The sequence below is a fragment of the Dermabacter hominis NBRC 106157 genome (assembly GCF_001570785.1).
GTDB classification, from domain to species: Bacteria; Actinomycetota; Actinomycetes; order Actinomycetales; family Dermabacteraceae; genus Dermabacter; species Dermabacter hominis.
In genome coordinates this window covers 114974-230316 of the sequence record NZ_BCSI01000002.1, presented here as the reverse complement: position 1 = coordinate 230316, position 115343 = coordinate 114974, and the positions used below count along the sequence as shown (strand labels likewise).

Here is a 115343-nt window from a genome sequence, read left to right as displayed (position 1 = left end):
TCGGAGGCGTGGGGGCGTGCATTTTCGCGAAAGTTCTCGCTCGTCATGTCAGTCCTGCTTTCGGTTCGGCCAGCTCTTCACCCACGCGAGGAGGTCGGGATCGCTCAGCGAGGAGAGCGTTAAATCGGCCACGTCGATCGGTTGCCCCGTCGAGGGAATCCCGATGAGGGTCATACCCGCCGCTTTCGCCGCGCGCGCCCCAAGGGGGGAATCCTCGAAGGCGAGGCACCGCGAGGGCTCGCACCCGAGAGCTTTCGCGCCAGCCTCGTACATGTCCGGGGCAGGCTTGGGGTTTCCGACGGTACTCGAGCTTTGAAGGCTCTCAAAATACCCGAGGAGCCCAGCGGCCGTGAGTTTCTTCTCGAGAATCTCGTGCCACGAGTTCGAGGCGACCGCGATCGGCACCTTGGTCGCGGCAAGTTCAAGGAATTCGCGTGCGCCCGGCATGGTCGGCACATTGGCTCCGAGTCGCGACTGGAAGTCGTCGGTAACGATCTGCTCGACGCGAGCCGGATCCTGGTCCGTCATGTCGCCGAGAATTTCGGCGGTCTGTTCGAGGGTCGTGCCCATGAGCGCGCCGAGGTCCTCTTCGGTTGGCGTCACGCCCGCGTCGTACAAGACCTTGAGCTGCGTCTCGGTCCATAGCGCCTCGGTGTCGAGGAGGAGGCCGTCGCAGTCGGTCACGATCGCGTCGGGAATCTCGTGGCGCACGAGACCGAGCGCGTTGTACACGGGCGAATAGCCGCCTCGGCGGTCGGGCCACGTCGCTACCCATTCGCGCAGCCCCGGATCGCCGATCGCAGCGATCTCAAGTTCGCCTTTGGGTCGCTGCCCGGGAATCGTAGGGGCGACGATGAGCCGGCATCCGGCAGCTGCGGCGGCCTGCGCGCCCGTTTCCGAATCCTCAATCGCGAGGGCTCGCTCGGGGGCGACGCCGAGCAGTTCGCACGCGCGCACGTAGATGTCGGGGGCGGGTTTGGGGCTTGCAACGTCGTCGAGGGAGACGACGTGATCGACGTACGGCAGGAGACCGACGTCGGCAAGTTCGCTCAGGAGCGGGGCGCGGTTGCTGTTAGATGCCACGGCAACGGGGATCCTCGAGCTCGCGGCCTTGAGCAGTTCCGCTGCGCCCGGAAGCACGGGGATGTCCTCGGCAAGCTTTGCAAAGTAGCTCCGCTTGAGGCTTTCGCCAACGTCTTCGGGTTTCTCCCCCGTAAGCTCCGCGATCGCGACGACGACGTCGATCACGTCGCGGCCCACCAGCCAACGGCGGCGCGCGTCTTCCATCGCGAGGGACCGGGCCTCGAGGTATTCGACCTGGGTTTCTTCCCACAGGCTTTGCGTGTTGAGGAGAACACCATCGCAGTCAAAAACAATCGCTTCGGGGGTGAAGGTGCCGAAGGTTTCACGGAAGGGTGCGAGACCGGGCGAGAGAGGCTCTTGATAGTCGCTCATAGTGCCCCCACCATACGCAGCGGCCCTGAAAGGAGACCGTTCCCATCACAGCTTTTTTGCACACGAGCGCCCTAACATGTGGAACGTTAATCTTGCGTCGTCCTTGGAAGGCAAACCCCCGCCATGACTGCACTCACACGCGGATCCGTTCTCGTGATCGGAGCCGGCCCCTCGGGTCTCGCGGCCGCTGCCGCCCTCTCCTCCCTCGGGGTGGATTTCGACCTTGTGGATGCGCAAAACCACGTGGGTGGCGTGTGGAACATCGCTAACGAGGACGCCCCGACCTGGCCGAACATGAAGCTTGCCACCTCGAAGTCGCATACGCAGTTCGAGGATCTTCGCATGCCCGTCAGCTTCCCCTCGTTCCCCTCGACCGACGAATACGCGACCTACCTTCGCGCCTACGCCTCCCATCACGGCCTCACGGAACGGTTTGAACCCAACAAAGCGGTGCGCAGCATCCGCTCGTTCGGCGAGGGCGAGTGGGAAGTAGATTTCTCCTCCGGCGAAGTACGCCCGTACACGGCCATCATCGCGGCACACGGGATCTCGCAGCGCCCCTTCCTGCCGCCGCTGTGGCACGAGGCTCGCGAGTCTGGCGTTCGCACGATCCACTCGAAGAACTTCCTGGGCGGCGACGACACCGCCGAAAAGGACGTGCTCGTAATCGGTGGCGGCCAGGAAGCGGCCGATATCGCCGTCGAGCTCGCGAAGGCGAACCGTCGCGTGGCCCTTCACCCCACCGAAGCGCACTGGGTCGTTCCGCGCACATGGGGTCCGTTCGCGGGCGATTCCCTTGCTCGTCTCGAGCCGACCTTCCTCGGTCGAGCCTTTAATGACACGGTCGCCGAGAAGCTCATTGAGCGCGCGATCGGCCGCCCGGAGAACGTGGGGCTACCCAAGCCCGAGGTCTCGGTCATGGAGGACGAACCGATCGTGTCGGATTCGTTCCTCACGCTCGTCAACGACCGCCGTATCGAAATCCTTCAGGACTCGGCTCACCTGCCGTTTGACCGCTTCGAGCTGATCGTGTTCGCGACCGGTTACGAACCTGGCGTCGATTACCTCGATCCCGAATACACGAGCGACCTTTTCCTTGGCGCCTTCCCGCGTTCGCGCCGCGACCTCGCCGTCCTTGGCCAGGTGCGCGTGCTCGGCGGCGTCACGCCGATCCTCACGCAACAGGCGGACATCGCGGCATATGCCACGAAGGAATTCCTCGAGGAAATCGAGACCGGCGCGGCCTCGCCCGCTCTCGCACGCTTTGAAAAGCTCAAGTCTCGCGCCGACGCCGACGTGCGCCGCACCGCTCCCCGCTCGAGCGAGAAGGGGCTTCGCGGCGCATTTTCAGGGGTCGCCTCGCGCGTGCGCACCGCCACGCGTTCGACCCGCATCGCGGAGCTTTCGCCGTGGGCCGAGCAGAACGCGCTCGACTCGCTGCCCGAGGATCAGCCGATTCGTCTCCCGCTCACCGACCGCGAACGTCTGCTGGCGCGCCTGTCGACCGCGCGCGCGATTTTCGAGAAGTAAGGGCTGAAGCGGCGAATACCGCTGCGCCGTAGAGCACGATGATGGCTCCGGCGACGCTCGCGCCGCAATGCTGGTCACGGAGCGTATCGGCGAGCCACGTGCGGCCGGTTGCGCCAAACCAGCTTGGCGCAATCGCGTACGGCGTGAGTGCCACGGCGGAGAGAACAAGGACAGTCCCCGCGAGTCCGGTCCCGAATGCCCACTTCTGCCCTGCGCGTACAAGTACGACGAGCAGGGCGCCGCACGCGATCATCGCGAGATCAAGCCCGAGGTTCGCCGGGTGGGATTCGAGAAGCCGCCGCATGAGCGCCGGGATGAGATAGGCGCACGCGAGGGTGAGCGCTGGCACCAGCGAAAGGGCAAACGCGAGGGCCCGACGCTTGCTGAGCACACCCCGAATCTTCGCGAGCGCGGCATCGCCCACCCCTATTCCAAGGGCGCTTCCGGGCAGTATCGCAAGCGCAAGCGCTAGCGCGAGGTGCGCACTGAAAAGCACGCGGGAATAGACCGCAAGCGCGCTCGAGGCGAGAAGCGGGTAAAGCACGAGCGCAAGGATGAACCAGCGGCGATCAGCCACGCTTACGCCCCGAGCGATGCCGCGCATGAGAAGCCACGTGAGCGCGAGGATCGAGGCACCAATCGCGAAAATATCGGGCCTTATCTGCCCAAGCGCGGCAAGGCTGCGCGGATCGGGCGGGAGCGCATAGGTCGTGAGGATCCCCGCGGGGGTGGCGGGCGGCGGAATGTTTTGTGCGGGTGGTGGCGCGCTCGACATCGCCGCGGCCAACCCAATCGCCGCACCCATGAGGAGAATTTCAAAGAGCGCCAGTTCGCGAAAGCCGGAGCGGCCCAGCGTGGTGCGCCGGGCGAGGAGGCGGCGCTGAGCATAACCGCACGCACCGAGCGCGAGGAGCAACAGCGCCTTGGCGAGGCCCAGCTGGCCGTATGGATGAGTGAAGAGTTCACTGATGGCGCTCAGGCGCGCGAGGATCGCGAGGAGCCCAGAGACCGCGAGGGCGATCCACGCGACGAGGGCGAGCGAGGAGAAACGCCCGATCGTGCGGCGCATCGCTGGTTCGCCTCCCGGCTCAAGAGCGGGGAGAAACTGGAGCACGAGTAGCGGCCCCACCCAGGCCGAGAACGCCAAAAGGTGGAAGAACATGGAGCTCGTCGCGCTCTCGTGGCTCACGCTTCCCGCCGCGTGCCCCGTCATCCCCTTGGCGACGATCGCCCCGAGGGCCGTGAGCGTCGTCGCGCGCGCCGTGCGCGCGCTTGTCCCCGAGACCCCAACCGCGCTTGCGAGGGCCGCGGCGACGATCGCGGTCATGCTCCAGACCCCGAGGTCGCTCGCGGCAAACACGCCGATGTCGGAGCCGAAATGTGCGGAGAAAAGCGGCTGTCCAGACGAGAGCGAGTACGCGAGAATGAACTGCACAACGAGCAGGAGCGTCCACACGATAGCGCTCGTGAACGCGATCGTCATGGCGCGCGCTCGTGCGTGAGCCGACCACGCCCCGCTGTCCGGCGAAGCATCGAGCAGCCACCCCGCAAGAATCGACCCACCGAGCGTGAGCGCACCCGCGGCCGCGGCAAGAGCTGCACTTACGGGAAGCAGGGCCTCGGTCGCGCGGCCAGCGTTGACGAGGAGGATTTCTGCGTCTCCCGCCGCGTAGCGGGCACCGGCCAGCGCCACGGCTGCGCCGCCCGCGAGGGCGACGAGCGCGATCAGGAGCGCGGCAAGCACCGCGCGCGAGTGCGCACGACTCACGCGGTCACCACGATGCCGAGCCAGAACGCCGCGAGTGCCGACCCGAGGCTGAGCGCGTAGTAGCCAAGAGCGGTCACCGTCGCACGCGACCGCACGAGCTTCACGACTTCGAGCATGAAGGTCGACATGGTCGAGAGCGCCCCACAAAAGCCCGTGCCGAAGAGCGCCGCGAAGCTCGCGGACACGAAGTCGCTGCTGCCGCCGAGCTGGCGCAACACAATCGCGAGGAGAAAGGAGGCGACAACGTTCGCGACGAACGTCGGCCACGGAATAGGCGAGGGTTCCCGATCGGGACCCGAGGGGCGCGTGAGCGCCGGGATGAACGTGAGGCCGTACCGTGCGACGGCGCCGACGGCGGCACCGAACGCGACAATCAACGCTGTCATCATGATTCCTCAGCCCTCTCGATCTGCTCGCGTGCACTCATCGCGCCCACGCGAGCGCCGGCGAGCAGCCCACCCACGACCGCAAGCACACACACGAGGACGCTCGCGGTCACGTACTTGAAGGCCTCGAGGGGAAAACCCGCGCCAATGATCGCGGCAATCTCCCCCGTGAACGTACTCATCGTCGTGAACCCACCGCAAAAGCCCGTGCCGAGCACGAGCTGGAGCTGCGCGTATTTCGGAGGGTTCTCATCCCAGTACCCGGTGAGCGCCCCGAGGATCAGGCACCCGAGAATGTTGGCGGCGAGTGTTCCCCACGGGAGATCAACGAGCGTGAGCGTCGTCGTCGTGGGGAGGATGACGGAGAGGGCGTAGCGCATAACCGCGCCGATGGCGCCGCCGAGTGCCACCCACCACAATCCCCTGCGAAAAGGAAGAGCTTTGGGCGGCACGCGCACGGTGCGAAGCGCGGTCGTCTCAGTGCTCGTGACGGCCGAAAACTCGGCCGTGCGCAGGAGCGGGTCTTCGCGGCGGAGGCTTTCGCGCCTTTCTTGGTCGTCCATCACCGCTCTAGCGTACGTCAGCCCCACACAAGCCCGAGGCTCGGGTTTTCGAGAACCGCAGAAACGTCGCGAAGAAGCTCGGAGCCAAGCGCACCATCGATCAGACGATGGTCAAAGCTCAAGGCAAGCGAACACACCTTGCGCGGGACGATTTCGCCATCGACAACCCACGGCTTGTCTTTGATCGCACCGAAACCGAGGATGACGGATTCGCCGGGATTGAGAATCGGGGTGCCAGAATCGATGCCAAACACGCCGAAGTTCGTGATCGTAATCGTGCCGTTGCGGGTTGCCGAGAGCGGCGTCTGGCCCGCGCGTGCCGTCTGGGCAAGGTCGTTGATGCTCACCGCTAGCTCGCGCAGCGTGAGCAGGTGCGCATCCTTGATGTTCGGCACGATGAGGCCGCGCGGGGTTGCCGCGGCGATACCGAGGTTGACGAAGTGCTTATAGACAATCTCTTGGTTGTCCTCGTCCCACGACGCGTTCACCTCGGGATTGCGGCGGATCGCCACGAGCAGCGCCTTTGCCAGCACGACGAGCGGGGAGATCTTGACGTCTTTCCACTCGCGGCTCTTCTTGAGCGTGTCGAGAAGCTCGAGGGTCTCGGTCATATCGACCTCGTTGAACACCGTGACGTGGGGGGCCGTGAACGCCGAGCTCACCATCGCCTCCGCGGTGCGCTTACGCACGCTGCGGATCGGGACGCGCGTCGTCTCCTCGTCGCTCGTGACGCCGGGGAACGGCTGGCTCTTCGGGGTCTTCATGTGGCCGGCGAGGTTGTCGGGCGCCTGCTTCTCCTCGCTCGGGAAGTAGCTGCCCGCCTGCTCGGGGGCGCCGTCGAGCGAGCGCTGGGACGCCGCGATCACGTCCTGGCGAGTCACAACTCCGCCTCGCCCAGTCGCGAGCACGTCGTGGAGGGCAACGCCAAGATCCTTCGCGAGCTTACGCACGGGCGGCTTCGCGAGGATGCGATCGATCGGGACCTGCGGTTCCGCACCGCTCTGCGCGATCGCGCGCTTCTTGCGACGCGGTGTGGGCGTCTCGCGCGCGCCGTAGCCCACCAGGGTTTTCGGCTCGATCTCCTCGGGCTTTTCGGAAGCGTCGGCCTCTTCGGGAGCGTCGGGTTCCGACGCCTGCCCAGCCTCCGGATCGGTCTCAATATCAAACATGGGCTCACCCACGTTGAGCTCGTCGCCCTCCTTCACGTGCACCTTGGCGACGATGCCTGCGACGTGCGAGGGAAGCTCGACGGCGCTCTTGGCCGTTTCGACCGTCACGACCGGGTCGTTGATCTCGACCCGGTCTCCCTCCTTGACCTTGATCTCGATGATCTCAGCCTCGGTGAGGCCCTCGCCGGGGTCGGTGAGGCAAATCTGGGTGATGCTGCTCATGAGGGAACCTTTCGGGGTGAATCAGTGCTCGGTGAATCAGTAATCGAGGCAACGGTCAACGGCGTCGAGCACGCGCTCGAGGTCGGGGAGGTAAGCGTGCTCCATGCGTGCCGGCGGGTACGGCGTGTGGTAACCGCCCACGCGCATCACTGGCGCCTCCAGGCTATAGAAGCAGCGTTCGGTCGTGCGCGCCGCGATTTCGCCGCCGAGGCCGCCAAACACGGGCGCCTCGTGAACGATGACGAGCCGGCCTGTCTTCGCCACGGAGCCCTGAATGCAGTCGAAATCGATCGGGTTGAGGCTTCGCAGGTCGATCACTTCGAGTGACAGATCGTCCTCTTCTGCCGCCTGGGCAGCCTCGAGAGCCACGGGAACCGTCGGACCCCACGACACGAGCGTAAGATCCGCACCCTCGCGCACGACATTCGCCTCGTAGTGCTTGAGGGCGGGGCGGTTGTCGGTGTCGACCTCGCCCTTGACCCAGTAGCGGCGCTTGGGCTCGAACATGATGACGGGATCGTCGGATTCGATCGCCTGGCGCGTCAGCCAGTAGGCGTCATTCGCGTTCGACGGAGTAAGGATTCGCAGGCCAGCGGTGTGAGCGAAGAGTGCCTCGGGGCTCTCCGAATGGTGTTCAACCGCGCCGATGCCGCCTCCGTAGGGAATGCGGACAACGACGGGCATGCGCACGCGCCCCTCGGTGCGGTAGTGAGTCTTCGCGAGCTGAGTCGTGATCTGGTTGTAGGCGGGGAACACGAAGCCGTCGAACTGAATCTCGCAGATTGGCCGGTAGCCGCGATAGGCAAGACCCACGGCCGAGCCCACAATGCCGGCCTCGCCGAGCGGAGTGTCGACGACGCGCAGTGCACCGAACTCGTCGAGCAGCCCCTGCGTCACGCGGAACACGCCGCCGAGGCGAGCAACGTCCTCGCCCATGAGCATGACCTTGTCGTCCGCACGCATCGCGTCGCGGATCCCCAGGTTGATCGCGCGGGCGATCGGAAGCTTTTCGACGCTCACTTGCCCTCGCCCTCCTCTTCGAACTGTTCGATATAGCGAATGTACTCGGCGCGCTCTTCTGCCACGAGAGGATGCTCATCAACGTACACGTGATCGAAAATCTGGATCGGATCCGGATCCTCGAGCGCGTGGATGTGGTGATGAAGGCTCATCGACAGATCGTGGCCCTCTTCTTCGCAGCGCGATACGAACGCGTCGTCGAGCTGGTCCTCGCGCCGCAAGTACGCCTCGAACCGCGCGATCGGATCGAGCGCAGCCCACTGCTTCTCCTCGTCTTCGCCGCGGTAGATGCGCGGCTCATCGCTCGTCGTGTGCGCGTTCATACGGTAGGTGAGAGCTTCGATGAAGTGTGGCCCCTGCCCTCCACGCGCGGCATCGAGCGCAAGGCGGCTTACGGCGTAGCTCGCGAGCACGTCGTTGCCGTCCACGCGAACCGAGGGAATGCCCCAGCCGCGGCTGCGCTGCGCGAGCGGTACGCGCGTTTGTACGCTCGTTGCGGTTGAGATCGCCCACTGGTTGTTTTGCGTGAGAAACACGATCGGCGCCTCGAAGCTCGCGGCCCACGTGAAAGCCTCGGACACCTCGCCCTCGGAGCTCGCGCCATCGCCGAAGAGCGCGAGAACCGCGGTGTCGACCTCCGGGTCGCCCGTGCCGCATGCGCCGTCACGTGTAATACCCATGGCGTACCCGACGGCCTGGGGTGCTTGCGCGCCGAGCACAATCATGTACGGGTGGGTCATGAGCTCGCGCGGATCCCAGCCGCAATGGTTGATTCCGCGCCACACCTCGAGAAGCTTCCACGGCTCGATCCCGCGCGCCCACGCGACGCCGTGTTCGCGATAGGTCGGGACGAGGTAGTCGTGCGCACGGGCCGCGTGCCCGGCACCGATTTGCGCGGCCTCCTGGCCCACGGCGCTTGCCCACAGGCCGAGCTGCCCCTGGCGCTGGAGGGAGGTTGCCTCGTGATCGGCGGCGCGAACGATCACCATGTCACGGTAAAAACCGCGCAGGTCGTCGAAGTCGAGGTGCGCGAGCGCGGCATCGAGCTCGTCGTGTGGCGTGCGCGTGCCATCAGGCGAAAGAAGCTGGAGCGTCGGCTCGCTTGAGGCTGGATTCGGGATCGCGGTCTGGAAAACACTCACCCTCCAAGCCTAACCTACGGTGGCGTAGGTTTCAGCTTTTCTGGTCCCCCCACTCCTTCACGACATCGATCAGGCGCGAGTTTGCGGCTTCCTCCGCAATTGTGATCCGGCAACCGTCGGACCCATAGCCACGCACCACGAGGCCGCGCTCAAGCGCAAACTCCACGAACTCGCCCGTGCGCTGTCCAAGCGGGAGGTACACGAAGTTGCCGTGCGAGGGCACGTGCGCGCATCCATGATCGAGGCCCGCGAGCGCACTCTCGACCCGGGCGCGTTCCGCACGGATCCACGAGACTCGCCGCTCGAGTTCGCTGCGCGCGGGCTCCTCGAGTGCCGCACACGCCGCTACCTGCGCAAGGCTCGAGGCGCCGAACGGAATCGCGACCTTATTCAGCGCATCCGCGAGCCGCGGGTGGACGATCGCGTAGCCGAGCCTGAGTCCCGCGATGCCGTGAACCTTCGAAAATGTGCGCACGCGCACGAGGTTTGCGAAGCGCTCGAAAAGGCTCGCCGAGTCCGCGCGCACGTCAGGATCCGCGAACTCGATGTAGGCCTCATCGAGCGCGACCGTGACGGTATCGGGTACAGACTCGAGAAACGCCTCGAGCTCGGCAGCTCCGAGCACCGTTCCCGTCGGATTATTCGGCGAGCACAACAGGATCAGGCGCGTGCGCGAGGTGACGTACGAGGCCATCGCCTCAAGATCGTGCTCGTAGCGCGCGTTAAGAGGGACCGGGACGGCTTTCGCGCCATGAGATTGGACGAGGATCGGGTACGCCTCGAAGCTACGCCACGGGAAGACCACCTCATCCCCCTGGTCGGCGAGCGCTCGCACGAGGTCGCCGAGGACGGCCGAGGCACCCGTTGAGACGTGGATCTGGGCCGGCGCGACACCGTGGAGGGCAGCGAGGGCCTCGCGAAGCCGGGTCGCGGACATGTCGGGGTAGCGGTTGAGACCGGCGAGCTCCCTCTCGAGCGCCTCGCGGATCTGCGCGAGAGGCGCGAAAGGCGATTCGTTTGAGCTCACCTTAAAGGCATCCGCCGGCGCCGGTTTGCCCGGAACGTACGAGGGGATTGACTCGAGGGTTGCGCGCACATGATTGTTTTCGGCCATGCACGAATCGTACGTGCCGGGGGCACTCACGCGCGGTCCGTGCCAAAATGGCAGCATGCGCCTTAGTGACATTGACCCCGCCCTCCCGCTCACCCCACTCGATGGACGCTACCGCGCCCAGGTCGCCCCGCTCGTGGACCACCTCAGCGAAGCAGCCCTCAACCGGACCCGCATCGTCGTTGAGACCGAATGGATGATCCACCTCCTCGACCAGGGTGCGGTTCCCGGCCTTCGCGCGCTCACGGACGACGAGCGCGCGCTCCTTCGACGAATTCCCGAGGACTTCGGCGCCGAGGGCATCGCCGAGCACGCCGAGATCGAACGCGAAACCGTGCACGACGTCAAAGCCGTCGAGTACTACATCAAACGCCGCCTCGCGGGCACGAGCCTCGAGCCCCTCGCCGAAATCGTGCACATTTACTGCACGAGCGAGGACATCAACAACCTCTCCTACGCCCTCATGGTCAAAGGCGCCCTGCACGACGTGTGGCTGCCCGCGCTCACGGACCTGACGGCCGACATCGCACAACTTGCACGCGAATGCGCCGACATCCCCATGCTGAGCCGCACCCACGGCCAGGCGGCGACCCCCACGACCCTCGGCAAGGAACTCGCCGTGTTTGCCTACCGCCTCGAGCGCCAGATCGCGCGCCTGAGGGGCGATGAGATCCTCGGGAAGATCAACGGTGCAACGGGCACGTGGGCCGCCCACGCCATCTCCGTACCCGACACCGACTGGCCCGCGATCGCGAAGAGCTTCGTGGAGCACCTCGGCCTCACGTGGAACCCGCTCACGACCCAAATCGAGAGCCACGACTGGCAAGCAGAGATCTACTCGGATGTCGCGCGGGCAGGCCGCATCCTGCACAACCTCGCGACCGACATGTGGACCTACATCTCGCTCGGCTACTTCCGCCAGCGCCTGAGCGCCCAGGGCGGCACGGGAAGCTCCACCATGCCGCACAAGGTGAACCCGATCCGTTTCGAGAACGCCGAAGCCAATCTCGAGATCTCGGGAGCGCTCTTCGACGTCCTCGCCCAGACCCTCGTGACCTCGCGCCTTCAGCGCGACCTCACCGATTCGACAACGCAGCGCAACATCGCGCCCGCCTTCGGGCACTCGCTCCTGGCGATCTCCAACCTCAAGCGCGGGCTCGCCGGCCTCAATACCGACGCCGAGCAGATGGCACGCGATCTCGACGCCAACTGGGAGGTCCTCGGGGAAGCCGTCCAATCCGTCATGCGCACCCTCGGCATTCAGGGTGTCGAGGGTATGGATTCACCGTATGAACGCCTCAAGGAACTCACGCGCGGCAAGCGCGTCGACGGCGACGCGATGCGAGAGTTCATCACGTCGCTCGGCCTGCCCGAAAAGGAGCGCGAGCGACTGCTCGCCCTTACCCCCGCGACCTACGTTGGGCTCGCCTCCTCGCTTGTCGACTACCTCGAGGGCTGATCTGCCCATGAACGACTGCTGCTCGGCCCCGCACGGGACCACGCCCGGCTATCACGCCGACAAGGATGCCTACGTGCGCCGCCTAAGGCGCATCGAGGGGCAGGTGCGGGGGCTCCAGCGCATGCTCGAGGGCGACACGTACTGCATCGACGTCCTCACGCAAGTCAGCGCCGTCAAGCGCGCCCTTGAGTCGGTTTCGCTCGAGCTCGTCGAGGACCACGTGCGCCACTGCGTGCGTGATGCGGCCGCCGACGGCTCCCCCGACGTCATCGACGCCAAACTCACAGAGGTGCTTACGGCCGTCAAGCGCCTGATGTAAAGGGTCCGACGGTTGCCGGTCACCGTCGGACCCAAAATTCCGGCCCACCGGATTCCGCGACCACTAAAGTCCTCGCGCTCTGGCTCACCCGGGCGCACAATGGTGCCACCCCAGCCCCACAACGATGTGTTTGAGGACGGTCAGCTATGAGTGAACAGTACGTGTACCCTTTCAGCGCCGGTTCGCGCGAGCAGGTCGACCTGCTCGGTGGTAAAGGCGCGAATCTCGCCGAAATGACCCAGCTTGGGCTCCCCGTGCCACCAGGCTTTACGATCACGACCGACGCCTGCCGGTACTACATGCGCTACGGCCATGAACCGAGCGTGCTTGCCGACCAGGTCAAACGCGAACTCGGAGCCGTCGAAGCGACCCTTGGGCGCATCTTCGGCGATCCAAAGAACCCCCTGCTCGTGAGCGTGCGCTCGGGCGCGAAGGTCTCGATGCCCGGCATGATGGAGACGGTTCTGAACGTCGGCCTCAACGACGAGACGCTCGAGGGTCTCGCGGCGCTCTCGCATTCGCGGCGGTTCGCGCTCGATTCCTACCGCAGGCTCCTCCAAATGTTTGGCCGCACCGTGCTCGATATCGATGCCGAACTGTTCGAGGCGGTTCTCGACGACGCTAAGTCGGCCGCGGGAGCCGCGAGCGATGTCGAGCTCTCGGAAGGCGACCTCGAGCGGGTCGTCGAGAGTTTCAAAGAGATCATCGAACGAGAATCCGGCGCGCCCTTCCCGCAGGACCCGTTCACGCAGCTCACCATGAGTATCCACGCGGTGTTCGACTCGTGGAATTCGCCGCGCGCGATCGTATACCGCAACACCGAGCGCATCCCCCACGACCTCGGCACCGCCGTCAACGTGTGTTCGATGGTTTTCGGGAACCTCGATGACCAGAGTGCGACCGGTGTCGCCTTCACGCGCGACCCCGCGACGGGCGCACGCGGCGTGTATGGCGACTTCCTCCTCAACGCTCAGGGCGAAGACGTCGTTGCGGGCATTCGGAACACGCTGAGCCTTCCCGATATGGAGAGCCTGCTTCCCGAGAACTATCGCGAGCTCGTGGGCATCATGGAAAAGCTCGAGCGGCACTATCGCGACCTGTGCGATATCGAGTTCACGATCGAATCGGGCAGGCTCTGGATGCTTCAAACCCGCGTGGGTAAGCGCACCGCCGCTGCCGCGTTCCGCATCGCCACCGCCCTCCTCGACGAGGGAGCGATCACCGAAAACGAGGCGCTCATGCGCGTGACCGGCGACCAGCTCTCGCGCCTCATGTTCCCCGCCTTCGACCCTCATGCCGAGCGCGTACTCCTCGCACGCGGCATGAATGCCTCCCCGGGGGCCGCTACCGGTCACGTCGCCTTTACCACCGCGGACGTGCTCGCGCGCGCTAAAGAGGGCACGCGGTCGATCCTCGTGCGCCGCGAAACCAACCCCGATGATCTCGCGGGCATGATCACCGCCGAAGGCGTGCTCACGGCGCGCGGCGGCAAGACCTCCCACGCGGCCGTCGTCGCCCGCGGCCTCGGCCGCACGTGCGTGTGCGGTGTCGAGGCGTTCACGGTCGATGAGGCCGCCCGCGAAGTACGCGTCGATGGTGAAGTAGTGCTGCGCGACGGGGATCTCGTGTCGATTGATGGCACAAGCGGTGAAGTATTCCTCGGAGAGGTCCCCGTGCAGCCGAGTGCCGTCGCCGCCTATTTCGAGTCGGGTGCAAGCCTCGACGACGGTGATGCCACGAGCCTCGAAGGGCTCGACGACGCAGAGGCAGATCTCGTCACAAGCGTTGACCGGCTCATGCGCATCGCCGATCGCGAACGCGCTCTACTCGTCCGTGCCAACGCCGACACCCCCGAGGACGCCGCGCGAGCGCGCCGCATGGGGGCCCAGGGCATCGGGCTTACGCGCACCGAGCACATGTTCCTCGGCGACCGCCGCACGCTTGTCGAGAACCTCATCCTCGCCGCAAGCCCCGAGGAACGCGAGGAAGCCCTCGCCGCGCTCCTACCGCTCCAGCGCGGAGACTTCCTCGAGATGATCCGCGAGATGGACGGCCTGCCCATGACCGTGCGCCTCCTCGATCCGCCGCTGCACGAGTTCCTCCCCGACCTCACCGAACTCTCGGTGCGGATCGCGAAGGCCGAAGAACGCGGCGAGCACAACGAACATGAGATCAAGGTTCTCGAAGCCGTGAAGCGGCTGCACGAACAGAACCCGATGCTCGGCCTTCGCGGTGTGCGGCTCGGGCTTTCCATCCCCGGCCTCTTCGGCATGCAGACTCGCGCGATCCTCGAGGCCGAGGCACAGGCCCGCGCCGAAGGACTGAATCCGCAGGTCGAGATCATGATTCCCCTCGTAAGCTCCGTGCGTGAGCTGCGAGAAATCAAGAAGGAAATTTTCGCCGTTCGCGACGCGGTCACGCAGGAAACCGGCCTCAAGCTCACGACCGTGATCGGTTCGATGATCGAGTTGCCGCGCGCTGCCCTTCGTGCCGACGAGATCGCCGAAGAAGCCGAATTCTTCAGTTTCGGCACGAACGATCTCACGCAAACCACGTGGGGCTTCTCGCGCGACGACGTCGAGGCCGGCTTCTTCTTCACCTACAAGGAGCACGGCATCCTCCTCACGAGCCCGTTCGAGTCGATCGACCAATTCGGCGTCGGTGAACTCGTACGCATCGGCACCGAACGCGGCCGCGCCGTCAACCCGGACCTTCACGTCGGCGTGTGCGGCGAGCACGGTGGAGACCCGAGCTCGATTCACTTCTTCAACTGGCTCGGGCTCGACTACGTCTCGTGCTCACCGTTCCGCGTGCCCGTCGCCCGCCTCGAGGCGGGGCGCGCGACACTCAGCGTGGATGACTTCGAGATGAGCCACTAAACGGCTCGACGACTCGACGCGAAGAAAAGGTGGCCGTGATGCGCAATGCTCGCGGCCACCATTCGCTGTCTCGCGTGGATTTAGAGTGCGTTCAGGTCGTCGATCGTCATCGTGTATGTCTGATTGTCGAAGGAAAAACTGTCTTCGAGCTCAATAACAAGAGGCTTGGACATATCGGCAATCCCGATTCCTCCCTCGACGCCTGTGATCGAAGCGCCGGGCTTCGCTTCCTTCACGGAGTTCGACGGATCGATATGGTCGCTTGTATACGACCAGTCAGTCTCCACCCCGTCTTGAAAGCCCCTGAATAGCACCGACAAGGAAGGATAAGTGGCCTCGCCGCTGTTGTTCTTCCAGTCGTAAGTCACTTTGAGGACCTTGTTGCCTTCCCAGTCGTTGACGATTTTCAGTTTCGTCACGGTGACAGAGTAGGCGCCTACCTGGACTTCTTTACCAATTTCGAGGGCATAGGGATCAGCTGGTTCCTCCTCAACAGCAGGCTCGGTCGGCTTCTCTGCTTCAACTGGCGCAGCCTCGGCCGTCGACGCTGGAGCAGGGGCAATCGTTTTGGGCGTAGACGTTGGTGCTGGCTCTGATGTTTCGGTTGCCTGCGCTGCGGCAGCTGTGGCAGCCGGCGTCGTCTCGGCGGCAGTTGCCGCTTCAGAGGCTGACGACTGTGAAGAAGGCTGGTCAGAATGGGCGGTGGAAACCACCGCACCGCAGCCAGTGAGGCTCACGAGTGAGCAGACGGCAAGAATAGAGAGAACGGTCTTTTTCAACGGGAACCTCACGCAGCGGGAATGGGGAATAACCGCAATTATTCTATCCGCACTATCGAGAGACTTTAGACCCGTAATTCCTAGCGCGGGCGAATCGAGAGCACGTCAATGTTTGCCTCGGGCGGGGCCGTGAGCGCGTAGCGCACGGCCCCGCCGATCGTTTCAGGCTTCATGTAGTCGCTCTCGTTGTACTCACCGCCCTCGTAGGCGCGCAATTCGCGTTGCATGTCTGTCGCGACGCGCCCCGGGTGGAGCGATACGACGCGCACGCCCCGCTCGCGTTCTTCCTCGCGCAGCGCGTCGGAGAGGGCGCGAAGGGCAAACTTGGTCGCGGAGTACACGGCGTTGCCGGGCTTCGACGTGAAACCCGAGCCAGAGTTCACGAACACGATCGTGCCGCGCGCCTCGCGAAGCTCCGGGAGGATCTGGGCGGTGAGAACGGCCTGCGCTGTCACGTTCATGTGGAGAGCGAACTCCCAGTCGCCCGGCTTGGTGTTCTCGACCGTGTCGCCGGCAAGAACGCCCGCGCTCAGCACGGCGCCGTCAAGCCCGCCGCTGCCTGTTCCGAGGGCGCCGCTCTCGCGGGCCTCGCGCATGCCGTCGATAATCTTCTGCGAGTCGGAAAGGTCCGCAAGGACATACTCAGCCGACGGTAGCTCAGCGACGAGCGCTTCAAGCGCCTTTTCGTCGCGGCCCACGAGCACGAGGTGGGCGAAGTCTTTGAGCGCAAAGGCGGTCGCACGGCCGATGCCGCGGGTCGCGCCCGTGATCAGGATGCGAGGCTTCGAATTCGTCATAACCCCACTGTGTCACGTTCGCCTCGAGGAAGCCTGCCCGGAACACTCGGGGCTAAAGCACGCGCCCGGGTTTCCCTTCATCGGTGACAACGGGGAGACCCTGCATGAGCCACGCGCCCATACCGCCACCAACGTTGATCGCTTCGATTCCCTGCATGGCGAGCCACTGAGCGACCTGCGAGGAGCGCCCACCCGAGCGGCACACGAGGTAAATGTCCCGCTCGCGGCCCTCGTCATCCTCCACAAAGAGCTCATCGAGATGTGCGGCGAGGCTGCTCGCGGGGAGATGGCGAGCGCTTGGCGCGTGCCCCGCGTCCCACTCATCCTGCTCACGTATGTCGAAAAGGAGGGCGCCCTCGGGGACACTCAGCGGGTCAACGGTTTCGAAATCCATGCGTTCAGCCTAGAGGGATTCGCTCCGTGTTGGCCACAAGCACCGGCACTCCGGGAAGTTCCGAGGCGCCGGTGCTCATGTTCGCCCACAGCAGGGTTCAGCCAGCTGCGCGCACGCGGGCGCGAGCAGCCCGCGCCACGAGCGGGGAGCTCACGAGGGCCGACGCCGACACGAGCCCGAGTGCGGCCACGACGCTCACGACGAAGACCACCGCAACACGAGGATCCGAAGCTGTCGAACCCGCGAGCGTGACAAGAACGAGGGCCGCCATGAACACGGAGACCGTGAGGGAGATCCCGACGGGAATCGCGATCTCCGCAATTCGTGCACGGTGCAGCTGGCGGATGCTCGCGCCCGCCACGTGCTGCGAACGGTACCTCGACGCCTGATCGATCACGCGCGCGGTGTGGGTGACACCGGTACTCACGGCCGCGAGCACCGTCGCGATCCCCACCGTCAGCACAGCGCCCGTCGAGAGCGCCTGGTTCATGAGGCGCGAGGATTCATCCACGCTCGGCAGCGACGTCACAATCGAAGCAAAGCCGGAAACGACAAGCGCGATCGTCACGCCCGAGACCGCCCTCCAGCCCGCGCGCGGATCGGCGCACAGGCGCCGCGCCCCCACGAGGAGACTCGGTGTCGGCGCGAGGGACGCAACTATGCGCGCGATGACCCACACGATAAACGGACCAGCGAGATTCACGGAGAAGACCATTATTCCCACGGTCAGCACCACCGCCACAATCACAGCGCCGATGGACACGCCCTGGATACGGGGAAGGAATTGCGCCACCGCGAAGAACACAATGATGCTCAGCACCCACACGAGAAGGCGCATGACCGACATGCGCACCTTGTGCGCACCTCGGGCAATTCCGAGGGGACTCAAGGCAACCCCCGTGAGGGTGATCGACGCGGAGACCGAGGCAAACAGTGCAAGAGCACAAGGGGTAAGAACGAGAGCCCACCACGGCAAGATGAGCTCCGCAGCCGTAAATTTCCGGATCCCGAAATCGAGATGCGAAAGCGGCCACGCGAGCGCAATGTGACAGGCTACGCCGATCACCGCGCCCACGACTGATTGCCAGGCGACGTCGGACACCGCGACCCCCGCCACCTGCGCGCGCGTGCCCCCAACGAGCCGAACCGCCGCCAAGTCTTTTTCGCGGCGTGCGAGGGACAATCGAGCCGCCGCTCCACCGAGAGCGATCGCGTTCGGGACGAGAAGCACGCACGCGAAGACCGCACAGATCACCAGCAGTGGCATGACCTGCGCTTCGGGCGAGGCCGACGCCTCCGTCATCTCAAAACCGCTCGGACCCAGTCGCCCGTAGAAAGCGCCCGTGCCCGCAAGCACCGTACAGACGATCGCCGTCGCCGCCGCAAACGCGATCACCGGGAGGGCATTCGCGAGAGATCGCCTCCCCCGCACAAGCATGAGCAGGGCGCTCATCGAGCAACCTCCCGTTCGATCTGACCGTCGCGCATCACGATCGTGCGCGCACACGCAGCCGCAACACTCTGGTCGTGCGTCACCATCACGAGCGCGCTCCCGGCATCTGCGGTCGCCCGAAGGAGCAGGTGGAGAACCTCTTGGCCCGTCTGCTGATCGAGCGCCCCGGTGGGTTCATCGGCGTACACAACCGACGGCTCCCCCGCAAGGGCACGGGCGATAGCGACGCGTTGCGCCTGGCCGCCCGAGAGCTGACCGGGCCGGCGTTCCTCGAGCCCCGAAAGCCCAAGCGCGGCGAGCCAATGCTTCGCCATTGTCTTTGCCTTCCGCCGCGAGACGCCCGCAAGCATCCGCGGGAGCATCACGTTCTCGAGGGCACTCAGTTCAGGGAGCAGCTGGCCATCCTGGAACACGAAACCGAAATCGGTGCGGCGCAGCTTCGTTCGCGCAGCATCGCGCATGTCTCGTAGATCGCGCTCGCCGTAAAGAACCCGGCCGCCCGTCGGCGCGAGGATGCCTGCGAGGCAGTGCAGCAGCGTCGACTTGCCGCAGCCCGACGGCCCCATAATGGCGAGACTTTGACCAGAGTAGATATCAAGATCCACGCCTCTCAGGGCGTGAGTATGCGCGTCATAGGCAAGCGCGAGGTTGCGCGCAGAAAGGACGATCGGGCGAGCGCCGGGGACGGTTCCGACGGCTGGCTGGACAGTAGAGGAAGACTGAATATTGCGTGGTGTTGTCATGCCTCTACGCTCTCGCGGAGGCGGGCGCTCACACATCGACCCCCGGGACCATTCATCCCTGTCGCTGGGAGGATGTTTCGCGCTGATGTGCCGCGTCGATTCCACCCCCAGACGGATCAGCCCTCATACTTGCGGCGCTCTGCGCCGTGGCATGCGAAAGGCGCGGCCCGGGGTTGCCCCGTCACCGCGCCTTTCGTTGCGAATGGTGCCCCCTGCGGGGCGTGCCGATCAGCCGAACTTACCGGAGATGTAACGCTCGGTCTCTTCCATCGCTGGGTTGTTGAAGATCTTGGTCGTTTCATCGAACTCGATGAGCTTGCCCGGGGTACCCGTGCCGGCGATGTTGAAGAAGCCGGTCTTGTCGGACACACGCGAGGCCTGCTGCATGTTGTGAGTCACGATGACGATCGTGTACTCAGATTTGAGCTGATGAATGAGGTCCTCGACCGCGAGAGTCGAGATCGGGTCGAGCGCCGAGCACGGCTCGTCCATGAGAACGATGTCCGGTTTCACGGCGATCGTGCGGGCAATGCACAGGCGCTGCTGCTGGCCACCGGAGAGGCCGCCGCCGGGCTTGTTGAGGCGGTTCTTGACCTCTTCCCAAAGGTTCGCGCCGCGAAGTGACTCTTCGACGAGCTGATCGGCCTCGCTCTTCGAGAGGCGCTTGTTGTTGAGCTTGGCGCCCGCGAGAACGTTCTCGGCGATCGACATCGTCGGGAACGGGTTCGCCTTCTGGAAGACCATGCCGACGCGGCGACGAACGTTCACGGGGTCGATGCCGGGGCCGTAAATGTTTTCGCCGCCGATGTTGACCTCGCCCTCGGCGTATGCGCCGGGGATGACCTCGTGCATGCGGTTGAGGGTGCGCAGGAAGGTGGACTTACCGCAGCCGGAGGGGCCGATGAGGGCGGTGACGCTACGGGAATCAATCTTGACGTTGACGTCCTCGACGGCAAGGAAGTCGCCGTAGTAGACGTTGAGGTTCTTCACGTCAATGCTCTGTGACATCTGGGATCCTTTCAAAGATCAGCCTGTGAGGGCTTAGCGGCCGGTCTTCGGCGAGAAGTAATGGGAAACGAGGCGGGCGAAGATATTCAGCACCATCACGATAATGATGAGCGTAAGCGCAGCGGCCCACGCCCTCTGATAGTTGATATCGGGATTACACGCGAATTCTTCACGCGTGAAGTAGTTGAGAACCTTCTCGCCGGACTTGCCACACACAGCATGGCCGAAGCCGTACTGCTGGTTGATGTAGGTGGGCAGCGCCATCATGCGGTCCTTGAACGGGTTGGGGTTCAGCATCTGGACCACGCCGATCGTGAACATGAGCGGCGCGGTTTCGCCGATGACACGAGCGATAGCGAGGGTGACGCCAGTGGCGAGACCGGCAATCGCGGTACGGAGCACAACGCGAACGATCGTGAGCCACTTCGGCACGCCGAGGGCGTAGGCGGCTTCGCGCAGTTCGAGGGGGACGAGGCGAATCATTTCTTCGCTCGATCGAACGACGGTCGGGATCATGAGAACCGACAGGGCAACGGAGCCCATGGCACCCATACGCAGACCGGCCTCGCCCGTGAGCGTCGTGAAAAGCGCGAGCGTGAACAGACCCGCGACGATCGACGGGACACCCGTCATAACGTCGACGAGGAAGGTGATGCCTTTACCGAGGGTCTTCCGCCACCCGGTCTGGGCGTACTCCACGAGGAAGATGGCGGTCAGAAGACCGATGGGGATCGAGATGATCGAAGCCCCGAGAGTAATGATGAGCGTTCCGACGATGGCGTGGAGAATGCCACCGCCGTCAGCGCCGCCGTTGAAGCCTTGCATGTCTCCCGTGAGGAAGCCCGGCGTGAGCAGGCGCGGCCCGCCTTTCGAGAGCACCTCGAAGAGGAGGGATACAAGCGGAATCATCGCAGTGGCAAAGGCGCCAATGAGGATGAGCGTCATGAGGCGGTCCTTCGCCCATCGCTCACCTTCGCGCACTCGCGAGTAGATGTAGCCAATCACGAGGTGGGCGAGAAAGCCCAGGACGATGACGGCCGGAAGGGTGAAGGAATTTGTGACGAGCAGGAGGATCGAGACGAGTACGAGGGCGGCGACGCCCGTGAGTACCATGTGCCACCAGGGCAAGCGGCGCTCGCCAGCGTTCAGGAAGCTCGAGTTCCCCCTGCCCTTCGGGCCGGGGTTGGAGGCATTGAGGGTTGCGGTTGCTTCACTCATTTCTGATCCCCCTACTTCTTACGTGCGCTAGCGGCCACGATCCAGCGGGCGAGCGCGTTGATGATGAACGTGATGAGGAACAGGACGAGACCCGCGAAAATGAGCTTCGCCATGTCAATGCCGGTGGATTCGGCGTTCTGCGAGGCGATGAACGAGGCAATCGTCATGTGCCTACCGACCTCAAGGAGGTGGAGCGAATAGGTGTAGCCGGGGCTGAGCACCATGAGCACAGCCATGGTTTCACCGAGCGCGCGGCCGAGGCCGAGCATGCACGCCGAAACAACACCGTTGCGACCGAAGGGAAGGACGACCATGCGAACCATTTCCCACTTGGTGGCGCCGAGTCCAACCGCGGCCTCTTCCTGGAGACCTGGGGTCTGGAGGAAGACCTCGCGGCTCACGGCGGTGATGATCGGGAGGATCATGACGGCGAGGACGATCGAGGCGGTCATGACGTTACGCATGGGGGCGTGCGGGTTGCCCTGGAAGAACGGGATCCAGCTCGTGAGCGGGCTGGTATTGAGGAACGTGTAAAGCGGCTGCATGAGCGGCACGAGCCACACGCCACCCCACAAACCGAAGACAACCGACGGCACCGCGGCAAGGAGATCGATCACGTATCCGATCGGCATCGCGAGCTTGCGTGGCGCGTAGTGGGAGATGAAGAGCGCAATCCCGATAGCGATCGGAGCGGCAATAATCAGCGCCAGAAGTGAGGCGAGCACCGTGCCGAAGACAAGTGGACCGACGAACTCAAGGAGGTTCTGCTTGCCCGAGTTGGTGGGGATCGCATTCCAGTTCTCAATCGCCGGTAGCGACTGAATAAGAAGGAAGATGAAGATTGCCGCGAGCACGGCAAAAATGATGAGGCCGGACCCGACACTCAACGACGAGAAAATTGCGTCGCCTGGACGCGCACCCGAGCTCTTGAAGCTCGCTTTCTTCTCGTTGCCCGGAGGTTCGGGGGCGCCCTTGGCGGGTGTGCTGTTTTCGGCAGCCGCTGTGCTCACGCGCACGCTCCTGACGGTAGGGGATGGAAAGAATGGACTGAACGACAGGTGCGCCGCCGACCCTGGTGGGCTCGGCGGCGCACCGTTACGCCTTAGGCGTCAGCTGCGGATCACTTAGCCTTGATGGCGTCGATCGACTTCTGGGCGTCCTCGCGGAGCTTAGCCGAGAGGGGAGCCGAGCCGGCAGCCTGAGCAGCGTCGTTCTGGCCCTGCTCCGAGATCACGTAGGAAGCGTAAGCCTTGACGAGATCGGCATCTTCCTTCTTCTCGTAGGTGTCGCACATGACCATGTAGGACACGAGGACGATCGGGTACGAGCCGGCTTCCTTGGTGTCGCGAGCAAGTTCGAGAGCGATGTCGTTCTCGCTACGGCCCTCAACCTTGGGCGAAACCTCAACGGCCTTGGCAGCAGCATCAGCGCTGTAGCCGACGTACTCGTCGCCGACCTTGATCTTGGCGGTGCCGAGGTCGCCAGCTTTCGAGGCGTCGGCGTAACCGATGGTGCCGTTGCCGCCCTGAACGGTGTTGATGAGGCCCGAGGTCTTCTCACCCGACTGGCCGCCATCCTCGAACCAGGTCTCGATAGCGCCGTGCTTCCACGAGTTGGGAGCGGCAGCAGCGAGGTACTCGGTGAAGTTCTCGGTGGTGCCCGACTTGTCCGAGCGGTGCACCGGAACGATGTCGAGGTCAGGAAGCTCAACGTTGGGGTTGTCAGCCTTGATGGCCTCGTCGTTCCACTTCTTGATGTCGCCAGCGAAGATCTTCGCGAGGGTGTCGGGCGAGAGCTGGAGATCCTTCACGCCGTCGAGCTTGTAGACAACCGCGATCGGGGAGATGTAGACGGGGATGTCGAAAGCCTCGCCGCCGAAGCAACGATCCTTCGACTTGGCAACCTCTTCATCCTTGAGGTAGGCATCCGAGCCGGCGAAGTTGGTGGCGGAAGCGAGGAACTGCTCGCGACCCTTACCCGAGCCAACAGCGTCGTAGGTCACCGTGGCGCCCGAGTTCTGAGCCATGAAGCCACCGATGAACGCGCCCTGTGCGTCTTCCATCGAGGAAGCGCCGGCACCGGCGAGGGTGCCCGAGACGTCACCGGATGCGCTCGACGAGCCCTTGGTGTCTTCGCTCTTGCCTTTGTCGGAGGAGTCGCCACCGCACGCTGCGAGAGCGAAGGCGCCTGCGAGGCCGAGGGCGGTTGCGGAAACGAACTTCTTCTTGAGGTTCACGAGTGTCCTTTCGAGGCTACTGAAGCCAGGGATACGGGTCGTAAGTGGACACAACGAAGGTAGAAGCCCCAAGTGACGCCGCGAGTATTCCCAGGTGAACAACCGGTGAACTCATGCGAGAATTTCCGGCCGGGAGTCTCGTATAACAGACTTTTTCCTGCTCAGAGGCATCCTGTGCCACCAATTGCGCCCGCTCAACGTGGGGCACATCACCGCTGTGATGGGTTCTAACCGATGTTGGGAAGGTGCCTTTCCACATCAACGATGCGACCGCGTTCACTCGTGTGCAATACAAGCATCTCCCCCGGCGCGAGGTACGGGTTCTCGCGAGGGAGCTTCCCCCGAGCCTCCTTCGTACACGCGTGCTTCGCAGCCGCAATAATGGTCGGCAGCACGGGCCTGTGAGTACAGACGACGGTGCGTGCCGCTTCGGCAATCGCTCGCTCCATGACCGCGGCAGCACGCGCCGGCCGCTTCTCATGCGCGTGTTCGGTGAGCTCGGGTTTCTCAACGATGTCAATCCCGCCCTCGTGCGCAAACGGCTCGATCGTTTCGAGGCAACGACGCCAAGGCGAGGTCACGACGGTTTTCGGGGCGTACGCGGCAAGTAGTGGGGGCAGCGCCGCCGCCTGCTTGCGGCCCTTGCGCCTGAGCGGTCTCGTTCTCTCATCCCCCTTGCGCCACTTCGCACGCGACTGCGCGGCGGCGTGACGCTGGACGATCACCGGCGTCGTATCGAGCTCACCCTCCTTCGCGAAATCAAGAAGGCGGGTGAGGAGGTCTCGATCGGATTTGCGCGTCAGAATTCCCAGAGCTTTTGATGCCTCGATCCACTCGACCTTGTCGATCTCCTTGGGATTCTTAGGGCCCGGCCCCGCCTGGGCACGAACCCGCGCTACCCAGTACCGCACCGTTTTCGGTCGGCCATTCGTGCGGTAGTCGACCGTCGGAAGGGGGCGGTCAAGTCGGATCCGGTACCCGGTCTCCTCCTCCACTTCGCGAATCGCCGCCGCGACGAAGGATTCGCCCGCCTCAAGCTTCCCCTTCGGAATCGACCAGTCTGCGTACTTCGGCCGATGCACGAGAAGAACCTGCAGCTTACCGCGTTTTTCACGCCAAACGAGCGCTCCTGCCGCGAGGATCGGGGATTGTTCGCGTGCCACGGGATTAACTCTCCTCGAAACGACAGCTCAGGGCCTCCCCAAGTGTAGTACGCCCCTCCTATGTGCGTTTGGCGCACGCGGGACCGTAGACTTCCATGAGGCGTAATCCATAGAAATGATTGGTTGAAGCATGACACCGAGTGAGCGAGCACCCCTCACGGGCGCGTGTGCACTCGCACTCGCCGCCGCCATGGCCCTTCCCGTCTACAGCGGCGAGACCCTCGCCGGCATCCTCGCTCTTTTCGTTGTGCTCATGTGCGTGAGTTGGCCGCGCCTGCTCGAACTTCCGAGTCGAACCGGCAGCGCGATCATCATGGCCCTCGCGGGCCTGGGCTCGCTCACCCTCGCACTCATCTTCGGCACGACGGGCCTCGCATCGAAGCTCGTCATCGTCATTGCCGTTTCACTCTTTCTGAGTTTCGCCCACGAAATGCTTCGCCGCGAGCGCTCACGCCTCACGTTGTCCATTTCGGGAACGGCAAGCGGCGCCCTCATCACGACCCTCACCGTCATCTGGCTGAAATGCTGGTCCCTCGCCTCGACGAACGGGCCCGCAACCGTCGGATTCCTCCTCGCGATGACGATGGGACTCGCGCTCGGTACCCTGTTCCTCGCGCTTCCGCTTCCCGCCGCGGCGCGTGTCAGCGGCGCGATCGCGCTCGGTGCACTCACCTCCGGGTTCCTCGGGTGGGCTCTCCACTACCCCCCGTCGATCATCGCGATGTCGACACTCGCGGGGGCGGTCCTGTGCACCGCTGCACTCTTCGTGTTCTTCCTGCTCTCGCGCGTGATCGGGGCGTCCGATCCGCGACAGTCCCTCGCCGTTGCCATCGCGCCGATCGCCCTTACGGGCATCCTCGCGCTACTGTTCCTCGAGGTCGCCCTCAGTTACGTCCCCGCCGACCTCGGACTCACCGTCATCCCCACCGCGTAGGGATGTGCGTACCGGGGAATACGCCCACCGCGCGAAACGTTAATGACGTGTTCTTTCACCACTAGTCAGTAGGGAGTTCTTGTGCCCATCGTCATCGATGAGAATCTCGACCCGTCGCTCTACCCGCTCGCGTGGCTCGTGGGCGCTTGGGAGGGCACGGGCGCCGTACAGCTCAGGGGAGAAAACGGCGAAGAGGTGGGCCGCGCGATCGAGCAGCGTCTCACCGTGGCCCCGGATTCCTCCGGCGGGCTCGCATGGTCGATGCGCACGTGGGTTCTCGACTCGCCTGCTCCCGAACCGCCAACAACGGCGTTCTATGAAAAGGACGAGGAAAAGGCCGACGCCTCCCAGTCAACGAGCGCGACCGAGCTTGTGCGCGAGCTTCTCCTTGAGGAAAAGGGCACGTGGCGCACGACGGGAGTACTTCCCGGCCAGGACGAAGAGGCCGCGCACAACGCGAAGCCCGGAAGCCCCGAGAGCTATCTGTCTCACGGCGTGAGCCTGACCATGCAGCGTCGGGGCGCATTTGGCCTCACGCCCGCAGAACACTGGGCGGGAGAGGTGCGCGGCCCGCGTATCCAGCTCGCGACCCAAGACCTCGGTGCGGCAAACGGCGCCGATTCTCACGGCGCGCGCATGTTTGGGCTCGTGGGCGGGCGCCTCATGTGGCTTCAGGAGGTCGGCTCCTCCCCCGCGTCGCTGCGCCCGTATCTTTCGGTCGAGCTCGACCGTGCCGCCGACGAAGGCGAGGCGGAGGCGTGAGCCCCGCCCCCCTCGTCAGCTTTCGCGCCATCCACGAGGAGACCGGGCCCGATGCCGCGGTCCCCGCGCACTACGGCGCTCCCCTGCGTGAGCAGAGGCGGCTTGTAGCGGGCAGCGCCATCGTCGATCTTGGACACTTCGAGGTTCTCGAAGTGCGAGGCGAGGATCGCGCACCGTGGCTCACGACCGTGACCTCCCAGGTGTTTACCGATCGCGCCGAGGGCGACTCATTCGAAGCGTGCGTGCTCAGCCCACAGGGGCGAGTGGAGGCGTTCATGCAGGTCGCAACTGGGAGCGATTCATTCTTCCTCATCACCGATCCGGGCACGCGCGAGCGTCTTCGCGCGTACCTCGAGCTCATGACGTTCGCAAGCCGCATCGACCTCGTTGACCGCGACGATCTCCACGTACTCGGATCGTGCGCGCCGGTTGAGGACGTCTGCGGCGAGGTGCCCGCCCCCGCTGCCGTGTGGATCCAGCACTGGCCAAAGGTCGCTGTCGGCGGTGTGGCCTACGGTCCCGATCCGGAGTTTCCCGAGCCTTGGCGCCTGTCGCTCGTGAGCGACGCCGAGCTTCGCAAGCCGGACGCGCCACTGAGAAAACCCGAGCTCTTCGCGGGGCTGTGGGCAGCGGAGGCGCTGCGCATCGTGAATCATCGCCCTCGCCTCGTGCGGGAGGTCGATGAAAAAACGATCCCGCATGAGCTCGACCTTCTGCGCACCGCCGTTCACACGGCGAAGGGCTGCTATCGTGGCCAAGAGACGGTCGCGAAGGTTCTCAATCTTGGTCAGCCGCCCCGGAGGCTCGTGCGCCTCCACCTTGACGGCTCCCAGGACATGCCCGCCCCCGTTGGAGCGGACGTCTTCTTCGGATCCAAGAAGGTGGGAGAGCTCACCTCGAGCGCGCTCCATGCCGACGAAGGACCAGTTGCACTGGCAGTCCTCAAGCGCGCGGTCCCCCACGATGCCGCCCTCATCGTCGCCTTCGAGGTCGGTGAGGCAACCGTGCGGCTCGACGCCTCGCAAGTCACGATCGTTGCCGTACGCGACCACGGCCAACGCCCGAAAACGGCGCAGCTTCGCCGATAGTCAAAAGGAGTCCCACGTGGACGAGGAGTGGAAGTCCCGCAAAGCGGAGATCTTCGAGGTCCAGGAACGCAACTTGCGCCGAGCGGAGCGCGAGGAGCACGAGAAGGCCACGGCGATCATCCGCGACGGGATTGCACGCCTGCGCGAAGCCGGGATCGAACCGCACCCCCTGCGGGCACTCCCCTACAAGGGCTCGCGCCCCGTGAAAACCACTCACATCGGTTGGTACCTGAAGTCGGATCGTACGGTCGGCATCGATACCGACGGCAACTACTACATCCTTTCGGCCCCGGGCGACCTCCTCACGCGGCTTAAGGGGGCGACGCTCGAGCCCAAGAGCGCTCCTCTCATCGTGGGACGCGGCGGCCGCGACGGGGAGTGGTTCGAAATCGATAAGCTTCTTGAGCTACGCCTTCGCGAACCCGTCGCCCCCGCGAGGAGGGTCAGGGAGTGAAGGAGCCCCGGTATCGAAAATGGGCGCGCTCGGGTGCTTCTCGCGCCCGCAACGGAGCCTGGCAGATTCTGCTTGCGGCATTCACCGCCGCGGCCGCCTATTGGCTCTCGCAGCATCTGTGGGGCCACGTCGCGCCGTTCTACGCCGGCATCACCGCCTTCCTCATCATCGGGCTGACGCTCGAAACAAAGATCCGCAAGAGCATCGACATGAGCACGGGCGTGTTCACGGGGATCATCCTCGGCGAAATCGCCCGCCTCGTCATTGGCTCGGGCACATGGCAACTCTTCGTCACTCTGCTCGTGTCGCTGATGTTCTCGCGCTTTATCAAGGCCAGCGTCATCTTCTCGATCCAGGTGGGCATCCAGTCGATGATCGTTCTGCTGTTGCCGCAAACCCCGACCATGACACCGCAGGGGCGAGCACTCGATGCGATTACGGGCATCTCGCTCGGGCTTATCGTCCACATCGCCTTCTCACGCGACCCTCGCCGAGAGCAACGAAAGGCTGCCGATAGTTTCTTTACCGAACTCAAAGACACCCTCACGCAGCTCGCGGAGGCGGCACGCATAGGCGATATGCGGCTCGCGACGAAAGCGCTCACGCACCTCAGGAACACATCGCAGCTTCACACCGACGCCTGGGCCCTCGCGAACGACACGGCTAATGAGCTCACGAGCTACTCGCCGACCCTCCACCGCCATCACGAGCACGTCAACCGCGTGAAGCACCTGCTTGTGGGAAGCGACCGCGCCATGCGCAACGCCCGCGTGATCGCGCGACGAGAGGCCGAATTCTTGCGGGTCACGCAGCCCCACACGTTTCCAAATCTGGGCGAGGCCTTCACCGCGGCAGTCGACGCCATCGACGAGATCCAGGCCGGTGTCGACACGGAGGCGGACTTCACGAAGGCTCGGCGCAAGCTTCGCCTCTTTTGCGCGCACCTCACTCCCGAAACTCTGCTCGCTACGGCGGAGGGAACCGTCGGGCGCCTCGGCCATTTTGAGGGGATTTCCCTCGTTATTCAGCTGCGTGCCCTCGCGGTCGATCTCCTCGAGGCGACCGGCCTTCCGAGCTCTGACGCGCGCCGCTTCCTGCCGTCCCTCATCGTCGTCGCCGACGCGGATATCGTGGGCCCTCGCCCCATTACGCGCGAAATGAAGGCGGTTGAGCCTCCCGCCTCGACCGAAGCGCTCGAGCTTCTCATCACCGACCGCACCGATCCCGACCGTAGAATGAATCCGTGATTACCTACACCATCGCGTACTACCTGTCGCTCGCCCTCGCCGTCGTTTTTGTGGCGATCGAGGCGTGGGCACTCGTGAATGCCCTGCGTTTCCCGGCGAGGGCTTACGACGCAGCTTTTAAGCGGACGAAGACTTTTTGGGCGCTTATGACCGCTGGCGCGCTCGTCATCGGTGTTGTCACAGGACTCGGGCGCGGAGTGGGGCCTTTCACGATCATGCTTCAGATCATCGGCTTCGTCATGGCAGGCGTATTCCTTGCCGATGTCCTTCCCGCGTTGCGCCAGGTCATGGGTAACGCGCAGGGGCGAGGCTCGCGCTAGGCCTCTTCGTCTTCGGCGTCCTCGCCCGTCATCGTGGCGCGCACCCGCTCGCCCATCGCACGCACGAGAGCGCGGCCGTCCTCAACATCGGCGGCAGCGAGCGTTCCCGCGTAGTACTGTTCCCAGGCCTCGTGCATAGCTGCGACCGCCCGCTCGCCCTTTTCGGTGATGAACAGGTGATTGGAGCGGCGATCGACCATGTCTGGCACGCGGCCCACGAGGCCGTTGCTCTCGAGGTCGCGGATCGCGGCGCTCGCGTTTGATGGCCGCAGAATGATGTCTTCGGCCACCTTTCCCGGCGTAATACCCGGGGTGCGGCCGATATGTCGGAGGATCATCGCTTCGACCGTTGAGAGCCCTCGCATGCCGGGAATATCAACGTTGAGAGCCTGGATTCGGCGCGAAATAAGGAGCATTTCGTCGATGATCTCGACGAGCGGTGTCAATGTGCGGCCTTGTGCGGACACGGTGAACCTTCCTGCTCGGCAGCGGGCACTCTTCCCGCGCGGGGCACAGGCAAGTATGCACCATCAAACCTGGCAGAAACTCACTCGTGCGACACTCGTGGTTCTACGCCTGTTCATCTTCCGGATCTTCGGATGTTGGTTCGTCATCCGTGAGGACATAGGTCTCGTCAAGGGCGGGGAACTGACCGGTTTCACCTCGGTCGCGGACGATAGGGATCGGGCCCGTGCGCACGTCCTCGAAGCTTTCGCCCTGAAGGATCGTCGGGTCGGCCACGACGCCCTTCTCGGCGAGCAACGGCGCGGAGAGAACCTCGATCTCTTCGGTGCGCGGCCCCGAGCGGTAGGTGCGTTCATCAAGCTTCCGGCTAATGACGATGTAGGAGGGAATGAGCAGCGCAATCGACCCGATCCATGCGAGCGGCGCGCCCCACGCAACACCGATGAAGCCGAAAAGAGCGCCGAGCACAACGGCGGTGAAGACGCGCATAACGAGCTCGGCGATGCCCGAGTAGAACGGAGGCTTCATGTGACCAAGCCCCTGAAGCGCGCCACGCACCACGAACAGCACTCCGAGGATCCAATAGGCCACCGAGTAGATCTTGAGGGCGTCGTGGGCAAGGTTGAGCACCACGGGCTGCTCATTCCCGATGAAGAGCTCGACGAACACGGCGCCGAGGAGGAACAGGGCGAGGCCGATCACGATCGACACGATGATGCTCACGACGAGCGACTGCCGCACACCGTGCTTGACGCGATCAATCTGGCGCGCACCGTAGTTCTGCGCGACGAAGGTCGAAGTTGCGAGCCCGAGGGACGCGAGGAAGGTGACGGCGATACCATCGACCCTTCCTGCCGCGGTGAAGGCAGCGACCGCGTTGGGCCCGAGGTCGTTGAGGCGCACCTGGACGGCGATCGTGCCGATCGCAATCACCGAGGTCTGGAAGCCGAGCGGAAGGCCCAGGTTCAAATGCTCTCGCAGCTCGGGCATCGTCACTTTCCAGTCGTCGAGGCCCATGTGTAGCACGGGGATGCGCCACCGCACCCAGGTGACGCAGAGAAGCACCGATGTGAGCTGCGAGACCGCCGTAGCGAACGCTGCGCCGGCGATACCCCAGTCGAGCACCGCCACAAAGACGATCACGAGGGCGACGTTGAGAAGGCACGCAATCGCGAGAAACACGAGAGGTGTGCGCGAGTCCCCCACCGCGCGGATAATCGCCGCGAGGAAGTTGAAGAACACGAGCGTGAACATGAACAGAAAGCTCCAGAACCCAAACGTCGCGGCGTCGTCGATGAGCTCCGGCGGGGTTTGCATGAGCTGGAGCAACGGTCGAATAAAAATAGTGCCGACGAGGGTCATGAGGAGACTCGTGGCGCCCGAGAGAATCGCTCCGGCCGCGACCGAACGCCTGAGCCCCTTGATGTCGTTCGCGCCGAACGCTTGCGCGACGGGGATCGCGAAACCACTCGTCATGCCCCACGCAAACCCCGTGATGAGGAACAGAAGACTCATGCTCGCACCCACCGAGGCAAGAGCGAGGACCCCGAGGTGGCGGCCCACGACCATCGCATCGACGAACTGGTAGAGCTGCTGCACGACGTTGCCGATCAAAAGCGGCACCGAGAAGAGCACGATCGCTTTCCACGGCGTTCCCCTCAAGAGGCCCTGCGACTGTGACACGCGTGCTCCGCCTTCCTCGCCCTCCGGATCGTTGAAAACGGATCTAGTCTAGTCGCGCGGGCTCCCGATGCGAGGGCGAAGGACGCTTCCCCCACATTGTGAGACCGCATCTGCGGCTGATCCGCGGAGGTTCATGACGTGCGGACTTTCGACCCCTCCTACCGGGCGTATGGGTGGCTAGGGTAAAGGGCGCGCGCCCAGGGTGCGCTTTTGAGTCCGACGGTGGCACGGCAACCGTCGGGCCACATCCGAAAGGCAATCATGGCACTTCCTTCGACCACAGACCCTTCTCGCCGCCGCTACGCGACCGCCCTCCTCGTGGGCCTCATCGGCGGCTTGTTCTCCGCAATCGTGAAGTTTGGCTGGGAGGTGCCATTCCCACCGCGCACACCCGAGCGCAACGCCACCAACCCGCCGCAGCAGCTCCTACAGCAACTGGGACTCAGCGAGGACGTCACCCACACGCTCGTTCATTTCAATGGCAACGGCCTGCCAATCATGAGCTTCATCGTCCACTTCAGCTTTGCGATTGTCTTCGCGGTTCTCTACTGCGTTGTTGCCGAGCGTTTCCCCAAGATCACCCTGTGGCAGGGTGCAGCATTCGGCATCGTCATCCACGTCGTTTTCCACGTCCTGCTCATGCCTGCACTCGGCACGGTGCCCGCGCCGTGGGATCAGCCGTGGCAGGAGCACGTGAGCGAGTTCTTCGGCCACATCATCTGGATGTGGAGTATTGAAATCGTGCGTCGCGACCTTCGCAATCGTTTCACTCACGAGCCGGATCCGTGGGTTGCGCTCGAGGCTACGGACGGCGCTCGCTAATGCCGTAGTGCTCTGGCCCGGACGGCCCTCGCACTCTTCCTTTTCGGGGAGTACGTTGGTGGTATGCGCACCATCATCAACGTCATTCTCAACATCATTTGGGTTATTACCGCCGGCCTTTGGCTGTGGCTCGGATACATCCTCGCGGGCATCATCGCGTGCATCTTCATCGTCACGATTCCGTTTGGCGTGGCGAGCTTCCGCATCGCGAACTACGTGATCTTCCCGTTCGGTCGCGAAGCCGTGCAGGTGCGGCCCCTTGGCGCGGTGGGAACCCTCGGCAACGTCGTGTGGTTCCTCATCGCGGGCCTGTGGCTTGCGGCAGGCCATGTCGCGACCGCGCTTGCACAGGCCGTGACGATCATCGGCCTTCCGCTCGCGTGGGCAAACCTCAAGCTCATCCCCATCACCTGCTTCCCCTTCGGCAAGGAGATCGTCACGACCGGCGACTCACGCGTGATCTGAGCGCCCGCCTCTACACACTCAGCGACACAAAAGCGCCCCTCCCGCTATCCGGGAAGGGGCGCTTTCGCTACCTCAGACGAGGATCACATCTTGTGGCCAGCCGAGCGGAGGTTCTCGCACGCCTCGACGACGCGCTTTGCCATGCCAGCCTCGGCCTTCTTGCCCCACGAACGCGGGTCGTACATCTTCTTGTTGCCGACCTCACCATCGATCTTGAGGACGCCCTCGTAGTTCTCGAGCATGTGGCCCGCAACGGGGCGCGAGAAGGCGTACTGGGTGTCGGTGTCAACGTTCATCTTGATGACGCCGTTGTCGACAGCTTCCTGGATCTCTTCGAGGGTCGAGCCCGAGCCACCGTGCATCACGAGGTCGAACGGCATGTCCTTGCCGTACTTCTCGCCAACGGCCTTCTGGATGTCGAGGAGGATCGACGGGGTGAGGCGAACGTTGCCCGGCTTGTACACGCCGTGCACGTTACCGAAGGTGAGGGCGGTGATGTAGCGGCCGTTTTCGCCGAGGCCGAGGGCTTCGGCGGTCTTGAGGCCGTCTTCCGGGGTCGAGAAGAGCTTCGACTCGTCGACGTCCGCCGAGTAGCCGTCTTCCTCGCCGCCGACGACGCCAACCTCGATCTCGAGGATCTTCTTCGCTTCCACGGTCTTCTCGAGGAGGCGCTTGGCGATCTCAAGGTTCTCGTCGACCGGAACGGCCGAGCCGTCCCACATGTGGGAGGTGAACAGCGGGTTCAGGCCCTTGTTGACGCGCTCGTTGAGGTCCCATTCAATGAGGGGCTCAACCCAGGTGGGAAGGTTTTCCTTCGCGCAGTGGTCGGTGTGAACACCAACCGTGATGTTGTAGTCCTCGGCAACCTCGTGGATGAACTTCGCAAGAGCGATCGAGCCGCGAACGCGGTTCTTCACGGTCGAACCGGAGAGGTACTCGGCGCCGCCGACGGACACCTGGATGATGCCGTCAGACTCGGCTTCGACGAAGCCCTGGAGTGCGGCAATCGCAGTCTGCGAGCTCGACACGTTGATCGCGGGGTAGGCGAACTTGCCTTCCTTCGCGCGGTCGATCATTTCGTTGAACTGTTCCGGGGTTGCAACAGGCATGTGTGCTCCTTCGAGTGGGGATCGCGGGCACCCGTGTACCTCGCAGATCCACGTTGCGTTTGCCCTTTCATTCTTCCACACGTCGTTCGGGACGCTCGGGGACGGGCCACTCCCAGCACGAAACGTGAGATCTGAGCCACACGAGTGGTCACTGGGGCGTGGGCTGTCCGACGGCTGCCCACGTTCCGGCGTGCGGAATTCGCACGATGAGGCTGTAGGAACCGTCGGCATGCGCCCCCGCATTCACGGTGCCGCCGAGCGCGTTGGCCCTCTCGCGAACGCCGCGCAGCCCCATTCCGGAGCCGGGCGCAGGCTCGAAGTCCTCGGGCGGTGCGGTATTGACGACGTCGATGCCGGTGACATGTTCACTCGTCATGAGCGTGATGTGAATGTCGCTTCCGGGTGCGTGCCTGAGCGCGTTGGCGAGTCCCTCCTGGGCGGCGCGGTAGAGGGCGAGTCCGACGGTTGCGGGGACTGCGGGGATGCCCGCCTCTGGCACGGTGAGGCTCACGTGGGCGCCGGCATCGCGCGAGCGTTGCACGAGTTCGGGGAGATCCTTGAGCTCGGGCTGCGGGGCCCTCGCGACATCTTCTTCGCTACCGGTGCCGCGCAGCATCGTGAGGAGGGCACGCATTTCTTGAAGGGCGTTGCGCGAGGTCGCGGCTATTGAGGCGAATTCGGCGCGTGTCGCTTCGTCGAGTTGTGATTCTGCGAGGCGGTAGGGAGCGGTTTGTGCTTGGACGCTGATGACCGACATCGAGTGGGCGACCACGTCGTGCATTTCGCGCGCGATGCGGGCTCTCTCACTGAGCTCGGCGCTCTCGGCGAAGGCACGCTCTTGGCGCTCTTCGGCTTCGCGGCGTGCCGCCCGTTCACGCGAGACGTCGCGAGCCGAATCGGCGAGCCAGCGAAGCCCGTATCCGAAGGCCGCCGCGACGATCCACATGACGAGCATGACGCCCAAAATGAGGAAGCTCCACTGGATGAAGTCCACGGAGGTGGAGGCGCGCCCGTGCGTCACCACGCACCTCGCAATCGTTCCCATCAGCGCGATCACGCTGAAGGCGCCGAACACTCCGGTGCTGTGTTTGACGTTCCGGTGAAGGCTCAGGGTGAAGAGGGCGAGCCCGGCGAGTAGAACCGGAACCTCCGTGCCGGGCATGAACACCTGGCCATTGAACTTCACGATGGTGAGCGTGATGATCCCGCCGTAGGACACCACAAACGAGACGCATGCGAGCACGGAGCCGAGCTTCGGCCGCCGCACGAGGAAGATGAAGGCGAGCGCCCAGGTGAGCGCGAGCAAAGAAAAGGCCAGCCCTGTGACCGGGATCGTGAACAGGCCGAAGGGAAGGTACCGCGGCGCGATGTGCTCCCACAGGGCACCGTCACCCGAAATGGCGATGCGCATCGGCGCGATGACCGCGATCACCGCAGTCGCCCATCCCTTGAAGCTGATCGTCGCGAAGGAGTCCCCCTCGAGAATCTCACGCACGAGGCCGTTCTCAAGACGCGCGGCAATGTGCACGGTGAAGGGAAACAGGGCGAGGAGCACGAGGCCAAGGCCTACATAGAGTGCTGAGTCAACTAAGGCGAGTGTGCGCGCGTATGGCTCGAGGCCCACGGTTGGGTTGAACCTATGCACAACAAAACTGGCCATTCCCGACTCGTACGTGAAATCGATGAGCGTGACGAACGGGAAGAACAGACCGCAAAGAAGCGTGAAAATAACCTGGGCACCAAGGACCAACGCGGCAGTCACGCGCACGGTGTTAAGAACGAGGGCCTCGCTGATGAAGTCGAGCCACAGTCGCAGGTTTCCGAGGAGACGGAAGTACTCGGCGAACGAGTGGAACTCGGGGACTTTCGTGCGGGGGCGAAGTGCCTTCTCACCGCTCCACACATTGGAGCGGACTCTCGTGAGGTCAGCAGCGAAGCCGCCCGCGAGCAGGATGCCCGGCAAGAACAGAAGACCGATGAGGAGGAAGGCAAGCGAAAAGACGGTGAGAAAGCCGAGTGTAAAGAGCGTGCCGCCCACGAGAAGGCCAAGCACGAGGCTTGGGAAGACGTAGAGGAAGTCGCGTCCCAGTTGCTTAGCGTGCGCTTTGAGCGGCGCTTTCGACCACGGCGCGACCGCGTGCGCGCCGGGCGCGTTCTCTCCTACTTCTGCCATGGGTTAACCGTAGACGCCCAGGCAGAACTCGACATCACCCCCCGGTCTTGTTCACGGCAATACTTATGGATGAGCCGTTATTCGCGTGAGGGCGCGCCCTCTGACCTAGGCTTAAGACATGAGCCAAAACTCCCCCATCCGCGTCATCATCGCTGACGACCAGCCCATGGTGCGCGCCGGCTTCGAGGCACTCCTCGCAGCGCAAGCAGACATCGACGTCGTCGCCACTGCCTCCGACGGCCGCGAAGCCATCGACGCCGCGCTTAAGAATCGGCCCGACATCATCCTCATGGACATCCGTATGCCGAACCTCGACGGGCTCGCCGCGATGGAGGAAATCTTCCGCGCCGGTCTCGATCCCGCGCCGCGCGTCATCATCCTCACCACTTTCGACGCCGACGACTACGTGTTCACGGCTCTCAAGGGAGGCGCGAGCGGCTTCCTGCTCAAGGACGCCGAAGTCGAGGAACTCGTCGATGCCGTGCGGAAGGTCTATCGCGGTGGGGCCCTCCTCTCCCCCTCCATCACGCGGAAAGTCATTGAGGATTTTGGCGCGCTTACGCGCAGCCAGCGTCGGACCGATCCCGCCCTCACCAAGGCCATTGCTGCTCTCACGGACCGTGAGCGCGAGGTCGCGAAGCTCGTCGCGAAAGGGCTCTCTAATGCTGAAGTGGGCTCCACGATGTTTCTCGCGGAGCCCACCGTGAAAACCCACGTGTCCCACATCCTGCAAAAACTATGCCTTCGCGACCGCACACAGATCGTCGTGGCCGCCTACGAATCGGGACTCGTGGAAATCGGCGAAGACTGAGCGGGGCTCAGGCCTCCTCAACCTCGGCGTCGTCGAACGTCGAGGTATCGATGACGAAACGGAAGTGCACATCCCCCTTGACGACGCGATCGTAGGCCGCATCGACGTCGTTCACGCCAATGATCTCGATCTTCGCGCCGATGTTGTGTTCTCCACAGAAGTCGAGCATGTCCTGGGTCTCGGGGAGGCCGCCAATGTTTGAGCCGGCTAGAACCTTGCGACCGCCCGTGAGGGAACGGGTTGGGATCGGCATGCCCTCGGGAGGAAGGCCGACGAGCACCATTTTTCCGCCCGGCTTGAGCAGATCCATGAAGCCCGGGAGGTCGAACTCGGCGCTGATCGTGTTGAGAATGAAATCGAACTTGCCCTTGTGGGTCTCGAAGAAGTTTTCGTCCTCACCGGTGGCGAGGAGTTCCTTCGCGCCAAGCGCGAGGGCGTCCTCTTCCTTTTTACGCGAGCGAGAAATGACACTCACCTCGGCGCCCTTCGCCGCGGCAATCTGCACGCCCATGTGGCCGAGCCCACCGAGACCCGCGACCGCGACCTCCTGGCCTTCGCCTACCTCCCACGTCGCGAGCGGCGAATAGGTCGTGATACCTGCGCACAGAAGCGGTGCGGCCACATCAAAGTCGAGTGAGTCGGGAATGCGGCACACGAAACGCTCGCGCACGGTGACCTTTTGTGAGTAGCCGCCCTGAGTGACGGTGCCGTCCTCATCGATCGCGTTATAGGTGCCGATCGCGCCGTTCAAGCAGTTGTTCTCGAAACCCTTGTTGCACTGCTCGCACTCGCCACACGAACCGACGAGGCAGCCGACACCAACGCGGTCGCCGACCTTGTACTTCGTGACGTCGGGGCCGACGGCCTCGACCACTCCCGCGATCTCGTGGCCAACGGCGAGTGGGAACTTCGCGGGGCCCCACTCATTGCGAATCGTGTGGATGTCGCTGTGGCACACGCCGGCGGCCTTAATGTCGATGAGAACATCGGTTCCCTGTGGCTCGCGGCGCTCGATATTGACGACCTTGAAGGGCTCTTCCGGGCCAGTTTTTTGCAGAGCTTTCACGGTAATGCTCATGGTGTGCTCCTAACCATGGATCGGGTGTTCGGCGGTTTGCGCCGTTGCCCTTTCACCCTACTTCCCAGGTCAGAAACATCTCTGACGATCCTCGTCGCTCCCGCAGCTACAGCGTTAGTTCGCGCGGAATCTCGACGTGTTGACTCACCCACGTGTGCATCACAATCGCGGCAGCGTGCCCGACGTTGATCGAGCGCGTGCTGCCGAACTGAGAAATCGCGACCGTGAGCGCAGCCGCATCGATGAGCGGCTTCGACACTCCCCCGCCTTCTTCACCGAACACGAGCACGGCGTTTTCCGGTAGGCGCGTGTGTTCGAGAGGGACGGCGCCGGGGACGATATCGACCGCGACGACCGCGCGATCGTTGTCGCGAGCCCACTGGAGGAAGTCTTCGGGCCTCGCGTGGTGAAACTCGTGCTGGTAGCGATCCGTCACCATTGCCCCGCGTCGATTCCACCGCTTCTTTCCAACGATGTGGAAGGCCGCGACCCCAAATGCGTTCGCGGTGCGCACGATCGAGCCGATATTGAAGTCATGGTCAATGTTCTCGATCGCGACGTGCAGGCCGTTGCGGTAGTGGGCGTCGAGATCCGCGATAATCGCTTCCCGGCGCCAGTACCGGTATCGGTCGGGAACGTTCCGACGGTCCCCCGCTTCAAGCAGCGCCGGATCGTAGTGAGGTTCCTCCGGCCAGTCCCCCTGCCAGGGGCCCACGCCGACTTCGCGCTCGCCAGACATTACTTGACGGCGTCGTCTGGGTCGGGAAGGCCGAGGCTCTTGCGGCGGCGCTCACGACGAACGAGCTTCACGAAGAAGTAGAGCACCACGAGGATGACGAGCACGTAGCAGACCTTCGAGAAGATGTCCGTGTAGGGCTCGATCACGTGCCACTGCGTGCCGAGGAAGTAGCCGAACGCGAGGAAGATCGAGTTCCATATCGCGCTTCCCAGGGCCGTCAGCAGTGTGAACATGGGAAGCTTCATCGCAAACATGCCCGCAGGGATCGAGATGAGCGAGCGGATGCCCGGAATGAAACGCCCGAAGAAGACGCCCTTCATCCCGTGATTGTCGACCCAGGCGTTCGTCTTCTCGTAATCCTCGACGTTGATAAGCGGGAGCTTAATGAACAGGGCGCGCGTGCGCTCGGGACCGAGAATTCGCCCGAGTCCGTAAAGAATGAAGGCGCCCAGGGTCGAGCCGACCACCGACCAGATCAGCAACACCCAAAACGAATGTTCGCCCGTTCCCGCGGTTACGCCCGCGAGCGGAAGGATCACTTCCGAGGGGATCGGCGGAAACACGCATTCGAGCAGCAGCAGGAGCATCACGCCGAAGCCCCCCATCGAGCTCATGATGCTAATCGCCCATTCAACAATGTTCACGGAAAAACCCTTCTTTTCGTGCGCGGGCCGAAGCGCATGTTCGGCCGTCCAAGTGTACGTACCCCTTAGCTGGCACTACTCACCAGGGGAATCACTCTTTTCCGGCTTATCCGCCCTTTTCGCCTTGATCTCCGAGGCCTTTTCGACGATCTCACGCTTCACGATCTCGTGAATCGACGCCTTCGGTGCCTTCTCATAAAGCTCCTCGATAGCCGCTTTCGCCTTCTCGAGGAAGGCCGCGCGACGCAGCTTGAGCGAAGGCGTGACTAGGTTCGGGTCCGCGAGATTCGCCCGTACGAGCGCAAACTTCTTGATGCGTTCCGTTCGCGACACGTCGAGGTTCGCGTTCTCGAGATAGGGCAGGATTTCCGCGATGAGCTTGGGATTTTCAATGATCTCGATGTCGTCACCCGAGACCTCGCCGTCCTCCGTGTGCTCGATGAGAAGCGCCGTGAGGTAGGGACGATCATCGCCAACGGCGACCGCGTACGCCACGCTCGGATGCTGTTCGACGGCGCCCTCCCAACCGGCGGGTTCGATCGTCTTACCGCCGGAGGTCACGATGACATCCTTCGAGCGTCCGCACAGCGTGAGGCGGCCGGAACTATCGAGACTTCCCAGATCACCGGTGCGCAAGAAACCGTCGGAATATGCCGCCGCCGTGTGCTCGGGATTGCGGTATCCAGGCGAGACCCCGGGCCCCTTCGCAAGCACCTCACCTTCCTCGCTGATGCGGATCGTCGTGCCGGGAACGGGGACACCCACGCTGCCCGCCGTGAGGTCACCCGGGCGGTTCGCGGCGATCGGGGCGGTCGTTTCCGTGAGGCCATAGCCCTCGATGATCGGGATGCCGAAGCCTCGAAACGCGAGCGCGAGCGAGGGGTGAAGTTTCGCGCCGCCGCACAGGATGTATTGAATATTCCCACCCAAGAGCGTGCGAATGGTTCGATAGAAGACGCGCTCGTAAAGCGCACGCTTCGCCGCGAGGCGGAACGGAAGCTTCGGCCGTTCCCTCTCGTGAAAACCTTCCCCAATCATGCCGATCCGCACGGCTGTCTCTCGCGCGTCCTTCCACAGGCGCCCCACATGCTTTTTATCGGCCTGCGCGGCGACAGCGTTAAGGATTTTCTCGAGCACGCGCGGAACGACCATGACAAACGTCGGGCGGATCTCCGCGAAGGTGGGGATGACACGCGACGTATCGGAGAGGTGGGCGACGCGCATCCCGAGCGCGAGGCAAATGAGTTGCACGCCGCGCGCGAGCACGTGCGAAAGCGGGAGAAAAAGGATCGTCGACCCGTGCTCGTTGAGCACCTCCCCGTGGGAGACGCCGATATTTTGCAACTGCGCCACGAAATTGCCATGCGTGAGCTGCACGCCCTTCGGGTCGCTCGTCGTTCCCGACGTGTAGACGATCGTGGCGACGTCCTCGAGAGTGCGGGAGGTGCGCGCACGCTCAAGATCAGCCTCGCTCACCGGTGTTTCGGGCTCGCGTGCCGCGAGCGCGCTCACGCATTCGTAGCCGCTCACTTCTTCCATCGTCCACACGCGATCCGCCCCGCCAAGGGCATGCGTGAGCGACTCGGCTTGCTGCGCGGTGCCGGCAATGGCGCGCGTGACCCCCGCGTCTTCGACGATCGCCTCCACCTGGGCCGGGGCGCTCGTATCGTAAATCGGCACGACGACCGCACCCGCCCACAGCACAGCGACGTCGGCGAGTACCCATTCGTAGCGCGTGGGCCCCATGATCGAAATCGCGTCACCCGGCCTCACGCCTGCAGCGATGAAATGGCGCGCCAAGGCGCGAGCGGAATCGAAGAACTCCCGCGTGGTCACGTCGCTCCACACGGTCGCTCCCGCAGCATCGGTGCCGGCAGGGACCTGGAAGGCGATGTGCTCGGGGGCCTCGCCATCCCGTTTCACGAAGAGGTCGGTGAGGCGCTCACTATCGTTCGATTCGACAAGCAGCGGGCTCGTGTATTCGCGCAAAGAGGTGGGCATAAATAGGTACTTTCGCGTCGGATACGGAACCGCAGGCTACGGAACCGTAACCAGTCTAAAGGTTAGACGCTGAATCACATCGCCACGTTGCCTCCGGGTCGCAAACCCCGGGGAAAATCCGGCATAAAACGGTAGATTGGCAGCATGACCTTCAACCCCAATTCCGAGATCCGCTCCGACAACACCCGCCGCAGCTCCGGCGGCGGGGGCGGCATGCGCCGCGGAGGCGCAATCGCCCTCGGTGGCGGCGGCCTCGGCACACTCGTCCTCGTGATCGTCTTACTCTTCCTCGGAGTCGATCCGTCGATGCTGCTTGGTGGCGGCGCCGGCCCCGCCCCAAGTGCACAGCAGCCTCAGCAGGGGACCGTTCTCGAGGAATGCCAAACCGGCGCCGACGCAAACGACAACGACGACTGCCTCGTACAGGCCACCGTCGAGTCCGCCGACTCCCTGTGGGAAGGCCAGGCTAAGAATGCCGGTTTCAAGTTTCAGGAACCACAGGCGGTTGTATTCACCGACTCGGTTAACACGGGCTGCGGTCCCGCCACCTCTGCGACGGGCCCGTTCTATTGCCCCGCCGACTCCACGATCTACGTCGACACCTCGTTCTACCAGCAGCTCAGCTCGCGCTTCGGGGCGAGCAGCGGTCAGCTCGCGAAGGCCTACGTTGTCGCGCACGAATACGGTCATCACATTCAGCGCCTCGACGGCACGATGAATTCGATCGATCGTTCGGGAACGGGCCCCGATTCGGATCAGGTGCGACTTGAGCTTCAGGCGGACTGCTACGCCGGCATGTGGGCTCACCACGCCGCGACAACGGTCGACGATAACGGCACGACGATGCTCGAACCCCTCAGCGACAAGGACGTCGACGATGCGCTCAGCGCCGCGAGCGCCGTGGGCGACGACCACATTCAGGGCGAAGTTACGGGCGGGCAGGTCATGCCTGACACGTGGACGCACGGCTCCTCAGCGCAACGCCGCAACTGGTTCGTGAAGGGCTACAACGAGGGCACCTACAAGGCGTGCGACACGTTCGCGGTTGATCAGCCGTAACGATCCGGCGCCGTCGCGTCTTTTCTCCGCCTTCAGGCGTGGGGTCAGTCCCGAGGTTTGCGCAGCAATCGATCGAACATCGATCTGCGCGCCGCGGCCCGCTCGACCTTACGCATACGAGCCTTACTCATGGCATGCGCGATCGCCTCGCTTTGGAATGCACGCCTGAGCACCCCGGGCGTCGCCCGCCCGAGCGCTTCGGGGTTGTAGGCCAGCGATGGCACCGAGACGACCTGTCCCGCCGCCACGTCTTTGAGGGCATGCTGCACGACGAACGGGGCCTTCAGCCACGTCACGCGCGGCGCGCCCTCCATGTTGACGGCGGCGTTGTGGTGGCTCTCGGTGTGCACGAAACCCGGAATCAGCACGGTCGCGCTCACGCCCGTTCCTTCGAGTTCCTGCGCGAGGTACTCCGTAAAAATAACGACCCAGCTCTTCGCCGCCGCCGAGAGGTTTGTCGCGGTGAACCCCGCCATCGACGAGACGTTGAGGATCGCCCCGGCGCCCTTACGTGTCATCGCCGTCGCCGCTGCGTGTGCAAGGATCAGGGTCGCGCGCACGTCGAAATCGACCTCTTCGAGAAACTCCTCGATCTCTCCTTCAAGAAACGAGGCGCGCACCGAATGCCCAGTGTTATTGACGAGCAGGCCAATGGGGTCAACGGGGTCGAGCAGGCGACGGGCCACGCGCTCCACATCGGCCTGGACCGAAATATCCGCCGGGAGAATGCTGACGCGAGTGCCAGACACCGCCTTAATCTGCGCGGCCACTGCCGCGAGGCGATCCTCGTTTCGCGCCACGAGCACGAGGTCGTGGCCGCTGCCTGCGAGCTGCCACGCAAATTCGAGGCCGAGGCCGGAGGTTGAGCCGGTGATGAGCGCGAGAGTCATGCCTTAAGCGTATCCACGCGAACCTTCATGCACCCATAGGATGGACGCATGCGAATTGCCACCTGGAACATCAATTCCCTTCGCGCACGGATGCCCCGCCTCCTCGAGGTGATCGATACCCGCAAGATCGACGTCATCGCACTTCAGGAGATCAAAGCCAAACCCGAGCAGCTCGACCTCAGCGGGCTCACCGAGCGCGGATTCGAAGTCGCCGCCCACGGCTTTAACCAGTGGAACGGCGTCGCGATCGCCTCGCGCGTGGGCCTTCGTGAGGTGCGCCGCGAGATCCCCTCGATTCCCGCCTGGGGCGAAGGGGATGATGGGGTCGTCGAGGCCCGCGCCATTGGGGCCGTCGTGGGAGACGCCTCGAGCGACTGCGCGCCCCTTGAGCTGTGGAGCCTTTACGTCCCGAACGGGCGAGAACTCGACAATCCGCACTATCCGTACAAACTCGCGTGGCTCGAGGCCCTGCGCGATTACGCGGCCTCGCGCCTCGATGCCGGCGGGCCGGGCGAGGCGCCCGGCGAGAACTCGGCGACTCTCTTCACGGGCGACTTCAACGTCGCGCCCACCGACGCCGATGTTTGGGACATGGCGGCCTTCGAGGGGAAAACCCACGTGAGCGCACCCGAGCGTGACGCCATCGCGGCGCTCGAGAACGCGGGCTACGCCGACCTCACGCGCGACTGGCTCGATGCCCCCGGGACCTACACGTATTGGGACTACAAGGGCCTCAAGTTCGCGAAGAAGCAGGGTATGCGCATCGACTTCTTGTTCGGCTCGCCCGCAGTGCGCGCGGCAACAACCGGGGCGATGATCGACCTTGCCGAACGGGCGCAGAAATCCACGAGCGATCACGCACCCGTGATCGTCGACGTTGAGCTCTAGGGATCGCCTGGGCGCCAGCAGGCGTCGGAATTAGCCAGACGGCTGGGTCTAGCGGCGGCGCCGCGCGCGGTGCTGGATCTCGAGCATGTGCTGCGTGCGTGACATCGCCGCCATACTCGAATCAATGAGGCTCGGATCAGCCCCCGTGAACACGCGCATCTCATATGCCTGCGCGAAGGCGTTCAGGGCAAGGTCGTAGTGGCCAGCCGCGAATAGCGCCTTCCCGAGGTGCTGGTGGAGTACGGCCTCCCACGAGGTGCCGCGGCACTCTTCGAGCAGCACACGGTACTCAGCGATCGCTCGATCGGTTTCGCCAAGATCCCGGTGGCAATCAGCCGAAATCGCGCGTAAGCGCACCGATGAAGGCTCCTTAGCGAGCCTGTCCTCGCACCTCTCGAGCGCCGTCACGGGATCGCCGCTCCAGAGCGCTCGAATAATGTCGTGCGCGTCGTCGTGGGCAAATTCCCGATCAAACGCCTCGACGTCATCGATTACGGGGCGCAGTGTCATGGGGTCAATGTGCCAGCCCGCTTCCGCGCAGGGAACGGAGGGTGGCGATGGGCGCTTGAGCGTTGCTTCGAGCATGGACGCGTTCCTCCTTCATTAATGGGCGCGGCGATGTTCAGCAAAGAAGAGGCGTGTGCGGGGGATGGGATCCGGGCCAAAAAGGAGGCGCCCTTTCGAGCGCCTCCCCGGGGCCGATCCGGGATCAAGCGTGCACCTGGTGGTGTGGTATCCGCTTTCGACGAATCCGCACCAGTCCGAACGAGGACCACTCGCACGTGGGTTTCGAATCATTCCCTTGCTTGTGATGTCCCCCACTTTACACGCTCGATGTGAGCCACGCAACCCCCATTTCGCTTCGTGGTTGTGGCCTCCGGTCTGCCCCCACAATCCGCCTCTACCCCCAAGAATGACCAGGGACTGGAATGAGCCCCGGGAGCGGCAAAACATGGAGCCATGACACACGTATTTCCCCGAGTTGAGCACGGCCGCCGCGATCCCTCGACCTTCGTGAGCCGAATTCCGCTTGACGCGCCGCCCTCCCCGCACGAACATGCGAGCGCCACGATCGCGTGGCTCGGCAACAGCGGCGAGCTTGAAACCCTCGTGCGCGACCGCGTTCAAGCGGCCGGCTTCGACGTTGCCACGGCGAAAACGCCTCGCGGGCACGTGCGTGCAGTCGTGTGCGAGGCGTCGCTCCTCGCTAGCGCAGCAGAGGCATACCCAGAACTCCCCCTCTTCGCCGCGTGCGAGAACGAGCCCGAACCGCGTGATTACCAGCAAGCGCTTGCCCACGGAGCGCGCGCACTTCGTTTTCTTCCGGAGGAATCCTCGGAGCTTATTAGCGACCTTTCCTCTCTCGCCACGAGCAGCGGCCGAAGCCGCGTGCTCGCGTGCCTTTCGGGACATGGAGGCGCAGGGTCGACGTCTCTCGCGATCGCTCTCGCCCTCGCATCATCAAGCCGAAGCATGCCCGCGACACTCGTCGATGCCGATCCCTTCGGCGGCGGAATCGACACGCTCGTGCAGGCCCGGCATGTGGCGGGCGCGCGGTGGAGTGATCTGGGAGCGGCAAGTGGTACGACGGATGCCGAGGTGCTCCTCGACGCTCTTCCTCTCATCGACGGCTACCGCCTGCTCACCTTTTCGGGAGCGCGAGAGGAATCCGTGAATCCCCAGGTCATCGCGAGTCTTGCGAATGCACCCGGCACTCTTGTTCTCGACGCGCCGCTCGGAACGGGGATCGAACCACACGTGAGTCCCGACATCACTCTCGTCTCGGTCCATCCGAGCGAACACGCACTCGCCGCGACGGCGCGAACCCTCGATGTACTTCGCGGGGTGTATCCGCGCACCCGCATCGGCATCGCTCTGCGCACGCGCCGGCACCGCGAGAGCTATCGGGCGCGCGACGTGGCCGAGCAGCTCGGCGCGCCCATCGTGCTCGAGTACCGAAGTGCCCGCGAAGGCTTCGTCCCCGGTCTAGATCGAGACCGCAAGGGCATCGAAGCCGCCTGCAAAAGTTTTCTCGCGAAGCTCGCCGATTCCGGAATGGGCGGGGGTAGCGCATGATTCTCACCGACGAGCTCCTTACCGGAATTCATGAATCGCTTCGCGAGGAACCGGGGGACATCGATGCGCGCCGCATCGCGCGCGTCGCTCACTCGCACGGCCTCATCCTCGACCGCGCGAGCCTCCTCGATCTCACCGATCAGGTGCGGCATCATCTCGAGGGCCTCGGCCCACTCCATGATCTCGCGACCGACGGTGTCAGCGACATCCTCGTCAACCCCGACGGCAGCGTGTGGATCGATTCGCTCAACGGTCTCGAGCGCACGAGCCTCACTCTTTCGGCGCACGATGCACGGGCTCTCGCGACCAGGCTCGCCTCACTCGGCAACCGCCGGCTCGATGATGCGATGCCGTGGGCTGACGCGCAGCTGCCCGGCAACCTTCGCTTCCACGGAATGCTGCCGCCACTATCTGTGGGCGGAGCGAGCATCAGCCTTAGGCGCGCCGCCACCCTCCCCTATTGCCTCGATGATCTCGAGAACTCGGGAACCCTAACGGCCACGGGCCGCGCTCTCGTCGATGCAATCATTCGCGCGCGTCTATCCTTCCTCGTGAGCGGCGGAACCGGAAGCGGCAAGACGACCCTGCTCGGCGCGATGCTCGGCGCCGTCGATCCCCGCGAGCGCATCATTATCGTCGAAGATTCCACCGAGCTTCGGCCCGCTCATCCTCACGTCGTACACCTTCAGGCGCGCCACGCTAATGCGGAGGGCATGGGAGAGATCAGCCTCGCGACCCTCATCAGGCAGTGCCTGCGCATGCGGCCCGATCGGATCATCGTCGGCGAATGCCGAGGCACAGACATCCGCGAGCTCCTCCAGGCACTCAATACGGGGCACGAAGGCGGGTGCGGAACGCTCCACGCGAATACGGCGGCGGATGTCCCCGCGAGGCTCGAAGCTCTCGGGGCGCTCGCCGGCCTCGATCCACTTGCGCTTGCATCACAGGCGCTCTCGGCAATCACGGTCGTTCTCCACATGCACCGCTCGCGCGAGGGACGTGCCCTCTCCACCATTTCGCTCCTGCAGCGCGGGAGGGATGGGCGGCTCGAATGCGTGCCGGCGGTCAGTTTTGGGACCCGTGAGCGGCGCTTTCCCGCTTTCGATGCGCTCGAGGCACGCCTCGGGCACGGGGGTGCGAGGTGAAAGGTCACGTTCGACTTTCGGACGATGCGCTCGCCGGTCTTCTCGACCACGTGGCGATGGCTCTCGGCGCGGGGGTGACGGCACCGCAGGCGTGGGCCGCCGTCGCCGAGGCCACATCCACTCCTCGGGAAAAGCATTTTGCCGAAGCGATGGCGCGCATTCCTCCCGCACTGGTGCAGCGCATGAACGGGGTCCTCAACGCGCCGCGGGAGGCGGTGCGCGCGGTCGTTCTGTGCCACGTCATGTGCGAGAGCACGGGCGCTCCGCTTTCCGGCCTACTTACCTCACTCTCCGGCGGGCTTCGCGATTCTTCCGACGCCACCAGAGCCCGCGCGGCAGCCTTCGCGGGCGCAAAGACGACGGCCCGAGTCCTCATGGCGCTGCCGCTTTTCGCTATCGCTCTCGGGTATGCAATGGGGGCGAATCCTTTGCGCGTACTCCTGGCGTCGCCCCATGGATTTCTCATGCTCGCGGCCGGAATCGTCCTCACCGCGGCCGGTTTCGCGTGGATGAACCGCATGCTCGCTGCAGCGCGCGGAGAGAGCGCGGACATCGACCCGTTGATCGTGATCGATTTGATCGCGAGTGTTGTGCACTCTGGGATCCCACTCGCATCGGCGTGCACGCGCGTGGGCGAGGCCCTCGAGAACACGCAGCCGGGGCCCGCGCTTCTCGAGGCCGGCCATGCGCTCGCCCGGGGCATGGCCCCCGCCGAGGCACTATCGAGGCTCGAGGGAGACCTTTCAGCACTCACGAGTGCGGCGAGCCTCTCTCACTCGACGGGAGCGCGTCTCGCGCCGATCCTGACGGCCGTCACTCGCGACCGTCGCCGTGCGCGGTTGCGCGAGGTCGATGAAGCCGCCGCGCGACTCTCGGTGCGCCTCGTGCTCCCCACCGGCCTCACGATTCTGCCGGCGTTCGTGCTACTCGGCATCGTCCCGATCATCACGGATCTCGTCACCACACACTTCGGCCAACTGTGGCCGTAGGCGCGCGGCATCCGCCGCGTGCAGCACCACACACATCCTTGAAGGGGGATACATCAATGATCGACAACCACACGACAGAAAAGACGGAACTACGAACCCGCGACATCCTCGCGGATGACACTGGCGCGACAACCGCGGAATATGCGGTAACGATCGTTGCCGCGTGCGCCTTTGCCGCGCTTTTGTTCGGCGTGCTCACGAGCGGCGAGATCAAGGGCATCCTTACGAGCCTCATTCAGGGCGCCCTCCACTCGGCGGGCTGAGCATGACACCGGAAGCCGAGACACCTGCGCACACCTTGAGGCGGGCGCTTCGTGCGGATTCCGGTGCGGCCACGGCGGAGACGGCGGTGGTCCTCATCGCCGTCTTCGCCCTCCTCGCACTGGTCATGTCACTGGGCGGCCTGTTCATCAGCCATGCGCGTCTCGCGGAGGGGGCACGTACCGCCGCACGCGAAATGATGATCTCGGCCGATCCCCATGCTGCGATCGCAAAAGCGGAAGTCGTAAGCGGCAAGGAGGCCACGTTCACCGTGAGCACGAGCGGTGAGTGGGTCACCGTGGAAGCACACGCAACGTGGCACGTCGGCGGGCCGATCCTCGGGGCCACATTTCCGCTCGAGGCGAGTGCCCACACGCGTCTCGAACCACACCTCGTAAGGAACGGGCCGTGAGGGCGGGCCTTTGCGAGGAGCGCGGTAACGCGACGGCCACCGCTCTCGGGGCGATCGCAATCATCTCGGCGATCCTCACGGTCCTCGTGGGGCTCGGGATCGTCCACCACGGTCGCTCCCTTGCCGCCTCAGCCGCTGAACTCTCCGCACTCTCGGCTGCGGATGCACTGGCCGGCGGCGCCTCGAGCGGGGCCTGCGAGATCGCTTTGGAGGTCGCCGAACGGCACGGCGCCCTTCTTCAGAGCTGCAACGTGAGCGGGCTTGAGGCGCACGTGACGGTCACCGTGAGAGTGCACGTGCCGCTCCTCGGCAACCAGTTGCTCACCGAGGTGGCACGTGCCGGCCCAGCTCCCGCAGAACCGTGAGCGCGCCCTTCTTGTTGAGGGGCTCGTTGCCGTTGCCGCACTTCGGAGAGACGACGCATGCGGGGCAGCCCGCCTCACATTCGCATGCCTCGATCATGTCGGCGGTCGCGCGGATCCATGCGGGGGCGCTCTCGTAGGCGCGCTCCGCGAAGCCGGCGCCGCCCTGAGCGCCGTCGTACACGAAGATCGTGGGCTTTTCGGTATCGGCGTGCAGGGCCGTAGACACGCCGCCGATGTCCCACCGGTCGCACGTGGCAAGGAGGGGAAGCATGGCGATCTGGGCGTGTTCGGCCGCATGCAGGGCGCCAGGGAAGTCAGCTTCCTCGAGGCTCCATGCGTGGAGAAGGTCTGCGGGGATCTCGAACCACACGGCCTTGGTAACGAGGGTGCGCGCGGGCAGATCGAGTGGGTGTTCGCCGAGCACGGCGGAGGTGTAGATGTCGCGCACCTGGTAACCGGTGACCTGGTCGGTGACCTCGACCTGCCCGAAGCACACGTCGATGTCACCCCACCGTTCGCTGCGCTCGACCTGGCGCACGCTGATCGACGAGGTCTCTTGCGGTTGGGTGGTGTGCTGCGGGTTCTCCCGACGCACCATCGCGACGGCGTTCTCGACATCGAGGTGGTTCACGACGTACGAGACTCCCTGGTGGAGATAGACGGCGCCGTCGTGGACGTGCTGGTGGGCGCTCGCGGCATCGACCGTGCCGATCAGCTGCCCGCTCGCCTGATCGACGATCCGCACGCTCTCACCCCCACTTCCACGTAAATCGGTGAGGTCGTGGGGGCGTTCGTCAAGGGTCCAGTACCACCCGTGAGGGCGACGCCTGAGGATGCCCCTTCCTGCAAGGTTCTCGAGAAGCTCCCGGCTCGTGGGCCCGAAAAGCTCTTCCTCGCCGTCGCGAATGGGGATCTCCGCAGCGGCGGAGCACAAATGAGGAGTCATCACATACGGATTAGAGGGGTCAAACACGGCGGCCTCGACGTCGGCTTCGAGGATCATCTCGGGGTGACGCACAACGTACGTGTCGAGGGGATCCTCGCGCGCAATAAACATTGCAAGCGCCTCGCGCGACTGAGTTCCGTGGGCCCGGCCCGCGCGCCCGAACTGTTGCCACAGGGACGCGCGCGTCCCCGGCCACCCCGTCACGAGCACGGCATCGAGGCCGGAGATGTCGATGCCAAGCTCGAGGGCGTTGGTCGAGGCGAGGCCGAGAAGCTGTCCCGAACGAAGCGCTGCCTCGAGTGCGCGGCGCTCCTCGGGAAGATAGCCGCCGCGATAGGCGGCGATGCGCGTGGCCCGATCGGCAAGCATGGCGGATCCGGTCGCTTCCGCGGCAGCGTTGACGGCGCGCTGTGCCCCCTTCGCGACGAGCTCGCTCGAACGCCGCGAGCGGGTAAAGACGAGAGACTGCGCCCCCTCGCATACGAGATCGCCGAGAAGGGCGCCGGCCTCGGTGGGGGCAGGCCGCCGTCGGACCTCCACGTGGGCTTTCACCCCGGCCTTTTCCGCCTGCTCGCGCTCCTTTTTCGCCCTGCGCGCGGCCTCGTGCGCGTCCTCACACTCGTCGAGATCGGCGATGCCCGGCTCCCACAGCGCGATCGTGAGTGGGTTTTTCGGCGAACCATCCTCGGTGACAGCCGTGACGTTCCTCCCCACGAGCCGGGAAGCGCTCACCTCCGGGCTCGCCGAGGTTGCCGACGCGAGCACGAACGTGGGCCGAGCGCGGTAGTACTCGGCGATGCGGGCGAGGCGTCGCATGAGCATGGAAACGTGTGCCCCGAACACGCCACGGTAGACGTGGCATTCGTCGATGATGATGTATCGCAGCGTTCGAAAGAACGGAATCCAGTGCTCGTGACCGGGAAGGATCCCGTAATGCAGCATGTCGGGGTTCGTGAGCACGACATTCGCGTGGCGGCGCACCCAGCGACGCTGTTCGGTCGGGGTGTCGCCGTCGAATACGGCGGCGCGAACTTCCCCGAGACCGGCCCCGTCCACAAGACGGCAGATCGACGTGTACTGGTCGTAGGCCAGCGCTTTTGTGGGAGCAATGTAGAGGGCGCTCGCGCGCCGGGCCGACGGATCCTCACGGCGCGCCTGAATATCGGTCAACGCGGGCAAGAGATAGCCGAGCGATTTTCCCGAAGCGGTTGAGGTAGCGATGACCGTGTCGCGACCTGCGTGCGCGAATTCGGCGGCCTCGACCTGGTGCCACCACGGGCGTTCGATCCCGCTGTCCTCGAGGTAGGCGCGTAGTGAGGGGTTCGCCCATCTCGGCCACTCAGCGAAGCGTGCCTCGTGAGCGGGCCGGCGCTCGATATGCCGGAGGGAATCGGCGCGATGCGGGGGCGCAGTGAGGCGCGCGAGCGCCCGTTCGGAATCGAAAGCCTCGCTCCTCACGTGCCGCCTCCACTCATGTTCGATCTGTTCGCGTCGTAGGCAACAATGGTAGGCATGAGCACGCAAGGCCACAGCACCGAGCTTTTCCCGACGCCCACACCCGATACCGATCTTCTCGCGGTTCTGCGCGCGGATCTCGCTCACGCGCAGTACACGGCGGATGGAATCGAGGACCTCCTGAGCGCTCCCGCTCGCACAGCTCTCGAACGCGAAAATCCGCTGCCCGCACGTCGCGAACTCGATCCGCTCGCCGATCAGGGCAATGCGGCCGCGACTCTCATGCGCCTCTTCACGCTCGGCCGCACCGCCACGCGCACCAAACTCGACCGCGCCCTCCCTAACCTCGGTACGGACGGGCTTCTCGCCCTCGGCCTCGTGGCGCCGGCAGAAGGGACGGGTTCCGACGCCACCTCCGCCTTCGCCGCGACCGTCGATCTTCGCCCGTATCAGGCCACCGATGATTTCGGCGAGATCCTCTGGTGGATCGTTTCCGACCTCGGGGAACTCGCAACGGGCCGCGCGCTCGACGGTGAACACGTGCTTGGCATCGGCGGGGCGACCTCAACGCTCATCTCGATCACGCCTCGCGACAAGGTCGCCCGCGCGCTCGACCTCGGCACGGGGTGCGGCATTCAGGCGCTCCACGCGGCGCGTCACGCCCAGCACGTTGTCGCGACCGATATCTCCGAACGTGCTCTCGCGATCACCGAGTTCAACGTCGCCCTCAATCGCGAAACACTGCCCGAAGGGCACACGATCGAAACGCGCCAGGGTTCAATGCTCGAACCGGTCGCGGGCGAGACTTTCGATCTCATCGTCTCCAACCCTCCGTTCGTCATCACACCCCGCGTGAAGGATGCGGAGACCTGGACGTACCGTGACGGCGGAGCAGAAGGCGACGCACTCGTCGCGAACCTCCTCGCCGAGATCGATGCCTATCTCGCCCCCGGCGGCGTCGCTGCCATGCTGGCGAACTGGGAGATCACGCGCGGCACCGAATGGGATGCGCGCCCACGCACGTGGCTCGCGAACTCGAGTGCAAACGTGCTCGTCGTCCAGCGCGACATCGAGGACCCGGCCTCCTACGCCTCGACCTGGCTTCGCGACGGAGGCGTCACCGACCGCGACGAGCGTTGGGAACCGATGACCCACGCGTGGCTCGACGACTTCGCCTCGCGCGACGTCAGCGGCATCGGTTTCGGACACGTGCTCCTCGCGCAACCGCGCGAGGGAGAACAGCGCTTCGCCGACTTCACCCACGTCGAAACGACGGGAGCGGGCCCTCTCGGCCCCCGCTATGCCGAAATGCTTCGCGCGCGCACGCGCCTCGCGCAGCTCGACGACGAGGCTTTCGCCTCGCTCACACTCGCACGCGCCGATGACGTCATCGAGCGGCGCCACTACACGCCCGGCGACGACGACCCCATGGTGATCGACCTCGTTCAGGGCGGCGGCTTCGGCCGCACCATTCAGATCGACACCCACACCGCGGCCATCGTCGGCCCCCTCACCGGGGAATACCCGCTCGATATTTTCCTCACGGCCTACGCCTCACTTCTCGAAGCCGCCGATCAAGGCGCTGAAATCGCGGGCGCACGCGCGAGCATCAACCGCACTCTCCGCGTCCTCGTCGAATGGGGGTTTCTCCACATCGTTGAGCAGCCAAACCCTGCCTAGTGCTACCGTACGGGGCAGGGTAAACCACGCGGGGACACACCCCCGCCACGCACACACCGCAGTAAGGAAGTACATCGAGTGAGCGCTCGCAACCTCGTGATCGTCGAGTCCCCCGCGAAGGCAAAGACCATCGGGAAATACCTCGGGGACGATTTCACGGTCGCCGCGTCAGTGGGACACATTCGTGACCTTCCCCTGCCCAAAGAGCTGCCCGCCGACATGAAGAAGGGCCCCTACGGCCGCTTCGCCGTCAACGTCGAAGAAGGCTTCGAGCCCTACTACGTCGTCAACCCCGACAAGAAAAAGACTGTCTCCGAGCTCAAGAAGCTCCTCAAAGAGGCCGATGCTCTCTACCTCGCAACCGATGAGGACCGCGAGGGTGAAGCGATTGCCTGGCACCTCCTCGAGGCACTGAAGCCCAAGAAGTCGCTTCCCGTTTACCGGATGGTGTTCCACGAGATCACGAAGGAAGCCATCCAAAAGGCGCTCACCGAGACGCGCGAGCTCGACATGCCGCTCGTCGATGCCCAGGAAACCCGCCGTATTCTTGACCGGCTCGTCGGCTACGAGCTCTCCCCCGTGCTGTGGCGCAAGGTTCGCCGCGGCACGAGCGCAGGCCGCGTCCAGTCGGTGGCGACGCGCCTCGTCGTCGACCGCGAGCGCGAGCGCATGGCGTTCAAGGCCGCTTCGTACTGGGATGTGACGGGCGAGTTCATCACGTCTGAGCTGGAGGATCGAAGCGTCGACACTCCCGCCTTCACCGCGCAGCTACGCACCCTCGACGGCCAGCGGGTCGCCTCGGGGCGTGACTTCACCGACGCGGGTGAGCTCAAAAAGAGCCTCCGGGCAAACGTCACGGTTCTCACCGAGGAGAGCACACGACTGCTCATCGAGGCGCTCGACGGCGCAAAAGCCACCGTCGGAAACCTCGAGTCCAAGCCCTACACGCGGCGGCCCGCCGCCCCCTTCACGACGAGCTCCCTCCAGCAGGAGGCGAGCCGAAAACTGCGCATGGGTGCCCGCCACACGATGTCAACCGCGCAGCGGCTCTACGAAAACGGCTACATCACCTACATGCGTACCGACTCCGTGGTGCTGTCCGGTGAGGCGATCCGCGCGAGCCGCGCCCAGATCCAGGAAATGTACGGTGCGGAGTACGTTCCGGATCGCCCTCGCGTGTACACGAACAAGTCGCAGGGTGCGCAAGAAGCCCACGAGGCAATTCGCCCGGCGGGTTCGAACTTCCGCACACCCGCGCAAGTATCGAGCCAGCTCAGTGGCGACGAGTTCCGGCTGTACGAACTGATCTGGAAGCGCACCGTGGCGTCTCAAATGGCCGATGCCAAGGGAACCACCACGTCGGTCACCCTCGACGTCGAAGGCAAGGGTCGCACCGCCCAGTTCGGCGCCTCGGGCACGATCATTACGTTCCGCGGTTTCCTCGCGGCCTACGAGGAAGGCCGCGACCAGTCGCGATATGCGGAACACGATGACAAGGACAAGCGCCTGCCCCAAATGAAGGAGGGGCAGCAGCTCACGGCCGTCCAGTACACGCCGAACGGTCACGAAACAACGCCACCGCCGCGCTACACAGAGGCGTCACTCGTGCGCGCACTCGAGGAGCGCGGGATCGGCCGCCCCTCGACCTACGCGGCGACGATTTCCGTAATCCAGGATCGCGGCTACGTCGAAAAGAAGGGCTCGGCCCTCGTGCCGAGCTGGCTCGCGTTCAGCGTCGTGAAGCTTCTCGAGGAGCACTTCGGCACGCTCGTCGATTACGAGTTCACGGCCGATATGGAAGCGGGGCTCGACCGCATCGCCGCGGGTAACACGGACCGCGTGCACTGGCTGAGCGACTTCTACTACGGCAAGTCCGGGTCGTTCGACACCCCCGCCGAGGGCGGTCTCAAGGCGACCCTCGACAACCTCGGCGATATCGACGCGCGCGCGATCAACACCGTCCCGATCGGCAACGGCATCGACCTTCGCATGGGCCAGTACGGCCCCTACATCGAAAGGGCGGTCGAGGGTTCCGATACGCCTCAGCGGGCGAATGTTCCCGCCGATCTCGCACCGGATGAGCTCACGCTCGAGAAGGCCGAAGAGCTCATGGCACGCGCGAAGGACGACGGTCGCGTGCTTGGCCGCGACCCCGATTCGGGCTTTGAGATCCTCGCGAAGGACGGTCGCTACGGCCCCTACGTCACGGAAAACCTCGAGCTTGATGAGACCACAAAGGCCCTCCCGAAAACGAAACAGCCGAAACCCCGCACGGCTTCGCTGTTCAAGGACATGGACCTTGCGACCGTGACCCTCGAGGACGCCCTCAAACTCCTCTCGCTCCCCCGCGTCGTCGGCAAGGACGCGGAGGGCGTCGAGATCACCGCGCAGAATGGCCGCTATGGCCCGTACCTCAAGAAGGGTACGGATTCGCGCTCGCTCGAAACCGAAGCACAGCTGTTCACGATCACCGAGGAAGAGGCCCTCGCACTCTACGCCCAGCCCAAGCGGCGCGGGCGCGCGGCGGCAAAACCCCCGATCGCGGAACTTGGCGTGGATCCTACGAGCGAAAAGCCGATCGTGATCAAAGACGGTCGTTTCGGCATGTACATCACCGACGGCACGACGAACGTCACGCTTCGCAAGGATGAGTCGCCCGAAACGATGACTCATGAGCGCGCCGTTGAGCGTCTCGCGGAGAAACGCGCGAAGGGTCCCGCAAAGCGGAAGACGACGCGAAAGTCCAGCTCGCGGGCAAAATCCGCGAAAAAGTAGCGGCGGCTCGCGTACGGTGGAGTCATGACTGCACCGTTGACGCTGCCCACGACGTCCGTTCCCGATCCCGCCACGGCGCCGGGCCTCCGCTGGGGTGTGATCGCCCCCGGCGGGATCGCCAGGAACTTCATCAGCACGATGCACGCGGCGACCGCTTCGCGCCTCGTTGCCGTGTGCTCGCGCTCGCTCGAGCGCGCGCAGGCTTTCGCGGAGGATTTCGAATCCGACGCCGGCCTCGCCCACGCCTATGCGAGTGTTGACGAGTTCCTCGCCCACGAAGGCCTCGAGGCTGTGTATGTCGCCTCGCCTCACGCCCAGCATTTCGCGCTTGCGACCAGGGTCGTCGAGGCTGGCATTCCCGTCGTGATCGAAAAACCGATGACGCTCAACGCCGCCGAGGCGCGCGAGCTTTTCGAGACTGCTCGACGCACGGGCGCATACGTGCAGGAAGCGATGTGGTCGTGCTTCATGCCGCATTACGACGTCATCCGCCAGGTCATCGAATCCGGCGTGATTGGCGAGGTCACCGCGGTGATCGCCGATCACTGCCAGTACTTCCCCTTCGACCCCGAACACCGGCTGTACGCCCCCGAACTTGGCGGCGGGGCACTCCTTGACCTCGGCGTGTACCCGCTCGCGTTTGCACACTGGGCCGCGGGATCGCCCACGCAGCTGCACGCGACGGGAACCCTCACCGCAACGGGGGTCGACGAGATGGTCTCGATCTCGGGCCTCTCGGGCCGCACCGTGTACGCCGTGCAAACGGGGCTTGGTGCGCGCAGTTCAGTCAAGGCGCACGTACTCGGCACGCGCGGCAAAATCGACGTGGACTCGTGGTTCTTCGTTCCGAATTCCTTCACCGTGACCCAGTTCGAAGCGGGGGAAAACGGCGAGGATGTAAGCGAACGGTTCACGTACGAGGACTCGCTGCCCTATTCCCTACCTGCTCATCCCGATGGCGGCAATTACGGCATGGCCTTCGAAATCGCGGAGGCGGCGCGGAACATTCGCGCCGGCCTTCTCGAATCACCACGGTGGGGCGCGCGCGACACTCTCTCCGTCCTCGAAGTCATGGATCGAGTACGTGAGATTGTCGGTGTGCGCTACCCGAGCGAAGCAAAATAGGGGCGCATTCATCCTCACCTGAGACAATGGCGCCATGTCGAGCATCGATTCCACTGCACCCCGTACGCCTCTGACGACAGCCTCAGCCTCACCGTCGGAAACGGGCCTTTTCGTCACGTTCGAGGGCGGCGACGGCGGCGGCAAAAGCACGCAGATCCCGCTGCTCGAAAAGTGGCTCCGTGGCGAGGGCTCCCCGTTTGCGGGTGCTGACGTCACCGTGACGAAAGAACCGGGCGGGAGCCCGCTCGGTGCCCAGATCAGGGAGCTGATCCTCCATTCGGATCACGTTTCCGATCGTGCTGAAGCACTGCTCTACGCCGCTGATCGCGCCCACCACGTCGAGAGCGTCGTACGCCCGGCGCTCGCCTCGGGCGGGATCGTGATCGCCGATCGATACCTCGACTCCTCAGTCGCCTACCAGGGCGCAGGCCGCGCACTGGACCCACACGACGTGTACGAGCTGTCGATGTGGGCCACCGAAGGGCTGCTTCCCCACCTCACGTTCCTTCTCGACGTCTCGCCCGAGACCCTCGCACAGCGACGCGAAGCCGCGTCCCTGGACCGCCTCGAACGGGAGGGCCGCGAGTTCCACGAGGCCGTGCGCGCGGCTTTCCTCGATCTCGCACGGCGCGAGCCTGAGCGGTGGATCGTCATCGACGCCTCACGGTCTGTCGAGGACGTCCACGCGGAGATCACGCAACGTTTCGCCGATTGGGTTCGCGTCAATGCCCACACCCTCACCGGCGCCGCTGAACACCCGGTCGAGGGCACAACGACCCCGGATTCGCTCCTGTGAACGTCTACGACACGGTCGTTGGCCAATCGGCCGCGGTCGCACAGCTCTCGCGCGCTGCCTCACCTGGCGGCTCTCTCGCCCAGGCGTGGCTCATCGCCGGCCCGCCTGGATCGGGCCGCTCGAGCATCGCGCGTGCGTTCGCGGCGAGTCTCCTGTGTGACGCCCCGCGTGAGGGTGTTGGCTGCGGACAGTGCCAGCCGTGCCGCACCGTTCTCGCGGGAACCCACGGGGACGTGACCGCCGTGCGTACCGAGACGCTCACGATCTCGAAGGACGAAGTTCGTGAGCTCGTGGCGACTGCGCAGCGCGCACCGGCATCGGGGCGCCACCGCGTTCTCATCATCGAGGATGCCGACCGCATGAGCCCGGGCACGTTCAACGTGCTCCTTAAAGCCATCGAGGAACCGCCGCCGCGAACCGTGTGGATGCTGTGCGTCCCCTCGCCACAGGATCTCGCACAGACGATTCGCTCACGCTGCAGAGTGGTGAACCTCCAGGTGCCGCCAGCGGACGCTGTCGCGACTCTCCTCGTCAACCGCGATGGCATTGCACCCGAACTCGCGCATCGCGCCGCGGCGAGCGCGCAGGGGCATATCGGGATCGCCCGCCGCTACGGTCTGCACCCCGAAACCCTCGAGGAACGGGAAGAGTCTGCGCGAAGGCTTCTCGCCCTCACGAGCGTTGGGCACGCGATCGCCTTCGCGAAAACTCTGATTGAACGCGCCGAAAGTGAGGCGCACGCCGAAGCGGACGAGACGAGCGCCCGCGAGCGCGAAGCATTCATGCGCGGAGCAGGCATCGAACCCGGCGGGCGCATCCCTCCGGCACTACGTGCCCAGGTCAAGGCCCTCGACGACGAGGCGAAGCGACGCGCGACCCGCCTCGTGCGCGACGTCATCGACCGTTTTCTGCTCGACATTCACTCGGTGTTCAGGGACGTTCTCGCACTCCAACTCGACACGGGTGCAACGCTCGTCAATCCCAGCATCGAGCGGGAGCTGACCGAGCGCACGCGCGTGCACTCGGCGCAGACCACGCTCGCTCTGCTGGACGCTGTGGGGACGGCCCGCAAACGGGTGGGCATGAACGTGCCACCACAGCTCGCGCTTGAGGCGCTGCTCGCCTCGATCGTCGCGGCTCGCTAGCGAGAGCTTACTTTTCTTCGCTCGCCTTTTTCGCCGCGAGTTTCTCCTGCTCCTTCTTCAAAAGAGCCTCGTCGATGATCGACTTTTCCTCGAAGCGATCTTCGTAGTCGACGGCTTCTTCGTCGAGAACCTTCTCGGGCAGGTCCCCCGCGATGTTCTGCTTCTCGGCGTCGGTCTCGGAATGCGCGCCGCAGCCGTACTGTAGCGACACTACGCGTCCATCGGCAGGCGACCACTCATTCGTGCAAATACCGAATTCCTGGCGCAGCGAACCGTTGAGCAGGGAGAGGAAGCCACACGAGCGGCACTGGGCCTTCACGGTGCCTTTGCGGCCGCGCTTGCTGACCTCGCGTGGGCCGAAATTGCCACTCATCCAGCGTTTTGCGGCGTCCTCGCGGCCCTCGCGCGACAGCACTCGTGTGCGACCGAGGCCGAGCTCCCACATGGCCACTCGATCGGCTTCTTCGTCGTCGGTTTGTTCGTAGCCGTGCTCCAGGCGAGAGTCGTCGGCGCTGTAGGGAAGGACGTCGTTTTCCCCGACATCACCGGGGCGAAGACGCTCCGCCCACGGCTCCCACTCGGGTGCGAGAAGGGAATCCTCGCCCGGAATGAGAGCGGTCTCGCAGACGGTCGCGACCTTCGCGCGCGGGGCGCGCGCAAGCACCGCGATCCAGGTCCACCCCGCGTAACCGGGCATCGTGGCCTCAAAAAAGTGCGTGACAAGGCGCTCGCCGCTCGCTTCGGCGCGTACGTGCGCGCCGACCTGATCGGGCTCGGCAACCTCGATCACGGCGGCGGCAGCCTGTTCGATCGCCGCCGCACATACGGCATCGAGTTTCGGGGCGCGCGTGCGCGCCTTCGCGGGAGCGGTAGAAGTCATCGACTATGCCTCAAAGTTGTCGGCGACGGCGCGCAAGACGGCCGCAACCTTCTGCGCGTGGCCCTTGTCGGGGTAGCGACCGTGGCGAAGCCCGTTCGAGGCGCCGTCGAGAAGCTGGATGAGGTCCTCGACCATAACGGCCATGTCTTCCGGCTTGACCCGACGCGCACGGGCGATGCTGGGTGCAGGATCAAGGAGGCGTACCGTCAGCGCCTGGGGGCCGCGGCTGCCGTCGACCATGTCGAACTCGACGCGCTGGCCTTTACGGAGCTGCTGAACCCCCTCGGGGAGGGTCGACGCGTGCACGTACACGCTCTGACCATCCTCGCTTACGAGGAAGCCAAAGCCCTTTTCAGCGTCAAAGAATTTGACCTTGCCGTTCGGCACAGTGATTCCTGCCTTTACTCTCGAGCGCTCACGCGCGTGAAACAGGCTCCATTCTATCGTGCGAGCTTCGCTGGACGAAAGATCCGCGGCCTGGGTCACCCTCCCCGCTCGGCTCACGCGGGCACCCGCGGCGCGGGGTCCGACGCCGGCTTCACCCCGCCGTCTCTTGGCTTTTTATTGCTCCTGCCGGCTAGTCCCGAAAGGCGCTCGGGCACGGAACCTCGAGGTCCACGAGTGGGCACTCACCACACGCGGGTTTTCGTGCCGTACATAGATTCCGCCCGTGAAAGATCAACCGGTGCGACAGCATCGTGAGGTCGACGGGATCCTGGCAACCGTCGGCCCCAGCGCGCGCCACCACGTCTTCCTCCACCGTCCGCGGAGCGGAACTCTCGCTCCAGCCGAGCCTGCGCGCGAGCCGGCCCACGTGGGTATCGACCGTGAGTAGCGAGTGGCCGAACCACGTTCCGCGCACCACATGGGCGGTTTTGCGACCAACACCCGCAAGGGATTCGAGCGCCTTTTGGTCATCGGGGACTTCGCCTCCGAAGTCCGAGGCTAGGCGCTCAGAAAGCTCCCGCACGTGGGCTGTGCGCCTTCCAGCCATTCCGAGCGGACGCACAACGGCCTCAACCTCCGCTTCGGGGGCGCAAGCCATGAGCTCGGGGCTCGGCCAGCGCTTGAACAATTCCGCAGTCACAGCGTTCACTCGAGCATCGGTGGTCTGCGCCGAGAGAACCGTCGCGACTAGCAGTTCGAAGGCGCTCGAAAAATTGAGCTCGCAACGCGCGTCGGGGTAGAGCTTCGCGAGTTCCTCATCAACGCGCCCGACCGCGGGCACGGCGTGGTCCTTGAGTCCCGAATTCATGCTGCCATTGTGCACGCGTGTCCAGCCAAGCAGAAATAGCAAGGGGAGTTTCGGGAATTCCCTGGGCCCCGTCACAGATCAGGTATTACTGTTAAGGAGGACGCGTGTGCGCGTCGCACACCCCACAATTTTCCGCTACACCAGCGCAACCCCAGGAGGAACCGTGGACGAGAACATCGTTCGTTCAGCACCGCTTTTTGCCGCGCTCGATGACGACGGCAAGCAGGCTGTCCTTGACTCGATGACTCAGGAGGATTTCCACCGAGGCTCCGTCGTGTTCCGCGAAGGCGATCAGGGCGACCGCCTGTTCATCATCGCGAGCGGCAAGATCAAGGTTGGCCACGCTTCGGGCGATGGCCGTGAAAACCTCCTCGCCGTGCTCGGCCCGGGCGAAACCCTCGGCGAGCTTTCGCTTTTCGACCCGGCACCGCGTAACGCCACGGCAACCGCCGTTGCTGAGACGACCCTCTACTCCCTCTCCCAGCAGGATCTGTACCGCGTTCTCGCGCAGCGCCCCGAGGTGGCCCGCCACCTCCTCGCTTCGCTTGCACGCCGCCTGCGCAAGACCAACGACTCACTCGCGGACCTCGTGTTCGCGGACGTCCCCGGTCGCGTCGCCAAGAACCTGCTCGACCTCGCTCAGCGCTTCGGCCGCCAGAGCGACGAGGGCATCATGGTCTCCCACGGCCTCACGCAGGAAGAGCTCGCGCAGCTCGTTGGAGCTTCGCGTGAAACCGTGAACAAGGCACTTGCCGACTTCGCACACCGCAACTGGATTCGCCTCGAGGCCCGCGCAGTGCTGCTCCTCGACATCGAGCGTCTGCGCCGCCGCGCACGCTAAGCGCTCACCTGTCACACGGTACAGACAGCACGAAGGGAGCGGCCCCGCTTGCGGGTCGCTCCCTTCCTCTATTTCTCGCCCCCCCCTTGGGCTGCTCGGTGCTCGCCTTTTCGCTCCTACCGATCCGTGCCCGTGATGTATTCGAGCGCCGCGCGAATGTTGCGCTCAGCGCCTTCGCGGTAAAGCGCGACATCGTCCGCGCTCGCGCCATCGTCTTTCAACGCAGCGAGCTCGCCCCCGTCAATCTCGTCGCATATTCGCCGCACCGTAAGAACCCCGCGCTCACGCACCTGCCTTACGCGCTCGAGCCGTTCGCGCCAGTACGCGAGCGCTTCTTGCGACGCAACGAGCGCCTCGTGAGGAGCCTCGATCGGGTCACCGTGACCGGGATAGAGACCCGAAATGCGGCCGTCCATGCACATCACGCGAATGATGTTGAGGCACTGGAGGTACTCGTGGAGCGTGCAGTCCTCGCCCACCACACTCGGCGCCCCACCGAGGAGTGTGTCTCCCGTGAGGAACTCCCCGCCCTCGAGGAGCAGGCCGATCGAATCGGCGGTGTGCCCCGGGAGATGGAGAACATCGGCCACGACACGCCCGTCGATAGAAATCTCGCTCGGAACCGGCGCCGCGCCGGGTACCAGGGCGGGTTCCGCAGCCCACAGGGGAACAGTGATGCCGGTTGCGGAGCTAAGGGCTCGCCGCACCATCGACGTCGCGCCAGTGTGCCCCTCGTGATGATGCGTCACAATGATGCCGCCAACGCGGCGGGCGCCGGTAGCGACCACCGCGTCGACGACAGCTTGCGCATGTGCACGCGCTGCGGGACCGGGATCGACGATCCACACGGTGCGCTCCGCAGTAAAGATGTATGTGCGCGTGCCATCAAGCGTTCGCGGCCCTGCATTCGGGGCGAGCACCCACGAAAGGCGCACGCCGGAAGAATCGGGCTCGCGCTGCATGACTAGCGGAACTCCACGAGAAGATCCACCTCAACGGATGCATCGAGCGGAAGAGCCGCAACGCCGACGGCCGCGCGCGAATGCGAACCAGCCTCACCGAGGACGTCACCGAGCAGCTCGCTCGCGCCATTGATAACGCCGGGCTGCGCCGTGAATCCGGGAGCCGACGCGACATAACCCGTCACCTTGATGACGCGCGTGATGCGGTCGAGATCCCCGATCTCAGCCTTGATCGCGGCCAGGGCGTTGAGGGTGGCCTTCTCAGCTTCCTTCTTCGCTTCCTCAGCCTCAACCTCGGCACCTACCTTGCCGGTCACCTCGAGCTTGCCGCCCACGAGCGGCAGCTGACCGGAGGTCTGCACGAAATTCCCGGTCACAACGGCGGGAACGTAGGCGGCCACGGGCTTTGCCACCTCCGGGAGGGAAAGACCGCGCTCGCTGAGCTTTTGTTCGACGGTACTCATAGGAAATCAGGCTCCTTCAGTGATGGGTCGTTTGAAATAAGCAACGAGAGATTCGGGCCCTTGCGGCCCCTGGATGATTTGGACAAGCTCCCAACCATCGGAGCCGAAATTGTCCAGGATCGCCTTGGTGTTGTGGATCAGCAGCGGTGTCGTGAGGTATTCCCACTTGTGAATCGTAGCCATGCACCCAGCTTAGCGGGGGGCGCTTGAACCTTTCCGGTTCTCGAGCACGGGCAGCCACGATGTGACCCCCGGGTGTTCGCGAAGGAGGCGGCGCCGTTCGCGTTCCGTCATGCCGCCCCACACACCGAATTCAATGCGGTTGTCGAGCGCGTCGGCAAGGCACTGGTTGAGCACGGGGCATGAACGGCACACCACTTTGGCCTTGTGTTGATCGGCACCCTGCACGAAAAATTCTTCGGGATTGAGGCTCGCACACGCCCCTTGGGCCGCCCAATGCCGCGTGTCGTGAATCGTGTCAACGCTGCCCACGCTCACTGCCGCACCTCCCGGATTGACTCACTTCGAATTTTGGCGTGACTCCATACTAATAAAAGTGTGACGCGACCCCCAATTCGAGGTCTCCCCACAACTTTCACACACGCGATACTGCCCTTTGGGCGCCCGCCTTAGTAGGGTGTGGACATGCCTCAGTCTCAGCAGGAGCCAATGGTTCGGTCGAATTCGAACGAACCGACCACCACTCTCACCCAAGCCGTCACGGGCGTGGGCGGCTTGCTCGCCGTGTGTCTTCTCGCCGGCGTGCTGCTTGCCGCCTTCTTCCTTCCTGTCGTGACCGCGATGTCGGCCGCCGCGAAAGATGGCGCGAACCTCTTTAACTCCCTCCCGAGTGAGCTCGACGTCGCGCCCCTCAACGAGGCCTCACGCATCGAGGCGGCCGATGGCAGCCTGCTCGCGACCTTCTACTCCGAGAACCGCGTCATGGTGCCGCTCGACAAGATCGACGAAGATCTTCAGCACGCCGTAGTGGCGGTCGAGGACCGCCGCTTCTACCAGCACAACGGGTTCGACCCGCAGGGAACGTTCCGCGCCCTCGTCTCCAACCTCTCCGGAAAGAGCCTTCAGGGCGGATCGACCCTCACCCAGCAGTACGTGAAGAACGCTCTGCTCATGGACGCTTTCCAGCGCGGCGATGACGAGGCGATTAAGGCAGCGACCGAATCCTCGCTCATTAGGAAACTCCGCGAGGCCAAGATCGCCATCTCCCTTGAGAAAAAGTGGAGCAAGGACGAAATCCTCAACGGCTATCTCAACGTAGCGCAGTTCGGGCCTTCTCAGTATGGGGTCGAGACCGCAGCCCAGCACTACTTCTCCAAGAGCGCGGAAGATTTGACGCCGGGCGAAGCAGCCTTGCTTGCCGGTATCACCAACTCCCCGAACGGAAACGACCCGGTCAAGCATCCGAAAAACGCCCTCAAACGGCGCAACCAAGTGCTCTACGACATGTACCAGCTTGGCTACATCAACAAGGAGGAATACGAAACCTCCAAAGAGCAGCCGATCGAGGACATGCTCAAGATTACCGACGCACGCGCGGGTTGCTCGACCGCCGGAGGCAACGGCTTCTTCTGCGATTACGTCACGCGCACGCTTATGCGTGACCCGAAATTCGGCAAAACTAAAGAGGAACGCCGCAGGCTCCTCTATGGCGGCGGTCTCACGATCAAAACGACCCTCGATCCCGCCCGCCAGAAGATCGCCCAAGACATCGTGAACCGCAAAGTTCCCGCGGATTCCGAGTCTGGGTTCGGTCACGCGATCGTGAGCGTCGAGCCCGGCTCGGGCAAGGTGCGGGTCATGGCACAAAACCGCACCTTCAATCCCTATAAGGACGCAAAGCCCGGCGAGACCTCACTCAACTACACGGCCCCCAGCTATCTTGGCGGCGGAAACGGCTTCCCTGTGGGCTCGACCTTCAAGCCATTCGTTCTCACGACATTCTTGAGCGACGGCGGCTCGATCTGGAACTCCGTGCCGCGTGGCTCGAACACGTTCAACAACTTCCCTGCGCACTGCCTCAAGAAAGGCCGCTGGCGCTCGGGCACGGGGTGGCGTCTTAAGGACGCCGGTCGAGACATCCACGGCTCCATGAGCGTTCTCGACGCCACCAAGTTCTCGATCAATACGGCGTACGCCAACATCGCGCTGCGCACCGATCTGTGCAACATCGCTGATACCGCGCGTACCCTCGGCGCGGTCCCGGGTAACTGGGACGACGCGGACCCGAAGCTCAAGGAAAAGTCCGTTAACGATATGTTCGGAACGAACCTCTCCCCGGCATCGCAGGTCATCGGCGAGATTAACATCCCCGCCGTGAGCATGGCCGCTGCATACGCCGCGTTTGCGGCCGAAGGTAAGTACTGCAAGCCGCAGCCGATTGAAGCAGTGATTGACCGCAACGGCAAGGAGCTTCCGTTCACGAGCTCGGAATGCACTCAAGCCATCAAGCCCGAGGTTGCGAACGCCGTGGCATGGACCCTCATGCAGGGGCTTTCGGACCCGAAGGGTACGGGCAAGGGCAAGACGATCCCCGGCCACGATGCCGGCGGTAAGACCGGAACCTCGGGGCGGCAGTATCACACGTGGTACGTAGGCTTCACGAAGAACCTCTCCACCGCGGTGTGGTTCGGCAACCCCACCTCCAACCGTCGGCCCACCGGCGTGAAGGTCGATGGGCAGCGCCTCGTAGGCAACGTGTGGGGCAGTACGGTCTCGCTTCCCACGTGGCAAGAGTTCATGATCAAAGCCCACGAGGGGCTTCCCTCGCTTCCGTTCCCGCCGAAGCCCCAGGGCGTCCAATCCGCCCCGCCAACGCGGGATTCCGGAGGCTCAAGCGAAGAGGGTCCAACGGATCAGCCGCAGGCCCCGAAAACTCCAGCTCCCGCGCAGCCCGACAGGAATGACACCAACCAGGGAAACGGGAATGACACCAACCAGGGAAACAGTGACACCAATGCTGCGCGTGCGGAAACGGCGCCGGTGAAAGAGCGCGTCCCCGATAGCGACGGCTATATTTACGTCTACCCTGGCGATCCTGATTATGACGACTACACCGAGTACGAGGAGTTCTACCCCGGTGACTAGCGCGAAGCCACTCGCTCTCATTGGCGGCGCCGGCGCGCTTGCAGCCGTCGGAACCGCTGCGGCAGCCCACGTGTGGGCCCGCCACATCGAGATTAACCTTTTCGAAATCCGTGCACTCGACCTGCACGTTCTCCCTTCCGGGGCTCAGCCAATCCGCGTGCTCCATATGTCGGATGCACACTTGCTTCCAGAGCAAACGAAGAAGCGTGAATTTTTGCGAAGCCTCGCTTCGCTTGAGCCCGATCTCGTCGTCAATACCGGCGACAACGTGGCCAGCGAAGATGCTATCGATGCCATCGCACGCGATATCGCGCCTCTCCTCGAACGCCCGGGGCTTTTGGCCCTCGGCTCCAACGACAAATACGCAGCGGGGAAGCGAAACATTTTCCGCTACCTCCTTCGCGATCCCAGGCCAAAGAACTTCCGTGATGGCGTTCAGAATGAGCCGCTCGAGGTCGAACGGCTGGTGGCGAAATTGACCGCTGGCGGATGGACGAATGTTTCGAACGCTCGAGCCCTCCTCGAGCTTCCGGGCTGCGACGTGGAGGTTGTCGGGGTCGATGACCCTCACCTTGAGCACGACGAGTTTCCCCCGGTCGATCCGGCGTGTGCTGCCAGGGGCACTCGGCCTTCCGTCAAGATTGGCGTCACCCATGCGCCCTATAAGCGCGTGCTTGACCAGTTTGTCGACGATGGGTGCGACCTCATTTTCGCGGGGCACACTCACGGTGGCCAGCTTGCGCTTCCGTATTTTGGCGCGATCGTGACGAATTGCGATCTTCACCGTTCACAGGCAAAAGGACTCAGTGTCCATCGAGGCGTTCCGCTGCACGTCAGTGGCGGTATTGGAGCGAGCCCCTTCTACAACATGCGTTTTGCAAACCGGCCGGAGGTCACGCTCCTCACTCTCAAGCCTCGCCTGACCTAGAGCTCGGCGCTCGGCACGGTGGTGGCGATCACGCCACATCGATTCGCTTCATGACGCGCAGAGGCGCTATAGTTGATGAGGTTCGCGGGCCTTTCACGGTTTCCGCGGCGTTTTCGGGGTGTGGCGCAGCTTGGTAGCGCGCTTCGTTCGGGACGAAGAGGTCGCAGGTTCAAATCCTGTCACCCCGACCACCAGCAAAAGCCTCCGCTTCGGCGGGGGCTTTTTCTTTCCCCATTTCCAGTTTCCTAATGCCCTTATTCGAGCACCTTTAGCATGAATACACACCATGAAATTACATCGATGTAACTACCACGCTGGAGTTTTTTTGAAAAGCCGCCACGGCATTACTATGGGCAAATATCAGTAAAAGTTTGGCAAATTTGGGCTCCTGATTGATTCCTGAGAGTCCCCAAGACCCCTACCCCTCACCTAATGTGGAGCGCGAGTCATGCACGTGACTTGCCCCCCGCAATCGCATCCCGTCACTTCGGGGGGAGCTTCCTCGATGTGCACCCTGTGGCGGGAATTGGTGCGGACACCAATCGCGAGGGTAGGAAAGTTGCTCTCTATGCTTCGTACTGCACAGCGCGGCACACACCGTGCCGAAGGCCCCGCCGTCATCGACTACAGCAGCCTCCTCGCCCCTGTTTCCAAGGGTGCTGTTGGCGCTGCCGCCCTCACCGCCGTTGCCGCCACCGCCGCTACCGGCCTCGGGCTCGCTCCCGCCGATGCAGCACCTTCCATGCATCGCGGCCCCGTGTCGCAGGCAGGCACCAAGCTTCCGTCCATCTCCGCGCTCGGCACGAGCCCGCTGCGTACCGGAAGCGGCGGCAAGCGCGTCCAGGCGCTTCAGTCTCTTCTCAACCACCACGGTGCAAGCATTAACGTTGACGGCTCCTTCGGCCGAAAGACCCGCAACGCGGTTGTCACGTTCCAGTCGTCGGCTGGTATCGGTGTGGACGGTGTTGTCGGCGCCCGCACCCGTTCGGCCCTCGTGGCGAACAACCCCACCGCGGTGAACAACACTCCAAAGCTTCGCCCCGGTTCTCGCGGTAACGCAGTGGTGAACCTCCAGAACATGCTCAAGGCTGCGGGCGCGAACATCAAGGCAGACGGCGTTTTCGGCCGTAATACGAATACCGCGGTGCGTAACTTCCAGTCGTCGGCTGGTATCGGCGTCGACGGCGTCGTAGGCCCCCGCACCTGGAACAAGCTCAACTCGGGCGCCGGCTCGGCCGCAACCTCCAAGAACACCACCTCGGTCAACTCCACGCCGAAACTCCGCCGAGGCAACCGCGGCAACGCCGTCAAGGACCTCCAGAAACTGCTCAACAACGCGGGCGCAGACATCAAGGTCGACGGCTCCTTCGGCCGCGCCACCCGCAACGCCGTACGCAACTTCCAGGCGTCGGCCGGCATCGGCGTCGACGGCGTCGTAGGCCCCCGCACCTGGGACAAACTCAACGCGGGCAAGGTCGAGATCTCGACATCGCGCGCCGCGAGCACCGCGGCGCCTGCTCCCGCTCCGAAGACCTCGGCTCAGTCTGATGTCTCGGGCCAAGCGATCGTGGAAAGTGCCAAGGATTATCTCGGCACGCCGTACGTGTGGGGCGGCTCGTCGCCCGCCGGCTTCGACTGCTCGGGCCTCACCTCGAAGGTGTACCGCGAACACGGCATCTCGATTCCTCGCACGGCACGCAAGCAGGCCTTCGCCGGCACGATCATTTCGGAAAGCGAGGCTCGCCCCGGCGATCTCGTCGTGTTCACGCAGAACAACTACGGTCACGTGGGCATCTACGCGGGTGACGGCAAGGTTGTCGACGCGAGCCGTTCGCGCCAGCAGGTCGTCCACCGCGATATCTGGACATCGAAGGTCATCTTCGTCACCTACCGCTGATCGGGAGAGGGGTTCGATCCTGACGCTCTGCGTCGTGGGAAGAGGATCGAGGCCACACCGATCAGTTCATGCGGGCAGCCCCTCGGGGCTGCCCGTTTTTCTGTCCGACACCTCCCGGTAGGCATCGGCCATCCCTTTTCCAGCGTGCACCTATCCCCGCGTGACAGGGTTGAACTGTATCTTTGTGCAACATCGCGCAAGGCCGCCGATTTACCCCAGGAGTGCCATGTCCACGCAATCTGAGCTCAATACCGCTCCCCTCCCCCTCATCCCCGAGCCGGTGTCGGTGCGCTGGGGGGATTCTCCAGCCGGGGACTGGCTGACGTCAGACCCCTTCGGCGAGGTCACGGTCGGCGTAAATAAGGACCTGCCGCGCACCGATTTCTCGATCGCGATCCACAAGAACGGCGCATCGATTACTGCCGGTAGCGAGGCGGCGCTCGCCGATGGTCGCAATGCGTTCGCGCAGATCGTCCACCTTTCGGCAGTGCGGTCCCAACTCGCCGCAGCGGCAACGGTGGGTCACGAGCAACCGTCGGAAGCGACCTACCGCATCCCCGCGCTTACCCTGAGTGATTCTCCTGCGTTCGCATGGCGCGGCCTGCTCGTTGATCCAGCCCGGCACTTCCTGCCCGTTGAGGATCTCAAGCGGCTCATCACGGTGATGGCCGTGTACCGGTTCAACATCCTGCATATGAATCTCACCGACGATCAGGGCTGGCGCTTCGAGGTGAGTGGATACCCGCGGCTCACCGAAGTTGGCGCATGGCGCGAGCGCACTGTCGAGGGAACCCCGACGTTCGAGGGTGAGGACACATTCGCGGAGGATCGCCACGGCGGTTTCTACACGCAGGAGGAACTGCGTGAGCTTGTGCAGTACGCGCGTTCGCGAGGCGTGACCGTCGTGCCGGGCGTGAATCTTCCGGGTCACGCCCAAGCGGCGATCGCCGCGTACCCATCTCTCGGGAACTACCCTGAACGCCAGCTGCTCGTGCGCGAGACGTGGGGCGTGAGCGACCACGTGCTTGGCACATCGGAAGCGGCCTTCCAGTTTGTGCGTGACGTACTCGAGCAGGTCGCCGATATTTTTGATTCCCCATTCGTACACGTCGGTGGCGAGGATGCCCCGCTGACGGAGTGGGAGCACTCTGCCGAGGCGCGCACGCGCCGGGAGGAGTGGGGCTATTCGCGCGAAAGCGAGATCCTTGGCCGCTTTATGACGTTCGCGGGCGAGGTACTACGCGATAAGGGCAAGCGCCTCGCGGTATGGGATTCGTCGAGGCTCGTACGAATTCCCGACGACGCGATTGTGCTTGCAGGAGGCGACTCGAAGGGCGTCAAATCTGCGGCTTCGCGCGGCTTTCAGACGGTTGCAGCGCCCGAATCGATTCTCGGCCTTGACCGCGTGCAGGGCCGGAACGAGCCCGTGGGCGCGCGTCCCGAGTTGAGCCTCGAGGACGTCCTCAAAGCAGAGCCCCTCCCCAAGCGACTGAAAAAGGAGCACGAAGCACTCGTGCTCGGCATCGAGGCAACGGCATTCGGCCAGTACATTCCGACTGCTCGCCACCTCGAGTACATGCTCTTTCCTCGTCTCGTGGCGATCGCACAGCACGCGTGGGGATCGTCGATCGAGGTGGAGGAGCTCCGCGAGCGGATTCGCGCGCACGAGCCTCTGCTTGCGCATCTCGGCGTCGAGTCCCGCAAGATCCTCGACTGAGGGGTTCTAGCGGTCGCCTTTACGGTCGTGGCGCATCTGCGCGCCGACCCACAGGGACACGATTCCCGTGAAGATCAGGAGCGCCGTGCTCGTCGCGAAGACTGCAAAGGTCGCACTCGAGGAGGGCATGAGGCGCCCGAAGATCGCGCTGAGTCCGGCTTCGCGCCGGTCGGAGCTGGACCCGGGGACGAGAGGTTCAACGTCGACCACGATGTGAGCGCTCGTGCGCAGCCCGGAAGCGTCCTCGACCGTGTACTCGATGGGGGTTGTTCGCCCCACGAATGTGGCGGCGGGCGTAAAGCGCACACCGCCCGCGCTCGTCACCTCGAATACGCCTTCTTCGGGGATTTCAAGGCGGCGCCCTGAGCCTGCGACGAGTTCTTGGATGTTGGTCGCGCTCGCGCTGTGGAGCACGAGCGTCTCGGAATCGAACCCTTGGCCGGGGCTCGCGGGGGTGTCGTTCCCGAGGACGTCGATGGTCACTGAGTTGACTCGGCTGTTGGAGAGGGCTTCGTCGTCGCGTGCCGTGGAAACCGCGCTCGCGTATTGCGCGTGGAGAGTTCCGCTCGTCGTGTTGGAAGCGAGAGCGCTGTCGATCGTAAAGGTGGCGACATGCGGCGAGTCGCGTAGCGAGCTGTCGGGGGTGAACGTCACTGTGCGCGCGTTTGCATCGAATGCCCACACTCCCTCGTTCGGTACTCGCATGGTCTTCCGATCACCGGAAAAGCTCGTTCCCGCGGGCATGTCGTGGTCGCTGAAGGCGAATGTTGAGGGCTGGACGTTGAGGGAACCGTCGAGCGGGGTGAACATTGCAGCCTGCCCCCACTTCACGGCCGTGTAGCGCGCACCCACTTGGGGGTAGCCCACGTTCATGGGGGCAACCGAGGATGTGTTGCCTTCGCTGTCAGCTGCCGTCACTCCCATTGGCGTCACGTCTCGCACCCGGTCACTCAAGGGCGTGAAGGTGAGCGTTTGTGCTGCTCGGTTCAGAACCCACGTGCCCTGGTCGGCAACGGTCACCGAAAGACCGTCACCGGAAGTGTAGTAGGAGGTTTCGCCACCGAAGGGGGCTAATTGAAGCGTCGCAGGATCCACGTGTGACGTGGCGCTCGCGAGTTCGAAAACGACCGGTTGGCCGTAGCCCGCTGCGCGCGTGATGTCCCTGATCGAAGGCGTATTCACGGTCACCGTGCCCGGGGCGATCGAGTTGCCCTTCATGTCTGTCCCCTCGACGGTGACGGGCCGCGGTTGTGCGCCGAGCCTTTCGCGTCGAGGAGTAAAGGTGACACTCGGCTGGCCGTCGGTTGTGAGGAGCCACGTTCCCTCGTCGGGGACGATGAGCCGCGCGCCACCGTCCACGAGCGTGCTCCCCGCGGGGAGCCCTTCGAGCGAGAACCCGAGAGAGGAGGGTTTGACTTGCGTGCCTTCAAGCGAAAGAGGGATCGTGACTTTCTTTCCCTCAGAGGCTCGTGTGCTCACGTTTGAAATTCCCGGGTAGGTGACGGTGAGAGTCACGGGAGCGGATTCATAACCTGCCTTCGAGCGCACCGAGAACTGCACGCTATGGGACCCACCTGCTTTGGGGTTCGCCGGCGTAAACCTCACTCGCGTGTCCTGAATCGTCCAGTCCCCTACCCCTTCGACGGAGAGCTTCTTACCTCCGCGCGTGGGCTTTGCTTCACGAGAGTCGGCCGTCCCAAGGAGCCTCATCGAGTCGCTGTCGAGAGTCGCGAGGTCGTCCGAGGACACCATCAGGAAAAGGTCGAAAATTCCTTCATCGCCGAGCGTCGCTTCTTGCGTAAGCGCGTTCGGATTCGTGGGGAGCGTAAAGGGGCCGTCTTCGCCGACTGCGTGCGCCGCGGGAATGAGGGATGCGGCGCCAGGGGCGTGGGGCACGGGAGCTAGGGCTGGTCCGACGGTTGCCGCAAGCACGAGCGCGCACGCTGCGGTGCGCGCCAGGGTGCGGCGGAGAATCGACTCCTTTCGCACGATTCTCCTTCCCACGAATGCCTCGAATTCACCCGCCACACTACCAGCGGCGTTAGTCTAAGAGGGCCCAAGTATCCCAGCGTAGGGAGTCCCATGCTCAGCATCGTGTTTTCCGATCACTTTCGCCGCGAAAAGTTCCTCGAGGACGCCTCGCGTTTCATCATGGGACAGCGCTGGTACAGCGGTGCGTACGGTGCCGCTCCCAAGCTGCAGATTGCCGGCTGGACTCGTCTTGCCGAGGATGATCACCTCGTGGTGTCGTTTGTCGCTCTCGGTGCCGGTGATGGCGTGCGCTTTGCTTTGCCCGTGGCCTGGAACAAGGACGGCCGGGTCGACGATGGTGAACTCGACAGTCTCATCACGCAGGTCGACACTCCAGCGGGGCAGTACAACGTGTATGACGCCACCGGGATTGACCGCGCTCGCGCGCTTCTCGCGCGCGCCCTCTTCGAGGGAGCATCGGGCGAGGGGCTTTCGCTTGAACCCATGCTGATCGCTGAAACCGCCCAGCGTGTACAGGATGATCTCAAGGCGATCACGGCAACCGAGAGGTTCGTGGGCGAGCAGTCGAACACGTCCCTCATCATTCATACCGAAAGCGGCCGCGAGTACATCCTCAAGCTTTTCCGCCATCTCCATGACGGCACAAACCCCGACGCCGAACTTCAAGAGGCACTCCAATCCGAGGGCAGCACGCAGATCCCGCAGTTCTTCGGGTACGTGCGCGGTGTCGACGCTCTGGGCAGCTCCGACGTCGCCTTGCTCAACCGATTCCTTCCGGATGTGCAAGATGCCTGGCGCGAAGCCCTCATCGCTGCCGCCCAAGGCATCGATTTTTCCGAGCAGGCGTCGGACCTAGGCACCGCCCTCGCACAGATCCACACGGATCTCGCGCGCGTCCTGCCCACCGATCGCGTGAGCACCAATACGCTCGCGCTCACCCTCGAGTCGATGAAGCGTCGTTTCGCACACCACGCCGAGACGCTCCCGGCACTCGAGGAATTCACCGACGCCGCAAACGCTCTCTACATGCGGGCCTTGAGGATCTCGTGGCCGCCGTTCCAACGAATCCACGGCGATCTCCATCTCGGGCAAGTCCTCAATTCACCGAGCGAGGGTTGGGTGTTTCTCGACTTCGAGGGCGAACCGCTGCGCCCCATGGCGGAGCGCGTGAAGGTCGATTCTCCCTGCCGGGACGTCGCGGGGATCCTGCGCAGCATCGACTACGCAGCGGCCTACGTTGAACTGAATGAGGGCATCGATGCACGCGCATGGGCACGCGAGGCGCGGGAGGCCTTCCTCGAGGCGTATCTCGCCGAGCGTTCCGCGCGCGGGGGTGAGGGCGACCCGGAGGATCTGCGCGTTCTCTTGCGCGTGTTCGAGCTCGACAAGGCCGCCTACGAGGCCGTGTACGAATCGCAAAACCGACCGGAGTGGCTCACGATCCCCCTCGGTGCCCTCGAGGAGCTCACCGCAAGCGCTACGCAGCCGGAATGAAATCGATCAGGCTCACGGAGGAATAGCGGTCCTCGCGGATCGAGACGACGCCTACGCCGCCGATGAACGGCGCGAGCGCCTGCGGATTCTTTCCAGGATTCGCGAGGACCACCTGGAAACCGAAGTGGCGGAAGGATTCCATAGCGGCGGTAATGAACTTGCCCGCACCCTTGCTGAACGCCTCGTCGATGATGATGGGCGCGTACCTGGGCACATCCACGCCGGTCCCGGCGAGCTGGTAGCGCAGTGCCGCGGCGAGACAGAACGTCGTCAGGCGTTCGTTCTGGCCACCCGACAGGGGGCCGCCGGACTGGTGGGCGTGCACAACCTCGCCCTCGGTATTGACCTCTTCCGCGTGGAAGCGAACGTGGCGGCGCACGTCGAGGATCGCGCGCGAGGCGAGGTCGTCGTTCGTGCGGGCCTTCGTGATGATGCCCATGAGGTACTGCAGGGCGAGGAAGCGCTCCTCTGCCATGTCACGGTCTAGCGTGAGGTCGTTTTCGAGCGTCGAGTTCACGGCCTGGCCCAGGGCCTGCTTGAACTCGTCGAGCGCGGCGAGGTGCACGGGCCGCATGGAGAGCTGGAGGAAGCGGCCCTGGTGGAACTCCACCTGGGCGAGGAGCTCGTTGATCTTCGCAAGACGCTTCTTGATCTGGGCGGGCTCGCGAGCGATCGCCGTGGCGAGGGCCTGCACGTCACCGAGGGTGTTGCCCGTGAAGAAGTCGAAGAAGCGATCCTCAACATCCGGGAGCTTCTCCTGCTCGATCCGCGTGAGGATGGCGAGGTATTCGGGAGCTGCCTCGAGAGAGGTGTCCACGTCCGCGCCGTCGGCGGGCCACTGGCGGGAGAACTCGCGCATGGCGGTGCGCATGTCCTCTTCGGCGCGCGAGGTCTGCTTCTGGAGCGTCATGAGCTCCGCATCGAGGGTCGCGGAGGCGTCCTTCGTGACCTGGTCGATGTTGCTCAGGAGGAGGTTCGGGGCGATCGCACGGAAGCGTGCCCCGAGGTCGGCCACCGTCTCTTCCGAGAGGGTGCGGTTCTCGATTTGCGCCTCGGCCTGGAGGTGGCGTTCACTGATCTGATCGAGCTGCTCGTTGACGCGGCCGAGCTGACCCACTACCTCGAGCAGTTCCTCGTCGCTCTCGTTGATCGACATCTCCACCTGGTCGATCTGGCGGGCAATCTGGGTGAGGGCGCTCGAACCGTCCTCGGCGGCGCGCACCATGTCCTGCAGGTTCGCGATGCGCCTCGCCACGCTCGCGGCGTCCACGTCATCCCACGTCACGGCCTGGATCGCCTGGAGCGCGAAGAGCTTGTGGCGGCGCTGGGTCGCTTCCTTCTCGAGGTCGCGGCGGCGCGCCTGGGCCTCAAAGAGGGCCTGCTCCGCGCGGGTGCGCTCCTGCTCGAAGACGGCGCGCTTCGCGCGGTTATCGAAACCGAGCACCCAGTTGGAGCGGTCGTTGATCTGCCTGTCGGCGTTCTTCTCGTGCCGCGTAGCCGAGTGCTTGATCTGGCCGCTTCGCAGAACCGCGCGGGGGTACTTCGTGAACTCCTCGAGGCTCTCGGCGCACAGGTAGTCCATGCGGCTCGAGATCTCGGCGGAGAGCCAGGCGTGGAACTCGCCGTCCTTGATCTCGATCTTCGTGCCGAGGGCGCGGGGGTCGAGCTTCTTGGGGGCGGTCTTGATGTTCGTGTTGATGCGGTTGTAGCTCACGCGGCGGCGGAGCTTCATACCGTCGATCTCACGAGCAAAGGTGCGGTAGATGCGATCCGGGACGAGGATCGAGCGCGCGAGGCCTCGCAGCGCCTGCTCCGCGGCGGCCGTCCACTCTTGATCACCCTGACGCACCTGGAGGAGCTCAGCGGCGAAGGGGAGATCGCTCGGAGACACTCCCGTGCGCTCGGCGAGAAGGTCGCGCAGCGCCACGTCATCGGAATGAAGGTTCGAGGCGCGCGAGGTGAGCGAGGCGACCTCCTGGCGGGTGTCCTCAAGGGTGCGGGCCCACTCGCGAACCTTCGCCTCGGCCTCCCATTGCACCTGCGCTTCGTTCTTCTCCGCCTCCTCGAGCGCGCTCCGCAGGCCCTGGACGTCGCGCTGGATGCTCAGGAATGTCTCTTCGTTGGAGGGCGTGCCGAGATCGAGGAGGGCCAGCTGGCCCGAGAACTCCGTAGCGCGCTCGCGCCGGCGCTCGCGCTCCACCTCGAGGCCCGCGATCTGCTTCTTCCAGTCGTCAATCTCGCCGCCACCGGCGTTCTTGCGCTGTTCCTTGAGCTGCGCGAGGTCCTCGCGAGCCTCGGATACGTCCTGGGAGAGGCGGTTTCGTTGCGCGCGCAGGCGATCCTGGTCTCGCACGAGGCGTTCCTTCTCTGCGGCGAGCAGGGATACGAGGTGACGCGCGGAGAAGGTGTCGATGTCATTGCGGCGGTCCACCAACTCGCTGCCGCGGGAACGAGCCTCGCGCCAGGTGGCGTCGGCCTCCCTCAACACCAGCAGGGTGTCACGCTGCTTGCGGGCCGTCACGAGGGCGTCGTACACCTCGGAGAGGTTCTGGAAGTTCGCGAGGGCCTGATCGGCGAGGTCGAATGTGCGTGGCTCGTCGAGCATGTAGTCACGCAGCAGGGCGTTGACGTCGCCAAGTTCCTTCGCGGACTGGATCTTGTGCAGGAGCCCCAGCGCTTTCTCGTCGGGAATGCCGAGGATCTGCGAGAAGCGCGCGCGGTACTCGCGGAACTGGCGGAAAGTCTCGGTGCCCTCGAGGGTCTTCTCGAGCTCGCGGCCCTCGATCGTGGTGCCCACGAACGGGCGCAGGTCAGAAACGTCGTACGGCTTCGACGAAATCACGTAGAGGCTCTTGACGTCCGAGTCCGACGTGTGGCCTGCCTGGAGGAGGAACATGCGGCTGAGCTGGAGGGTGTCCCCTTGACCGTTGCCGTAACGGAGCGTCACCACACTGAGGGTGGTCTTGTCGCGCAGCACTTCCTGGCTGAACTCACCGGTGGCGGCGTCGTAATGCATGGCCCACGCGCCGCGAACGTAGCTTGCGACAGTCCGTCGGTTCTTTGTTTGGCGGGGCCCGGCGTCGGACGCCGCCGCGTTGAAGTGCAGCGCACGCGGTGGCGTGAGGAGCGCGCTCACGGCGTCCAGGAGCGTGGACTTGCCCGTACCGGGACCGCCCGTCAGGAAGAAGCCCTTCGAGCTGATCGCGAGGTCGTGTGTCCCGTGGAACGTGCCCCAGTTGCTGAGCTGCACGTGATTGAGACGCCACTGGCCCGGATGCGGGTGCTCGGGGTCGGTAGCGGGCTTGTGCGCGGCACCGGGGCCGACGCCTGCCGGCTCAAGCGAGGGGTCATCCATCCCGTCGAAGACGTCCTGGGCTTTCATGCGGTGGCCTCGCTTTCGGATGCGACGCTCGTGTCATCGGGGCGGGCGTCGGCCTCCCCCAAGGTGTCGTCTTTTGCCTCGCGATCAAGGGCATCGGCGGCGCCGCCCACGTCGTCACCAGCGCGCATATAGAGGTCGGTGAACTCGCGCGCGGTGTCCGGAGTAATCATGAGCTTGAGGACGGGCGAGACTTCGTAGCTGTCTCCCTGTTCCTCGAGCAGGCCGGCGCGTTGAAGCTTCGCGATCGAGCTACGGATGTCTTTCGTAAAGCCGGCCTCGTCCGTGGAATCGGTGCGGCGGTATGTCGAAAGGGTCGAGACGAGCTCCATCTCACTCACCACCGCGCGCTGCCCGCGCGAGGACTGCGTGAGCAAGTGCTGGCGCAGGACGAGGAGGAGCACGGTGTCGAGCCGGTTGAGGCCTGTGAGACGGCGCAGAAGCTTTGGGGCATCGGGGTCGTCCTCGCTCTGGCGCACGAATGCGACCTGCGCGTCATCGTCGAGAACAAGTTCCAGGAACATGTCGGCGAGGCGGTTCTCGATCTGCGCGCGATCGCGAAGGAGCTGGCCGTAGCGCTGGGGGTCGCGTCGACCGTCCAGGTAGGGCCCTTGAAGCAGGGCAACGAGAACGCGGCGGGAGTCCTCGACGAGCGCTCCCCCGGTGGAGCCGGCGTAGGTGAGGTCTTCGTCGTCGCTTGCGAGCGCCCATTCGTCGCGGTCAGTGCTCGGCGTTGCCGCCGGAGCAGTGCGACCGTCGGCGGCGGTTTCCTCGTGTTCACGCATGCGCGGACCCTTCTCGTTTTCCACGCCCTCAAGCCTACCGGCCGCACAAGAGTTATCCACAATTTTCACCCGCCCTCTATCTGACCTGCGTTTGAGTTCATAGGTTGACTACGTCCGCTCACCTCACTGTAAGGAGCCGCCGTGTCCCTGCCCTCGCTTTTAGCCAACAACCATCGCAGCCCCGCGAGGGTTTGGGTCATTCTTGCGACGGTCGCGCTCGTCTGTGTCGTTTTGGGGCCGCTCCTCGCCCCTGGCGCGATGTGGCTCGTGCCTGTCGCCTCCGAGTCTCCTGGGGACAGCAGCCCGCTGGCCGGGCTCGACGAACTCGTCTCGCGCGCCTTCGCGTTTTTCTTCGTGTTCGGCGTGTTCTTCGGAGCTGGGAACTTCGTCGGGCTTACTGCGGTCCCGTTTGCGATCGCGGCACTCACGCGGTGCGACGGTGCGGGGCGCATCGGTTTTGCTCTCACGGCGATTATCGTCTTCATCCTCGGACCGCTCCTCGCCGTTCTGAGCGCGGCCGCCATGATCGCCCTCTCCTTGAGCCTCCCGACCGAGGCCTCCAGCAATCCCGCCACAGGCGCGGTGAGGGCCGAGTGGGAAGGGCTCAGAGCTTTGCTCGTCTTTGGAACATTCGCTGTCCCGCTCGCCATCGATCTTGTGCGATTCGCCGTCCTGTCGTTTGCGGGGGTCATCGTTTACTCCGCTGATCCACGCTCTGACCCCACCGGCTCTGCTTTAGCGCGGTAACCGTCTGCCTCCCCCCTGCGCTGCCGCCCCTGAATCCGCCGGTGACCGCGAGGAGAAGCCGCGGCACCCGCGCAGCGGCACTGCTTCCCGGGCTACTCACGTTCACGTACTTCGTCGCGTTGGTCGCGGATATTCACTATATTTCGCTTGCTGGGTGACCCACTCGCCCCCGAAACGGCGGAGCACGCAGCGGAGCGGATCCAAGCAAGTAACATCGCGTTAGCGGTCAATGCAGCAACGCTCGCGGTGCTCGTTGCCGCCACTATCGCCCCCTGATCGTCCTCGTCATCATTGCCCCCAAGGGGCAGGCTCGAAAGCACGCCACCTTTGCCTTTTCTATGCACATCATTCCTCGCGCTCTCAGCGTGGGATTGACCCCGTTCCTGATATTCGTCGTCGCCGAGTTCACTTGGGCATTCGTCCTCTTGCCGTTCTTGGCCCTACCCCTCGTGCTCCCCATCTATTCACTATTCCCACTCTCTAGCATCGCCTTCGCCGTCATGGCGGGCGTTCATGCTAGAGTCACACCGTCTCCCCTGAGCCCCGCGGCCCGATGCCACCGAGCCTGCCCAAAATGATATTTGAGTGAACGAGCTTGCGCGCCCGGTCACACCCCTGACACGCTTTTTGCAGTTGCATACATAACGCTTTTCCCGACACGCCTTCTTCCCTGCAAAAGGAACACGATGACGCAGCACTCTTCGGCCCCCAATGGTTACGGGTACCCCGGCCATTACCCCGGCCCCGCCCCGTATCCCACACCCACTGCAGCACCCACCGGAAAGGCCGCCCGAGTCCTCGGCTGGATCCTCATCGTTCTCGCCTCGATTTTCACCCTCGGCTGGCTCCTCTACACCCTCACCACTACGGCCGCCGGAGCACTTGATGCGTCGAACATGCTGCCCAAAGGGGGCGCTGACGAACTGCCCGCATACGTCATCCCGGGGATCATCGGTCTCCTCGCCGCGATGGGTACCGGCCCCCTCGCCTTCTGGCCCGCGCTCATCCTCCTGTTCGTTGGCCGCGGCCGCTCGCGCACGGCTGGAATCATCACCCTCATCGCCATGGTGATTGCGGCAGCCGGCTTCATCGCCTGCATGTCCATGGCCATCGGATTGGAGATCAAGCCCATGCTGATCGGGGCAGCATTGTTCCCCCTTCTCTTTGGCATCACCGCAATCTTCTGCGGCCGCATGGCCATCCGCCACTCCATCTGACCTCGATCCCATACCCACACAATCCACTGAGCCTAGATAGGACCCATTCCATGTCCATTCCCCCGCACGCAGCACAGGGCCCCCAAAACTTCGGCGCCCCCGCCCACCCCGGCCAGGGGTTCCCCACGGAAAATAAGCCTGCCAAGTTCGCGGGCCTCGCCACCGCCATCCTCGGCGGCATCATGACGCTCCTGTGGCTTCTCGGCCAGGCCATCGGCTACGGCGGCGCAGCCCTCGCGGGAGACAACCGCGACGCTTTCGAGGTCGCCATCATGATCACGGGACTTCTTGTCCTGCTGTTCATCGGCGTCTCTTTCCTCGCCTTCATCTCATCGGTGGTGCTCGCCATCGTGGGGCGCAAGAAGGCGCGCACGATGGGCATCATTGCCACGATCACCACGCTGCTGACTGGCGCCACGGGCCTCATCAACGTCGTGGTTCAAAGAGTCATAGCAGGAAACGGTGGGAGCGCAGTCTTCGCGATCCTCACCAGCATCGTCATTCTGATTCTGTGCATCGTGCTCACCGTTGCCGGAATGCGCGGGACCAAGGCGGCGAAGAACCAGATCGCCTAAGGGCGGGATTCCAGTTTGGAACATTCGCTGTCCCGCTCGCCATCGATCTTGTGCGATTCGCCGTCCTGTCGTTTGCGGGGGTCATCGTTTACTTCGCTGAACCCCGCTCTGACCCCACCGGCTCTGCTTTAGCGCGGTAACCGTCTGCCTCCCCCACCCGGCGCGCGTGCCGTAAGGTTGTGTGCGTCACCTTCAATGAGCCCAGGGAGGTAGCGTGACGGTGCCTGCACCCCCCTCACACCGACGCCCCGCTGCGCTATGGATGCTGTTCAGCGGTCTCGCACTGGCCATGATCCCCGTACTGCCGGTTATCATTCTTCTCCTGTTAAGCGGGTCCCCTTCACCATCGCCTCAGGGTCCAAATGATGTGGGCACCTACGCGAAGCAGTTCGACTCGCTCGTGGAGAGCCTGAAATCGCTCGCTGTCCTCATCGTCTGCTGGCTAGTCGGCACGAACCTTCTCGCTCTGTTCTCGTTCCCCTTTGCGTTCACCGCTCTCAAGCGGTGCACACGCAAGGTTTTCCGGACTAACATTCGCTCGCTCATCTACTTCGTGGTGGGCCCCGTCATCGCGTTTCTCAGTTTCGTCGTGCTCCTCGTCCTCTACCTCGTGATGATAAATGTGCTCGACGCGGCAACTTCAAACAACGAGAACGCACGGAACGTCGCTGTGCCTTTCGTGACCGCCGCCTTCGCCATCCCTCCGCTCCTCGACATCGCCAGGTTCGTGTATCTCTTCTTCGCGAGCATTCGTGTGTACCTCGTCAAACCCTCCGCGCTCGAGGAGGCGCCATGATCGCTCCGGTTCACGCGTCTACAGGCGACACTCATCGCGCTCCCGCTCGCGTGTGGGTTCTGATGACGTCTATCGCGGCCGCCCTTCTCGTTCTCGCGCCCGGCGTGGCACTCGCCCTCTTGGCGTTTCCCATCTTCATCGAGGACCCGCCGAACACGATGCCGGCCTTCCGAGGCGTGAACACCCTCACGTATACCGTTTTCCGCTCGGTCCTCGTGTGCGTCGTGGCGGCGCTGACGGCGAATGTGCTCGTCTTCGCGGCCACCCCCGCCATCGTTCGCGCCCTTAAACGCTGCCCCTCAAAGGGAGCCACCCGATTCGGGGCGATCGCGGCGCTCCTTTTTCTCGCAGGCGCACTCGTGAGCGCGGCAATCTGGGCCCTGGTCCTCGCCCCGGTGGTTGTCGCTTTTTCACCGGACCCTGAGTCCCTTCGCGACCAACTTCCCCGGTTCAACCTGCTGTTGATTTTCGTGCCATTCGTGATCGATTCGGTGCGATTCCTCGTGATGCCGCTCGCGGGTATCGCCGTCGCGGGAGCGCGGCAACGAAGCGCCGCGCCTCCCGTCGAGCCCACTATGGCTCCGGTACCTCGCTGAGGAAGAAGAACGTGGGCACGCGCGCTGCGTAGTCCGTGCCACCTGCCTCGGGGGAATCTTCGCGCCAGCGCACGATCTCCGCGTCCCCCTCACGAGCGTTCGCGTGTGCCGTTGCGAGGAACATGAGGCCAATGACGCTCGCGAGCCCCTGCGGTGCACCTTGTTCGCGAACGACCTGCCCGATACTCGCCTGACCTTTCGCGTGAACGACCTCGTTCACGGACGATGTGAGCCCCACGAGATCGATGTCATTCGTGCGCACCAGCTCGTCGAGCACCTCGACACTCAGCGTTGTCGCGTCGTGGACCTCAGCCTCCGGCGGGAGGCCGGGGTCCGTCGGGTCTTTGAGCACGTGCTGCGCCACTGACGAGAGCAGGACACGCGAAAGCCCGAGGTCGAGAGCCTCCGCCTTGCGGTGGCTCACCTCGTCCTTCTGTGCCAAGGCGAGGCCCTGCGCGCTCTGGAGCAGGTCCATGAGCACGCGGTGCTGGCGGAAGTCCTGGCTGCGCACAAAACGCGCAAGCGAGCGATACAGCTCGGTCTTGACGTCGAGGACCTCTTGCGCGGGCTCGTACAGGTCGCTGAAGACGTTCGCGAGGCGGTCGCGTTCGCGGCGCGTAAGAGTGCGCGTAAAGTCGCGCGAAAGGAGGCGATCCACGAGGTCCTGGGCTCGCTCGTTTTGTTTGGGGTCGTTGAGCATCCTGAAGAACGCCGTGAAGGTCTTGCCCACCTTGGATTGACCGAGGAGGTCATCGCCCGCGAGGAGCTGCTCGAGGATTTCGCCGCGCGAGCCTTCGGGCGAAAGGATCTGCTCACGAAGATGCAGGTCAACGGCACGAAGGTCCTCGCGGTACTGAAGGAAGTCTCCGCTCAGTTCGTCGGCGACCTGGAGGATATCGCGAAGGCGCTCCGCGGAATGCTCGGCCGGCGGGAGCATGAGTTCGCCCTCGCTCAGCGCCTGGATCTCCCTTTCGATCTGCGCGCGGCGAAGCTGGAGGCCGCGAAGGCGCACATCTCGATCGCCTTCGGTGTCCTCGGCAAGCCGCTCAAACTGCTGCATGACGAGCGTGAGGCGGGATTCCGTCGTCGTAGGGCGATGCTCTTCGAGGGACGAAATGAAGCCGATCGCCTCCACGGTGGACACCGACAATTCGAAGGTCGTTTCGACCGTCGTGGGATCGTCGCGCCTCGTGAGATAGCCTTCGCGCACCCACGAGTCGACGTACTCCGAAGCGCCGCGCTGAACATCCTCGTCGCCGCGCAGGAGGTCGAGGTGGCTCGCCACGCGGGCCACGAGCTCGGAGCGGTCGAGCCGACGGTCGCCCGCGGGGAAAACCGTCTGCAAAATCGCGAGGGTCGCGGGCGCCTTCGTGGCGGATAGAAGCCGCCACGTGGACATGCGGCGAAGCCGCTCGTAAGCCTCGGCGCGCTCGTTCGCGCTATGCCCGCCGAAGGTTTGAAGATCGCTCACACTCACGCCTCAACACTATCGAAGCCGGGTACGGCCTAGCGGTACTCGCCGTAGTAGGCGCCCGTGCGCTCCTCACGAAGCGCCTCAAAATCGCCGCTGAGAATAGCTGCGCGAATCTCCTCAACGAGACGCACAACAAAGCGCTCGTTGTGGATCGTGCACAGGGTCGAGGACAGCATCTCCTTCGCCTTGAACAGGTGGTGAATGTAGGCGGCCGTGTAGTGGGTGCACGTATAGCAATCGCAGTTGTCGTCGATCGGCGCGAATTGAGTGCGGTACTTCGCGCCCGTGAGGTTCACCCGCCCTCGAGCGGTGTACACGGCGCTGTTGCGCGCGACGCGCGAGGGAGAGACGCAGTCGAACGTGTCGGCGCCCGCGGCGATGCCCGCGAAGAGGTCGTCCATCTCCGACAGTCCAAGGAGGTGGCGGGGTTTCTCCTCGGGGAGTTCATCGGTGACCCAGCCGACGATCGTGGAGAGGTTCTCTTTCTCGAGTGCACCACCGATGCCGAAGCCGTCGAACTGCCATTCATCGACGGTCATTGCGCCGAGGTCGCGCGCGGCTTTGCGTCGAAGATCCTCGTACTGCGCACCCTGAATGACGCCCCACAGCATCTGGTAGGGCTTGCCCTCGCGCTCTTCGGTAAGCCGCTTGTGCTCGGCGATGCACCGCTCAGCCCAGAGCCTCGTGCGCTCAAGCGCCTTCTCCTGATAGCCGCGAGAGTTCATGAGGGTCGTGAGCTCATCAAATGCAAACATGATGTCCGCGCCGAGTGAATGCTGGATCTGCATCGAGAACTCGGGGGTGAACCGGTGTTCGGAGCCATCGATGAAGCTGCGGAAATTCACGCCATCGTCGTCCACGTGGGCGAGGCGCTCCTTGCCCTTCTTGGTTGCGTGGTCCGTGCCGTCGGGCGTGCTCGCGCGGTCACTGCCCGCGAAGGATTCGGAGAGCACCTTTTGAAAACCGGCACCGAGGCTCATGACCTGGAAGCCGCCCGAGTCGGTGTACGTGGGGCCATCCCAGTTCATGAATGCGCCGAACCCACCTGCCTCATCAATGAGGTCGTGGCCCGGTTGGAGATACAGGTGGTAGGCATTCGCGAGGATCGCCTGCGCGCCCAGCTGTGCCATTGACTCAGGAAGAACCGACTTAACGGTCGCCTTCGTGCCGACCGGGATAAACGCAGGGGTGTGAATGTCGCCATGCGGCGTGTGGATCACGCCCGCGCGGGCCTTCTCTCCGTGACGCGCGGCAATATCAAACCCCGCGCCTTCCTTTTCGCTCGTGCTCATTCCACTATTTTCCCACGACTCCGCGCCCGCAGTCGACGCGGCGAGAGGTGGCAACGCCGCCCGCACCCGGTAAAGTGCTGTACCGTTCCACAATCACTCCTCTGGAAGGGCACATGGCGAACGCACGCGGGCACCGTGCCCATTCACCAGGCGAAGACGCCCCCAGCTTCTCGCTCGAGGATTTCGTTCAAGACGCGCAAGAATCCGCGCTCGACGACGTCGACGACTTCTCGTGGGTGCAGGAAGCCGAAGAGCGCGAAAGCGAAGACATCGCCGCGTGGGGCGCCGCCGAAGACACCGGCGAACCGTTCGTGTGGTACCAGGAACCCCAGGTTGCCGAGCAAGCGTCGGACTCCCCCGCCCCTGACACTCGCCCCCAGACCACTCCCGCGAAAGCATCCAAGCCCTCGCACTTCCGCCCCGAAATCGAGGGCCTTCGCGCCGTCAGCGTGCTCATGATCGTGATCTACCACGTGTGGCTCGGGCGCGTCTCTGGTGGGGTCGACGTTTTTCTTTTCATCTCCGCGTTTCTCCTCGGTTCCTCGTTTGCGCGGCGTCTCGATGCACGCAAGCCTTTCGGGCCGGTGCGGTACTGGCTGCGGACCTTCACGAGGCTCATGCCGCCCGCAACCATCGCAATCCTCGGCACCCTCCTCGGCAGCTTCCTGATCCTGCCCGAATCCTCGTGGCAAACCGTGATCTCGCACGCGATTGCGTCCGCGACCTACGTCCAAAATGTTTGGTTGTCGATCACGAGCGTTGACTACTACGCGCTTGATGCCTCGGCCGCCTCGCCGCTGCAGCATTTCTGGTCGCTCTCGCTCCAGGGGCAGGTGTTCCTCACGTGGCCGCTCCTGTTCATCGCGGCGAAGTTTGCCGCGAGGAAGAGCGCGCATCCGCGCCGCGTAGCCTTCGGATTCTTCTCCGTGATCGCGGCCGCGTCATTCGTGTTCTCGATCTACTACACGGCAACGCACCAGTCGGCAGCCTATTTCTCCACGCCCGCGCGCGCGTGGGAGGTCGCGTGCGGAACACTGCTCGCGCTCGCCCTTCCCACCCTCGATCGTCTGCTCGGGTCCGCCCGTCCAGGTTCGCCCGAGGCACCCCGCCACCGCACGCTGCGCGCACTCGCCGGTTGGGCCGGCTTCGCCCTGCTCGTGTCGCTTGGGATCGTGCTCAACGTCCAGGGGCTCTTCCCCGGCTGGATCGCCCTGTGGCCGCTGACAGGCGCGGGCCTCATCATCGTCGCCGGCTATTCCGGAACCTCGTGGGGATTCGACCGCGTTCTCACGATGAAGCTCCCGCGGGCACTCGCGTCGAGTTCCTACAGCCTCTACCTCGTCCATTGGCCGATCCTCATCCTGTGGCTCGCCCACTCCGGGCAAAAACGCGCAGGAGCCCTCGACGGCCTCATCGTCATCCTCGGAAGCATGGCCCTCGCGTGGGTTCTCTCGACGATCGTCGATTCACGCTTCCGCAAACCCGCGTGGAAGACCGCCCCGTGGTGGCGCTCCCTCACGGTGATCGGTACGTGCCTCGCGCTCGTTCTTGGCGGTGCTCTCGGGCTGCGTGGCTACCTCGCGAGCCAGCAAACGTCGGCCCCCATCACCGCCGGTGCAACCGAGAACTCGAACGCCCTCACGGCGACCTTCAACCCGGATACCCTCAGCCCGAAGGGCTTCGAGCTGGACGGCCAGTGGCCGAACCTTCCACACCTGTGCGATGACCCCTCAGGAGTGCTCGTCGCCACGAAGGATATTCCGTGCGAAACCCTCCGGCCGCTCGGCTCCAAAGCCAGCGCGACCGTACTCGTCGTCGGCTCGTCTCACTCACGCCAGTTCATCCCCACAATCCTCGACGAAGCGAAGGCCAAGAACTGGCAGATCATCAACTTCACCAAGAACGCGTGCCCATTCCGCGAAGACTCCATGCTCGGCGAGGGCGAATACTGCAAGGGCTACTTCGACCAGGTTATGAAAGCCATCGATACCCACCACCCCGATCTCGTGCTCATGACGTCGACCACGTCAAAGCCGACCGGGACGGAGGAAGCCCTCCTGGCGGGGACACGCGAAGGGGTCCAGGCTGTCCTCGATAAAGGGGTCAATGTTCTCGCCGTCCGCGATGCGCCGCGCTGGCCCACGAGCCTCTACACGTGCGCCGAAGCCGTTATTGACGCCGGCGGCACCCCGGAGCTCGCCGATCAAGCATGCGGCGCCGACCTCAGCACCAAGCTCGCATCGACCGACCCGAGCGAGGTGCTCGACAACATGAGCGGCGCGGGCGGGGCCAGGGTTTTCCGTATGGATATCAGCGACCTTATTTGCCCCGACGGCCGCTGCGCTCCCATTCAAGGCAACGCCTACGTGTACATGGACGACAACCACCTCACTCGCGTCTTCACAAGCGGGATCGCGAAGGAGGTGGCAACCCGCCTCGAAAAGCTCGAGATTCCGCTCGGATAAAACACGGGAGGACAGGGGCCGACGGTAGCAGGCCATAGATTCTGCCCAAGCAACACACGTCACCCTCGAGCTGACGGATTAATGCTGCCTGTAGCATGTACGCTCGTGCGTGGGCTTTGCCCCGCAGTTCGTTAACATTCACTATCCGAGGCGGCTCATGACCTGGCAACCACTCCTCCTCCCCGCGATCGTCGCGTGCCTGTGGGTGACCATGCCAGGTTTTCTCGTGAACATCGCACTCGGATGCCGCCGTATCACCGCCTTGTTGCTGAGCCCGCTTTCATCCGTAGGACTCATTGTTGCCGCCGCAATTCTTGCGCCGTTCACCGGCATAGGCTGGGGCCCCCTTCCCGTTGCCATCGTCACCGTCGCGTGTGCCGCCGGCAGTGTTGGCCTGCGTTTTCTTCTACAAAAGGCGTTCGGTACGCCCGTGTGGAACCGTCATAGGGATCGGGCCTCTTGGCGCACCCGCATGTTGTCCCCGGCTGCTCTGGTGCTCATGACGATCGTGGGGTCGTTCGTACTCATGCTTCGCCATGTGCGGAACATTCTTGGTACTCCTTTCGCCTTTTCGCAGGCCTTCGACGCGACGTTCCACCTCAATGAGGTGCGGTGGATGATCGAGCATCGCAACGGTTCGAGTCTCGATACGCTCACGATGACTGCGGCTCCTTGGCACTCGAAGTTTTACCCCGCAGCTTGGCACGACATCGCCTCGCTCACCGGTCTTACCACCGGCGTCCACCACGTCTCCCTCCTCACGAACGCATCGATCATCGCCACCGTGTGCATTATTTGGCCCGTGTCGATGTTGGCCCTGGTGTACGTCCTCACTCCCGGGAATTTGCTGCGTTACACGCTCTTTCCCACCGGAGTTATTCTCGCTGCGCTTCCGGCCTTCCCCCTGACGTTCGTCGAACATGGTGTTCTATACCCGAACCTTCTGGGGTACTGCCTCCTGCCCTCCCTCTATGTTCCCTACCTCGCTCTCTTGAGGCAGGCCAAACGTCTCACTATGTCGCACGTCCAGATCTTCGTCATTGGAGCTCTGGGATCAGTCGGAACTGCGTTCGCCCACCCGACGGCAGCACTCATGATGCTTGCCGGCTCGGCCTTCATGACCTTCTACACCGGCGTTCGTTTTATTCTCAACCGACGCTCGATGCGCGAGATCATAACGCTTGCGGGTATCACCCTAATCTTGGGGGCGATCACCGTGACCGCATGGATGAAGATCCGCCCATCGGGTAAGTCGGCTGAGATTTGGGGTCCCGTCACCGACACTGTCGGAGCCATTGGCACGATTTTTATCCACACGCCGATCCACGGCATCCCTCAATACATCGTTCTTTTCCTTACCCTGGTGGCAGTCGTCGGTGCGCTCCGCACCCGCTTCTACCTCCCTCTTGGCCTGTGGATCTTCACGGCCTTCCTTTGGGTTGTTGCCTCTTCCTGGCCTATGGGTCCGGGGCGACGGGCCCTCGTTGGCGTGTGGTACTCGGATGTTCCGCGCCTCTACGCACAGATGGGGCTTTTCCTCATCCCCGCGGCGGCTATCGGTGTGGGGTATGCATGCAAATGGCTCGCGAGAACTTCGCGGGTCTTCGCTCGTACTCCCCTACGACGCACTGGTCTCGCGGCGATCGTTGCCGTCGTTCTCGTCGCTACATCGCAGGCAAACCCGATGATGGACTCGTTCATTGATCGAGTCGAAAAGACCTATGCCCTCGGGCCGCAAACTAACTCGGTGAACCGCCAAGAGCTCACTTTTATGACCGAGCTTCCGGAGTTCGTGGGCCCGGGCGACAAGATCTTCGCGAACCCGTGGCGAGGCGAGGCTCTTTCGTACGCGTTCTCCGGCGTCAATATTTCCACGCATCACTTGCTTTCGTACGAGTCCTCCTCCGACCTCTATCTCATCAAACACCTCAACGCGATCGATACCGACCCGGTTGTGTGCGAGGCTCTTAAAGTAGGCGGCTACACTCACGTCATGTACTTCTCCGGCCCCGAGGTGGACTTCGCCTATTCCGTCTATCCTGGTATGACGGACTTGGATAAGACACAAAAACTCGAGCTGGTTCATCAACGGGGCAATGCCTACCTCTATAAGGTCGCTGGCTGTGATGCTTAATGGCTCACCATCAATGCTCTCCCGCACACAACATTTTGGAGTCGAACATGACAGTTGACATTCTGTTCCCTTTCTACGGTGATGTCGCGCTGATGAAGCAGGCAGTCCGCTCGATCATTGGGCAGACCAACCCCGACTGGCGACTGGTTGTCGTTGACGATGGCTACCCTGATGACTCGATCCCCGGCTGGTTCGAGTCCCTCGACGATTCCCGCATTACGTACATGCGCAACGAGAAGAACCTCGGTGCAAACGGGAACTACACAAAGGCCTTGAGCTTCGTGGAAAATGACCTGGTGACGGTCATGGGTGCCGATGACGTGATGCTCCCGAACTATATTGACTGGCTCGTTGAAGCTGCGTCTGCGAACCCCGACGCCGAAATTTTCCAGCCCGGCTGCGTGGTGATCGATGAGCACAATGCTCTCTCGAACACTCTCGTGGAGCGAGTAAAAGACCATTACCGCCCGTCGACGGCTGTGGTGCTACGCGGCGAGGAGCTCGCCACATCAATTCTGCGTGGCAACTGGCTTTACTTCCCCTCGCTTGGGTGGAAGGCAAGTACGATCACCAAGATCGGCTTCCGTAAGGGCCTGAACGTTGTTCAGGATGCAGCTCTCGTGCTTGATGTCGCTATGCATAACGGTGGCCTGTTCTACGATCCGACGGTTGCTTTCATGTATCGCCGTCATGGCGGTTCGGATTCGTCGTGGCGCGCCCTCGAAGGTACCCGCTTCGACGAGGAGCGAGCGTTCTTTAACCAGATGGCCGATGAGATGACCGCGAAGGGCTGGCCTAAGGCTGCACGAGCAGCGCGAGTGCACTTTTCGTCGCGACTTCACGCTCTTAGGCTCTTGCCGAAGGCCGCTTTGGCTAAGAAGTGGCAGGGCGTCAAGAACCTCGCCACGCATGCCGTCAAGTAAGAGCGGCACTCCCACTGTCACGAAGCGTGATTCTGCCGCAATTCTGGTCGCGTCAGCGTGCGCAGCAGTATCCGCTCTCCTGGCCACATGGCTCGCGAACCGGTATCTCGAACCGGCCGAAGTCACCGAGTTCCTCCTGTTTTGGTCGGTGCAGTTTGGGATTTTTGGTGTCGTTGCCGGAATTCAGCAGGAAGTCACTCGTGCAGTGGGAGCCGCGCGCCTTTCACGATCAACCGATGGAGCTCCTGTCGTTTTGGGAGCGGCAACGGTCGGCGGTCTATGCGCGATCGCGACGATAGCTACTTCCCCGTTGTGGGGAAAGTCCACACTGCCAACAAACACCGCCGCATCGGTCGCGCTCTTGGCGCTAGGAGTCGCACTGTATGCGTTTCATGCTGCGTTTAGTGGGGCGGCTGCGGGTTCTCAGAAGTGGCTCCTTTTTTCTGTTTTCGGTGGCGGGGAAGCGCTTTGGCGCCTCGCCGCGCTCGCGGCTGTTTCCCTTCTCGCTGCTTCGCTGCTTGGGATGGAGGCTGCGGCGATCTCGCCAATTCTGTTGTGGATCGTGCTGGCAGCGGTGCATCCGGGCACGCGAAAGATCATTCGTGCGCGTGCTGATGTCCCTTATGGCAGGCTTATGCGAAATGTCTTCATCGCTATGGGGTCGTCCACGGCTTCGGCTGTCTTGATGACTGGGTTCCCGGTCATTCTCAACGCGAGCGAAGATGCACCTACGGGTTCGCATACGTTCCTCGTCATGGGGGCACTGATCCTGGCCGTGTCGATTTGCCGGTCTCCGATCATGATTCCGCTCCAGGCATTTCAGGGTGTCGCTATCGCGGCGTTTTTGCGCCAGCGCCACCGCCCGCTTGCGGCGTTCGCTCGTCCGGCTGGCGCGCTGCTTGGTGTTGGTGCTGCCGGGGCGCTTGCCGCGTTCTTTTTGGGCCCTTGGCTTTTCCTTCTGATCTATCCACCGAAAGCAGGGGCAGAAGCCGCTTATCTTTCGGTCGCCAACGGTCCTGTGCTCGCGGCGCTTACGTTCGGTTCTGCGATCATGGCCCTCTTGGTACTGTCTGGGACCGCTGTGCTCGCCCTCGATCTTCACCGGATCTATCTCGCTGGCTGGGTTATTGCTGCTCTCGTGACGACGGTCCTGCTTTTTGCGGTGCCGGTCGGCATTATCCCGAAGGTTCTTGTCGCCTTGTATTGCGGGCCTGCGGCAGGGTTTTTGACGCATCTGGCAGCGATGAAGAGGGCGTCCGGCAACGCCCAGAGCTTGGATCTAGCAGCGAGTTAGACCGAACGCATGTGTACGCCATAGCGGCGTTTGATATAGGCCCCGTAGAGAATTCTGTAGAGACGCGGCGAAACTTTGAGTAGTAGCGCTGCGGCACCGAACACTGGGCGCACTTTAAGGCAGGTCAGCGCTTCGCGAAACGAGATTCGCTGGCGGATTTCCTTGAGTGCGGTAGCGGAAGTGTCCGGCGCAGCTACGAGTACCTGTTGAGCATTGTTGAGGTAAGTCAGGACCTTCGAGACAGTCAGCGCATCGCGTAGCTGCGGAGCATCTACACGTGTGCGTGTAGCATCCGCCATGAGCGCGGTCAGACGGTCACTTTCGGCTACCGGGGTTACTCTCCCCCACGTGAGCCCTCCCGCATCAATCGAGTAGCGATAAAGCGGGTTTTCGATGACGCTTACTCGCCGCGCGTTCATAAGCGCTTGAAGCACAAAGAGCGCGTCCTCAGCGCGATGAATCTCTTCCGAAAACCGAAGCCCCTCAATAATGCGAGAGCTAAACAGCTTGTCCCACAAATACGGGGTGAAAGCATCATGCAGCAGCGCAATTAGAGCCTCTTGCCCCGAACCGCAACCAGGATTTCCACGCAGGCGAACGCGTTCCTCTCCATCAGCAGCGATGACTTTATGCGCGCAAACGGCAAGGTCGGAATTCGACTGCATGACCGCCGTATGAAGCATGTCGAGAAAATCAGGCTCGTAGGAGTCATCCGAGTCAAGAAAGGCAGTCCACTCACCCTTGGCCGCATCAAGAGCAGCATTCCGAGCAGCAGATACGCCGCGATTTTCGGGAAATACGATGACGTTGATACGCGCATCTGGATACTCCGCGAGGTGCTCTCTGATTGCACCTTCAGCACCGTCAGGCGATGCGTCAATAACAACTAAAAGCTCCCAGTCACTGTCCGTCTGGGCTTGCACAGACTCAATCGCACGCACCACCGTAGCCTCGGTGCCGTAAACTGGCATGATAATAGAGGTGCGCGGGGCTGGATTCTGCTGACTCTTTTGCACGACGGCGAGTCTACCGGAGAGCCGCATGCGTGACGCGATGTGCCTTGTGCACCCTCGGCCGTGCCGGTACGCCTACCATCTCCAAGGAGTTCAACCTTGACCGCCCACAACATTGAAGCCGCAACTGTTTTTGCCACCGACCTCGGAAAGTTCGTGACCCAGTCTCCGAGCTCGTTTCACGCTGTGGCGACCGTAAGCGAAACCCTGGTTGACGCGGGGTACACCGAACTTCGTGAAGGCGAGGATTGGGCCGGCATCGCTCGTGGTAACCGATACCTCGTGCGTCGCGACGGTTCGGTGATCGCTTTCGATATTCCCTCGGGCGCAACCGGGACGACGCCTCTGCGGATTTTTGGCGCCCACACCGATTCCCCGGCACTTAAACTCAAACCCAAAAGCTCGATCGCCGCGCACGGTTTCACTCAAGTTGGTGTCGAGGTGTACGGCGGGGCGCTGTTCAATTCATTCCTTGATCGCGACCTCAAACTGGCCGGCCGCGTCGTTCTCACGAACGGTGAAGAAGTCCTCGTCCACACGGGACCATACCTTCGAGTTCCGCAACTTGCCGTCCATCTAGATCGGGCGGTGAATCGCGAAGGGCTCAAGCTCGATCCTCAAAAACACCTTCAACCCATCACGGGGCTTGCGGAGGGCGCTGAGCACGACGTGCTGGCCGATCTCGCCGCCACTGCAGGCGTAAACCCACAGGACATCGCTGGATACGACATCGTGACTGTCGATGCCCAGGTGCCGCAACTCATCGGCGCTCGAGACGAGTTCCTCGCGAGCGCACGGCTCGACAATCTCCTTTCGACCTTCGCCGGCATGCGCGCAATGGCTGAGCATAAAAGCCGCGACGACGCGCCGATTGCGCTTTTCGTTGCCAACGATCACGAGGAGGTCGGCTCAGCGAGTCGATCCGGAGCTGCCGGCCCGTTCCTCGAGGACGTTCTTGCCCGGCTTTACTCCGCACTCGGCGCAAGTGATGAAGAACGGCGACGCGCATTTAACCGCTCGATCGTGGTCTCGTCAGACGTCGGCCACTCGATCCACCCGAATTACCCCGAACGTCACGACCCGGCCAACCAGCCCGTTTCTGGACGCGGCCCAATCCTGAAAATAAACGCCGACCAGCGTTACGCGACCGACGCTCACGGCGCCGCATTTTGGGCTCGTGCATGCGCCCATGCCGGCATCCAATACCAGGAATTTGTGTCGAACAATTCCATGCCGTGCGGCTCGACGATCGGCCCCATCACCGCGACGCGTCTCGGCATGACGACGGTCGATGTCGGTGTTCCGATCCTCTCAATGCACTCGTGCCGCGAACTCACAGCGGTCTCAGACCCGTATGATCTGTGCCTGGCCGCAAAGGCAGTCCTCTCCCCCGAGGTCCTCTTCACCCCGTGATCTCAAGCGGGCAGCCCCACTCCCTACCGAAACGTGTTCATGTCTAATACCGCAACGTCATCTCCCACGCATCGAGCTGACCTCCCGAAGGAACAGCGAGTCTTTCGAACCGACGTCCACGGGCTAAGAGGGCTCGCAGTCTTCCTCGTTGTGATCTACCACGTTTTCGTGGGGCGCGTTTCCGGCGGCGTCGACGTCTTCCTCTTCATCTCGGCCTACTTCCTCACCGGAACATTCGTGCGCCGTATGGAGACCGGAAAGCCCATCGCTGCCGTTGGGTATTGGGGCAGGACGTTTAAGCGGCTACTTCCACCAACGGTCGTCGTGACCTTCGCAGTCTTGGCGGCAACCTACATCTTCTTGCCGCCAAGTTCGTACGTACCGATGCTCAAGGATGCGTTCTTCACTCTCATTCAGGGTGAGAACTGGTGGCTGATCAACCAGGCAACCGACTATTACGCTGCCGACCGCACTGCCGCTAGCCCGTTCCAACACTTCTGGTCGCTCTCTATCCAGGGGCAGGTGTTCCTTGCCTGGCCGCTGCTGTTCGCTCTTTTGGCACTCGCCCTCAAGGCGTGGGAGAGGCGTTTCCCGCCAAAGAGCCAGCACCAGCACAACATTCGCGTGTGGGGCACAAGTGGCATCGCGATTGGCGCCGTCACTATCGCAAGCTTCATTTGGTCGGTAATTGAAACTTCCGCGGACCAGCAAACCGCCTACTTTGACACGTTCGCACGCTTCTGGGAATTCGGCCTCGGCGGGCTCGTGGCAATCGCTCTCCCCCTGATCGCCGAACGCACCGACACGCTTCACCCCAACAGCCCAAAGGGCCGACCGTGGCGGTTCGCCTTGTCGATGCTGGGCGTTCTCGCACTCGTCTCGATGGGAATGCTCGTGGACGTCGCCGGGAAGTTCCCCGGGTGGCTCGCGATCTGGCCACTCTCGGCAGCAGCATTCATCATGGTGATGGGCTACAACCCTATTCTTAGCTCGAAGCCCCTCCAGAAGCTTGGCGGCATTTCGTACGGGCTCTACCTCGCCCACTGGCCGCTGCTCGTGCTGACGCTACAAGTTCTCGAGATCCCCAAGGCGCCGTTCTGGCTAGGTGTGGTCCTCGTGATCGCGAGCCTCGCGCTCGCGTGGCTCATCACTAAGTTCGTCGACACCCCATTCCGTCGCTGGAAATGGGCAGGTGCCAAGACCCACCGTTCCGTTGCGGTTGCACTCGTGACTGTAGCTATTGGTCTGGCCCCCGTAGTCATCGCGCAAAGTGTTCTCGATGCAAAGGCAAAGAAGCTTGAACTTGCCGCCGAGATCAACAACCCCGGTGCAGAGGTACTCAGCGACGAAAATCTCTACGACCCTACAAACGACCCTAATGTCACGATTTTGCCAACCGAAGCGGACCTTCCCAATGACTGGTTTGATGCGGGACCGCCCTGTCAAAAAGAGGGGGCACCCGATACCAAAGAATGGAAGGGCGCCTCGTGCAACACTTCGCGTCAAGGTCGAATCACGGGCAACAGCATGCTCGTAGTCATGGGAAATTCGCGCATGGAGCAAACTTCCGCCGCAATTCTCCCCACCGCACACAAACACGGCTGGGACGTCATGGAACTTACCGCGCCTGGCTGCGCAGTTGGAATGAATAACCACGACCGGTGTGAGCCTTTCACGACGCAGGCAACGGCTTACCTGCTCGCACTTCACCCGTCGGCGGTTGCCCTTCAAACGACTTACGTTGATGAAAACGGCGATGAAGTCGTCAATCAGGGCGCTCTCGACATCGCGGCGAAATTGCGGGACGCGGGGATCGCGGTTATCGCCACGCGAGACATTCCGCGACTCAAGACCAATCTCTCGTCGTGCGCAATCGAGCACGCGGAAGCCCCGAGCGAAAACTGCGTTGAGGAGATCGATCCCTCGATAATCTCGGACCGACCTGACGGAGAAGCTATCGCAAACGGTGGGTTCTTCGCTCTCGACCTGAACCAGAGCATCTGCCCCGACGCACAGTGCAAACCGATCATCGGGAACACATACGTGTTCCTTGACGAGCGCCACGTGACCGCCACCTATGCAGCGACAATGGCCGGCATCGTGGATGACCAGCTGTCGAACGAAGGATTCGCCTGGTAGCTACGCCGCGTTTTCGATCGCATCGCGCGCCGCATCCGCGCGCCCGACTATCGACTCATCACCGGAGAGGTCCCGCACGCGGCGGGCATCCTTGGTGAGCTCGTCGACCTGGTAGAGGGCGCTGTCGAGCAGTCCCTCGGCGGCGCACAGGAGCGCCAGGTCGATGCGCGCATGGATCACCTCGGGGGTGTCGTCCCCGTCGACGAGGAGCGCGGGAAGCGACGCGAAGGCGCTCGCGCTTGAAGCGGGGGCCGTCTCGCTCAGGAGTGCGCGCAGGCGCTCGCTCGCACCCTCGCTCATCTCAACGCGATCGTCAAACATACTGGCCTCCCTGCGTCGTGGACTGAGCGGCCTGCCGCGCCTCGGCGGCTTGCGTCGCGTCCAGTTCGCGGCGCATGTTCTCCATCGTGGCGACGGTCATCGGCGGGCGTTCGAGACCGTCGGTCGTGGGCGCGGTGGGTTCCGACGGCGCCCCGGTCCCATCGACGCTCAGTGTTCCCGAAACGTCCACCCCGAAAATTGTATGGACGGCTTCGAGGAACTGATGAGCCTGGCCGGTCTTGGCGAGCTCTTGCGCGCGCACCATCGGGGAATGGAGGAACTTGTTGTAGACGCGCCCCAGCGAGCGCTGCACCTGTTCAGCTGCGGCTTCGCCGGCGGTTCGGCGCACCTCGTCCACTTCGAGAACGATCATCTCCTTGACGCTTCGACGCAGGGCACTCACGGCGGGGTCGACGGCGCGGATCTGCTGGCGTTCTTCGAATCGCACGACGCCGGTGTCGATCAGTTCGCGTGCGCGCGTGATCTCGCCGTGGCCGCTTTCACCGGCTCTGATCGATTCGAGCGGGATGACGCGCACGCCCGGGAGTGTTGCCGCTGTGGGCTCGATGTCGCTGTGAAGCGCGAGGTCCAACATCACGAGGTCTTCGCTCGTCGCCCGCTGTTCAAGGGCGCGGGCGAGCATGGGGGCGCCGATCGCGTGCGTGCCGCCGCCGGAGGCGGCAATGACGACGGTGGCCTTTGCGAGTGTCGCTTCGAGATCCTCGGGCGCTACCGGCAGCGCACCGTGCGAATCGGCAAACTGTTCTGCGCGGCCGCTGGGGGAAAACACGTGAAGGCTGCCGACTCCCCTGAGGTGGAGCTCGGCGCTTGCCACGCGGGCCATGGCACCGGTGCCGATCAGGAGAGCGTCGCGCCCCTCAAGCTCGGTCCGGAAGAGGTGCGCGGAGTCGAGGGCGACCGCGACGGAGCTTCGCCCGGCGGCTCCGACCTTGGTTTTCGAGGTGACTTGCTTTGCGGTGCGCAGCGCCCCCTGAAAAAGGTCGTTGAGGAGCGTGGTGGTGTGCCCGGCGGCGAGGGCGTTCGTGAAGCTTGCCCGCACTTGGCCGGTGATCTCGGCCTCACCGAGCACCTGAGAGTTCATGCCTGCGGCAACCTCGTACATGTGCCGAGCCGAGATGATGCCGGCATCGACAACGAGCATGCGAGCGACCTCCTTGCGCGGCAGGCCGCTCGTGTGGTGAACGGCGCGGGTGACGAGATCGATGGCGTCGTGGAAGAGGTCAACATCCGCGTAGATTTCAAGCCTGTTGCACGTCGCGAGGCACACCCAGCCGGTGAGGGGCTGTTCGGGGTGGCCCTCGTTAAGGGCGGCAAGCTGTTCATCGAGCTGCGCCGATCCGCGGGTGACGCGCTCGAGTCCATCGAGCCCGAGATTGTCGTGGGTCGCTCTCAGGGCAATCAGCATGCACCTAGCCTAAGTCAGCTGGGACGTCTTTCTCATCGACATCGGGCACAATAGAGGCGATGACCACGCTACTTTGCTTCTCTCTCACCGTTCACGTGATGCCATGACAGCTTCGATTTCGCCGCGCGAGAGCGCTCTTGTGCAACGCCTAGCCGGGCGAGGGGCGGCCGTTGCTGACGCGCCTCCAAGTGTGTGGTTCATGCGCCAGGCGGGGCGCTCCCTGCCCGAATACCGCAAGGTTCGAGAAGGCATCGGCATGCTCGAGAGCTGCCTCATGCCCGAGCTTGCCGCGGAAATCACACTTCAACCGGTGCGCAGGCACGGTGTCGATGCCGGCATTTTCTTTTCCGACATCATGGTCCCGCTCAAGCTTGCGGGCATCGACGTGAGCATCGAACCCGGTGTTGGACCGGTGCTCGCCCACCCCGTGCGTTCTAAAGCTGATATCGACAAGCTCCCCTCGGTCGACGACGTCTACCGCACCGCTCTCGAGCCGATTCGGGAGGCCGTGCGTCTTACCGTCGCGGAACTCGGCTCCACCCCTCTGATCGGTTTCTGCGGTGCTCCATTTACGGTCGCGAGCTACATGGTTGAGGGGCGCCCGAGCCGCGACCACCTTCGCACCCGCGCATTGATGAGCGCCGATCCCGAGTTGTGGGGCCGCCTCGCGCAGTGGGTCGCTGATATTTCGGGCGAGTTTCTACGTGCCCAGGTTGAAGCGGGTGCGAGCGCCGTCCAGCTTTTCGACTCGTGGGCGGGTTCCCTCTCCGAAGCCACCTACCGCACCCACGTCCTGCCTTTTTCCACACGTACCTTCACCTACGTCGAGGACCTCGATGTTCCCCGGACCCACTTTGGCGTTGGCGCGGGGCACATGCTTACCGCCATCCTCGAGGCGGGCGCGACGACCGTCGGGCTCGACCACCGCACCCCCATTCCCACCGCCGTTGAAACCCTCCCGGCGGGCACGGGCCTGCAGGGAAACCTCGACCCGGCCCTCCTGTTCTCCTCGGAAAAAGCCCGCTTCACCGAGGCCGAGCGCATCGTGCGCGAGGGCCGCGCCGCTGCCGGGCACGTCGTCAACCTCGGCCACGGGGTACCCCCTCAGACGGACCCGCATGTCCTCACCGATCTCGTGGCCTTCATCCACGAGCAGTAGGAGTACCTGCAATGCGCACGCTTGACACCGTTGTCGTCGGTGGTGGAGTTTCTGGGCTTATCTACGCGCGCGAACGCGCGATGCGCGGCGACACTGTTGTTCTTCTCGAGGCCAGCGACCACGTTGGTGGAGCCGTGTGGTCGCACACGCTCGAGGGAATCGAGGCGAACACGGGGGCGGAGGCCTTCGCTGTCGGCGGCGGGAACATGCTTTCGCTCGTGAAAGACCTCGGGCTCGAAAAGCAGGTCGTGTCCCCGGCGACGGGATCGAGCTTCATCGTTGGAGACACGCACGCGTACGCCTCCCCGCGCAATGCCGTTTTGGGCATGCCCGCCCGCCCACTTGCCGCGGATGTGCGTGAGGCCCTCGGGTTCTGGGGAGCGCTGCGCGCGTGGTGTGAGCGTTTCGTTCCCGCCTCCCGCGCCTCGGAAGAGTCCGTGACGGTCGCAGAATTCGTCACCGCGCGCTACGGCAGAAAAGTTCTCGAGCGCCTCGTCGCTCCCATCATTCGTGGCGTGCACTCCGCGGACCCGGAAAAACTCGAGCTGCGCGCCGTCATGCCGAAACTTCCCGAAAGGGTGCAGGCGCTCGGGAGCGCGCGCAAAGCGATCGAGGAGATCCTCGAGAAGCGAGGGGTGCGCTCAAGCTCAGGTTCCGCGGTGCATTCGCTCGCGCCGTCGATGGCGGAGCTGCCGAAAGCACTCGCGCGCGACATCGAAGAGCACGGGGGCCAGATCTTCACCCAGACCCCCGCGCTTGGACTGCGTGCGTCGAGCACCGACGGCACCTGGACCGTGACTGCCGGGACCCGAGCGGCAGCTTTCACGCGCGAATTCAAGACTCGCAGCATCGTCATCGCAACGGGACCCGAACTCGCGCGACACCTCCTCAGTGCCCCCGCGCCACACATCGCAAGCCTCATCCCCCTCGCGCCCGCAACCCCGGTTCGCCTCGCCACGCTCGTGCTCGATAACCCAGAATTGAATGCGAAGCCGCGCGGCAACGGCGTCCTCGTCGCTCCCGCCGCCACCTCGATCCGCGCTAAGGCCATGACTCACGCGAGCGCCAAGTGGGAGCACATCCACCGGGCCGCCAACGCGTCGAAGCCAGGACGCGCCGTCGTTCGGCTCTCCTACAGCCCCGGCGAGGATGGAGAGCTGCCGGGGCCCGAACAGTTCCCGTGGCTCGCGATCGACGATGCGGCCGCGATATTCGGGATGGAGCCGTCGGACCTTTCCGTCGCGAACTGGGCCCTCACCGACTGGACCGGCACGATGCGCCAATCCGGCCCGGGCCACACAGCCGCCCTCGAGACACTCGCACACGCTCTCGAGCGCGATACGGGAGCGGGCGCTGCCCTCCCCCACCTCGAGCTGACCGGCGCGTGGCGCGCCGGCAACGGACTTGAGGCCATCACCCGTTTCACACGCGAGCTCGCCTCGCGCTAACGCCCAACACCACACGAAGAAAGGACTCACTCATGAGCGAGGACGTCACAGAAGAAATCCGTTTCACCGCCTATTCCGTCTACCGCAAGATCGGCGGGCTGAACGATGAGGGCATCGTGAGCCCCGAACAGGTGCTCGAGGATCTCGAGCGTACCGTCGCCTCACTCGCCGGTGCAGACGTCGAGGTGCTCGGCTTCTACGATGTTTCCGGTTTCCGGGCGGAGGCCGACCTCATGGTGTGGCTCGCCTCCGAGCGCCCCGAGGCACTCCAGGAAGCCCTGCGCCTGTTCGAGAACTCGATCGCCGGCACCTACCTCGAGAAGGAATGGCAGGCGATGGGCGTGCACCGCGGCCACGAATTCTCGCGCAGCCACAAGCCCGCATTCATGGAGACCGATAAGGAGCGCAAGGACTGGATCACGGTATACCCGTTCGTGCGCAGCTACGACTGGTACCTCCTTGAGGAAGATGAGCGCCGCGAGATGATGAAAGAGCACGGCATGTACGGCCGCGAATACCCGAACGTGTGGGGCAACACCACCGCAGCCTTTGCGCTCGGCGACTACGAGTGGCTCCTGGGCTTTGAGGCCGACACCCTCCCGGAGCTCGTCGACATGATGCGCCACCTGCGCTACACGAAGGCACGCCTGCACGTGCGCGAAGAGCTTCCCTTCCACACGGGCCACCGCATCGCCGAGCTCGACGAGGTCGTGGAGGTGCTTCTGTGACCGAGGCGGCAGTGACCGAGAACGGCGGCGCCTACACAGCAGTGCTCTTCTCCTCGTTCGGCGGGCCCGAAAAACACGAAGACGTGATCCCGTTCCTGCGCAATGTCACGCGCGGGCGCGGCATCCCCGATGAGCGCCTCGAAGAGGTCGCGACCCACTACCGCGCGCTCGGCGGGAAGAGCCCGATCAACGAGCAAAATCGCGCCCTCATCGCGCGTCTCGAAGCGGAGTTGAAGCGCCGCGGCATCGACCTTCCCGTGTACTGGGGCAACCGCAACTGGGAGCCCTACGTTGCCGATACCGTCCGCGACATGCTGGGCGACGGCCACTCGAAAGTCGTGGGTCTCGTGACGAGCGCGTACTCGAGCTACTCGAGTTGCCACCAGTACCACGAGGATTTCCGCAAAGCCCTCGACGAGACCGGGCTGAAGGGGACGCTCGCGATCGATAAGGCCCGCGTGTACTACAACCATCCGGGATTCCTCGAGCCCGTCGTCGACGGCGTGAAGAGCGCCCTGGAGGCGCACCGCGCAAACGGGCACGAGCCCGAAACGATCGAGATCCTCTTCTCGACGCACTCGATTCCCACGAGCATGGCGGATGTCTCGGGGCCACGACACACGTGGGAGAAGGGCTCGGGCGGCTGGTACGTCGCTCAGCACGAAGCGGCGATCGAGTACGTCATGGCCCGCGTGCGCGAAGAGCTGGGCGCTGCGCACACTCCCGAGAACTACCGGCTCGTCTACCAATCGCGTTCGGGTGCGCCGCACGTGCCGTGGCTCGAGCCGGACATCAACGACGTCATCGACGAGCTCGAAGCTCGCTCCGCTGTCGTTGTCGTGCCGATCGGGTTCGTAACCGATCACGTCGAAGTCGTGTGGGACCTCGACACCGAGGCGAAGGAAACCGCCGAAAACAAGGGCCTCGCCTTTGTGCGAGTGGCAACCTCGGGCAGCGACGACCGTTTTATCGGTGCCCTTGCCGACCTCGTTCAGGAAGCTGTCACGCCCGGCTTTGAACGCCGAGCAGTGATCGACCTCCCCGGAGCGCTCGAGAACGAGAAGCGCACCGGTGACTGCGGACTCGAGTGCTGCCTCGTGCGCACCCCGGAAGGCACGTTCGCATGATGCGGCTCGGCACTCGCGCCTCCGCGCTCGCTCGCACGCAGTCCGCGTGGGTTGCGCGTCAGTTGGTGGCAGGGGGCGAGGGAGATTCCGACGGTTTCCAGCTCGTCAACGTGTCCACTCACGGGGATCGCGACCGCACGAGCCCGCTCACGCGTATCGGCGGCACCGGGGTGTTCGTCTCCGCCGTCCGCGAGGCTCTTCTGGCCGGCGAGGTCGACGTCGTCGTCCATTCGCTCAAGGACCTTCCCACGCTGCCAGCCGACGGGATTCGCCTCGCGGCGGTTCCCGTGCGAGAAAACCCCGCCGATGCTCTCCTCACTCGCGCTGAGGTTGCGAGCCTCGACGCGATTCCTCGGGGCGGCCGCGTGGGCACCGGGAGCCCACGACGCGCAGCGCAGCTCATGCTCGCGCGGCCCGATCTCGAGGTGGTTCCGATCCGCGGCAACATCGAGACACGTATGGCGTATGCCGAGCGGGGAGAGCTCGATGCGGTTGTTCTCGCCGCGGCGGGCCTGCATAGGCTCGGGTTTGAGGACCGCATCGCCGAATCGTTTGATCCGTGGCAGTTTCTGCCCGCGCCCGCGCAGGGGGCGCTCGCGGTTGAGGTTCGCGAGGATCTCGACCGCGAAAGCGACCTCGCTCGCGCGCTCGACGCGCTCGATCACCGTCCGACCCGGTTCGCGACGATCGCCGAGCGCACTCTCTTGCGTGCGCTCGAGGCGGGGTGCTCGGCGCCGGTCGCCGCATTCGCCGAGGTCACGGACAATAATCGACTCGTTCTCAAGGCCGGGGTATACGGTCGAAACACGCATCTTGTTCGCGAAAGCCGCACGAATACACCGGTGACGGCGGCCTCGGCCGAGGCCGCGGGCAGGGCGCTTGCGGAGGACATGCTCGCCGCTGGCGCCCGAGATCTACTTGCTGAGGAGTGGCTAGCATGACAGCACCCGTTCTCGTGACGCGCCCCGAGGGGCGCGGCGATGGCCTCGTCGCGGAGCTCAACGCTCGCGGTTTTGAGGCCGTGCATTCTCCGTTCACGGAGTTCTCGTTCGAAACGGACGCCGATCTGCGCGATGCCCTCAGAGACCTTGCCCACGGCGAATTCGATTGGCTTCTTCTCACGTCGGTCACGACGGTGACGGCCCTGCGGGCTCTGCCCGAGTGGTCGGAACTGCCCGCGATCCAGGAGTTCAAAGCCGCCGCGGTAGGTGAAGCGACCGCCGCGGCCGCCCGCGAAGCCGGCCTCACTGTCGAAACGATTGCGCAGGGAAGCGCGGCTTCTCTTATCGACGTCTTCCCCGTCAATCAGCAAGGTGGCGACGGGCTCGCGCAGCGGATTTTCTACCCGGTCAGTTCGGCGGCCGCGCCACAGCTCGAGCTCGCCCTCCGCATGGCGGGCTACGAGGTTCAGCGAGAGACCGCGTACCGCCCGAAAACTATCCCGCAACCGCGCGACGTCGTCGACAATCTCGCCGCAGGCGGCTTCAGCGCCGTCGTCGCGACGAGCCCCATGATCGTTCGTGCTCTCTCACAGCTCGCGATCCACGAGAGTACGAAACTCGTCGTGATCGGCAAGCCGAGCGAGGAGGCGGCGATCAGTGTGAATCTCCCGGTTGCAGCGGTCGCGAAAGATCCAAGCGATCGCGCGCTCGCTGAAGCCGTTGCCGAAGTACTGGGAAAGGACCCCGAGTAATGACCGTGAAGCGCCCCTTCCATCGCCCCCGCCGCCTTCGCGCGAGCGACGCGATGCGCCGCCTTAATCGCGAGACGACCCTGCGCAGCGCCGATTTCATTCTTCCGGCATTCGTGCGCGAGGGCGCGAGCGAGGCTCGCCCCATCGCGTCGATGCCCGGCGTCGTGCAGCACTCGCTCGACTCCCTCGTCACGGCCGCCCGCGAAGCCGCCGACCTCGGTCTTGGCGGCATCATGCTGTTTGGCATCCCCGAGAAGAAGGATGCCGTCGGATCCGGCGCAACCGACCCGAACGGGATCCTGAACGTCGCTATCTCGCGCCTGCGTGACGAGCTCGGCGATTCGCTTCTGGTGATGGCCGATCTGTGCCTCGATGAATTCACGGATCACGGCCACTGCGGGGTCCTCGACCAGGATGGCGGCGTGGACAATGACGCGACGCTCGAGGTCTATCGCGAGATGGCCCTCGCTCAGGCGCGCGCGGGTGCCCACGTTGTTGCCCCCTCGGGCATGATGGACGGCCAGATCGCCGCTATCCGCGACGCGCTCGATTCGGAAGGCTTCACGAACGTCGCGATTTACGCCTACACCGCGAAGTATGCCTCCGCGTTCTACGGGCCGTTCCGCGAAGCCGTCGATTCGTCGCTGACGGGCGATCGCAAGACCTACCAGCAGGATCCGGCGAACGGGCGCGAGGCGCTTCGCGAGCTCGAGCTCGACCTGGGCGAGGGCGCCGACATGATCATGGTCAAGCCCGGGCTGCCCTATCTCGATGTGCTTGCCGACGTTGCGGCCGCGAGCCCCGTTCCCGTTGGCACGTACCAGGTCTCTGGCGAGTACGCGATGATCGAGGCGGCGTGCGAGAACGGCTGGCTTGACCGCGATCGCGCAGTGCTCGAGTCTCTCCTCGCGTTCAAGCGAGCGGGCGCAGCCCACGTACTCACCTACTACGCGCCGTACGCGGCGAAGCTCCTCGCCAATCTTCCCCCTCACCTTCGCGAATTCGTCTGATCACCGCTCAATCTAGGAGGTCTTGATGCCCACGAACGCCGAACTCTTCGCCCGCGCGCAGCACGTCATTCCCGGCGGGGTGAATTCGCCCGTGCGCGCCTTCGGGAGCGTGGGCGGCACTCCCCCGTACCTCGTGAGCGGCAACGGCGCGCTACTGACGGACGCCGAGGGAACCGAGTACGTGGACCTCGTGGGCTCGTGGGGGCCCATGATTCTCGGCCATGCCGAGGCGACCGTCGTCAACGCCGTCTCGGAGGCCGCGGCGCACTCGCTGAGCTTCGGCGCTCCCCACGAGGGCGAAATTCGCCTCGCCGAACTCGTGATCGACCGCGTCCCCGCGGTCGAGAAGATTCGCATGGTGAACTCGGGCACCGAGGCAACCATGAGCGCACTGCGCCTCGCGCGCGGTTTCACGGGGCGCGATCTCATTGTGAAGTTCGCGGGCTGCTACCACGGCCACGTCGATTCGCTGCTCGCGGAGGCAGGTTCGGGGGTAGCCACGTTCTCGCTGCCGGGCTCGGCGGGAGTCACGGATCCGACGGCTGCCGAAACTCTCGTGCTTCCCTACGGCGACCGCGAGGCGGTGCGCGAAGCGTTCGCCGAACACGGAGAGAACATCGCCGCGGTGATCACCGAGGGCGCCCCGTGCAACATGGGCGTCATCGACCCGGGCGACTTCAACGCATTCCTCCTCGATGAGGCGCACGCGGCCGGTGCGCTCCTCATTGTCGACGAAGTACTGACCGGCTTTCGCGCGAGCGCGACGGGCGCCCACGGAATCGATGGCGTCGTGCCGGATCTCGTGACCTTCGGCAAGGTCATCGGCGGTGGCATGCCGGTGGGCGCCTTCGGCGGCCGGGCCGACATTATGGAGCACCTCTCCCCCCTCGGCCCCGTCTATCAAGCGGGCACTCTCTCGGGTAACCCCCTCGCAACCGCCGCGGGCATCGCGACGTTGAGCCAGCTCGATGACGCGCTTTACGCGCAGCTCAACGATTCGGCAACAACCCTCATTTCTGCATTCGACGACGCGCTAAGCGCCGAAGGCGTCCCGCACTCGATCAACCGCTTCGGCACCCTCTTCTCCGTGTTCTTCACCGATCGCGACGTGCGCTGCTATGAGGACGCAAAGTCCCAGGACACCGATGCCTTCGCTCGGTTCTTCCACGCGATGCTCGCCCAGGGCATCTACATGCCGCCGAGCGCGTTTGAGGCGTATTTCGTCTCTAGGGCCCACACTCCCGATATCCTTGAACGCATCATCGCCGCTTTGCCCTCCGCAGCAAAGGCAGCGGCCTCACCGAAGGGATGACCTCATGAGCGAGTCGCAGGACTGGAACGCCCAAGGCTACGGTGCCGACGCATTCGCGGCTTTCCCGCCGAACCTCGACACCGACGCCGAAGGGGCGGCCTTCCTCGCCCGCCTCGGTCTGCTTGGCGCCCTTGCGGGCGTCCTCGCAGGGCTTGCCGCCTCGCAAATCACGTGGTGGCTTTCGCTCGGACTTTTCGTCGCGTGGGTGATTGGCGCGCTCGTCGCGGGATGCATCGGGGGCATCGCCGCAAAGAAACACCGCGCGGGAGTGGGGTACCCGGCGGACGGCGAGGCGTGGCTGCGCACATTCGCGCGCACGTTCATGATCGTCGGCATCGTCCTTGGCGTGGCCACCGTCGGGGTTGCCGTGGCGCTCACGCTCGCGCTGCAACCGGAGACCGAGCCCGCAACGCGAAACTACACCCCGGCGATTTTGCTCGGCATCGTGTCAATCCTCGCGGTCGCGGGCATGCGCTGGATCGCAACCACGCGACCGACCTGGCTGCTGTACGGCGCACGGAAGTGACTCGCGACTCCTTCTGGGACCTCGCGCGATTACAACTTGATTACGATTGTTACGAGAAGGGCCACCGGTGTCCTCACAACGGAATTTTTGACCTAAGCTAAGGGCGTTCCGTATCTCTCACGTGAGGCTGCTGCCATGTATCCCCTCTCCTCTCTTACCGGCCGACGCATCTCGGCTGCCCTTCTCGCCACCGGCGTCACCTTCACCCCGCTCGCCGTGCAGGCTTCTCCCTCCGATCCAACCGACGAACCGACCCTCTCGACGACCGAGGCCCCCACGCCGGCCCCCTCGGAACCGGCCCCCTCTGAAACCCCTGTTGAGGAAACCCCGGCCGATCAAACTCCCGGCACGGAGGCTCCCAGCGAAAACACCACCGACGCGCCGCTCGAGGCTCCTACGTCCACGGACGATACCCCGGCCCCTGCGCCTCGCGAATCGGCACCCGCCCCACGCGACTCCACAACCACCTCCGTGGAGGAATCCACCACCGATGCGCCCGCAGAGAAGCCCGCGTCGAGCATCCGAACCTTCAGCGCGACCCCCGAAAGCACGCCACGGTTCGCCATCGTCGGCGCGATGCGCGGCTATTGGGACGAGACCGGTGGCGCGGATTCTTGGATTGGTAACCCCACGTCCAACGAGCAAAAACTCAACGGCGGTGGCTACGTCCAGCATTTCGAGAATGCCGACCTCTACTGGTCCCCGGGCAACGGTGGAGCACACGCCGTCAACCGCGGCGGCGGCTTCGAAACGTTCTGGAAGCGCAGCGGCCAAACGCGCGGATGGCTGGGTTACCCCTCGACCGATGAGATTCGAGTGCCCGGCGGCGTCATGCAGAAGTTCACGGGCGGAACCCTGCACTACGACTTCGCCACGAAGAATGTGTGGGTAACCAAGGGCGGCATTGGCGACCACTATGAGTCACTCGGCGGCCCTAAGAGCTGGTTGGGCTTTCCCACGGAGAACGAAACCAAGATCCGAGGCGGCTACCTCCAGCGGTTCCAGCACGGCATCGCCTACTACTCGGCGGGTTCTGGCACGCACTCCATCTCTCACAACGGCGCGATCTTTGGCATCTGGGCCCGGCAAGGATATGAACACGGTGCGCTCGGCTTCCCCACCTCGCAGGAATACTCGGTACGCGGCGGCCGCGCACAAAACTTCCAAAACGGCACGATCTATTGGAACTCACGCACCGGCATCACTGAAGTCACCAAGAATGCCATCCATAAGAGTTACAACGGCATCGGGGGCCCGAACAGCGCCCTCGGCCTTCCTCGCAGTGGCGAAACCAAGCTCAATAACGGAGTCACCATTCAGTACTTCGAGGGCGGAAATATGTACTGGCACCCGCGCACCGGTGCCTATGCCGTGCACTCAGGCATGCTCAACCAGTACGCCAAGCGCGGCTTTGAGCGGGGCTTCCTCGGTCTTCCCACCTCGAACGAGTACACCTACAAGGGGCAGTTCCGCCAAAACTTCGAGAACGGAGTTCTGTACTGGACGCGTTCGAATGGCACAGGGGTCGTGGGCTGGGAGCCCGCGAATCCCTACTACTTCGGCCCCACGAATAATCCCACGACCTCTCGCGGTGGGCACAACCTCACCAAGGGCTGGAACGGCGTTCGCGTAGCCGCTGTCCAAAAACGCCTCGGGATCTACTCAGATGGCCACAGTGCAACGATGAACGCGAAAACGATCCGAGCCGTCAAGTCTTGGCAGCGCAAGCGAGGTCTGCCCGTCACCGGTGTCGTGGATAAGCGCACGTGGGATTCGCTAGGCACTGGCGTGAGCTGGTACGCGGATGGCTTCACGGTGAAACCCAAGGTAGGCATCACTGCAAGCCGTCAAGAGCGCATCGACACCATGGTGAATTTTGCGCGTTCGCAGGTAGGCTCGCCCTACACTTGGGGCGGTGCCGGCGGCTACAAACTAGGCTACGACTGCTCAGGTATCGCTATCCAGGCAATGAATGCCGCCGGTCTCGAGACGGGGGTAACGCCCGAACAACATGCCGGTGCAAACTGGCTCTCGACGCACTACTTCTACAACTCCAAGAAGTTCCGCAAGGTGCCAATCTCGCAGATTCAGCGCGGCGACTGGATCTTCTACCGAGACTCCGGCGGCACCATCCGTCACATGACGATGTATCTGGGCAATGGTCAGATGCTGCATTCCTGGGGTCCTGGCGTTCACATTCGCTCGTACACCCGGAACCTTCCCGGTCGCAAGGCTGACCCGTACGTTCTGAGGCCCTTCTAGTGCAACAGGTGACTCGCCGGGTCGTGTGTGCAACGGCCGCCCTGCTCGTAAGCGCGTGCGCAGCGTGCTCGGGCGGCTCCGCACCCGAACCAGATTCGCGTTCCGAAAGCGCCACGGCAACACAAAGCGCTACGACTATCCCCGAAGAGGGGCGCGTGAGCGAATCCGAAGCGTCGCCAGGCGACGGATACGTGCCCTCAAAAGCTGACCCAGACGGAAAGTTTGACGAGTCACTCTTCACGCCCGAGGCCGCGAGCCTGCCCGGCTCTCGCACACAGGACACCCCTGAAATGTGGGAGACCTACGCGACAGCCGGGGCGCGCAGGTATGAGGAAGATTCCGCAACCCGCGGTACCTTCCCGGAAGGGGTGCTCGACTTGCACAAAGATCCGGCGGGTGATGGCTCGGCATACATGAAGGCCTTCGGCGAGGTCATTTCCGATGTCGAGACGAGCGCCGATCGCGCCGCGGCAAATCCACACGACGCCGAGGCGGCGATCGTTAACCGCTATGAGGGTTCGGTGCTGATCCGCGTCCTCCACGATGAATCCGGTGAGAGCTACGTGGTTGCCCAAAGCACCGATACGCAGCACGTCATCACCTACGCGGCCAAGATCTAATCCCCTCTACTCGCCCCGGATCGCACGTCGGTAAAGGCTCACAAAGTCCTCGCTCGCGGCTGCCCATGAGTGCTTCTCCGCTTCGCGGCGCGCTGCGGCTCCCACGGACGACCTTATCCGTGCACCTTGTTCGCCCGCGAGCGCCTCGAGACGCCGTTCGAGATCGTTCTCGTCGCTAAACAGGAACCCCGTTTCGCCGTCGACGATTTGCTCCATGGTAGGGCCTGAGCATGCGGCGAGCGGCGGCAGGCCCGAGGCCATCGCCTCAAGTAGCACGAGGCCAAGTGTCTCGGTCACGGAGGGAAATACGAACAGGTCGTGGTCGCGGTAGGTCTGTGCGAGCTTCTCGCCGCGGAGAACCCCTGCGAAATGCGTGCGGGTTCCGCGAAAGTCGCGTTCGAGGTTGGCGCGCTGTGGCCCATCGCCCACGAGCGTGAGCTCTAGATCATCGCGGCGGTGCATGAGGGGCGCGAGTCGGTTGAGGTCTTTTTCGGCCGCAAGCCGCCCGACGAAAAGCAGCCGCAACCTGGAGTTTTGGTTGCCGCAAGGCGAAGCGGCCGTCGGGCCATCACCGGGGTGGAAGAGGCGCGTATCCACGGCCCTGCGCACGACATGCACGTGCTCGAGCCCAAGTGCACGGGCCTCGCTGCGCATGGCCTCGCTCGTGACGGCATTGATCTGGGCATCGCGGTGCATGCAGCGGGTTGCGCGCGCGATGAGTGGTGCGCTCCACGCCCATGCGCGGTAGCGCGACAGGTAGGCGGGAAGATTCGTGTGGTAGCTCGCGACGAGTGGAATGCGGTGGCGGCGCGCCGTGCGAACGGCGGTCTGACCGAGCAGGATCGGTTGCGCGACATGGATAACGTCGGGGCGAAACTCCCGCACGACCCGCTCGGTGAGACGGTGTGCGGAAGGGGTAGGGAGCGACCAGGGACGGCTCGGGTAAAAGGGCACGCGCACGGTTGGGGCGCCGTGAATGGGGGCGCCGGGGCTCTGGCGTGAGTTCTTGGGGTCCGACGCTGCCTCGTATTCGTCGATGCCGAGCCCCGGCGCGATGATCTCCACCTCGTGCCCTTCGCTAAGGAGATGATCGACGAGATGGGTCAGGCGCGTGACGACCCCGTCAACGCTCGGCACGAACGTCTCGGTCACGAGGAGCACGCGCATCCGGCCACGGGAGGCGGGGTCTGCTAGCGCCACGTCACGCTCGGGAGGATCAGCTCGTTCCTCACGCGCCCCGCATGCGCGCGGGCCACCTCGAGAATCTCGGCGAGCACGCCCTCCGTAAGGAGGTGCGGCTCGAGCCCGAGGTCGATGAGGCGAGTGTTGACGGCGTTGTAGTAGTGGTTGTACTTCTCGACGCGCGGGTTCTCGACGTGATTGATCTGGGCATCGATCCCGAGCGTCGAGGCCGCTGCGACGACTTTGACGGCGAGTTCCTCGACGCTAAAGGACTCGGTGAACTGGTTGAACACGCGGAACTCTCCAGGCTGCGCGGGGTTCGTGCACGCGAGTTCGATGCACCGCACGGTGTCCTCGATATTGAGGTACGCACGTGTTTGGGAGCCATCCCCGTACACCGTGAGGGGGTGGCCGACGGCGGCCTGAATGAGGAAGCGATTGAGCGCCGTGCCGTACACCGCGTCATAGTCGAAGCGATTCACGAGGCGGGGGTCCATGCGGGTCTCATTCGTGTGGAGCCCATAGACGATGCCCTGGTTGAGGTCGGTCGCGGCGATATTCCAGATCTTGCACGCGAACATGATGTTGTCGCTGTCGTGCACCTTGGAGAGGTGGTAGAAGCTGCCCGGCTGCTTCGGAAACGGCAGGCGGTCCTTGCGGCCGCGATGCTCGATCTCGATGAAGCCTTCTTCGATGTCAATGTTGGGCTGGCCGTATTCGCCCATCGTCCCGAGCTTCACGAGGTGACATTCGGGAGCGTAGTCGCGGATCGCCCAGAGCACGTTGAGTGTGCCCTCAACGTTCGTGCGCTGCGTGTAAATGGCGTGCTCACGATCGATCATCGAGTACGGGGCGCTTCGTTGTTCGGCGAAGTGCACGAAGGCCTCGGGTTGCACGTCGGTGACGGCTGCGCTCAGAAACTCGTAGTCGCTAAGATCGCCGATCCGAACGTCGATACGTGCGCCCGAGACTTCCTCCCATGCGGCGACCCGCTTCTCGAGAGGGAGAATCGGGGTCACCGAGTTTGAGCCGAGTTCGTCATCGATGTCGCGACGCACAAGGGAGTCAATAATCGTGACCTCGTGCCCCTGCTTCGAGAGGTACAGCGCCGTGGGCCAGCCGCAAAAACCGTCACCGCCTGCGACAATAATGCGGAGCCCTCGTTCCCCAGCCTCGTTGATGGCCTGCTGCATTGCTCGTCCTCTCGCCTCGTGTCGTCAGTCCACAATAGTGACCGAGTGAACACTATCGCTGTTCAGAAACGAGCTCGCGCCGCGCGAACGAGGGTGTCGTTGAGAGCGGGCCACACGCCGGCGTGCTCCTCGCCAAACGGCTTCGACGACAAAAATGCCGCACTGAGCCCACCCGGGATCGCTTCCGGGTCAACCCAGAGGAACGACCCCGATTGCCCGAAGTGCCCGAACGTGCGGGCCGAGTTGAGCGCGCCCGTCCAGTGCGGCTCCTTCTTCCCTTTGATCTCCACACCCAGACCCCAGTCATTCGGGCTTTGGCGGCCGTAACCGGGAAGCACGCCGGAAAGGCCCGGGAAATGGGGGCGATGCGCTGATTCAGCGAGCTCTGAAGAAATGAGCGTGGGAGTCAAGAACTCCCGGCCAAGTAAAAGAAGATCCTCGATGCTTGCGCGGTAATCTTTGGCGGGCGAGCCGGCTACCTCGACGGTCTCCATCCCCAGTGGCTCCGTCACGCTCTCGCGCACCCACCGGTCAAAGTCCGTTCCGACGGCGCGCGCGACAACGCGCCCGAGCTGCTCGATACCCGCATTCGTGTACATGCGGCGCTTTCCGGGCGCAGCAAGAAACTCCCCGCCTTCAAACGCATAGCCGGCGGCGTGGGCAAGTAGGTGTTCGACAGTGCAGCCCTGCGGAGTCTCTTCACCTGCAGCGTCATCAAGGGAAAGGGCTCCGCGATCGATCGCGACGAGCGCGGCGTACGTCGCGATCAGCTTCGAGACACTCGCGAGCGGGAACACTCGGTCAAGATCCCCGTACGCGGTGATTAAGCGACCGTCGGAACGGATGAGGCCAACGGCCGAATCAAAACTCAAGGACGAAAGAAGCGGCTCAAGAGACTCCGGATCAACGTGGGCGGGGTTCGCGTGCACATCACTCATACACCAATCCTCCACCACATCATTACATCTGAACGAATCGTGCGTGCATGACACGCGATAGACTCGCGGCGTACGACGTTTACCCAAGGAGACCCACGTTGAGTTTTCTCGACCGAATCGAGCGCAGCCTCGACCGCGGAGTGTCGAACGTGTTCTCGCGCGGCGGCAGCATCAAGCCACTCGACCTCGCCCAAGGGCTCAAGCGCGAATGCGACGATCAGATTCAGGTCCTCGACCGCGCCCGCACGCTCGCACCCAACACGTACTCCGTGTACCTCAACTCGGTGGATTACGAACGGTTCGCCTCGTGGGAGGACACCCTCGTTGATGAACTCCAGCGGATCCTCGTCGATCACGCCGATCAGCAGAAATACCTGTTTGTGGGGAACGTAACCGTCGCGCTCAAGCGCGACGATGACGTCAAGGCCGGGCGCTTCGAAACCGAATCGAGCACCGAACGCTCCTCACTCGCACCGGCGACGACGGGCGGCGAAAACTTCCAGCCGATCCTCGAAATCGACGGTCAGCAGTACCTCCTCACGGGCCGCGTCACCGTGATCGGCCGCGGCGGCGACAGCGACATCATCCTCGACGACACGGGCGTGAGCCGCCACCACCTTGAACTCCGCGTTGACGGCACATCGATGACCGCAACGGACCTTGGCTCCACGAACGGCACCTTCGTGAACGGCGAGCGCATTACGACCCCCACCGGGCTCCCCGACGGCGCGACGATCCGCATCGGGCGCACGCGTCTCACCGTCATTTTGCCTACGGGCGCGCCCTCCGAGTGGTGAGGTCCGCGTGAGCGAGCTAACCCTCATCGTCCTGCGCTTCGGTTTCGTCGTTGCGCTGTGGCTTTTCGTGATCGTTGCGCTCCTCGTCCTGCGCAACGACCTCTTCGGAACCACGGTCATCACGCGCGGCGGAAGCGGGCGAAAAGCAGGCGCCGAGAGACGCACGGTGAGCGACCCTTCCGCTCTCCAGCAGGGTCAAAAAACCACC

Annotated in this window: 104 protein-coding genes and 1 tRNA gene (2 of these 105 running past the window's edge); 57 read left to right on the top strand and 48 right to left on the bottom strand. The window is 63.9% G+C overall.

Going from position 1 to position 115343, the window contains the following annotated elements; genetic code table 11:
* Nucleotides 1-47, bottom strand: partial view of a thioredoxin-like domain-containing protein gene (locus DEHOM01_RS03760; protein ID WP_061211570.1) — the start only. The gene continues 1882 nt to the left of window position 1, outside the view; only the first 47 of its 1929 coding nucleotides appear in the window; it begins with the start codon at nucleotides 45-47; its stop codon lies beyond the left edge, outside the window.
* Between the two features lies 1 nt (nucleotide 48).
* Entirely contained in the window at nucleotides 49-1455 is a 1407-nt protein-coding gene (locus DEHOM01_RS03755) for an HAD family hydrolase (protein ID WP_061211569.1), read from the bottom strand.
* A 123-nt stretch (nucleotides 1456-1578) separates the two neighbouring features.
* Here DEHOM01_RS03755 and DEHOM01_RS03750 point away from each other — a divergent pair, with 123 nt between their 5' ends.
* Nucleotides 1579-2985 (top strand): NAD(P)-binding domain-containing protein, encoded by a 1407-nt coding sequence (locus DEHOM01_RS03750; protein ID WP_061211568.1) that lies wholly within the window; start codon nucleotides 1579-1581, stop codon nucleotides 2983-2985.
* On the opposite strand, the gene DEHOM01_RS03745 is transcribed toward DEHOM01_RS03750, so the two are convergent.
* From DEHOM01_RS03745 to DEHOM01_RS03715, 7 genes are read right to left on the bottom strand one after another with little or no spacing between them, the layout of a single operon-like run.
* Nucleotides 2924-4753, bottom strand: a complete 1830-nt coding sequence (locus tag DEHOM01_RS03745; RefSeq protein WP_061211567.1) for a CopD family protein — start codon at nucleotides 4751-4753, stop codon at nucleotides 2924-2926. The two genes, DEHOM01_RS03750 and DEHOM01_RS03745, sit on opposite strands and share 62 nt — an antisense overlap.
* Nucleotides 4750-5142: a fluoride efflux transporter FluC gene (locus DEHOM01_RS03740; RefSeq protein ID WP_082738689.1), complete on the bottom strand. Its 393-nt coding sequence runs from the start codon at nucleotides 5140-5142 to the stop codon at nucleotides 4750-4752. The genes DEHOM01_RS03745 and DEHOM01_RS03740 overlap by 4 nt, the downstream gene beginning before the upstream one ends.
* Nucleotides 5139-5702, bottom strand: a complete 564-nt coding sequence (crcB, locus tag DEHOM01_RS03735) for a fluoride efflux transporter CrcB (RefSeq protein WP_061211565.1) — start codon at nucleotides 5700-5702, stop codon at nucleotides 5139-5141. Before crcB ends, DEHOM01_RS03740 begins: the two co-directional genes overlap by 4 nt.
* Nucleotides 5703-5719: 17 nt before the next feature.
* Nucleotides 5720-7093, bottom strand: a complete 1374-nt coding sequence (locus DEHOM01_RS03730; protein ID WP_061211564.1) for a dihydrolipoamide acetyltransferase family protein — start codon at nucleotides 7091-7093, stop codon at nucleotides 5720-5722.
* A 36-nt stretch (nucleotides 7094-7129) separates the two neighbouring features.
* The gene (locus tag DEHOM01_RS03725) at nucleotides 7130-8113 is read right to left on the bottom strand and encodes an alpha-ketoacid dehydrogenase subunit beta (protein ID WP_061211563.1); all 984 of its coding nucleotides are present in this window, start codon (nucleotides 8111-8113) and stop codon (nucleotides 7130-7132) included.
* Nucleotides 8110-9255: a thiamine pyrophosphate-dependent enzyme gene (locus DEHOM01_RS03720; protein ID WP_061211562.1), complete on the bottom strand. Its 1146-nt coding sequence runs from the start codon at nucleotides 9253-9255 to the stop codon at nucleotides 8110-8112. Before DEHOM01_RS03720 ends, DEHOM01_RS03725 begins: the two co-directional genes overlap by 4 nt.
* Nucleotides 9256-9286: 31 nt before the next feature.
* Nucleotides 9287-10369: a histidinol-phosphate transaminase gene (locus tag DEHOM01_RS03715; protein WP_061211561.1), complete on the bottom strand. Its 1083-nt coding sequence runs from the start codon at nucleotides 10367-10369 to the stop codon at nucleotides 9287-9289.
* A 55-nt stretch (nucleotides 10370-10424) separates the two neighbouring features.
* Here DEHOM01_RS03715 and purB point away from each other — a divergent pair, with 55 nt between their 5' ends.
* From purB to ppdK, 3 genes are all read left to right on the top strand, one after another.
* A complete protein-coding gene (gene purB, locus DEHOM01_RS03710) occupies nucleotides 10425-11825 on the top strand; it encodes an adenylosuccinate lyase (protein ID WP_061211645.1) in 1401 nt (466 codons plus the stop codon).
* Nucleotides 11826-11832: 7 nt separating this feature from the next.
* On the top strand, nucleotides 11833-12144 hold the full coding sequence (locus DEHOM01_RS03705; RefSeq protein ID WP_034370777.1) for a metal-sensitive transcriptional regulator: 312 nt from the start codon (nucleotides 11833-11835) through the stop codon (nucleotides 12142-12144).
* A 146-nt stretch (nucleotides 12145-12290) separates the two neighbouring features.
* Entirely contained in the window at nucleotides 12291-15023 is a 2733-nt protein-coding gene (ppdK, locus tag DEHOM01_RS03700; protein WP_061211560.1) for a pyruvate, phosphate dikinase, read from the top strand.
* Nucleotides 15024-15103: 80 nt separating this feature from the next.
* Here the strand turns inward: ppdK and DEHOM01_RS09700 are convergent, their stop codons facing one another.
* The 10 genes from DEHOM01_RS09700 to DEHOM01_RS03650 form a co-directional block, all read right to left on the bottom strand.
* Nucleotides 15104-15802, bottom strand: a complete 699-nt coding sequence (locus DEHOM01_RS09700; RefSeq protein ID WP_156468297.1) for a DUF5067 domain-containing protein — start codon at nucleotides 15800-15802, stop codon at nucleotides 15104-15106.
* Between the two features lie 80 nt (nucleotides 15803-15882).
* On the bottom strand, nucleotides 15883-16599 hold the full coding sequence (locus DEHOM01_RS03690; protein WP_061211558.1) for an SDR family oxidoreductase: 717 nt from the start codon (nucleotides 16597-16599) through the stop codon (nucleotides 15883-15885).
* A 52-nt stretch (nucleotides 16600-16651) separates the two neighbouring features.
* Complete coding sequence (locus DEHOM01_RS03685; protein ID WP_016663251.1) at nucleotides 16652-16993, bottom strand: rhodanese-like domain-containing protein; 342 nt, start codon at nucleotides 16991-16993, stop codon at nucleotides 16652-16654.
* A gap of 97 nt (nucleotides 16994-17090) precedes the next feature.
* Nucleotides 17091-18446: an FtsX-like permease family protein gene (locus DEHOM01_RS03680; RefSeq protein ID WP_061211557.1), complete on the bottom strand. Its 1356-nt coding sequence runs from the start codon at nucleotides 18444-18446 to the stop codon at nucleotides 17091-17093.
* Nucleotides 18443-19189, bottom strand: coding sequence for an ABC transporter ATP-binding protein (locus tag DEHOM01_RS03675; protein WP_061211556.1), 747 nt, complete (start codon nucleotides 19187-19189; stop codon nucleotides 18443-18445). Before DEHOM01_RS03675 ends, DEHOM01_RS03680 begins: the two co-directional genes overlap by 4 nt.
* A 228-nt stretch (nucleotides 19190-19417) precedes the next feature.
* Nucleotides 19418-20197, bottom strand: a complete 780-nt coding sequence (gene pstB, locus DEHOM01_RS03670) for a phosphate ABC transporter ATP-binding protein PstB (protein WP_016663254.1) — start codon at nucleotides 20195-20197, stop codon at nucleotides 19418-19420.
* A gap of 33 nt (nucleotides 20198-20230) precedes the next feature.
* Nucleotides 20231-21415, bottom strand: a complete 1185-nt coding sequence (gene pstA, locus DEHOM01_RS03665) for a phosphate ABC transporter permease PstA (RefSeq protein ID WP_061211555.1) — start codon at nucleotides 21413-21415, stop codon at nucleotides 20231-20233.
* Nucleotides 21416-21426: 11 nt separating this feature from the next.
* Nucleotides 21427-22425 carry a phosphate ABC transporter permease subunit PstC gene (pstC, locus tag DEHOM01_RS03660; RefSeq protein ID WP_061211554.1) on the bottom strand — a complete coding sequence of 333 codons (999 nt, stop codon included), beginning with the start codon at nucleotides 22423-22425 and terminating at the stop codon, nucleotides 21427-21429.
* Nucleotides 22426-22535: 110 nt separating this feature from the next.
* On the bottom strand, nucleotides 22536-23651 hold the full coding sequence (gene pstS, locus DEHOM01_RS03655) for a phosphate ABC transporter substrate-binding protein PstS (RefSeq protein WP_061211553.1): 1116 nt from the start codon (nucleotides 23649-23651) through the stop codon (nucleotides 22536-22538).
* A gap of 227 nt (nucleotides 23652-23878) precedes the next feature.
* Nucleotides 23879-24814 (bottom strand): NUDIX hydrolase, encoded by a 936-nt coding sequence (locus DEHOM01_RS03650; protein WP_061211552.1) that lies wholly within the window; start codon nucleotides 24812-24814, stop codon nucleotides 23879-23881.
* A 130-nt stretch (nucleotides 24815-24944) separates the two neighbouring features.
* Between DEHOM01_RS03650 and DEHOM01_RS03645 the strand changes: the two genes are divergently transcribed.
* From DEHOM01_RS03645 to DEHOM01_RS03620, 6 genes are all read left to right on the top strand, one after another.
* Nucleotides 24945-25748: a hypothetical protein gene (locus DEHOM01_RS03645; RefSeq protein ID WP_061211551.1), complete on the top strand. Its 804-nt coding sequence runs from the start codon at nucleotides 24945-24947 to the stop codon at nucleotides 25746-25748.
* Between the two features lie 81 nt (nucleotides 25749-25829).
* The gene (locus DEHOM01_RS03640; RefSeq protein WP_061211550.1) at nucleotides 25830-26510 is read left to right on the top strand and encodes a heme-binding beta-barrel domain-containing protein; all 681 of its coding nucleotides are present in this window, start codon (nucleotides 25830-25832) and stop codon (nucleotides 26508-26510) included.
* Nucleotides 26507-27598 carry a CAF17-like 4Fe-4S cluster assembly/insertion protein YgfZ gene (gene ygfZ / locus DEHOM01_RS03635; protein ID WP_061211549.1) on the top strand — a complete coding sequence of 364 codons (1092 nt, stop codon included), beginning with the start codon at nucleotides 26507-26509 and terminating at the stop codon, nucleotides 27596-27598. Before DEHOM01_RS03640 ends, ygfZ begins: the two co-directional genes overlap by 4 nt.
* A 16-nt stretch (nucleotides 27599-27614) precedes the next feature.
* Nucleotides 27615-28052: a hypothetical protein gene (locus DEHOM01_RS03630; protein WP_061211548.1), complete on the top strand. Its 438-nt coding sequence runs from the start codon at nucleotides 27615-27617 to the stop codon at nucleotides 28050-28052.
* Nucleotides 28049-29299, top strand: a complete 1251-nt coding sequence (locus tag DEHOM01_RS03625; RefSeq protein ID WP_061211547.1) for an FUSC family protein — start codon at nucleotides 28049-28051, stop codon at nucleotides 29297-29299. The genes DEHOM01_RS03630 and DEHOM01_RS03625 overlap by 4 nt, the downstream gene beginning before the upstream one ends.
* On the top strand, nucleotides 29296-29619 hold the full coding sequence (locus tag DEHOM01_RS03620; RefSeq protein ID WP_245630646.1) for a DUF2516 family protein: 324 nt from the start codon (nucleotides 29296-29298) through the stop codon (nucleotides 29617-29619). Before DEHOM01_RS03625 ends, DEHOM01_RS03620 begins: the two co-directional genes overlap by 4 nt.
* Here DEHOM01_RS03620 and DEHOM01_RS03615 read toward each other — a convergent pair.
* Both DEHOM01_RS03615 and DEHOM01_RS03610 read right to left on the bottom strand, forming a co-directional pair.
* Nucleotides 29616-30086, bottom strand: a complete 471-nt coding sequence (locus DEHOM01_RS03615) for a MarR family winged helix-turn-helix transcriptional regulator (RefSeq protein WP_061211546.1) — start codon at nucleotides 30084-30086, stop codon at nucleotides 29616-29618. The genes DEHOM01_RS03620 and DEHOM01_RS03615 overlap by 4 nt on opposite strands.
* A gap of 103 nt (nucleotides 30087-30189) precedes the next feature.
* Complete coding sequence (locus tag DEHOM01_RS03610; RefSeq protein ID WP_061211545.1) at nucleotides 30190-31767, bottom strand: MATE family efflux transporter; 1578 nt, start codon at nucleotides 31765-31767, stop codon at nucleotides 30190-30192.
* A 261-nt stretch (nucleotides 31768-32028) separates the two neighbouring features.
* Here DEHOM01_RS03610 and DEHOM01_RS03605 point away from each other — a divergent pair, with 261 nt between their 5' ends.
* Together DEHOM01_RS03605 and DEHOM01_RS03600 are read left to right on the top strand one after the other, a co-directional pair.
* Nucleotides 32029-32589, top strand: a complete 561-nt coding sequence (locus tag DEHOM01_RS03605; protein WP_061211544.1) for a YagU family protein — start codon at nucleotides 32029-32031, stop codon at nucleotides 32587-32589.
* A gap of 63 nt (nucleotides 32590-32652) precedes the next feature.
* Nucleotides 32653-33054, top strand: a complete 402-nt coding sequence (locus DEHOM01_RS03600) for a YccF domain-containing protein (protein WP_061211543.1) — start codon at nucleotides 32653-32655, stop codon at nucleotides 33052-33054.
* Nucleotides 33055-33137: 83 nt separating this feature from the next.
* Here the strand turns inward: DEHOM01_RS03600 and fbaA are convergent, their stop codons facing one another.
* Nucleotides 33138-34163 carry a class II fructose-bisphosphate aldolase gene (fbaA, locus tag DEHOM01_RS03595; RefSeq protein WP_016663271.1) on the bottom strand — a complete coding sequence of 342 codons (1026 nt, stop codon included), beginning with the start codon at nucleotides 34161-34163 and terminating at the stop codon, nucleotides 33138-33140.
* A 148-nt stretch (nucleotides 34164-34311) separates the two neighbouring features.
* Entirely contained in the window at nucleotides 34312-36336 is a 2025-nt protein-coding gene (locus DEHOM01_RS03590) for a sensor histidine kinase (protein WP_061211542.1), read from the bottom strand.
* A 118-nt stretch (nucleotides 36337-36454) separates the two neighbouring features.
* On the opposite strand from DEHOM01_RS03590, the gene DEHOM01_RS03585 reads away from it, so the two are divergent.
* The gene (locus DEHOM01_RS03585) at nucleotides 36455-37147 is read left to right on the top strand and encodes a response regulator (RefSeq protein ID WP_061211541.1); all 693 of its coding nucleotides are present in this window, start codon (nucleotides 36455-36457) and stop codon (nucleotides 37145-37147) included.
* Between the two features lie 7 nt (nucleotides 37148-37154).
* Here the strand turns inward: DEHOM01_RS03585 and DEHOM01_RS03580 are convergent, their stop codons facing one another.
* The 4 genes from DEHOM01_RS03580 to DEHOM01_RS03565 all read right to left on the bottom strand — a co-directional run bounded on the left by DEHOM01_RS03580 (nucleotide 37155) and on the right by DEHOM01_RS03565 (nucleotide 41609).
* Nucleotides 37155-38225 (bottom strand): NAD(P)-dependent alcohol dehydrogenase, encoded by a 1071-nt coding sequence (locus tag DEHOM01_RS03580; RefSeq protein ID WP_061211540.1) that lies wholly within the window; start codon nucleotides 38223-38225, stop codon nucleotides 37155-37157.
* A 106-nt stretch (nucleotides 38226-38331) separates the two neighbouring features.
* Nucleotides 38332-38964 carry a TrmH family RNA methyltransferase gene (locus DEHOM01_RS03575; RefSeq protein WP_061211539.1) on the bottom strand — a complete coding sequence of 211 codons (633 nt, stop codon included), beginning with the start codon at nucleotides 38962-38964 and terminating at the stop codon, nucleotides 38332-38334.
* The gene (locus DEHOM01_RS03570) at nucleotides 38964-39608 is read right to left on the bottom strand and encodes a DedA family protein (RefSeq protein ID WP_061211538.1); all 645 of its coding nucleotides are present in this window, start codon (nucleotides 39606-39608) and stop codon (nucleotides 38964-38966) included. Before DEHOM01_RS03570 ends, DEHOM01_RS03575 begins: the two co-directional genes overlap by 1 nt.
* Before the next feature lie 75 nt (nucleotides 39609-39683).
* Complete coding sequence (locus DEHOM01_RS03565; RefSeq protein ID WP_061211537.1) at nucleotides 39684-41609, bottom strand: AMP-dependent synthetase/ligase; 1926 nt, start codon at nucleotides 41607-41609, stop codon at nucleotides 39684-39686.
* 144 nt (nucleotides 41610-41753) lie between these two features.
* On the opposite strand from DEHOM01_RS03565, the gene ypfJ reads away from it, so the two are divergent.
* Entirely contained in the window at nucleotides 41754-42668 is a 915-nt protein-coding gene (gene ypfJ, locus DEHOM01_RS03560) for a KPN_02809 family neutral zinc metallopeptidase (RefSeq protein ID WP_061211536.1), read from the top strand.
* 44 nt (nucleotides 42669-42712) lie between these two features.
* On the opposite strand, the gene DEHOM01_RS03555 is transcribed toward ypfJ, so the two are convergent.
* A complete protein-coding gene (locus DEHOM01_RS03555) occupies nucleotides 42713-43558 on the bottom strand; it encodes an SDR family NAD(P)-dependent oxidoreductase (protein WP_061211535.1) in 846 nt (281 codons plus the stop codon).
* Nucleotides 43559-43606: 48 nt separating this feature from the next.
* Between DEHOM01_RS03555 and DEHOM01_RS03550 the strand changes: the two genes are divergently transcribed.
* On the top strand, nucleotides 43607-44446 hold the full coding sequence (locus tag DEHOM01_RS03550) for an exodeoxyribonuclease III (protein WP_061211534.1): 840 nt from the start codon (nucleotides 43607-43609) through the stop codon (nucleotides 44444-44446).
* Nucleotides 44447-44494: 48 nt separating this feature from the next.
* On the opposite strand, the gene DEHOM01_RS03545 is transcribed toward DEHOM01_RS03550, so the two are convergent.
* Entirely contained in the window at nucleotides 44495-45031 is a 537-nt protein-coding gene (locus tag DEHOM01_RS03545) for a tetratricopeptide repeat protein (protein WP_061211533.1), read from the bottom strand.
* A gap of 375 nt (nucleotides 45032-45406) precedes the next feature.
* Here DEHOM01_RS03545 and DEHOM01_RS03540 point away from each other — a divergent pair, with 375 nt between their 5' ends.
* From DEHOM01_RS03540 to DEHOM01_RS03515, 6 genes are read left to right on the top strand one after another with little or no spacing between them, the layout of a single operon-like run.
* Nucleotides 45407-46522, top strand: a complete 1116-nt coding sequence (locus DEHOM01_RS03540) for a CpaE-like family protein (RefSeq protein ID WP_061211532.1) — start codon at nucleotides 45407-45409, stop codon at nucleotides 46520-46522.
* Entirely contained in the window at nucleotides 46519-47667 is a 1149-nt protein-coding gene (locus tag DEHOM01_RS03535; RefSeq protein WP_061211531.1) for a TadA family conjugal transfer-associated ATPase, read from the top strand. The genes DEHOM01_RS03540 and DEHOM01_RS03535 overlap by 4 nt, the downstream gene beginning before the upstream one ends.
* Nucleotides 47664-48656 (top strand): type II secretion system F family protein, encoded by a 993-nt coding sequence (locus tag DEHOM01_RS03530; protein WP_061211530.1) that lies wholly within the window; start codon nucleotides 47664-47666, stop codon nucleotides 48654-48656. Before DEHOM01_RS03535 ends, DEHOM01_RS03530 begins: the two co-directional genes overlap by 4 nt.
* Nucleotides 48657-48712: 56 nt before the next feature.
* Entirely contained in the window at nucleotides 48713-48919 is a 207-nt protein-coding gene (locus DEHOM01_RS03525) for a DUF4244 domain-containing protein (protein ID WP_061211529.1), read from the top strand.
* A 2-nt stretch (nucleotides 48920-48921) separates the two neighbouring features.
* Complete coding sequence (locus DEHOM01_RS10050; RefSeq protein WP_061211528.1) at nucleotides 48922-49329, top strand: TadE/TadG family type IV pilus assembly protein; 408 nt, start codon at nucleotides 48922-48924, stop codon at nucleotides 49327-49329.
* On the top strand, nucleotides 49326-49694 hold the full coding sequence (locus DEHOM01_RS03515) for an Rv3654c family TadE-like protein (protein ID WP_061211527.1): 369 nt from the start codon (nucleotides 49326-49328) through the stop codon (nucleotides 49692-49694). The genes DEHOM01_RS10050 and DEHOM01_RS03515 overlap by 4 nt, the downstream gene beginning before the upstream one ends.
* Here DEHOM01_RS03515 and DEHOM01_RS03510 read toward each other — a convergent pair.
* A complete protein-coding gene (locus DEHOM01_RS03510; protein ID WP_061211526.1) occupies nucleotides 49651-52098 on the bottom strand; it encodes a DEAD/DEAH box helicase in 2448 nt (815 codons plus the stop codon). The two genes, DEHOM01_RS03515 and DEHOM01_RS03510, sit on opposite strands and share 44 nt — an antisense overlap.
* Nucleotides 52099-52152: 54 nt before the next feature.
* Between DEHOM01_RS03510 and DEHOM01_RS03505 the strand changes: the two genes are divergently transcribed.
* From DEHOM01_RS03505 to DEHOM01_RS03485, 5 genes are all read left to right on the top strand, one after another.
* Nucleotides 52153-53775, top strand: a complete 1623-nt coding sequence (locus DEHOM01_RS03505) for a DUF7059 domain-containing protein (protein WP_061211643.1) — start codon at nucleotides 52153-52155, stop codon at nucleotides 53773-53775.
* 78 nt (nucleotides 53776-53853) lie between these two features.
* A complete protein-coding gene (topA, locus tag DEHOM01_RS03500; RefSeq protein WP_061211525.1) occupies nucleotides 53854-56550 on the top strand; it encodes a type I DNA topoisomerase in 2697 nt (898 codons plus the stop codon).
* Between the two features lie 24 nt (nucleotides 56551-56574).
* A complete protein-coding gene (locus DEHOM01_RS03495) occupies nucleotides 56575-57675 on the top strand; it encodes a Gfo/Idh/MocA family protein (protein WP_061211524.1) in 1101 nt (366 codons plus the stop codon).
* 34 nt (nucleotides 57676-57709) lie between these two features.
* A complete protein-coding gene (gene tmk / locus DEHOM01_RS03490) occupies nucleotides 57710-58471 on the top strand; it encodes a dTMP kinase (RefSeq protein ID WP_061211523.1) in 762 nt (253 codons plus the stop codon).
* Nucleotides 58468-59616, top strand: coding sequence for a DNA polymerase III subunit delta' (locus tag DEHOM01_RS03485; RefSeq protein WP_061211522.1), 1149 nt, complete (start codon nucleotides 58468-58470; stop codon nucleotides 59614-59616). The genes tmk and DEHOM01_RS03485 overlap by 4 nt, the downstream gene beginning before the upstream one ends.
* Before the next feature lie 7 nt (nucleotides 59617-59623).
* Here DEHOM01_RS03485 and DEHOM01_RS03480 read toward each other — a convergent pair whose 3' ends face one another.
* From DEHOM01_RS03480 to DEHOM01_RS03470, 3 genes are all read right to left on the bottom strand, one after another.
* Entirely contained in the window at nucleotides 59624-60496 is an 873-nt protein-coding gene (locus DEHOM01_RS03480; RefSeq protein WP_061211521.1) for a DUF3027 domain-containing protein, read from the bottom strand.
* A 3-nt stretch (nucleotides 60497-60499) separates the two neighbouring features.
* The gene (locus DEHOM01_RS10300; RefSeq protein WP_061211520.1) at nucleotides 60500-60883 is read right to left on the bottom strand and encodes a cold-shock protein; all 384 of its coding nucleotides are present in this window, start codon (nucleotides 60881-60883) and stop codon (nucleotides 60500-60502) included.
* Between the two features lie 190 nt (nucleotides 60884-61073).
* A complete protein-coding gene (locus DEHOM01_RS03470; RefSeq protein ID WP_061211519.1) occupies nucleotides 61074-61751 on the bottom strand; it encodes an endonuclease III domain-containing protein in 678 nt (225 codons plus the stop codon).
* 163 nt (nucleotides 61752-61914) lie between these two features.
* On the opposite strand from DEHOM01_RS03470, the gene DEHOM01_RS03465 reads away from it, so the two are divergent.
* On the top strand, nucleotides 61915-62592 hold the full coding sequence (locus tag DEHOM01_RS03465; protein WP_016663297.1) for a Crp/Fnr family transcriptional regulator: 678 nt from the start codon (nucleotides 61915-61917) through the stop codon (nucleotides 62590-62592).
* A 116-nt stretch (nucleotides 62593-62708) separates the two neighbouring features.
* Here DEHOM01_RS03465 and DEHOM01_RS03460 read toward each other — a convergent pair whose 3' ends face one another.
* Genes DEHOM01_RS03460 through DEHOM01_RS03450 form a run of 4 tightly spaced genes read right to left on the bottom strand, consistent with a single transcriptional unit; the run spans nucleotide 62709 to nucleotide 64516 of the window.
* A complete protein-coding gene (locus tag DEHOM01_RS03460) occupies nucleotides 62709-63554 on the bottom strand; it encodes an MBL fold metallo-hydrolase (RefSeq protein WP_061211518.1) in 846 nt (281 codons plus the stop codon).
* Nucleotides 63555-63556: 2 nt separating this feature from the next.
* Entirely contained in the window at nucleotides 63557-64018 is a 462-nt protein-coding gene (locus DEHOM01_RS03455; RefSeq protein ID WP_061211517.1) for a RidA family protein, read from the bottom strand.
* Between the two features lie 6 nt (nucleotides 64019-64024).
* On the bottom strand, nucleotides 64025-64201 hold the full coding sequence (gene sp36 / locus DEHOM01_RS09695; protein ID WP_082738685.1) for a Sp36 family protein: 177 nt from the start codon (nucleotides 64199-64201) through the stop codon (nucleotides 64025-64027).
* A 9-nt stretch (nucleotides 64202-64210) separates the two neighbouring features.
* Complete coding sequence (locus DEHOM01_RS03450; RefSeq protein WP_016663301.1) at nucleotides 64211-64516, bottom strand: WhiB family transcriptional regulator; 306 nt, start codon at nucleotides 64514-64516, stop codon at nucleotides 64211-64213.
* A gap of 147 nt (nucleotides 64517-64663) precedes the next feature.
* Between DEHOM01_RS03450 and DEHOM01_RS03445 the strand changes: the two genes are divergently transcribed.
* From DEHOM01_RS03445 to DEHOM01_RS03425, 5 genes are all read left to right on the top strand, one after another.
* The gene (locus DEHOM01_RS03445; protein WP_061211516.1) at nucleotides 64664-67123 is read left to right on the top strand and encodes a transglycosylase domain-containing protein; all 2460 of its coding nucleotides are present in this window, start codon (nucleotides 64664-64666) and stop codon (nucleotides 67121-67123) included.
* On the top strand, nucleotides 67116-68051 hold the full coding sequence (locus tag DEHOM01_RS03440; protein WP_061211515.1) for a metallophosphoesterase: 936 nt from the start codon (nucleotides 67116-67118) through the stop codon (nucleotides 68049-68051). The genes DEHOM01_RS03445 and DEHOM01_RS03440 overlap by 8 nt, the downstream gene beginning before the upstream one ends.
* 114 nt (nucleotides 68052-68165) lie before the next feature.
* Nucleotides 68166-68242 (top strand) — tRNA-Pro (locus DEHOM01_RS03435).
* 377 nt (nucleotides 68243-68619) lie between these two features.
* Nucleotides 68620-69948, top strand: a complete 1329-nt coding sequence (locus DEHOM01_RS03430) for a C40 family peptidase (RefSeq protein ID WP_061211514.1) — start codon at nucleotides 68620-68622, stop codon at nucleotides 69946-69948.
* Between the two features lie 226 nt (nucleotides 69949-70174).
* The gene (locus DEHOM01_RS03425) at nucleotides 70175-71665 is read left to right on the top strand and encodes a beta-N-acetylhexosaminidase (RefSeq protein ID WP_061211513.1); all 1491 of its coding nucleotides are present in this window, start codon (nucleotides 70175-70177) and stop codon (nucleotides 71663-71665) included.
* Nucleotides 71666-71671: 6 nt separating this feature from the next.
* Here the strand turns inward: DEHOM01_RS03425 and DEHOM01_RS03420 are convergent, their stop codons facing one another.
* Entirely contained in the window at nucleotides 71672-73654 is a 1983-nt protein-coding gene (locus DEHOM01_RS03420; protein WP_061211512.1) for an Ig-like domain-containing protein, read from the bottom strand.
* A 93-nt stretch (nucleotides 73655-73747) separates the two neighbouring features.
* Between DEHOM01_RS03420 and DEHOM01_RS03415 the strand changes: the two genes are divergently transcribed.
* Entirely contained in the window at nucleotides 73748-75151 is a 1404-nt protein-coding gene (locus DEHOM01_RS03415) for a phosphotransferase (RefSeq protein WP_061211511.1), read from the top strand.
* Here DEHOM01_RS03415 and DEHOM01_RS03410 read toward each other — a convergent pair.
* On the bottom strand, nucleotides 75135-78533 hold the full coding sequence (locus DEHOM01_RS03410) for an ATP-binding protein (protein ID WP_082738683.1): 3399 nt from the start codon (nucleotides 78531-78533) through the stop codon (nucleotides 75135-75137). The genes DEHOM01_RS03415 and DEHOM01_RS03410 overlap by 17 nt on opposite strands.
* Nucleotides 78530-79339: a DUF4194 domain-containing protein gene (locus tag DEHOM01_RS03405; RefSeq protein ID WP_245630645.1), complete on the bottom strand. Its 810-nt coding sequence runs from the start codon at nucleotides 79337-79339 to the stop codon at nucleotides 78530-78532. Before DEHOM01_RS03405 ends, DEHOM01_RS03410 begins: the two co-directional genes overlap by 4 nt.
* Before the next feature lie 117 nt (nucleotides 79340-79456).
* Between DEHOM01_RS03405 and DEHOM01_RS03400 the strand changes: the two genes are divergently transcribed.
* The 5 genes from DEHOM01_RS03400 to DEHOM01_RS03380 all read left to right on the top strand — a co-directional run bounded on the left by DEHOM01_RS03400 (nucleotide 79457) and on the right by DEHOM01_RS03380 (nucleotide 83246).
* Nucleotides 79457-80062, top strand: a complete 606-nt coding sequence (locus DEHOM01_RS03400) for a hypothetical protein (protein WP_061211510.1) — start codon at nucleotides 79457-79459, stop codon at nucleotides 80060-80062.
* Between the two features lie 686 nt (nucleotides 80063-80748).
* Nucleotides 80749-81279 carry a hypothetical protein gene (locus DEHOM01_RS03395; protein ID WP_061211509.1) on the top strand — a complete coding sequence of 177 codons (531 nt, stop codon included), beginning with the start codon at nucleotides 80749-80751 and terminating at the stop codon, nucleotides 81277-81279.
* Nucleotides 81280-81329: 50 nt separating this feature from the next.
* Entirely contained in the window at nucleotides 81330-81854 is a 525-nt protein-coding gene (locus tag DEHOM01_RS03390) for a hypothetical protein (RefSeq protein ID WP_061211508.1), read from the top strand.
* A 367-nt stretch (nucleotides 81855-82221) separates the two neighbouring features.
* A complete protein-coding gene (locus DEHOM01_RS03385; protein WP_061211507.1) occupies nucleotides 82222-82650 on the top strand; it encodes a hypothetical protein in 429 nt (142 codons plus the stop codon).
* Nucleotides 82647-83246 carry a hypothetical protein gene (locus DEHOM01_RS03380; protein WP_061211506.1) on the top strand — a complete coding sequence of 200 codons (600 nt, stop codon included), beginning with the start codon at nucleotides 82647-82649 and terminating at the stop codon, nucleotides 83244-83246. Before DEHOM01_RS03385 ends, DEHOM01_RS03380 begins: the two co-directional genes overlap by 4 nt.
* On the opposite strand, the gene DEHOM01_RS03375 is transcribed toward DEHOM01_RS03380, so the two are convergent.
* Nucleotides 83224-84717, bottom strand: a complete 1494-nt coding sequence (locus tag DEHOM01_RS03375) for a DUF3375 domain-containing protein (protein ID WP_061211505.1) — start codon at nucleotides 84715-84717, stop codon at nucleotides 83224-83226. The two genes, DEHOM01_RS03380 and DEHOM01_RS03375, sit on opposite strands and share 23 nt — an antisense overlap.
* 35 nt (nucleotides 84718-84752) lie before the next feature.
* Nucleotides 84753-86012: a tRNA guanosine(34) transglycosylase Tgt gene (tgt, locus tag DEHOM01_RS03370; RefSeq protein ID WP_096882455.1), complete on the bottom strand. Its 1260-nt coding sequence runs from the start codon at nucleotides 86010-86012 to the stop codon at nucleotides 84753-84755.
* Between the two features lie 113 nt (nucleotides 86013-86125).
* Here tgt and DEHOM01_RS03365 point away from each other — a divergent pair, with 113 nt between their 5' ends.
* From DEHOM01_RS03365 to DEHOM01_RS03350, 4 genes are all read left to right on the top strand, one after another.
* A complete protein-coding gene (locus DEHOM01_RS03365; RefSeq protein WP_061211504.1) occupies nucleotides 86126-88477 on the top strand; it encodes an acyltransferase family protein in 2352 nt (783 codons plus the stop codon).
* A 157-nt stretch (nucleotides 88478-88634) separates the two neighbouring features.
* The gene (locus DEHOM01_RS03360; protein WP_156468295.1) at nucleotides 88635-90611 is read left to right on the top strand and encodes a DUF6541 family protein; all 1977 of its coding nucleotides are present in this window, start codon (nucleotides 88635-88637) and stop codon (nucleotides 90609-90611) included.
* Nucleotides 90612-90658: 47 nt separating this feature from the next.
* Complete coding sequence (locus DEHOM01_RS03355) at nucleotides 90659-91534, top strand: glycosyltransferase family 2 protein (RefSeq protein ID WP_061211502.1); 876 nt, start codon at nucleotides 90659-90661, stop codon at nucleotides 91532-91534.
* Entirely contained in the window at nucleotides 91521-92828 is a 1308-nt protein-coding gene (locus DEHOM01_RS03350) for a hypothetical protein (RefSeq protein WP_061211501.1), read from the top strand. Before DEHOM01_RS03355 ends, DEHOM01_RS03350 begins: the two co-directional genes overlap by 14 nt.
* On the opposite strand, the gene DEHOM01_RS03345 is transcribed toward DEHOM01_RS03350, so the two are convergent.
* Nucleotides 92825-93844, bottom strand: a complete 1020-nt coding sequence (locus DEHOM01_RS03345; protein ID WP_167346641.1) for a glycosyltransferase family 2 protein — start codon at nucleotides 93842-93844, stop codon at nucleotides 92825-92827. The genes DEHOM01_RS03350 and DEHOM01_RS03345 overlap by 4 nt on opposite strands.
* 96 nt (nucleotides 93845-93940) lie before the next feature.
* On the opposite strand from DEHOM01_RS03345, the gene DEHOM01_RS03340 reads away from it, so the two are divergent.
* A complete protein-coding gene (locus tag DEHOM01_RS03340) occupies nucleotides 93941-95254 on the top strand; it encodes a M18 family aminopeptidase (RefSeq protein WP_061211499.1) in 1314 nt (437 codons plus the stop codon).
* Nucleotides 95255-95293: 39 nt separating this feature from the next.
* Entirely contained in the window at nucleotides 95294-97393 is a 2100-nt protein-coding gene (locus DEHOM01_RS03335; RefSeq protein WP_082738681.1) for an acyltransferase family protein, read from the top strand.
* Here DEHOM01_RS03335 and DEHOM01_RS03330 read toward each other — a convergent pair whose 3' ends face one another.
* Nucleotides 97394-97714: a hypothetical protein gene (locus DEHOM01_RS03330; RefSeq protein ID WP_061211497.1), complete on the bottom strand. Its 321-nt coding sequence runs from the start codon at nucleotides 97712-97714 to the stop codon at nucleotides 97394-97396.
* Nucleotides 97707-99140 carry a glutamyl-tRNA reductase gene (locus tag DEHOM01_RS03325; protein ID WP_061211496.1) on the bottom strand — a complete coding sequence of 478 codons (1434 nt, stop codon included), beginning with the start codon at nucleotides 99138-99140 and terminating at the stop codon, nucleotides 97707-97709. Before DEHOM01_RS03325 ends, DEHOM01_RS03330 begins: the two co-directional genes overlap by 8 nt.
* 103 nt (nucleotides 99141-99243) lie before the next feature.
* Here DEHOM01_RS03325 and hemE point away from each other — a divergent pair, with 103 nt between their 5' ends.
* The 11 genes from hemE to DEHOM01_RS03270 all read left to right on the top strand — a co-directional run bounded on the left by hemE (nucleotide 99244) and on the right by DEHOM01_RS03270 (nucleotide 111025).
* Complete coding sequence (hemE, locus tag DEHOM01_RS03320; protein WP_061211495.1) at nucleotides 99244-100299, top strand: uroporphyrinogen decarboxylase; 1056 nt, start codon at nucleotides 99244-99246, stop codon at nucleotides 100297-100299.
* Nucleotides 100300-100310: 11 nt separating this feature from the next.
* Entirely contained in the window at nucleotides 100311-101747 is a 1437-nt protein-coding gene (hemG, locus tag DEHOM01_RS03315; protein ID WP_061211494.1) for a protoporphyrinogen oxidase, read from the top strand.
* A 32-nt stretch (nucleotides 101748-101779) separates the two neighbouring features.
* The gene (gene hemQ / locus DEHOM01_RS03310) at nucleotides 101780-102475 is read left to right on the top strand and encodes a hydrogen peroxide-dependent heme synthase (protein ID WP_061211493.1); all 696 of its coding nucleotides are present in this window, start codon (nucleotides 101780-101782) and stop codon (nucleotides 102473-102475) included.
* The gene (locus DEHOM01_RS03305) at nucleotides 102472-103602 is read left to right on the top strand and encodes a ferrochelatase (protein ID WP_061211492.1); all 1131 of its coding nucleotides are present in this window, start codon (nucleotides 102472-102474) and stop codon (nucleotides 103600-103602) included. The genes hemQ and DEHOM01_RS03305 overlap by 4 nt, the downstream gene beginning before the upstream one ends.
* Nucleotides 103599-104543, top strand: a complete 945-nt coding sequence (gene hemC / locus DEHOM01_RS03300) for a hydroxymethylbilane synthase (RefSeq protein ID WP_061211491.1) — start codon at nucleotides 103599-103601, stop codon at nucleotides 104541-104543. Before DEHOM01_RS03305 ends, hemC begins: the two co-directional genes overlap by 4 nt.
* Complete coding sequence (locus tag DEHOM01_RS03295; protein ID WP_061211490.1) at nucleotides 104540-105295, top strand: uroporphyrinogen-III synthase; 756 nt, start codon at nucleotides 104540-104542, stop codon at nucleotides 105293-105295. The genes hemC and DEHOM01_RS03295 overlap by 4 nt, the downstream gene beginning before the upstream one ends.
* Nucleotides 105295-106305, top strand: a complete 1011-nt coding sequence (gene hemB, locus DEHOM01_RS03290; protein ID WP_061211489.1) for a porphobilinogen synthase — start codon at nucleotides 105295-105297, stop codon at nucleotides 106303-106305. The genes DEHOM01_RS03295 and hemB overlap by 1 nt, the downstream gene beginning before the upstream one ends.
* Before the next feature lie 25 nt (nucleotides 106306-106330).
* Nucleotides 106331-107617 (top strand): glutamate-1-semialdehyde 2,1-aminomutase, encoded by a 1287-nt coding sequence (hemL, locus tag DEHOM01_RS03285; protein WP_061211488.1) that lies wholly within the window; start codon nucleotides 106331-106333, stop codon nucleotides 107615-107617.
* 4 nt (nucleotides 107618-107621) lie between these two features.
* On the top strand, nucleotides 107622-108143 hold the full coding sequence (locus DEHOM01_RS03280; RefSeq protein WP_061211487.1) for a hypothetical protein: 522 nt from the start codon (nucleotides 107622-107624) through the stop codon (nucleotides 108141-108143).
* Between the two features lie 135 nt (nucleotides 108144-108278).
* Nucleotides 108279-110405, top strand: coding sequence for an NlpC/P60 family protein (locus DEHOM01_RS03275; protein ID WP_061211486.1), 2127 nt, complete (start codon nucleotides 108279-108281; stop codon nucleotides 110403-110405).
* Nucleotides 110405-111025 (top strand): hypothetical protein, encoded by a 621-nt coding sequence (locus tag DEHOM01_RS03270; RefSeq protein WP_061211485.1) that lies wholly within the window; start codon nucleotides 110405-110407, stop codon nucleotides 111023-111025. Before DEHOM01_RS03275 ends, DEHOM01_RS03270 begins: the two co-directional genes overlap by 1 nt.
* A 6-nt stretch (nucleotides 111026-111031) precedes the next feature.
* Here DEHOM01_RS03270 and DEHOM01_RS03265 read toward each other — a convergent pair whose 3' ends face one another.
* The 3 genes from DEHOM01_RS03265 to DEHOM01_RS03255 form a co-directional block, all read right to left on the bottom strand.
* A complete protein-coding gene (locus DEHOM01_RS03265; protein ID WP_061211484.1) occupies nucleotides 111032-112225 on the bottom strand; it encodes a glycosyltransferase family 4 protein in 1194 nt (397 codons plus the stop codon).
* Nucleotides 112216-113400, bottom strand: a complete 1185-nt coding sequence (locus DEHOM01_RS03260; RefSeq protein ID WP_061211483.1) for an NAD-dependent epimerase/dehydratase family protein — start codon at nucleotides 113398-113400, stop codon at nucleotides 112216-112218. Before DEHOM01_RS03260 ends, DEHOM01_RS03265 begins: the two co-directional genes overlap by 10 nt.
* A 62-nt stretch (nucleotides 113401-113462) precedes the next feature.
* A complete protein-coding gene (locus DEHOM01_RS03255) occupies nucleotides 113463-114338 on the bottom strand; it encodes a serine hydrolase domain-containing protein (RefSeq protein ID WP_061211482.1) in 876 nt (291 codons plus the stop codon).
* 98 nt (nucleotides 114339-114436) lie between these two features.
* Here DEHOM01_RS03255 and DEHOM01_RS03250 point away from each other — a divergent pair, with 98 nt between their 5' ends.
* The gene (locus DEHOM01_RS03250) at nucleotides 114437-115135 is read left to right on the top strand and encodes an FHA domain-containing protein (protein ID WP_016663339.1); all 699 of its coding nucleotides are present in this window, start codon (nucleotides 114437-114439) and stop codon (nucleotides 115133-115135) included.
* A gap of 7 nt (nucleotides 115136-115142) precedes the next feature.
* On the top strand, nucleotides 115143-115343 hold the start of the coding sequence (locus DEHOM01_RS03245) for an FHA domain-containing protein FhaB/FipA (protein WP_016663340.1). It continues 315 nt past the right edge of the window; 201 of the gene's 516 nt are visible here — the first part of the coding sequence; its start codon is at nucleotides 115143-115145; its stop codon lies beyond the right edge, outside the window.

Excerpts from the sequence above, each read along its gene's own strand:
- DEHOM01_RS03755 (WP_061211569.1), bottom strand. The coding sequence starts at position 1,455 with ATGAGCGACTATCAAGAGCCTCTCTCGCCCGGTCTCGCACCCTTCCGT.
- DEHOM01_RS03750 (WP_061211568.1), top strand. The coding sequence starts at position 1,579 with ATGACTGCACTCACACGCGGATCCGTTCTCGTGATCGGAGCCGGCCCC.
- DEHOM01_RS03740 (WP_082738689.1), bottom strand. The coding sequence starts at position 5,142 with ATGATGACAGCGTTGATTGTCGCGTTCGGTGCCGCCGTCGGCGCCGTC.
- crcB (WP_061211565.1), bottom strand. The coding sequence starts at position 5,702 with ATGGACGACCAAGAAAGGCGCGAAAGCCTCCGCCGCGAAGACCCGCTC.
- DEHOM01_RS03730 (WP_061211564.1), bottom strand. The coding sequence starts at position 7,093 with ATGAGCAGCATCACCCAGATTTGCCTCACCGACCCCGGCGAGGGCCTC.
- DEHOM01_RS03715 (WP_061211561.1), bottom strand. The coding sequence starts at position 10,369 with ATGGCCGAAAACAATCATGTGCGCGCAACCCTCGAGTCAATCCCCTCG.
- purB (WP_061211645.1), top strand. The coding sequence starts at position 10,425 with ATGCGCCTTAGTGACATTGACCCCGCCCTCCCGCTCACCCCACTCGAT.
- DEHOM01_RS03705 (WP_034370777.1), top strand. The coding sequence starts at position 11,833 with ATGAACGACTGCTGCTCGGCCCCGCACGGGACCACGCCCGGCTATCAC.
- ppdK (WP_061211560.1), top strand. The coding sequence starts at position 12,291 with ATGAGTGAACAGTACGTGTACCCTTTCAGCGCCGGTTCGCGCGAGCAG.
- DEHOM01_RS03690 (WP_061211558.1), bottom strand. The coding sequence starts at position 16,599 with ATGACGAATTCGAAGCCTCGCATCCTGATCACGGGCGCGACCCGCGGC.
- DEHOM01_RS03685 (WP_016663251.1), bottom strand. The coding sequence starts at position 16,993 with ATGGATTTCGAAACCGTTGACCCGCTGAGTGTCCCCGAGGGCGCCCTC.
- DEHOM01_RS03680 (WP_061211557.1), bottom strand. The coding sequence starts at position 18,446 with ATGAGCGCCCTGCTCATGCTTGTGCGGGGGAGGCGATCTCTCGCGAAT.
- DEHOM01_RS03675 (WP_061211556.1), bottom strand. The coding sequence starts at position 19,189 with ATGACAACACCACGCAATATTCAGTCTTCCTCTACTGTCCAGCCAGCC.
- pstB (WP_016663254.1), bottom strand. The coding sequence starts at position 20,197 with ATGTCACAGAGCATTGACGTGAAGAACCTCAACGTCTACTACGGCGAC.
- pstA (WP_061211555.1), bottom strand. The coding sequence starts at position 21,415 with ATGAGTGAAGCAACCGCAACCCTCAATGCCTCCAACCCCGGCCCGAAG.
- DEHOM01_RS03645 (WP_061211551.1), top strand. The coding sequence starts at position 24,945 with ATGACACCGAGTGAGCGAGCACCCCTCACGGGCGCGTGTGCACTCGCA.
- DEHOM01_RS03605 (WP_061211544.1), top strand. The coding sequence starts at position 32,029 with ATGGCACTTCCTTCGACCACAGACCCTTCTCGCCGCCGCTACGCGACC.
- DEHOM01_RS03600 (WP_061211543.1), top strand. The coding sequence starts at position 32,653 with ATGCGCACCATCATCAACGTCATTCTCAACATCATTTGGGTTATTACC.
- fbaA (WP_016663271.1), bottom strand. The coding sequence starts at position 34,163 with ATGCCTGTTGCAACCCCGGAACAGTTCAACGAAATGATCGACCGCGCG.
- DEHOM01_RS03590 (WP_061211542.1), bottom strand. The coding sequence starts at position 36,336 with ATGGCAGAAGTAGGAGAGAACGCGCCCGGCGCGCACGCGGTCGCGCCG.
- DEHOM01_RS03585 (WP_061211541.1), top strand. The coding sequence starts at position 36,455 with ATGAGCCAAAACTCCCCCATCCGCGTCATCATCGCTGACGACCAGCCC.
- DEHOM01_RS03580 (WP_061211540.1), bottom strand. The coding sequence starts at position 38,225 with ATGAGCATTACCGTGAAAGCTCTGCAAAAAACTGGCCCGGAAGAGCCC.
- DEHOM01_RS03575 (WP_061211539.1), bottom strand. The coding sequence starts at position 38,964 with ATGTCTGGCGAGCGCGAAGTCGGCGTGGGCCCCTGGCAGGGGGACTGG.
- DEHOM01_RS03565 (WP_061211537.1), bottom strand. The coding sequence starts at position 41,609 with ATGCCCACCTCTTTGCGCGAATACACGAGCCCGCTGCTTGTCGAATCG.
- ypfJ (WP_061211536.1), top strand. The coding sequence starts at position 41,754 with ATGACCTTCAACCCCAATTCCGAGATCCGCTCCGACAACACCCGCCGC.
- DEHOM01_RS03555 (WP_061211535.1), bottom strand. The coding sequence starts at position 43,558 with ATGACTCTCGCGCTCATCACCGGCTCAACCTCCGGCCTCGGCCTCGAA.
- DEHOM01_RS03550 (WP_061211534.1), top strand. The coding sequence starts at position 43,607 with ATGCGAATTGCCACCTGGAACATCAATTCCCTTCGCGCACGGATGCCC.
- DEHOM01_RS03545 (WP_061211533.1), bottom strand. The coding sequence starts at position 45,031 with ATGCTCGAAGCAACGCTCAAGCGCCCATCGCCACCCTCCGTTCCCTGC.
- DEHOM01_RS03540 (WP_061211532.1), top strand. The coding sequence starts at position 45,407 with ATGACACACGTATTTCCCCGAGTTGAGCACGGCCGCCGCGATCCCTCG.
- DEHOM01_RS03535 (WP_061211531.1), top strand. The coding sequence starts at position 46,519 with ATGATTCTCACCGACGAGCTCCTTACCGGAATTCATGAATCGCTTCGC.
- DEHOM01_RS03525 (WP_061211529.1), top strand. The coding sequence starts at position 48,713 with ATGATCGACAACCACACGACAGAAAAGACGGAACTACGAACCCGCGAC.
- DEHOM01_RS10050 (WP_061211528.1), top strand. The coding sequence starts at position 48,922 with ATGACACCGGAAGCCGAGACACCTGCGCACACCTTGAGGCGGGCGCTT.
- DEHOM01_RS03505 (WP_061211643.1), top strand. The coding sequence starts at position 52,153 with ATGAGCACGCAAGGCCACAGCACCGAGCTTTTCCCGACGCCCACACCC.
- DEHOM01_RS03495 (WP_061211524.1), top strand. The coding sequence starts at position 56,575 with ATGACTGCACCGTTGACGCTGCCCACGACGTCCGTTCCCGATCCCGCC.
- tmk (WP_061211523.1), top strand. The coding sequence starts at position 57,710 with ATGTCGAGCATCGATTCCACTGCACCCCGTACGCCTCTGACGACAGCC.
- DEHOM01_RS03480 (WP_061211521.1), bottom strand. The coding sequence starts at position 60,496 with ATGACTTCTACCGCTCCCGCGAAGGCGCGCACGCGCGCCCCGAAACTC.
- DEHOM01_RS03470 (WP_061211519.1), bottom strand. The coding sequence starts at position 61,751 with ATGAATTCGGGACTCAAGGACCACGCCGTGCCCGCGGTCGGGCGCGTT.
- DEHOM01_RS03460 (WP_061211518.1), bottom strand. The coding sequence starts at position 63,554 with ATGCAGCGCGAGCCCGATTCTTCCGGCGTGCGCCTTTCGTGGGTGCTC.
- DEHOM01_RS03455 (WP_061211517.1), bottom strand. The coding sequence starts at position 64,018 with ATGAGTACCGTCGAACAAAAGCTCAGCGAGCGCGGTCTTTCCCTCCCG.
- sp36 (WP_082738685.1), bottom strand. The coding sequence starts at position 64,201 with ATGGCTACGATTCACAAGTGGGAATACCTCACGACACCGCTGCTGATC.
- DEHOM01_RS03445 (WP_061211516.1), top strand. The coding sequence starts at position 64,664 with ATGCCTCAGTCTCAGCAGGAGCCAATGGTTCGGTCGAATTCGAACGAA.
- DEHOM01_RS03430 (WP_061211514.1), top strand. The coding sequence starts at position 68,620 with ATGCTTCGTACTGCACAGCGCGGCACACACCGTGCCGAAGGCCCCGCC.
- DEHOM01_RS03425 (WP_061211513.1), top strand. The coding sequence starts at position 70,175 with ATGTCCACGCAATCTGAGCTCAATACCGCTCCCCTCCCCCTCATCCCC.
- DEHOM01_RS03415 (WP_061211511.1), top strand. The coding sequence starts at position 73,748 with ATGCTCAGCATCGTGTTTTCCGATCACTTTCGCCGCGAAAAGTTCCTC.
- DEHOM01_RS03410 (WP_082738683.1), bottom strand. The coding sequence starts at position 78,533 with ATGAAAGCCCAGGACGTCTTCGACGGGATGGATGACCCCTCGCTTGAG.
- DEHOM01_RS03395 (WP_061211509.1), top strand. The coding sequence starts at position 80,749 with ATGACGCAGCACTCTTCGGCCCCCAATGGTTACGGGTACCCCGGCCAT.
- DEHOM01_RS03390 (WP_061211508.1), top strand. The coding sequence starts at position 81,330 with ATGTCCATTCCCCCGCACGCAGCACAGGGCCCCCAAAACTTCGGCGCC.
- DEHOM01_RS03380 (WP_061211506.1), top strand. The coding sequence starts at position 82,647 with ATGATCGCTCCGGTTCACGCGTCTACAGGCGACACTCATCGCGCTCCC.
- tgt (WP_096882455.1), bottom strand. The coding sequence starts at position 86,012 with ATGAGCACGAGCGAAAAGGAAGGCGCGGGGTTTGATATTGCCGCGCGT.
- DEHOM01_RS03365 (WP_061211504.1), top strand. The coding sequence starts at position 86,126 with ATGGCGAACGCACGCGGGCACCGTGCCCATTCACCAGGCGAAGACGCC.
- DEHOM01_RS03360 (WP_156468295.1), top strand. The coding sequence starts at position 88,635 with ATGACCTGGCAACCACTCCTCCTCCCCGCGATCGTCGCGTGCCTGTGG.
- DEHOM01_RS03355 (WP_061211502.1), top strand. The coding sequence starts at position 90,659 with ATGACAGTTGACATTCTGTTCCCTTTCTACGGTGATGTCGCGCTGATG.
- DEHOM01_RS03350 (WP_061211501.1), top strand. The coding sequence starts at position 91,521 with ATGCCGTCAAGTAAGAGCGGCACTCCCACTGTCACGAAGCGTGATTCT.
- DEHOM01_RS03335 (WP_082738681.1), top strand. The coding sequence starts at position 95,294 with ATGTCTAATACCGCAACGTCATCTCCCACGCATCGAGCTGACCTCCCG.
- DEHOM01_RS03330 (WP_061211497.1), bottom strand. The coding sequence starts at position 97,714 with ATGTTTGACGATCGCGTTGAGATGAGCGAGGGTGCGAGCGAGCGCCTG.
- DEHOM01_RS03325 (WP_061211496.1), bottom strand. The coding sequence starts at position 99,140 with ATGCTGATTGCCCTGAGAGCGACCCACGACAATCTCGGGCTCGATGGA.
- hemE (WP_061211495.1), top strand. The coding sequence starts at position 99,244 with ATGACAGCTTCGATTTCGCCGCGCGAGAGCGCTCTTGTGCAACGCCTA.
- hemG (WP_061211494.1), top strand. The coding sequence starts at position 100,311 with ATGCGCACGCTTGACACCGTTGTCGTCGGTGGTGGAGTTTCTGGGCTT.
- hemQ (WP_061211493.1), top strand. The coding sequence starts at position 101,780 with ATGAGCGAGGACGTCACAGAAGAAATCCGTTTCACCGCCTATTCCGTC.
- hemC (WP_061211491.1), top strand. The coding sequence starts at position 103,599 with ATGATGCGGCTCGGCACTCGCGCCTCCGCGCTCGCTCGCACGCAGTCC.
- DEHOM01_RS03295 (WP_061211490.1), top strand. The coding sequence starts at position 104,540 with ATGACAGCACCCGTTCTCGTGACGCGCCCCGAGGGGCGCGGCGATGGC.
- hemB (WP_061211489.1), top strand. The coding sequence starts at position 105,295 with ATGACCGTGAAGCGCCCCTTCCATCGCCCCCGCCGCCTTCGCGCGAGC.
- hemL (WP_061211488.1), top strand. The coding sequence starts at position 106,331 with ATGCCCACGAACGCCGAACTCTTCGCCCGCGCGCAGCACGTCATTCCC.
- DEHOM01_RS03280 (WP_061211487.1), top strand. The coding sequence starts at position 107,622 with ATGAGCGAGTCGCAGGACTGGAACGCCCAAGGCTACGGTGCCGACGCA.
- DEHOM01_RS03275 (WP_061211486.1), top strand. The coding sequence starts at position 108,279 with ATGTATCCCCTCTCCTCTCTTACCGGCCGACGCATCTCGGCTGCCCTT.
- DEHOM01_RS03260 (WP_061211483.1), bottom strand. The coding sequence starts at position 113,400 with ATGCAGCAGGCCATCAACGAGGCTGGGGAACGAGGGCTCCGCATTATT.
- DEHOM01_RS03255 (WP_061211482.1), bottom strand. The coding sequence starts at position 114,338 with ATGAGTGATGTGCACGCGAACCCCGCCCACGTTGATCCGGAGTCTCTT.